Genomic DNA, 115,343 nt, shown 5'->3' on the forward strand with positions numbered 1-115,343 from the left:
ACAATTGGGGTGCAGTTCACATCAGCACGGCTTCTCACTTTAGATACGGACAGCAGTCCCGCTCACAGCAACCATTAGCATTCCTTCGCGAACTACCTCGTAATCCACGTCGATACCAACAATTGCATTTGCATTTTTTTGTCTTGCGAAAGTTTTCATCTCTTCCATTGCGATGTCGCGTGCTTCTTTTAATTTACTTTCATAAGCACCCGCACGACCGCCGACAACGTCACGGACGGAGGCGAAAAGGTCACGAACGATATTCGCACCCATAATCGCTTCTCCATTGACAATATCGATATACTCAATAATTTCTTTTCCTTGAATTGTAGACGTTGTTGTTACAATCATACTTTATAGCCTCCCATATGAGATTTTTACCTACTTATGGTGCACTAATTCTGTACAAATTATATTTACGAACTAAACTGAGCTTCGTATAACCTACTGTACCCTCCGCCTTGCTCAATTAATTCATTATGTGAACCTTGTTCTGCAATACCATCTTTATTTACAACGACGATGCGATCTGCATTTTTAATCGTTGCTAGTCTGTGAGCGATAACTAATGTTGTACGACCAACAGATAGCTCCGCAAGCGATTTTTGAATCGCAAGTTCCGTCTCTGTATCTAACGCAGAAGTTGCTTCATCCAATATTAAAATTGGCGGGTTTTTCAAGAACATACGAGCAATTGCTAGACGCTGCTTCTGTCCACCAGAAAGTTTTACACCACGCTCACCGATAACAGTATCTAAACCGTCTGGTTGTGAGTAAATTAAGTCTTCTAACTGCGCACGTTTTACTGCCTGCCAAATTTCAGCCTCTGACGCCTTTAAATTGCCGTAAGCAATATTTTCACGAATTGTTCCTGAGAATAAGAACACATCTTGCTGCACAATTCCAATTTGCTTACGAAGTGAAGATAATGTCATATCTTTCGTATCAATACCATCAATTTGAATTGATCCAGATGATTGCTCATAAAAACGTGGTAATAGGCTACATAACGTCGTTTTCCCTGCTCCTGATGGTCCAACGAACGCAACCGTTTCACCTGCATGTATGTTCAAACTAATGTCATTTAAAATCGGTTCTTTATTTTCATATCCGAACGTAATGTTGTTATATTGAATATCACCATGTACCTGTTTAACTTCCATTGCATCTTTAGAGTCTACAATGTCAGGCTCTGTTTCAAGAAGCTCTACATACCTTTTAAAACCAGCGATTCCTTTCGGATAGCTTTCGATTACCGCGTTAATTTTTTCAATTGGACGGAAGAAAATATTCGTTAATAGAACGAATCCGATAAATCCACCGTATGTTAATTCTCCTTGCAGAACAAACCATGTACCGCATATTAATACGAAGAGCGTTACGAGACGCATGAGCATATAACTAATCGATGAATTTAAAGCCATAATTTTATACGCCATTAATTTCGTTGTACGGAAACGAGCGTTGTTCACAGCGAATTGCTCTTTCTCAAACTTTTCATTTCCGAATGCTTGTACAACACGAATGCCCCCTACATTGTTCTCAATGCATGCATTAAAATCAGCAACATCTGAGAATAAACGTCTAAATGTACCTGTCATTTTTTTATTGAAGTACAGCGCTAACCATAATAGGAATGGAATGACGAAGAACGTTAATAACGCTAACTTCCAGTTGATCATCATCATAAATGAGAATGCCCCAACTAAAGTCATTACGGCGATAAATAAATCTTCTGGTCCATGGTGAGCAATTTCCCCAATTTCCATTAAATCGTTTGTAAGGCGTGAAATTAAATGACCTGTTTTATTATTATCAAAAAATCTGAATGATAGCTTTTGAATATGATCAAATAATTTCTGCCTCATATCTGTTTCAATGTTAACACCAAGCATATGTCCCCAATATGTAACGACATATTGTAAGCCTGCATTTAACATATAAACTGCGAGTAAACCGAAACAAGCCCATAAAATAAGCGTCCAGTTTTGCCCTGGCAATAACTTATCAATAAATTGATTTACGATAAGCGGGAAGCCGAGTTCTAATAATCCTGCGACAACCGCACAAGAAAAGTCGAGTATAAATAAACCTTTATACGGTTTATAGTACGAGAAAAATTTACGCAGCATATTTTACCTCCATTTTCCAAAATTAAAAAGACTCCCTAAATGATAACCATTATCAAATAATTATTCAAGTTATCCGTCTATGAAACTGAAAATAAGCTTTGCGATAGTTGTCGTTTTTTGCTGGAAAGTCGATATATTCGAATAATCGCCGATATATTTCGAGTTGCGCTGATATATTTGCAAAATCACCGATATATTTCAAGTTGCGCTGATATATTCGGAAAATCGCCGATATAAATTTCATTTACTAACTACTCTCCCATCCCCCAAAAACAAAAAAGGTACCACCACAAGGTGATACCATTCCTTCTATTACATCGCTTCCGAATCCCACTCATGCTCCTGTTCAACGAATACAATACCTAATTCGTGATGTCCACCAGCATATAATGCAGTTTGTGCAAGACGAAGCTCACCATTTGTATCTAATACTTCTAATTTACAAAATGCTCCTGTCGTCTTCGTTTGAAGCGCATCATAAAATTCCTCGGCGCTTTTTGGAATGACTCCATTTACTTTCGTAATAATTTCTCCAGGCAGTAATTTCAGCTCTGCTCCAATTGTATTTGGAATTGTATCTAGTACAACGAGCCCATCATTGCGTGCAGCAAAATACGCTGGTCTTGTTTCATCGGCAATTTTTTCTTGCATCGAAATTGTGAAACGCCCAAGCATAGCGACTCCCATCGCGATAATTGCAAGTACGTGCCACCAGTAACTTGCGATTCCTAAAACGAGCACAAGTCCTGCTAACCCATAAACACGTCTTCCTGTAAATAATAAAGCTTCCGTCGGCTCATAACTTTTAATATTTCTCATAAATCCAATTAAAAATGGAACGAGGAATAGAGAATATGTATTTGAACCTATTGAAACGACAGGCCACCATGAAATAAACTGCGTTACCGCATCACCCGGTACAAGAATAAAAATAGGAACGATCCATAAACGCTTTGATTCGTGTAAACCAATCTTTAATCCACGCTTCCCCTGCCTAATCCTCGGCGTCGAATATCCTACTGCATTTTTAGAAATCAATAAGCCTTCTACAATAAGCATAACGCCTAGTAAAATAACAAGGGATACAATGGTACTCTCTTCACCTTCTCGAAGCTGTAAAAAGGAAACTGGTAGCTTAGAAGATAATAGAACACATACGATCGCAATGCTAAATGTATAAGCCGCCGATAAACATCGATACATAGCCGTTAATCCAAATAGTAACGTCCAAATTAAAATGGCCCATAAGCTTGCTTTAGAAACAACAAGTCCAAGCCCAATCGTAATAATAGATACTACTAATCCGTATCCAATCCCTGCAAATAGAGAGGTTCGCAGTTCAAACCAAATATCATAAACTTTAAAAGAAAAATCTTTTCGTTCTCTTAACATACGTAAGTATCCAACGAAGATACTACTTATTACAAATATATAGACAGCAGGGTGTAAGAAAAAACGTCCAACTGCCCGCATTATTTCAAAAATCCATGCCTCCATGAACCCATTCACCACCATTTATATCATTCTTTCTTTTTATATTATCATAACTAAACAAACGTTTGTTTAACACAAAAAAATACAGGCAGCAAACTGCCTGTATTTCTTCTTATTTTGCCATTAATTTTAATGCTGACTGTAATTGTAGATCATTTTCTCCAGAACGGATTTTTTCGATAATTTTAGTTTGAATCGCTTCAGCTGTCTTTTTATCAAGCTGTCCTGTCGCTTCCATTTCATTTGCATTTTGGAATGCTTTCAGAGCCGATTCTGTCTCTTTACTAAAGTATCCATCTTCACGACCTGGTACATAACCTAAGCTCTTAAGCATTTCCTGAGCATGTTTTACTTGTACATCATTTGAATTGTATGAAAGTGTTTTTTCAATTTGAATTGGTGTCGAATGATAATAATTTGGTTGCTTCACTTCTACTGTTGGCGCGATTCCTTTTTTATGAATCCAGTTCCCATCCGGTGTTAACCATTTAAACATCGTTAATTTAATGTTGCTGCCGTCTTTAAATGGAACAGCTTGCTGGACAGTACCTTTACCAAATGTCTTTTCACCAATTAAATCGTATCCTTCTCCTTCTTTTAACGCACCTGCTAAAATCTCTGAAGCAGAAGCACTTCCATTATCAATTAATACTGAAATTGGATATGGTTTTCTCTCTTTCAGTTCCGTAGAGAATTTCTTCTTCTCACCATTTCGCTGCTCTACTTGTAGCATCGGCTTTTTATTCGTCATAATTTCCCCTAGTATATCTTCTACACTATTTAAGTAGCCACCAGGATTACCACGCACGTCAATAACTAAGCCTTTTATATTTTTCTTCTCTAACTCTTTTAACTGATCCTTAAATTCTTTCGCTGTATTTTCAGCAAAAGACGTGATTTGCATATAACCGATATCTTTTCCGCTCTCTTGCTTCACAGAACTAAACACTGTAAAGATCGGAATCTTTTCACGCTTAATTTTAAATACAATCGGATCAGTTACTCCCGCGCGTTTAATTTCAATTGCGACAGTCGTTCCCTTTTTACCACGAATTTTTAATACTGCTTCTTCACGTGATAAGTCTTTCACACTGTTTCCATCTACAGATAAAATTTGGTCATTCGGTTTAATTCCTATCTTTTCTGCTGGTGAACCTTTAATTGGCGATACGATAATAAGCTTACCGTCCGTCTTGTTCACCTCAGCCCCAATCCCCTCTAATTCGGGATCAAGCGATTCACTAAACTGTTTGGCTGTTTCTTTATCCATATACGTGGAATAAGGGTCCTTCAGCGTAGACAACATACCTTGTATTGCACCTTCAACTAACTTTTCATCTTTCACGTCTTCCACATAACGTGAATCAATTAGTGCATACGCCTCATTAATTTTTGCCAAATTCCCTTGCGCAGTGCTAGCATTCCCACTCGAAATTGTTTGCGTTACTTCTGATGGGTTAACCCCAAATACAGACATGCCTGCAAACATTCCGCCAGCACCAATTAAAAATGCAACAACCATTCCAATAATTGCAACTCTACGTTTCAATGCGGAATTCCCCTTTCCAAAACACACAGGTGGTGTAGCAAAAGGCATCACACAGTGTGTGATGCCTTTACCTATTTCTACTATATGATAAGCTTGTACGAATTATGTTTGCAACTTTTTATACTTTTAAGAAGCGACGAATTGACATTACACTTCCCCACATACCGATTAAAGCACCGATTAACACTAGTAAACCAGCTAATTGGAATACGAATGGACTGTATGGTAGAAGCTCGAAAATTGTTCCGCCAAGTTTTTCATTAAACACACCTTGCAACGAATTATACGTAATTAGAATTAGGCCAATTGGAATAATTGATCCTAATACTCCTAAGAATAATCCCTCTAGCAAGAATGGCCAACGAATAAACCAGTTTGTTGCACCAACAAGTTTCATAATTTCAATTTCTGTACTACGAGCATAAATTGTAATTTTAATTGTATTAGAGATTAAGAACATCGCTGTGAATAAAAGACCAGCAATTAACGCAATCCCAATGTTACGACCAGTTTTTACAGTATCAAATAATCGTTCAACTTGCCCTTTTCCGTACTGAACATTACTAACAAACTGCATTTTTTCAACCTTCTTCGCGATTGTCGCTGTATCGGTTGGTTCTTTCGCTTTTACAACGAATACGTTTTTAAGTGGGTTATCTTGTTCAAATAACTCAAACGTTTTTCCACTATCACCTAAGCTTTTAATTAAACGTTTTAACTCTTCTTCTTTAGAAGAATATTTAATAGAATCTACTTTTGCAATCTTACTCATATCTTCTTCTAATTTCTTTTGATCCGCTTCTTTTGCAGCTGGATCAATGTGTACACGAATCTCTACATCTTGCTCTACTTTCGTCGCAAAATGGTTCATATTCATAATCGCTGTTAAAAAGACACCTACAAGTAATAATGTAACTGTTACTGCACTAACAGAAGCAAATGTCATCCATCCGTTACGTGATAGATTCTTTACACCTTCTCGCAAATGTCGACTAAGGGTCTTAGCCTTCATATCCGTATCCTCCCTCAATCTCATCTCGAACAATTTTTCCGCCTTCAATCGCGATTACACGATGACGGATTGTATTTACGATATCTGCATTATGCGTCGCCATAACAATCGTTGTGCCGCGCTCATTAATGCGAGTAAAAATATTCATAATATCAAGAGCTGTTTCAATATCTAAGTTACCTGTTGGCTCATCGGCAATTACAACCTTTGGTCTATTTACAATTGCTCTTGCAATAGCCACACGTTGTTGCTCCCCGCCCGAAAGCTCACTTGGAAGTGCGTCTGCACGATCTTCAAGGCCTACAAGACCTAGAACTTCTGTTACACGCTCACGAATTGCATCCGGTTCTTCTTCAATTACTTCTAAAGCAAACGAAACATTCTCATATACCGTTAATTTAGGTAGCAATTTGAAATCTTGGAAAATCACGCCTAATTGACGACGGAAATACGGAACATCTCTTTCTGCCAATGTTTCGATAGTAAGTCCATTTACATTAATAGATCCTGTAGATGGTTTCTCTTCACGATACATCATTTTAATAAATGTAGATTTTCCGGCTCCACTCGGTCCAACTACGTATACGAATTCACCTTGTTTAATGTTAACTGTAAGACCAGCAATGGCTTTCATACCATTCGGGTACTCCTTATAAACATTCGTCATTTTTATCATTATTTATCACCCAATACTTAATGATTTTTTTCGAAATACTTTTCTGTACATCTGAAAACAAAAGACATTCTTCATTTTCATTTAGTCATCCTTGTTGAAGATAGTTTACTTATGCTTTCTCATAAGCAATACCACTCTATGTAATATATTTCAGCAAAATTCTACAAACCTCATTGTAACATCAAACGGTTTCCAATTTGGATACATTTTTGTTACAGTTATGTTACATACCAGAAAAAAGGAAAACGAGTTGACTATATTATCAACTCGTCCATTTCACCTTTTTTATTTATGTTCAGCTAACCATTCAGACACTTTTTTCGCATCTTCACCTTGAATAAGTCCTGGTGACATTGAACCGCGGCCTTTTTTAATAATCTCTTCGATATCTGCAGCGTCGTACTTACCGCCTACTTTTCTTAAATCAGGTCCAGTTGCCCCTGATAAATCTGTTGCGTGACATCCCGCACAACTTCTTTGGAAAATTTGTTCTGCGCTGTCTGTGCTTGCAGACTGTTTCGAAGACTTACTCTCTTCTTTATTTCCGCATGCTCCTAAAGCAAAAACAACCGATGTCCCTAGCGCAATAGCCAACAATTTCTTTTTCACTTCTATCGCTCCCCATTGTTGATATTCTTTTTATTCATAACACACTCATTTTCATTATAAGCATTATCTTTATATAGAAAAACTAAGGTGTATTTCATATTCCTCAAAAATACAGTGAGAACCTTGATAAAATAATGCTTTCATAAGTTGTTTCAATTCTGTGAACAACTTAAAAAACTCCTATAAAGCATCCTTTTTAAAAGGAAAATTAGAAAGTTCTATATAAATCTTTACCATATTACCGCTCTATTTTACTATTCTCTACTTTTTACAAAACAATATACAGCATTGTAATCTACATATAATCCCATCAAAAAGAGAAGTTGTCGTTTCCAACTTCTCTTCCTCTTTACTTCATCTATAAAAATAAAATCAAATTCTTTATATCCTCTATTGTCCTCAGCATGCGCCAACAATTTCGTTGGCTTTTTTTCGCTTATTAGATGCGAGAACGTAAGTAAGCATCAATAAATGGATCAATCTCTCCATCCATAACAGCTTGTACGTTACCAACCTCCGTATTTGTACGATGGTCTTTTACAAGAGAATACGGGTGGAATACGTAAGAACGGATTTGGCTACCCCATCCGATTTCTTTTTGCTCTCCGCGAATTTCATCTAATTCTGCTTGTTGCTCTTCTAGTTTCTTTTGATATAATTTCGCTTTTAACATTTTCATCGCATGCTCACGGTTTTTAATTTGAGAACGCTCCGACTGACATGTTACAACCGTATTTGTCGGTGTATGTGTAATACGAACTGCTGAATCTGTCGTATTTACGTGCTGTCCACCAGCTCCACTTGCTCGGTACGTATCAATTTTTAAATCTTCTGTACGTACTTCGATTTCAACTTCATCATTGAACTCTGGTACAACTTCACAAGATACGAATGATGTATGACGACGCCCTGAAGAATCGAATGGTGAAATACGTACAAGACGATGTACACCTTTCTCTGCTTTTAAGTAACCGTAAGCGTTATGACCTTTAATTAATAAAGTTACACTCTTAATACCAGCTTCATCACCTGGTAAATAGTCAACCGTTTCTACTTTGAATCCGCGTTTTTCAGCCCAGCGTGTGTACATACGTAATAGCATAGAACCCCAGTCTTGTGACTCAGTTCCACCTGCACCTGGATGTAATTCTAAAATCGCATTATTTTTATCATAAGGATCACTTAATAGTAACTGAAGCTCATACTCATTCATTTCTTGAATTAAGCCTTTTACTTCTGATTCTAATTCCTCATGTAAATCTTCATCATACTCTTCTTTTAAAAGCTCATGCGTGATTTCTAAATTTTCGAACGTCTCATCTAACTGACGGAACTTTCCAACCATATCTTTTAACGCATTCGCTTCATTAATTACAGCTTGTGCTCCTTGTTGGTCATCCCAAAATCCTGCGCCCATCATTTTCTCTTCTAATTCTGCAATTTGTTTCTCCTTAGTAGGGAGGTCAAAGAGACCCCCTAAAAGCCGCTAATCGCTTAGCCATTTTCTCTAATTCCTGTCTAATTTCTACTAATTCCATTTCCTTCACCTCTATGTAATTGCTGTTACTTTCGTATGAAAACAAGGGAAACTCTCTCCACTTATTACGGAGAGAGTTTAATCCTTCTTAATTATACATTTTTGATATAAAAGTTTGCAAAACAGCCAAAGCTACCGTCCTATATTACTGAACGATACCACAGCAGTTTTTATATTTTTTACCACTACCACATTTACATAAATCGTTGCGGCCCACTTGGTCACCTTTTACAACTGGCTTTTTCTTTGCTTCTTCGCCATCGCTAGAAGGATGAACAGCTTCACCTTGAACAACTTCTTGACGTTCTAAGTTTTGTTCAATTTCAGCTTTCATAATGTAACGAGAAATTTCCTCTTCAATAGAAGCAACCATTGACTCGAACATCGCGAACCCTTCCATTTGGTACTCACGAAGTGGATCGATTTGACCGTAAGCACGTAAATGAATACCTTCACGAAGGTGATCCATCGCATCAATATGCTCTGTCCATTTCGTATCTACAACGCGGAATACAACAACCTTCTCAAACTCACGCATTTGCTCTTCTGGCATAAGCTTTTCTTTTTCATTGTATCGCTCAATTAATTTCGCAATAATTGGCTCGCTCATTTCCTCAGGAGCAAGGCGACGTAATTCTTCTTCTTTTACATCTCCGTCTTGAAGAAGGTTTGTATTTAAGTAGTCAACAAGACCTTTAATGTTCCAATCTTCTTCAATTTCCTCTTGTGTATGAAGAGCAACAGCACGTTCTACTGTAGATTTCATCATACCTTCAATAATGCCGCGTAAGTTGTCAGACTCCATTACCTCTTGACGCTGTTTGTAAATAACTTCACGTTGCTGACGAAGTACATCATCATATTGCAGTAACTGCTTACGTGCATCATAGTTATTTCCTTCAACACGTTTTTGTGCAGATTCTACCGCACGAGAAACCATTTTACTTTCAATCGGCTGAGAATCATCCATACCAAGGCGGTCCATCATTGCTTTCATATTATCTGAACCAAATCGGCGCATTAATTCATCTTCCATCGATAAGTAGAACTGCGTAACACCAGGGTCCCCTTGACGACCAGCACGACCACGTAACTGATTATCAATACGACGACTTTCGTGACGCTCTGTACCGATAACTGCTAAACCAACGTTTTTCACATCGTCTCCAAGCTTAATATCTGTACCACGACCTGCCATGTTCGTCGCGATTGTTACAGCACCTTTAATACCAGCCTCTGCAATGATATCTGCTTCACGAGCATGGTTTTTCGCATTTAAGATGTTATGACGTACACCTTTACGCGTTAACATTTTTGAAATAAGCTCTGAAGTTTCAATTGCAACTGTACCTACAAGAACAGGTTGTCCTTTTTTATGACGATTTACAATATCCTCAACAACAGCATTGAACTTACCTTCCATTGATTTAAAGATTAAATCGGCACGATCATCACGAATAATCGGTTTGTTTGTCGGAATTACAATAACGTTCATATTGTAAATGTTACGGAATTCCTCTTCCTCTGTTTTCGCTGTACCAGTCATACCAGATAATTTTTCATACATACGGAAGTAGTTCTGGAATGTAATTGTTGCAAGCGTCATGCTTTCATTTTGAATTTCTACACCTTCTTTTGCTTCGATCGCTTGGTGTAATCCTTCGCTATAACGACGACCTTTCATAAGACGACCAGTGAATTGGTCTACAATTACGATTTCGCCTTCTTGTACAACATAATCTGTATCACGATGCATAACAACGTGTGCACGAAGCCCCTGATTAATATGGTGAAGAAGTGCTACATGTTTTAAATCGAATAAGTTTTCAATATGGAAAGCTTTCTCTGCTTTCGTAATACCATCTTCTGTTAGCATTACATTTTTCGTTTTCACATCAAATGAATAATCTTTTTCATTTTCTAACGTACGAACAAATGCATTTGCAAACATGTATAGCTCTGTTGATTTTTGAGCTTGTCCTGAAATAATAAGCGGCGTACGTGCTTCATCGACTAAAATAGAATCGACTTCATCGATAATAGCAAAGTGAAGTGGACGTTGAACGCACTGCTCTTTATATAAAACCATGTTATCACGTAAGTAATCGAATCCAAGCTCATTATTTGTGCTATACGTAATATCAGCAGCATAAGCCTCTTGTTTCTCTTCGCGTGACATACTATTTAAGTTAATTCCTACCGTTAAGCCAAGGAACTCATGAAGTTGTCCCATTTCGCTCGCATCACGTTGTGCTAAATATTCATTGACTGTAACAACGTGAACACCTTTTCCTGTTAAAGCATTTAAATATACAGGTAATGTAGATGTTAACGTCTTACCTTCACCCGTTTTCATCTCAGAAATATTCCCTTCATGTAAGGCAATACCACCCATTAACTGTACGCCATATGGACGCATTCCAAGAACACGAGTTGCCGCTTCGCGAACAACTGCAAAAGCTTCAGGTAGTAAATCATCTACTGTTTCACCTTTTGTTAGACGTTCTTTAAATTCAAGCGTCTTTCCTTTTAATTGTTCATCAGTTAGTGGCTTAATAGATGACTCTAATGCATCAATTTGCTCAACTGTCTTTTGCATACGTTTAATTTGGCGTTGATTTACATCAAACACCTTTTTTAAAATACCGATCATAGGAAATACGCTCCTCTTTTTATTAAAATAAAACTTCCGATTGTTTTTCTTTTTCTCTATTACAATCAGTCGTTATAAAAATCAAATGTATGTTATGCCAATTTTTCTCCTAATTAAAAAAACTAAAATGTATATACCTAATGATAATTGTAACACTTGTCTTATAACTATGACAACAATCGGCCGATTGTCTCGTTCTAAATTAAGAAAAGTTTTTTAAAAATCTATTTTCAGCAAAAAAAGCGCAGCCTCATTCGGCTGCGCTTTCGAATTATTATTTAGTTTCGATTAAACCGTATTTCCCATCTTTACGGCCATATACAACATTAGTTTCATTTGTATCAGCATTTGTGAAGACGAAGAAATTATGTCCTAGCATATCCATTTGTAGGATTGCCTCTTCAACGTCCATCGGTTTTAAATCGAATCGTTTTGTACGTACAAGTTCTAATTCATCTTCTTCTACCTCATCCAAAACAGCTACTGCTTCCGGAAGGATAAAGTTCGTTTTTATAGAACCTTTCTCACGTAACTTACGATTTACTTTTGTTTTATGTTTACGAATTTGTCGCTCAATTTTATCAACTACTAAATCGATAGCAGCGTACATATCGCTATTAGTTTCTTCTGCACGAAGTAATAAATCAGTAAATGGAATTGTTACCTCGACACGTTGCTTGTCAGAGTATACTTTTAAATTAACTTTAATCTCTGGGAATGTATCAAAATAACGCTCTAACTTACTTAGTTTTTTCTCTACATATTCCTTTAATGCTGGAGTTACTTCAATATTTTCACCACGAATGTTGAATTTCATAGATGAATTCCTCCTTTCAAGCCTATGTACTATAATTTCGACATTGGCTTAAAAACTCCTTCTAACTTTTTTAAAAAAATTAGTGGAATTGCGATTTTTTTATCGTTTTTTGTTGAAATGAAAAGATGCATCGTTTCTATCTTTATTTTATCCTATTAACATCGTGAATAACGAATATTTCTGTGGACAATTCGTTACAGAAAAGAAACAACTTTTTGACAACTTACCCTATAACAAATACCCCTTGCGAAAAACAAGAGGTTCTACTACATATATATAACGTTGCCACAAACGCAGCTTTCTCTTCCCAAAACAATATACCCTACAGTTTCACAACATTAGCTGCTTGTGGTCCACGTGCTCCATCTACAATGTCAAACTCTACTTGTTGCCCTTCTTCCAATGACTTATACCCATCTTGTTGAATAGCAGAAAAATGGACAAATACATCGTCACCATCTTCACGCTCAATAAACCCAAATCCCTTTTCTGCATTGAACCATTTCACTCTTCCTTGCATGTTCATTCCATTCCCTTCACTCTAAAAATCAGGGCATTCGCCCCATATTTTGACTATAACGAATGACAACATATGAAGTCAAAGAAGACTTATCGCCTTTTTATTATCGCTTTCGACACTGTCATATTAACTTCTACAAAGTGTCAAACTAGATACTTCCCTTGCCCCTCTTTCATATAACAAACTTCCGATTTGCCTAACTGTAATCCCTGTCGTATACACGTCATCAACGAGTAAAATATGTTGCCCAGAAAACATCTCTTCTCCCTGAAAATAAAAAAGATTGCTTCCTGACACCCTTTCTTTACGTGTCTTCTTACTTTGCTTTTCTGTTTCCCTTCTTCTTAATGATGGATAAGAAATTTTGACAGGCAAACAAGTTGCTAATAACTCAGCTTGATTAAAACCACGTTCAATTTCCCTTTCCTTACTAAGCGGAACAGCGATAACAGTTGAAACATTGGCAAAACACTTTTGAAATAAACTTCGAAAAGAACGATAAAAAATGTGCACTAACTCTGCATCCCCCCGAAACTTAAACTGCGCTACTATTTCTTTCATCTCATCATCATACATATATAACGAACGGTTTTTAAAAGAACGATACTTCTCCTCTTTCATCCACCTTATACAATCTATACAAATACCGTCTTCTTGAAATGAGGCAGGAACAAATTCTAAAGGTCGCCCGCACTCCATGCAAATTTCTCCTATAATATAGGAAAGTTTCTGCTCACATCTATCACATATATATTTTCTATGACACTTTACAAAAAAAGTGTACCAACTAACCTTTTCTACAAAACACTCATCACAAAGTAAACAATGCATTAATCGATCAATCCTTGTTCTTTCGCATTTTTATTCATACCTTGAATATGTTTTTTCGCGCGCACCATCGCCTCTGTCTTGCCATAGTGAAAATAAATGACCTCTCCATACGGTGCTTCAAAGCTCCGCCCTGCTCGGCCCGCAATTTGTACGAGCGCACTTTCTGAAAATATTTCTTCTTCCGCCCCTAAAACTGCAACTTGCAAATTTTTCACCGTTACGCCTCGCTCTAAAATTGTCGTTGTAACTAATAATGGGATTTCTCCCTTTCTGAACGCTGCGACTTTCTCTTTTCTCATCGGATCTTCTGCATGTACCCCTTCAACTTTATTATGCAATGATTTCAATAACGAGCTTATTTCTTCTATATATCGTACATGGGGAACGAATAAAAAAACAGGATACTTTTTGTTTAAGTACATCTTTAACCATTGTAGTAAAACTCGAGGAATTCTTTCACGGTTGAGGCTTTTCTTCCAATTTCCGCACCAGCAAAATAGAGGAACTGGCAACGGATGACGGTGATATCGTCCAGAAACAATAACACCTTTTTGTTCACCTTTTCTAAATTTTCGCTTCCACGTTTCATCTGGAGTCGCAGTTAAATAAATACGCGCCGCTTTTTCTTTCATCGCTTGTTTTACCGCGTACTGTAACATTTGATCTGCACAATATGGAAAAGCATCTATCTCATCTACAACTATGACATGAAACGCCCTATAATAACGTAATAATTGATGCGTGGTCGCAACGACTAGTACTGCATCTTTTTCTTTATCTACACTCCCTCCATATAAAGCCACTACCTTTATATATGGAAATACTTCTTGTAATCTCGGTGCTAATTCCAAAACAACATCCGTTCTTGGCGTTGCGATACAAACTCTTTCTCCTTTTTGAAGCGCTTCGTTAATACCGTAAAACAACATCTCTGTTTTCCCAGCCCCGCATACAGCCCAAATAAAAAATGATTCTTTTTGCTTAATAGCCTCTATAACTCCTTGCGCCGCCAAATTCTGGCCAGTAGACAACGTCCCGTTCCACTGTAACAAATTTGAATTCTTTTCTCTCTTTCTTTCAGCAATCCCGCGAACAAGTACAGTACATTCACTTACTCTCCCCATCGTTATACACTTCCGGCAATATGTGCACACTTTACTGCACCTTTTACATAAAAACGACGCAAATAGCCGCCGATCTACATTTCCACAGCGTTGGCACATATATTTAGAATTCTTCTTTTTTACACCTTGTACACATACGATCTCTCCCTTCTTTTTCAAATCGTTTAATTTCCTCTGTAAATCTGAAGAAAGTTCTTCTAATAGCAACTGTTTCCCCGCTACCATCAACAATCACCTCCAGCACTACTATAAACCTTTCTCATCATCTCGTAAAAACTCAAAAAAGCCGATAACCTACTTATAAAATAGTAAGCTATCGACTTTATACACTTGTTTTATTCTTTTATAAATCCTAGAATCGACCGTATCCTAAGAAATGTTTTTTGTTATACGAACTGTTAATATCACCGTACGCAATTCCTTTATCACTAGCATGGATCATTTGGCCATTACCAACGTAAATACCGATGTGAGATGGACCTGCTTTATAAGTACCTTGGAAGAATACTAAGTCTCCCGGTTGCGGGCTACTTACTTTTGAAACAGAATTCCAGTAACCATTAACGTCTTGACGACCTACACCAAAAATGTAAGAAATGAATCCACTACAGTCAAAACCACCGTTTGATGGAGATGCACTTCCCCAAACATATGGCATACCTAAGTATTGCTTTGCCTTACCAATTACGCCCGGAGTCGGATTTGAATCTGGTGTTGGAGCTGGCTTTTTCTCTTCTTGTTTAGGTGCTTCTTTCTTAGGCTCTTCTTTTTTTGGTTCCTCTTTTTTAGGTTCTTCTTTTTGAGCTTGTCCACCATTGTTTGCTGGTGCAGCTTGCTCTGCAGGTGCTTGTGCTGGTTGAGCTTGCGCAGCTTTAGCAGCTTGCTCTGCTTGTTTTTGAGCAGCAGCTTCTTGTGCAGCTTTTGCTTGTGCTTCTTCTTCTGCAATGCGTTGTAATTGCAGTGCTTGTTTCTCAAGCTCTTTCAATTGACCTTCCGTACTTGTCATTGAAGTTACAACTGTATCCATTTTACCGCTTAAATCGTTTACCGCTGTTGCTTTTTTCTCTTTTTCAGCGTCAAGTTCTTTCTTAGCAGTTTCAATTTGAGCTTGTGCTTCTTTTAATTCTTTTTGTTTCTCTTTTACCGTTGCAACATCTTTTTTCACACTAGCTTGGTCTTCTTGTTGTGTTTTCATGATATCTTCATCAGACTCAAGAATTTTAGAAACTGAAGTTAAACGATCAACTAAATCAGCAACGTTTTTAGAGTTTACAAGAACTTCTGTTACAACGTTCGTATTTGGTTGTTCTTGAAGTGCAACTAAACGCTTTCTTAATAGCTCTTCACGTTTTGCAATCTTTGTTTGTAATTCTGCAATATCTTTATTTTTCTTTTCAATTAATTGCTCAGTATCAGAAACTTTTTTCATTGTTTCATCAAGCTTTGCAGCATTCTCTTGAACAGATTTATCTAAACCTTGAATTGTTTTGTTTAAGTCATTCATTTGCTTTTGTAATTCATCACGTTCTTGTTGTTGTTTATGTAAAGTGTCATTTTGTGTATTAATTTGTGATTTCACGTCAGAAATTTTATCTTCTGCAAATACATTTGGTGTTAGCCCAGAAAACATTAACCCTGCAACTAATGCGCAAGATGCCATTTTTAGCTTTTTCATTTTATTTTTTACACCGCTTTCTTTTTTCTTTTTCCGTATATAACCTATAAAATTTATACCATAATTCGGGATTTTTTTTGCTAATGTTACGTTTTTGTAAAACAAATGTAATATTATATGTAGCTCTAGCGCAAAATTCGTATATTTTTGTATGTGTGTGTAGAAATTTACATACTTTTCTTACTTCTATAAACAAAGAAAAAACGTAAGGAATCCCTTACGTTTTATTAAATATACGAATACAAATGAAATGCTACTTCATCCATTTCTCAGCCCAATTTTGGACCTCATCCATAACACTTTCTAACGCTTTCCCCTTGTCAGTTAAGCCATACTCGATTCGAACTGGTACTTCTGGATAGACATTACGAACTACAATGCCCTCGCTTTCCAATTCCTTCAAACGCTCTGACAACATACGATCGCTCATATTTGGGATAATATCTGCGATTTCTCTAAAACGTTTCGACTCTTCAAGCAAAGATTTAATAATTAAGCCAGTCCACTTCTTACTAAGCAGAGTAAAAGCTGACTCAAACTTTGGACATAAACAAGAATTATGCTCCATATGTTTCACCTCTCTTCTATTATAATATAGTTTCTTGTAAAAAGTAAGTTATAAAACTTTCCTCATTATTTTATTTTACGTACATTTTACCATTTCCAAATATTAACTTGTCAACCAAACGTAACATACCCGTAAAAAAACCCTCTTAAAAAGAGAGCTTTTTATATCTTTATTACTTCGTATACCATCCAAGACCTAATGCACCTTCACCTAAGTGCGTACCAATTACAGCTCCAAAATAACCTGTACGAATTGTGACGTGAGGATATTTTGCTTCTAATTCTTTCTTCCATTCATTCGCTTCTTCTTCACGTTGTGCATGAATGATAACTGCTTCCATAGGTACACCTTTACTTGCTTGCTCATCAAAAATTTCAATGATACGTTTTAATGCTTTTTTACGTGTACGAATCTTTTCAAACGGAATAATGATTTTATCTCTAAAATATAAAACTGGCTTCACTTGTAACAGACTGCCGATGAAAGCTTGCGCGCTATTCAATCGACCACCACGTTGTAAATGATGTAAATCATCAACTACAAAATAGGCGTCCATCGTTTTCTTCATTTCATCAAAACGAGCGATAATCTCTTTTGGGTTCTTTCCTTCACTTGCTAACTTTGCACCTTCACGCACATAAAATCCTTGTACTTCACAACTAATTTCAGAGTCATACGTGTATACATCAATACCCTCTACCATCTGTCCAGCTGTCGTTGATGTTTGATATGTACCACTAATTCCACTTGATAGGTGAATACTAATAACTGCATCATAATCTTTAGCTAGTTCTTCATATAGCTCAACAAACTTTCCGATTGCTGGTTGAGAAGTTTTTGGAAGTTCCTCTTGTTCACGTACTTTCACATAAAAATCATCTGCTGAAATTTCAGCTTCTTCTTGATAAGATTCTGTTCCAAACACAACGTTTAATGGAATCATATATATATTGAGTTCATCACGAATTTGCTTCGGTATATATGCCGTACTATCAGTAACAATAGCTATTTTCATTTTCGTACCTGCCTTATAAAAAGTTTTATTTCCTAATTTTACACGAAAACTACAAATGGTGCATCCATACATGAAAATGCCGGTTGAAATTATACCTACCATCTCGACAAATTACAACAAAAAGATAAAATACTCACCAAAAACTTCAGCATATTTAGAAAAAATGTTTGAATATAAAAAGGCTCGCTTTTAAAATGGAAAGTACTAGTCATTTTGATAGATAGGGGCGTACACAAGTGCTATTACAATATTTAACAATCAAAGACTACGGCGAACACGAAATCGTCATTCAAAAATCAAGATTTATTTGTTATATTAGCCGAGCAACGACTGAGGAAGAGGCTCAAGAATTTATACAAAAAATAAAAAAACAACATTGGAATGCAACACATAATTGTTCCGCTTATTTAATTGGCGAACAAGATCATATTCAAAAAGCAAATGATGACGGCGAGCCTAGCGGTACAGCTGGCGTACCAATGCTGGAAGTACTTAAAAAACGTGGACTAAAAGATACCGTTGTTGTTGTAACACGCTATTTTGGTGGCATTAAACTTGGTGCAGGTGGATTAATTCGTGCATATGGAAAGTGTACAAGCGAAGGCATTAATCATGTCGGTGTTGTCCAGCGAAAACTAATGCGTGTGATGCAAACCGAGATTGATTACACATTACTTGGCAAAGTGGAAAATGAATTACGCAATTCAAAATATGCCATTAAAGATATTCATTATCTAGAAAATGTCACATTTGATACGTATGTAGAAGAAGACGGCAAACAAGCATTTACAGATTGGATGATTGAATTAACAAACGGGAAATGTACAATTACAGAAGGAGATATGTTGTACTTAGAACAAGATGTTATCTAAGCATAACCCATTTATCACCTTCAAAGATTAATGTAGTGAATTACTTCCCTACAAATGAACTAACGAACTAAGGAGATTATATATGGAAGAACGTTATTATCATCTCCAAAATAGCAGAATAAAAAAGAAGCGAAGAAGGAAACTTTTCTTCTTCCTTATTTTCGCATTTTTATTTGGCAGCATAGGAGTTTATGTGTTAAATTCTTACTCTTCTCTCATGGGGATGTATAGTGGTTTTACTCGTGAAAAATCAGATTTAAGAAACAAAGATGTAGAAATTACAAAAGAACCTTTTACAATTCTCATTATGGGTATAGAAGATTATGCGACAGATGGTCAAAATGGTCGTACAGACTCATTAATGTTTGCAACAGTCAATCCAAAAACGCAAAAGATTTCACTTATGAGTATTCCTCGTGATTCTCGAGTTAAAATTGTTGGCAAAAATAAGGAAGACAAAATTAACGCTGCCCATGCTTACGGCGGAGAAGAAATGGCAATCAAAACTGTCGAAGGCTTTCTAAAAGTTCCTGTAGACCATTATCTGAAAATTGATTTCCAAGGCTTTAAAGGTATCGTTGATGCTGTTGGCGGCGTTACCGTTGACGTACCCTTCGATTTCTGGGAGCGCTCTGACGTGGATTACTACAAAAAAATTCAATTTAAGCAAGGACAGCAAAACTTAAACGGTGAAGAAGCACTTGCTTACGTCCGTATGCGAAAGCAAGATCCAAATGGCGATTATGGTCGAGCTGCTAGACAAAGACAATTACTGGCCGCTGTTGCTCATAAACTAAACTCCACCTCTACTGTATTTAAAATTAAAGATTTAACAGCTGTCGTTGGAAAATATATAAAAACCGACATTCCTATTTCAGACGGACTTGCTCTTTACAATAAACTTTCTGGATTTGATCCTTCTACAATGCAAACGTTAAAGCTTGAAGGCGAAGACAAAAAGATAGGCGGTATTTATTACTTCCTTCCAGATCCAATCAGTGTAGAAACGGTGCGTAACGAAATTGAAAAAGAATTAGGAGAAAAAGCAAAAAATCCAACTACAAAAAACAACTCAAATCCTGATTCAAGTTCTAACTCTAACGAACAAACAAAAAAAGAGACAAACCAAAATAAAACACCAACTGATCCGCCACCTTCTACAAATGCTCATGCAGAGTGGATTATGCGCAATCAGCCGTAAAAAAAAAGGCCCAATCTATCCGATTGGGCCCTTTTTATTTACTTATTAAAGTGTTGTAAAATCGCTTCTACAATACGCTCTGATGCACGACCATCACCGTAAGGGTTAGATGCTTTCGCCATCTTATCATGAGCTTCTTTATCTGATAACAACTCATCAGCAAGACCAAAGATTGTCTCTTCGTCTGTTCCTGCTAATTTCAGCGTACCTGCTTCAATACCTTCAGGGCGCTCTGTTGTATCACGAAGAACAAGAACTGGTACCCCAAGTGATGGAGCTTCTTCTTGTACACCACCAGAATCCGTTAACATTAAGTATGAACGAGCTGCAACATTGTGGAAATCAATTACATCTAGCGGCTCAATTAAATGAATACGGTTATGTTCACCTAAAATTTCATTTGCTATTTCACGAACAACAGGGTTCATATGAACAGGGTACACAACTTGTACATCTTCATGCTTATCAACAAGACGCTTAATTGCACGGAACATATTACGCATCGGTTCACCTAAGTTTTCACGACGGTGAGCTGTCATAAGTACAAGACGATCATTCCCAAGTTTCTCTAGTACAGGATGACTATATGTTTCTTTTACAGTCGTTTGTAGCGCGTCAATCGCTGTATTTCCTGTAATGAAAATACGTGACTCATCTTTATTTTCCTTCTGTAAGTTCGTTGCTGATTTTGCTGTTGGTGAGAAATGAAGATCCGCCATTACACCTGTTAATTGACGATTCATCTCTTCTGGATATGGAGAATACTTATCCCACGTACGAAGGCCCGCCTCAACATGACCTACTGGAATTTGATTATAAAAAGCAGCTAAGCTTGCAATAAATGTTGTTGTTGTATCACCATGTACAAGTACAATATCCGGCTTCGCTTCTTTCATTACTTTATCCAAACCTTCTAAACCACGCGTTGTAACATCAATTAAAGTTTGGCGGTCTTTCATGATATTTAAATCGAAATCTGGCGTAATTCCAAAGATACTTAATACTTGATCTAACATTTGGCGATGTTGTGCTGTTACAGTCACAATCGATTCAATTTTTTCTGGGTGTTTTTGCAACTCTAATACAAGAGGTGCCATTTTAATTGCTTCTGGACGTGTCCCGAAAATTGTCATTACTTTTAAACGTTCAGTCATGTGATTGCCTCTTTTCTTTCACTAATTACAGCTTCTATTATGACATATAAAAATATGCATGAGTACTTTCCTTTTTAACGCATAACAGAAACTTTTCTATTACAAATACTTTTTCTTCCCACCGAGTAATAATCTATCTTTTGTTTCTTAACATCTTCATCAGTATAACAATTTCTCCCATCAAATAAAATAGGCTCCCTCATAAGTTGTACGTACTTTTCTAACGGATATGTTTGAATATCTTTCCATTCTGTTACGATAAAAGCCGCACTCGCATCTCTAATCGATTCATCTATACATCTACTATATTGTATAGCATCTCCAAATATATTTTTCACATATTGAATTGCTTTTGGGTCGTAAAGAGCAATATCTGCACCTATATTAAGTAATGCTTCTATTATAATAAGAGATGATGCTTCTCTAATATCATCCGTATTCGGTTTAAAGGATGCGCCAAGAACTGCAATCCGCTTTTTATTCATATTCATAACTTTTTTGGCTTTTTCAATCAATAGCAGCTGCTGCTTATTATTTACTTCAATAACCGCTTTTAACAAACGAAAATCATGAGCAACATTTCCCGCAATTTGTACCAGTGCTTTCGTATCTTTCGGAAAACACGACCCTCCGTAGCCAATGCCCGCATTTAAAAAAGATGCACCAATTCTCTTATCCATTCCCATCCCTTTGGCAACATCCAATACATTCGCGCCTACCTTCTCACATATATTTGAAATTTCATTAATGAAACTAATCTTTGTAGCTAAAAAGGCATTCGACGCGTATTTAATCATCTCTGCACTTTTAATATCTGTAACATACGTTTCTAAACATAATTCACTATACAAACTCTCTACTCTTCTTGCTACTTCCTCACTATCCGCTCCAATTACAATACGATCTCCATGAAAGAAATCATAAATACCTGAACCTTCACGCAAAAACTCTGGATTCGATACGATATGTACTGTATGCCTCCCTTTTAACTTCTCCTCAATCCATCCCTTCATTACATCATTTGTACCTACTGGAACTGTACTTTTCGTAACAACAATAATATCGTTCGTCGCATATAATCCAATATCGTTACAAGCACTCTGAATATACGTTAAATCTGCCGTCCCATCTAATAAAGGCGGTGTTCCAACTGCAATAAATATAAACTCTACATCATCAAATGCCTCTTCTTTATTTGATGTAAAAGTTAAAGCATTATTCTCATATGCATAATTTATTAATTCATGTAATCTAACCTCATAAATAGGTAAATCCCCTTGTTTTATCCGTTCAATTTTTTCATTATCTATATCAAAACATGTAACTGAATGCCCTAATTTTGCCAATCCTACTCCTGTAATCAACCCAACATATCCAGTACCTACTATCGTAATTTTCATTTCCTTTTCGCACAGGAATTTACAATAGAAAAGATATGAAATATAGAACTCTCCCTGCGCTTCCCCCTCTCACGTTAAAAATGAGAAAACCCTTTTCCTTTTTCATTATATGAATTACTTCCCTTACTTTTTTAAAGTTTTTGTAAAATTAAATGCACTATAAAGTAAAACTTAATCAGTGAGAATGAGGCTGCCAGGTCACGTGTAATAAATTCCCACATTTTAACACGAGACTTACTCATTTCTACGTGCAACACTTATAATACTGAAATAAAAGTATTCACTATCGAAGAAAAAGAGAAAATGTCACATTCCGAAGTCCAGTACGATTAACCTTCTTATATGATTCAACATTCTATATACAATTGTCATATATTTTATTCGCTTCCATTAACCGTAAAAAGAAAAAAAGATTGAATTCTAATCTTTTTGTGATACCATATGTTATGAGCCTGTAAACAAACATCATAATTTTCAGATAAATATATTTTCAAAAAAAAAAATTACGTTAGACTATAAAGGGTGGGGTATTAATGGACTCACAAGTGATTTATGCCATTTTGGCATCTTTCATCACTGTACTTGTCGTTACTCCTTTAGTTATTAAATTAGCTTTTAAAATAGGAGCGACAGATAAGCCAAACGCACGTAAAGTGCACCAAAAGATTATGCCACGTCTTGGCGGGTTAGCAATATTTATTGGTGTAGCTGTAGGATTTGTTGTCGGTGGCTTATATGAGCAAAGAATGTTATCGATAACGCTAGGTGCAATTATCATTGTAATCATCGGAATTTTAGATGATATGTACGAGTTATCTGCGAGAGTAAAATTCGGTGGACAACTGTTAGTTGCCATTATGATTGTAAAAAGTGGATTATTAGTGCAAGTATTATATATCCCATTCATTGGGGATACTGAACTTGGATGGCTTGCTTATCCAATTACAGTATTTTGGCTTGTAGGTATTACGAATGCAATCAACTTAATTGACGGCTTAGATGGATTATCTGCTGGGATTTCATCTATCGTACTTGCAACGCTAGCATATATGGCCTTCACTAGCCCATGGGGTACTGGAACAGCTATTATCTTGCCACTTGCATTAATTATATTAGCAAGTACAATTGGATTTTTATTCTACAACTTCCATCCAGCAAAAATTTTCATGGGAGATACAGGAGCACTATTTTTAGGATACTGTATTTCTGTTATATCGTTACTTGGATTATACAAAAGTGTAACGTTATTCAGTTTTATCGTTCCAATTATCATTTTAGGTGTACCTATATTTGATACGATATTTGCAATCATCCGTCGTATCGTAAATAAAAAACCTATTTCAGCACCAGATAAATCGCATTTACATCACCGCTTACTTGCAATGGGATTCTCTCATCGCAAAACGGTACTAATTATATACGCATTCGGTATTTTCTTTAGTGTAAATGCTATTATTTTTACTACTGCAACGTTATGGTTATCCATTATTCTTCTTTTCGCTTTGATTTTCTTCACAGAAATCATCGCTGAAATAATCGGGCTTGTACATGAACGCTACAAACCAATCATTTCCTTTTATAAAAAAGTGAAAAAACGCGAAGACTAATTGTAGTATAGCCTTTTCAATTATGAAATATTCAAATAGCATCCTCTTTCTTATAAGAGGATGCTATTTTTTATTCTCATTTTATATTTCCAAAATATAGATTGTTTGAGAGTTCCTCTATTGGAGAAAGATATACATAATAAGAAAAGTATCAAGTTTTCTTTTTTACATCTTGATTGTCAAACTGAGGGTGAATGTTATGATCAAGCGAGTATTTCAATGTATTATTTTATTTTTAACGATTACTATGTACGTATCATCTAATACTGAAGCAACAATTGTTATTCCTGCTGAATATCATCCAAATACTGCAACAACTTCTCCTACACAAAAAATTGCGTACTTAACATTTGATGACGGGCCAAACAAATATACTACACAAATTTTAAACATCTTAAAAGAAAAGAACGGAAAAGCAACTTTCTTTGTTATTGGTGGAAAAGTACCACATTATAAAAAGACAATGCAACGATTAATTAAAGACGGACATTATATCGGACTTCACAGTATGTCACATGATGTAAAACGCCTTTACACTGGTGACCCTTCCACTTTAATTGCAGAAATGGAACAAACACAAAGCATTGTCCAGCAAGTTACGAAATTAAATACACATCTCGTTCGCGTTCCATATGGTAGTATGCCTTACTTAAAGAAGAATTACCGTGACGCACTTGTATCGGCCCAGTATAAAATGTGGGATTGGACGATCGATACATACGACTGGAAAAGCTATGACAATCCTTCTGCCATACTCGAAAGAGTACGTAATCAAAGTGATGAACAAGTCGAAGTCATTTTAATGCATGATTCGAGTGTAACCGTACAAATACTGCCAAAAGTAATTGATTACTTACAGTCACAAGGATACAAACTTCTTCCCTATAATCCTTCTTCTCATCTCAAGGTGAATTTTTGGAAAGACACAAGATTGTAACAGCTTTAGTGCCTATGTGCTAAAGCTGTTTTATTTTTCTCTTCCCACCCTTCCCATTTTTGTGTAAAATTTTAAATAGTGATGAAGTTTCGAGGTGAATAGAAATGAAACGAATAGATCTCATTTTTAACGCAATACAAAAAGGCAATTATACAGAAGGTGTAACCGCATCAGAACTCGCTACATTTCTGCAACTAGATCGCGCCAATGTAAGTAGCGATTTAAACAAACTTGTAAAAGATAAACGTTTATTAAAAACAAATACGCGACCTGTTCGTTTTTACATAGAAACGAACACTTCGTTGGAAACGCATTCAAAAGACATAACTTCATTGGATACATTTGCAATTGAAAATACGAGCCTTAAAATTGCAATTGAAAAAGCGAAAGCTTCTATTCTCTATCCTCCAAACGGTATGCATACTTTACTACTGGGAGAAACAGGGGTCGGAAAGTCTATGTTTGCTTCTTTAATGCACGAATATGCAATTGAAGTTGAACAGCTTCCCAAAGATGCACCATTTATCGTCTTTAACTGTGCTGATTATGCAAATAATCCACAGTTACTACTCGGGCAATTATTTGGGATTAAAAAAGGAGCTTATACAGGAGCAAGTGATCAAAAAGGGTTAATTGAAAAAGCACATGAAGGAATTCTTTTCTTAGATGAAGTACATCGCCTGCCTCCAGAGGGACAAGAAATGCTTTTCACCTTTATTGACCGCGGAGTATACCGCCGCCTTGGAGAAACAGAGAACGAACGTAAAGCACAAGTATTAATCATTACTGCAACAACAGAAGAACCAAATTCATTTTTATTAAAAACATTTACAAGACGTATACCGATGACTGTTACGCTGCCACCACTTCGTGAGCGTACACATAAAGAGCGCTTTGCTTTACTACAGCTATTTTTCACAAATGAAGCAATTCGTCTGCGAAAAGACATTCACGTTAGCCCAAATGCAATGCGTGCTTTCGTCTTTTACAATTGTCCCAATAACATCGGTCAATTAAAAACAGATGTTCAAATTGCCTGTGCGAAAGCCTATTCTGATTTGGTCACAAAGAAACGTGATTCTGTCTATGTTTCAAGTACAGATTTACCTTGGTATATGAAAGAAGGGTTGTTCATTGAAAGGAAGAGCCGTCACTTATACCAAATACCAAATGAAACATTTGTATTTACAGGTGAGGAAGGTTGGAGTAATCATAAAACAGAAGATGAAAAACGCTCTTCTATTTACGATTATATTGACTATAAATACGAAGAACTTCAAGCACGTGGTATCGAAGAGGAAGAATTAGAATTACTAATAGAAAATGATGTTCAAAGCTTTTTCGTACAATATTTTAACCAAATATCCAAAAAAACAAGCCATGAAAATGTTTTTAAAATTGTGGATCGTAATATCGTTTCCGTATGTGAAAAAATAGCGGAACTTGCTGAAAAGCATTTATCTAAGACGTTTGATGAAAAAGTATTTCTTGCTTTAAGTTTACATGTACAGACAACTCTACAACGTTTACGAAGCGGAAAACAAATACATCACCCACAATTAAATCAAATTCGTACGAAATATAAAGAAGCTTTTTCCGTAGCTATGCAATGCATTCAACTACTGGAGGAAGAATTACAAATAACAATGCCTATTGATGAAGCTGGCTTTTTAACAATGTTCTTCGTTGTTGATCCAATTCCTGCCTCACAAACAGAAGTAAAAGTATTAATATTAGCACACGGTAATGGTATCGCAACTGAAATGGCAAACGTTGCAAACGAACTTCTCGGCATTGAGGAAGTAACCGGTATTGATATGCCGTTACACGAATCACCGAAAGATTTCTTGGAACGTGTGAAAGTGTATATGAAAACACTACAAAATGTAAATGGGCTTCTCTTACTTGTCGATATGGGGTCACTTGCTTATATCGGTGACATATTAGAAACGGAGTTCAAAATCCCTGTACGTGTTCTCTCGATGACGAGCACACCACATGCACTAGAAGCAGCTCGAAAAGCTCAGCTCGGTTATTCATTAGATGCGCTGTATGAAACAGTAAAAAATTTAACACCGTTTTACTTAAACGTACAAGAAGAAAAGAAAAAACCTCTCTCTCCAATGAAATCTGTTATTTTAACAGCTTGTTTAACTGGTGAAGGAAGTGCTTTAGCTATTCAAAAAATGTTAGAGAACTATTTACGATTTGATAAAGACTTAATTGAAATTATTCCGATTAGTATCGTCCATGAAAAAGATTTAACGAAAATGATCGAGAACATAAAAAAAGAGCGTAATATCATTTGTATCGTCACGAATTTCGATGTGCAAGTGCCGTGCTTAACATATCATTTCCAAGACATCGTAAACTACACAGCGATTCAGCCCATTCAAGAATTAATTACGTATGAAGAAACATATGCAAAAATGGCGGATATTCTTGAACAACAAATGCAGCGTAACGATGGGGCATTACTTATTAAAACAATTCGTTACGCATTAAATACAATTCAAGAATTAATTTCCTTACAGCTAACTCCTGATAGCTTAATGGGGGTTATTCTGCATATGAGCTGTATGGTTGACCGTCTTCAAAAAGGAGAAAGCCTTCTTCCTCACCCTGATAAAGAGAAAAGAAGACAAGATGAATACTGGATGTATATGAAAGTAAAAAAAGCATTGCAACCGATTGAAAATACATTTGAAATACAAATACCTGATGACGAAGTATTTTACGTTATGGACTTCTTTATTAAAAATCAGCCTGTTAAAAATTAATTGAGGCCGTTTTTAAAAATATCGACCGTAACGTGAGTTATATCGGCGATTTTCAAAACATATCGATTTACCGACAATAATCGCTAAAACTAGCACCTTATATAATGAGAAAAGGCTGTTCCAACATATGGACAGCCTTTTCATCTACTTCTTTACTTTTCTAACTCGCCCTCTTATTTCTCCTCTTTTTTGTGATTTCGTATGGACATTAACATATACATTTGCTTGAATAATTTCTTGAAGTAAATGTACAAATGATTTCCCTTGTAAAGGTCCCTCAAAATCCTCTACATTCACTACACCAGTAATACTTCCCTCGTTCAAACTAATCCCTTGCTCCAGTGGACCATACAAATATAAAACAACAGGACCAATTTGAGTAGACTTCCCTAAATGAATTTGACACGATGTAACCTTTTCTATATTTTTTAGTATTACTCTGTAATGCAATTTCGTTAAATCATCACTAAAAATAAACTCTGCTACCCCAAAAGCTTCTGTATTTACAGGAGGCACTTCCCTCTTACCTGTTAACCTGGCAAAGAAATGTGTTGTCATAAGGCATTCTCCTTATATAAATTTCCCAGCACTACTTCTACTACTTTATGGTTTAGACATAATCATTTATGACTTTTTCAATTTTTAATTACAAAGAAAAGATTCACAAAATCTTTACATTAAAATCGTTCCTGTAGATTGAAAGTCTCTTGTATAATGCACATAGAAAAACATTATAGGAGGTTATTTTGAAAAAAAACAAACACATCTTTCACACATTATTAGAGATTTTTCTCGTCTCATTTAAATTAGGACTTACTTCATTCGGCGGTCCTGTCGCTCATCTCGGCTATTTTCACCACGAATACGTGCAAAAAAGAAAATGGATGGATGAACGAAGCTATGGAGATTTAGTAGCGCTATGTCAATTCCTTCCTGGTCCTGCCAGCAGTCAAGTCGGTATGGGGGTTGGATTAGTAAGAGGCGGACTATTAGGAGCTATTATTTCATGGATTGGATTCACTTTACCGTCTGTACTTGTTTTGGTTTTCTTCGCCTCATTCCTTAATCAGTTCGATCTTGGAAGTGCTGGCTGGATTCATGGACTAAAACTTGTAGCAGTAGCTATTGTCGCTCATGCCATATGGGGAATGGCGCGAAAGTTAACTCCAGATCGCAACCGTGCGACGATTGCGATTGTAACTGCCGCAATTGCCTTATTATGGCCAAGTAGTTGGACACAAGTCATCCTTATTATAATATGTGGCTTTATCGGCTGGTTTTTATATCGCAACCAACCAATTAGCCAATCACAAAATATAAAAGTACCTATTTCAAAAAAGATAGCAGTTTCTTGTCTCGTCTTATTCTTTGGACTATTACTGCTGCTACCGATATTAAGACCGTTTTCTTATTACATCGCTTTATTTGATAGTTTCTATCGTTCTGGCGCACTTGTATTTGGAGGAGGACACGTCGTGCTGCCCCTTCTTGAAGGTGAGTTCGTACAAAACGGAATGATGACGAAAGAACAGTTCCTAGCTGGATACGGATTAACACAAGCAGTACCAGGACCACTATTTACATTCGCCTCTTATATAGGAGCAGTATTAAACGGGACGCTTGGGGCAACACTCGCAACAATTGCGATTTTCCTCCCTGCTTTCTTACTCGTTATTGGTGTTTTACCATTTTGGAACAGTGTGAGAAAAATATCATTCATACAAGGCGCACTACTTGGTGTTAACGCCGCAGTTGTTGGTATTTTAATTGCCGCTTTTTACGATCCTATTTGGACGAGTACAGTTATAAATGCTTCAGATTTCGTTTTCGCTTCGCTTCTTTTTTGCTTACTAGCTTTTTGGAAAACACCACCTTGGGTTATCGTTATACTGGGAGCCTTTGGCGGATATATTCTGTCCATTTTATAAATAAAAAACGACGGCATGATGTAGCCGTCGTTTTTTCTATTAAAACTTCACAAGCTCTATGCCTTCTGGCAACTCACTCTCTGTTAAAATACGCAATTCCTTCACACGATCCATTACGTAAGAAGAACGCTTCACAAGCTCTGGATCAATATATGCTGGATGAACCATAATTTCTACCGTTTGTTCACCTTGTACTCTTTCTTTTAACTTCACAAAGTAATCTTCCGTCACACCATCCGCATAAAAATCACTGTAAAACACATCAGAAAATGGATGCACCGCTCTATCTTCCTCACAACGACGAATCGGAACATTATATTTAGCCGCTAATCTCTCAAGAACATCATGTAAGATCGGTAAACCATGCACATGATGATGACTATCTAAATGAGTTGGTGTTAATCCGTAAGATAAAAACTTCTCAATTTGAGCAGTCCATTCTCTCTCAACTTCTTCTGGATTTATATTCCCTTCCCTTACAACACTTTGTTTATGAAACGATCCGTTTTCCCCTACGAGTGACGGTACATCCTTTAACAGTGGTTCTCCTGCCGTTAATACGAGATGTACGCCTACTCCGAGTAGGTTGTACTCTTTCGCTAAGCGTACCGCATGCTCTGTTCCTGGCATATTCATCATCATCGTCGTTGAATTTACAAGTCCATTTATATGCCCATCAATAATGCCGTAATTTGTACCTTCTGTAAGACCGAAATCATCTGCATTTACAATTAACTTAATCATCATAATACCTCCTAATAGAATAAAAAAAGCGGGCTAAATAGCGCCGCTTTTACTTCTCTACCTTTTTGAAGAACTGCGGAAGATACTCTTTATGTGCTTCCAACATTTCATCTAAAATTTGTTTTGCAACTTTATCTGATGGTACAAGTGGATTGATTGTCATAGCAAGCAGCGCCTTATGATAATCCCCTGTAACAGCAGCTTCAATTGTTGTGCGCTCAAATGATTTAATTTGTTGTACTAAACCGCGAACTGGTACTGGAAGATCTCCCACTGCAATTGGTTTTGGGCCTTCTTTCGTAATAATACAGTTCACTTCAACAGCTGAATCATGTGGTAAGCTTGCAATTGTTCCGTTGTTTCGTGTATTAACAGGCTGGATATCACCTTTATTATTGTAAATAGACGTAATTAAGCTACATGCTGCATCACTATAATAAGCTCCGCCACGTTTTTCTAATTGTGGTGGTTTAATATCTAAGTTCGGGTCTTTATATAACTCAAATAAATCATTTTCTAATTGTTTTACTACTTCTGCACGTGTACCTTTTTCAACAGAAGCTTCTTTCTCTTCTTCTAACATTTCACGTGTTTTGTAGTAGTAACGGTGGTATGGACATGGAATTACACGAAGTCCTCGAATAAAGTCTGGTTCCCAGTTAAGCGCTGCGATATTTTCCATCGTAATTTGCTTTTCTGGATCTGTCACAAGCTCTAACACACGGTCCATTACACTCACGCCATCTAAATATACGTCTAATCCATATACCATATGATTTAAACCTGCGAAATCAACGTGAACACGACTCGCATCTACTTCAAGTAATTTTGCAAGACCCATACGAATTCCGATTGGAACGTTACATAGACCAACTACTCTTTGAATATTTGTATAACGAAGAACAGCTTCTGTTACCATACCAGCTGGATTTGCAAAGTTAATTAACCATGCATTCGGACAGAGCTCCTCCATATCTTTACAAATATCTAAAATAACAGGAATCGTTCTCAACGCTTTGAATAAACCACCAGGACCATTCGTTTCCTGACCGATTACATCATATTTTAATGGGATTGCTTCATCTTTTGCACGTGCTTCTAATAAACCAACGCGAAGTTGTGTTGTTACGAAGTCAGCATCTTTTAATGCCTCGCGACGATCAAGTGTTAAATGTACCTCGATTGGTAAACCTGATTTTTTCACCATACGTTTCGCTAAGTTACCAACGATTTCTAACTTTTCTTTTCCTGCCTCAATATCTACTAACCAAATTTCACGAACAGGCAGTTCATCATAACGCTTAATAAATCCTTCAATTAACTCTGGTGTATAACTAGATCCACCGCCGATTGTAGCAATTTTAATTCCAGTCATGCTTTATTCCCCTTTCGCTTCAAGCTTTTTATAAAGATCGATAAACTCTGCTGCTAATTCTTTCACTGTAATCGCATTCATTAAATGATCTTGTGCGTGAATTAAAAGAACACTAACCTCTGTTTTTTCTCCTCTTGCTTCTGATTGTATGAGCTCTGTTTGAAAATGATGCGCTTCATTAATCGCTTCTTTTGCCTTTACCATCGCTTCATCTGCTTCTGCCATTTTCCCCTGTTTGGCAAATTGAAGTGCCTCCATCGCAAAGCTTCGTGCGTTACCACTATTTAAAATCAATTGGAATGGAATTTGTTCTGCTGTAGTCATCATAATTACCGCCCTCTCTATAAAGTTCAACCGATTTAAATACCCCTTCAGTTTGAACATGTCTATTAAAGTATGAATTTATTAATGATAGTTTAGTGTTCATATAGATGTTTTTCATCTTTTTGAACATGATATAAAGGTAATTATTCTGACGAGCTATAGGAACTCGCCAGAATAATATTTTTTAAAGTGATACTGAATTGTCGCTTCCTTTTGTTTCAGCTTTTGCAGCCTGTACATAAGTACGGTCACACATTAATACGAATGGATAGTAAATTACTACCGCGATTGCAAAGTTCACCACTTGTAGTGCTGCACCAGCGATGCTTCCGCCCGATACAAGATAACCACTAAAGATTGGTGGCATTGTCCATGGAACTAACGCAACTGTTTTTGGTACCCATCCTAAAGTAATTGCTGTATAAGAAGTAATAACTAATACAACCGGTGTAAGTACGAATGGGATAATTAACGTTGGGTTTAATACAATTGGCGTACCAAAAATAACTGGTTCGTTAATATTAAAGAAACCAGGACCGATAGATACACGGCCTACACCGCGAAGCTGCGCACTTTTCGCTACAAGCATTACTGCCACTAAGAACGCTAACGTTGCACCCGATCCCCCGATATATACGTATACATCAAAGAATGGTTTTGTGAAGATATGCGGTACGTCATATGCAGACATACCATCATTAAATAATTTCATATTTTTCTCTAATGCTGGTAAATAGATTGGGTCAATAATCCCCCCAATAATATTTGGACCATGTAATCCGAAGAACCATAATACGTGAATAAGTAACGCGATAATAATTGCACTTGGTAATGTACCCGCTAAACCTTGTAATGGTAATTGAATTGTTTCAAATACCATTTTATGAATGCTTGTTCCCGCAAGTTTCACAGCTAATTGAATACCTGCTGTTACAATCAAAATAACGAATGCTGGAACTAACGCTGCGAATGATTTCATTACTGCCGGTGGAACACCATCTGGCATTTTAATTGTAATATCCCTTTGAACAAAGAATCTAAACACTTCTGTTACAAGAAGAGCCACTATAATGGAAACGAATAGACCTTGTGCCCCTGTCCACGCTAAATCAATACCGCCTTCTTTTGGCGTTGTCGGAGAAATAATAATTAATGCACCGAATGTAATGATTGCTGCTGACAACGCATCGACGCCGTAAGATTTCGCTAAATTGTAACTTATCCCAACTGCGACTATGAGGGCGAGTATAGCAAAGGAACCAGTCCACATACCGCCACCGACATCTTTCCAAGCGTCACCAAATGTGCCCTTCATAAAGTTTTGGAAAGCATCAATTGGTAAGTTATTTATAAGTACTGCAAATGATCCAACTAAAATAAGAGGCATAACTGCGATAAATCCGTCACGGATTGCAACTAAGTGGCGCTGCGATCCAATTCTACCTGCGACTGGAACTAAATATTTCTCCATGAATGCAATAAACTTTTGCATTTCGCTTCCCCCCTAATTATTTTTTAAGTGTTAATGCGTGATCTAAAACTGCTTCTCCATTCATCATGCCGTAGTGCATTGGATTGATAACGTCGATTCCAACGTTTCTCTCATCAGCAAGCGTTTTCATTGAAGAAAGCATGTAACGAACTTGTGGTCCTAGTAATAATACATCTGCTTGATCGATATTCGTTTTTACTGCATCCCCAGATACAGCCCAAATCTTTCCTTCTAAACCGCGAGCTTTTGCAGCCGCTTCCATTTTTGTAACTAGTAAACTTGTAGACATCCCTGCTGAGCAACATAATAAAATATTCATTTGAAAATCCCCCTTGTGTAGTATAAAAAATTTATGTTTTATTTATTTTTCTTTACGCTATTTATTAATGCAATTAGCGTGCCAACTTTTTAAAACCACTAAAATCAGTGCTTTTTCGAGCATTTTCTTTGTGTGTTAACGCTTTCAATTAGTGTGTCGTCTAAAAAACACACAGTGTGTTATAAAACAACACGCTTTTAACACATAACTGTATGAAAATAGATTAGTGTTTAGTTGTCTAGTTATGTTTAATATGAAAAAACACTAAAAAAATTTTTTATCGTAGAAATCTAGTAAAAAACAACATTTTCTTGAGCTCAGTCTTCTATCTATTCTATTGTCCAAGCATACTCTACTAGATTACATAAAATAAAATAGAATAAAATAACACAATTCGAAAGGGGATTCCTATGCCAAAACATAGAAAACAAAGCAAAATAAAGATTTATAGAATAACAAGCTATAAAAAAGACAAGCGTTCTGAATTAGACTCTGACAAATTTGAACTAGAACAGCAGGACAAGCATGATATACAAGACAAACAGGACAAACAGGATGAGCAGAATAAGCAAGATAAGCAAGTACAATCGGAAAATGTAACTATAGTACCTACAGATTCACACAGCTTAGATGTGTGGGATGAAATTTCTCTAAAGGAAATACAAGCTGGTGAACATACGAGCCTATTTGAAGAAAAGAGTAATTATCAAAATATTAATTTAGTCCAAGTAAACGATGTTCGCTTATACTTGGACAAGCAACTACAATTCAGTTCCGTTGATGAGCAAATTTATCATGAAGCACTTGTACATCCGATTATGGCAAAAGTAATTGATCCAAAACGTGTTCTCATATTAGGTGGTGGCGATGGCCTTGCCTTACGAGAAGTTTTGAAATATGAAACTGTGCTACATGTAGACCTTGTTGATTTAGACGAGGCAATGATTAATATGGCACGTAATGTTCCAGAAATAGTATCTTTAAACAAAAATGCTTTTTTTGATAATCGTGTGAACGTGCACGTATGCGATGCAAAAGAATTTCTAAATTCACCTTCATCTTTATACGATGTAATCATTATTGATTTTCCAGACCCAGCGACAGAATTATTAAGTACTTTATATACAAGCGAACTATTTGCTCGTATAGCTACATTCTTAACAGAAGATGGGGCTTTCGTCTGTCAATCTAATTCACCTGCTGATGCACCTCTAGTATATTGGAGTATCGGTAATACAATTGAACACGCTGGATTAACTGTGAAGAGTTATCATACAATCGTTCCTTCTTTCGGAACTGACTGGGGATTTCATCTTGCTACTAATTCTGCACATGTACTCGATCAAATTGAACAATTATATGTAGTACCAACTCCTCGAACATTGCCTGCTCTTCTTTTTCCTTTATTTCAATTTAAAGAAGAACATCTAGAACAACGTAACCTCGCTCTTTTAAATTCAGAATCAAATCTTATCTTACATCAATGCTACAAACAGGAAATGAAGTTTTGACAATATTATAATAAGGAGTGCTACCCTATGGAATATTCTACTTTTGGCAAGCATATAATAGTAGATTTGTGGGGAGTGGACTTTTCCCTATTAGATGATATGCACTTTTTAGAATATCATCTAGTTACAGCTGCAGATTACTCTGGTGCCCATGTTTTAAACGTAAGTAAAAAAGAGTTCCAGCCATATGGTGTTACTGTATTAGTGTTATTATCAGAAAGCCATCTTTCCATTCACACTTACCCGGAACAAAATTTTGCGGCTATTGACTGTTATACTTGCGGTACAACCGTTGAACCACAAATAGCGATTGATTATATCGTAAATATATTAAAACCGGAACGGATGCATATAAAAAGATTAATTCGTGGTATAGGAGAAATTGTTACTGCCGATTAATTATAACTCTTACTCATCCGAAAAAAGGAGGATTGTAAAATACCATCAGTGGGATGAACATTCCACTGATGGTACAGGCACATACATAAAATGAAATTTTAATTAGTGGAAGTTTTACTGCCCGTTAATTCGAGATAAAAAAACCTTGCATAAGCAAGGTTCATTCATCCACCGACATCTTCCTATATAACTCTACAAACTCACTCGCTAATTCTTTCACCGTAATTGCATTCATTAAATGGTCTTGTGCGTGTACCATTAAAAGAGTAACTTCGGTCTTTTCACCACCAGCTTCTTTCTGGATAAGCTCCGTTTGTACACGGTGCGCCTCTTTTAATTCCTCTAGTGCTTCTTGTAATTTAGCTTCAGCTTCTGTAAACTCCCCACGCTTCGCACAATCAATTGCTTCCATTGAACAACTTCTCGCGTTTCCCCCATGCAAGATTAAATGAAAAGCTTTCGTCTCTATCGTATCCATTTTAGTTCTTTACTCCCCCTTTTCTTCCGCCAGTTTTTGTTTATCCCATATTTTTAAGAACGGTAAATAAATGAAGAATGCTAGCGCAAAGTTAACAAGTTGTAAAATAACACCTGAAATTTTCCCGCCCGATCCTAAATATCCACTAAAAAGAATAGGTGTCGTCCAAGGTACAGCGGCCCCACTCGGACGTGCGACCCATCCCCATTCCATTGCAAAGTACGAAACAATTGTTAACACAACTGGAACTAATATAAATGGAATTAGTAAAAGTGGGTTCATCACAATCGGCATACCAAAAGTTACCATCTCATTAATATTAAATATACCAGGTGCAATTGACAATCTCCCTAAACTTTTTAATTGTTGACTTCGTGCAAATAGTAACATTCCGACAACTAGAGCAAGCGTTGCACCAGAACCGCCCATATAAATCCATAAGTCAAAAAACTGTGCCGTAATCGTATTTGGTACATCTTGCCCAGCTTGAAAAGCGACTCGGTTTTGATCCATTAACGACAACCAAACGGGGCTCATTACACCACCAACAATAGTAGCACCATGAATTCCACACGACCAAAGAACATGAACGAGAATAACTGCTATTATTGCGCCCCAAAGACTAGCACCAAGTACACTAAGTGGTTCCTGTAAAATTTGTCCTACAATATTATGGATACTGCCAAAAGAAGTATTTTCTATAATTAAGCGTAAAATCCAAATAACTGTTACAACAATAAATCCTGGAACAAGTGCCGCAAATGAACGCGTGACAGCTGGTGGAACTGTCTCTGGCATCTTTATGATTATCTTTTTTTGTACAATAAATCGATAAAGTTCAGTAGATATAAGTGCAATAATCATTGCTACAAATAACCCTTGGCTTCCCATTAATGCAGCTGGGATAGCGCCTTCTACAAGTACACTTTCTTTTGTACTTGGTATAATATATGCAACTTGAAATGGCGTCGCAAGTAAAAACGTCACAAGCGACAATGCCCCGGATGCTAAAGCATCCACTTTATAATACTCTCCAAGCCTGTAAGCGATTCCAAAAACAGCTATTAAAGCCATTATATTAAAAGTTGCACTAACTGGATACCCTAAAGCTCTCTGCCAATTCTCACCAAACAAACCTGCCATAAACTCGTTATATCCGGGTATTGGCAGTGCACTAATAATGAGGAAAAACGATCCAATAATTAAGAAAGGCATCGTTAAAATAATTCCATCTCGAATTGCTTGTAAATGCCTCTGCTCTGCAACCTTCCCTGCTACTGGCATCACGTACTTCTCTAAAAACCGTATCATCTATCCCACTCTCCTCATGGTTTCATTGACAAAGCTGCTTGCAAGATAGCTTCTCCATTACAAAGTCCGTAATGAACGGATTGAATGACATCAACAGGTATCCCTTTATCCTTACATAATTCTTTCATTTTCGGTAATAAATAACGTACTTGCGGTCCAAGTAAAAGGACATCAGCTTTATCAATATGACTATTCACTTCAGAACCTGATACTGCCCAGATTTTCACTTCTATCCCTCTTGCCTCTGCTGCTTTCTCCATCTTTGTAACAATCAAACTGGAAGACATTCCCGCTGCACAGCAAAGTAAAATATTCATCCCGCTTCCCTCCCCTTTTTTCTCTACCTAAATTATGGTGCACTCCTTGCCACCACTAGGTTACAAATATATATGTCTAGATTTCCTGCTGTATGCCGAGCTTAAAAACAAAAATTTCTTGGTTTTCGCGCTATTCCATCTATCCGTATTCTCCTAGTAAAGAGAACTCTAACTCGCTATAATGATTCAGTATGACTTTTTTTAATTGATAGGAGGATATATTTATGAAGGCATATCGCTTTCCACTTATTTTATTATCTTCTATCCTAATTGGTGGTTTCATTGGTTATTTCATGGGTGCCGATGCAGTTGCTTTAAAGCCGCTTGGTGACATTTTCTTAAACTTAATGTTTACGATTGTTGTACCTCTAGTGTTCTTTAGCATCGCATCGTCTATTGCTAATATGGATGGATTAAAACGTTTCGGTAAAATTATGTCTAGTATGGCTGGGACTTTCTTATTTACAAGTATTTTAGCTGCTATTTTTATGATTATTGTTGTGAAAATATTCCCGCCAGCACAAGGTGTTGTACTAGAACTAACACAACCTGACAAAGCCGGCAAAGCTGTTAGTGTTGCAGATCAAATCGTCGGTATTTTAACAGTATCTGACTTCTCGAAGTTACTATCTCGTGAAAATATGTTAGCTCTTATTTTCTTCTCTATCTTAATGGGGATTGCAACTTCAGCAGTTGGCGAAAAAGGAAAGCCATTCGCTACATTCCTACAGGCTGGTGCAGAGATTTCAATGAAGGTTGTATCTTTCATTATGTACTACGCCCCAATCGGACTTGCTGCTTACTTCGCAGCATTAGTTGGTGAATTCGGACCACAACTTCTTGGAACTTACTTCCGAGCGGCAATGGTATACTATCCAGCTTCTCTAATTTATTTCTTTGTATTCTTCACATTCTATGCATACCTTGCAGGTCGCAAGCAAGGTGTACAAGTATTTTGGAAGAACATGGTCTCTCCTACAGTTACATCACTTGCAACTTGTAGTAGTGCCGCAAGTATTCCAGCGAACTTAGAAGCAACGAAGAAAATGGGTATTTCTTCAGACGTTCGTGAAACAGTTGTCCTTCTTGGTTCTACACTTCATAAAGACGGCTCTGTTTTAGGTGGCGTATTAAAAATTGCTTTCTTATTCGGTATTTTCAACATGGAATTCGAAGGGCCGAAAACATTAGCAATCGCACTTGTTGTTTCTTTATTAGTAGGAACAGTAATGGGTGCTATTCCAGGCGGTGGTATGATTGGTGAAATGTTAATCGTATCTCTATACGGTTTCCCGCCAGAAGCACTGCCAATTATCGCAGCAATTAGTACAATCATTGATCCACCTGCAACGATGTTAAACGTAACAGCAGATAACGCTTGTGCGGTAATGACAGCTCGCCTTGTAGAAGGTAAGAATTGGATCAAAAACAAATTTGCTTAATAGAAAGAGGATGCTCGTTTAGAGCATCCTCTTTTTGTCTTTATTTATTGATTAGTCGATACCACTCATTCTCTCTCGCCACAAATTTGTTAAAATCTTCACAAATATTCCACATCCATTATCCATTCTCCGTACTATAATCATGTATGGAAAAGGAGATGGAAACGATGACACAAAGCGCACCTGAATTTAAAGTTTTGCAAAGCATTGCATTTCTCGCTGTCGTTTTGCAAAGTTCCTTATTATATACAATGAATCAAGGAAATGTCTTACTTGAGCAATCCCTCATTATGGGCATGCTATTTAATCTTGCAAAATTCTCAGCACCAGCATTCATATTTATCGTTGGATTTCACTTAATTCGTCACTATACGAAGCAATTAGTATATAAAGAATATATTTCTGAAAAAGCGACACACTTACTCATTCCTTATTTCTTTTGGTCTATTCTTTACTTATTAACAACAAATGATCTTATTACATTACAAGGCGGAATAAAAAGTTTATTACTCGGAACAGCCGCGCCCCATCTTTGGTACGTTATTATGATGTTCCAAATTCACTTATTGTTCCCTTTACTATGCACACTTTTTTATTGGTTTCAAAAACGAACAGAAAATAAAAAAGACATATATAAATATATGACCTTTTTCGCTTGCCTATATTTTCTATTAATGTGGTTCTCTTCTCACTATATTTTTAATGGAGAAAAATTAACAAGTTCAACAATTTTACATTATACAGATCGATCATTTCTATTCTACTCATTCTATTTCGTTATGGGTGGCATTGCCGCTGTAGCACTAAAAACTTGGCGTCTATTCGTCATGAAACATATCCCGCTTATAACAATATTATTTTTCATCTTATTTTTATTCATCAATTATGAGTTGTTTAGTTTTTACGGAGCAAACTCTATTCATTTAACTGTTTCTACCTATTTAAAGCCATCTATGTTTTTATATATCGTATGCGAAATTATCATACTGTATGTGTTATCTATTATGATAGTACAGCGTCGTGGTTTCTTATATAAAACGTTACGTTTCATTGGAAATTACACGTATGGTGCTTATTTAGCTCATTTATTCTTCTTGCAACTATGCACAAAACTTCTTTCCTTATTCACGCTGCAAGAAAATACTATATTATATACCCTATTACTATTTGTGTTAACGGCCATTATCTCTATTTCAACAATGGTCATTTGTAGCACAATACCATTTCATACTTGGATTACAGGACCTTCTCCTACAACAAAGATGAAATGGACGAAGGTTGTATTCCGAAAAAATCATAAAAAACTATTCAAGCCATATATTTGATATAATAATACGCATATAAAAAGAAAGCGAGAGACACCTATGATTAATCAAGTTGGACAAATTATGCTATATGTAAATAACCAAGACGAAACAGTACAATTTTGGACAGAAAAAGTAGGGTTCCAAATCATTGCGGAAGAAAATAACGGAAACGGATTCCGCTGGATTGAAATTGCACCGGCGAAAGAAGCAGGAACAAGCATCGTCCTTCACGATAAAGCGTTAATCGCGAAGATGCAACCTGAACTAAACCTAAATACACCTTCACTTATGTTCTTCTCAGATGACTTAGACCGTCTATATAAAGATCTTTCTGAGAAAAATGTCACAGTTGGACAGGTTGTAGATTTACCTACTGGTAGAGCATTCAACTTTGCTGATAATGAAAATAATTACTTTGCAGTAATGGAACGTAAATAAAAAATAAGCTATCCGAAAAAATCGGATAGCTTATTTCATCTTAAGAAACTTGTTCTACATTCGTTTCTCTATGCTGTATATGACTCGTGATCCAAGCAATTCCACCGGCAACAACGAGATAACATAACAATATTAAAATTTGCATTTGTAATTGCGACCAATCTCCTAAAGAGATAACATCTTGTAATCCTCTAAGAGAATGAGACATTGGGAGAAACTGTCCAATTTTGCTAAGAACAGCTATGTTTAATTCTCCTGGGAAAGTACCTCCGCTCGTCGCTAATTGCAGGACAAGAAGGGTTACCGCTAAGAACTTTCCAACAAGACCAAATACTGTTACTAACATAAGAATAAATGTCATGAACGTAAAGGAAATAACAATACTTGATAAAACAAAGAGTGGCACACTTGCGACTTCTAATTTCATAACACCTAGCACAACTACATCTACGAGTAGCGCTTGAATAAGTCCAATTAAATATACCAATCCTAGTTTATTAATAAAATGTACCGTTCCGCTTACCTTCATATTTTGTCTGCGGCCAAGAGGTAAAATATTCGATGCCATAATTCCGCCAACATAAAATGCAAGTGATAAGAAATATGGCGCAATGCCTGAACCGTAGTTAGGCACGTCAGAAACTGTTGACTTCACTAACTGAACTGGCTCTGAGAACATCGTATTACGTGCATCATCATTACGAACATCCGCTATCTTCTCTGCGCCCTCTCCCAATTTCGTAGAAAGTTCTTTCGCACCATCATCAAGTTTAACAAGTCCATTTGTTAATTTACCAGCACCGTTATTCAGCTCCGTTCCACCACTCGCAAGCTGATTTACACCTTCTTGCAATGATGTAAACCCATTTCCCCACTTCGTAAATCCATCAGCCAAATTCGATGCACCATCTGCTACCTTTTTCGTTCCAGCAGTAGCTTCATTTAACTTAACTCCGAATGTATTCATGCCTTCTTCAATCTTATGTTGACCGTCAGCAATCTTCTTCGCACCTTGTGTCAATTGTTGTTGGCTATTATTTAAAGTATTTGTTGCTTTAGCTAGTCCATCAGACGTAGCAACAATTTTTTGAAAAGCGGGATCTTGCTGCACTTCTGGATGATTTTTCACGTACTCTTCTAATTGTTGTTTTATACTATTAGCTGCACCATCCGCTTTTACTTGGCCTTCAGCAAGCTTCTCACTTCCGCTCACCCATTCATTTGTACCAGCACTTAATTCACTAACCCCTGATTGTAACGTTTTTTCACCTTGTGCTAATAACTCCATACCGCTATGAAGTGAAGTTGCTCCTTGACTTAGCTCATTCGCTCCGTCAGTTAAGGCTGATTTGCTAGAAGCAAGTTTTTCACTTCCCTCTTTCACTTTTGATGTCCCGTCACTTAAACGATGAATACCATCTGCAAGCTGATTTGCCCCATTTCTTGCATCTGTCGTTCCTTCATGTAACTTCCCAGCACCATTACTTGCATCACTCAACCCTTGTGCTAAGTCTTGAAACTTTGAAAACACACCTTCTGTATAAGATTTCGTAATACTATTTGAAATTTTTGTTTTCATATTTTCAACAGCTGTCGTTCCAATTTGCGCTGCTACAAAGTTTTTACCCGGATTTACTTTGTACTGCAATTGTGCTGGTTCTGGTTTCTCATCCATAAGTGTACTTACCTTTTTAGAGAAATCAGCTGGAATCGTAACAACCATATAGTACTTATCTTCTTTTAGCCCTTCATCAGCATTTTTTTCTGATACGAAATGAAAAGCCAGTTCTTTATTCTCCTTTAAATTTTTTACAAAATCGTCTCCTGCATGAATTGTTTTCTCATCCATCGCAGCACCTTTATCTAAATTCACAACCGCAACAGGTAATTTATCTAATTTTCCGTACGGATCCCAATATCCGGCTAAAAAGAATCCTGAATAAATTAACGGAACGATTAATAAAAAAATTAAAGCGATACGTCCATGTTTATGGTGCCACATCGCTTTCCAATCTTTAAATACAAGTTGAATTCCCTTCATGAAACATACTCCTTCTCCGAATTTAACACCATTAGAATGGTTTAACAGATTTACTATACACGTCACTTTCCATACTGTATAATACATCTTTAATTATTAATTCATTCTTTTTGGTCTATAGAAAGGAGACTCGAAATGGAACTGCTCCAGTTAAAATACTTTCAGACAGTGGCACGACTAGAACATATGACAAAGGCAGCTGAAGAATTGCATATCGCACAACCTTCACTCAGCAAAACAATCGCTAGACTCGAAAAGGATTTAGGCGTCCCTTTATTTGATCGCCAAGGTCGACAGATTACTTTAAATTCTTTCGGAAAAGTATTTTTGAAACGAGTAGAGCGTATTTTTCATGAATTAAGCGAAGGGGAACGAGAAATTAAAGATTTAGCCGAATTACAACAAAGCTCTATTACACTAGCCGTTTCTATTCCGAGAATATTGCCAGAACTACTTGGCTCTTTTTTACTAGAACATCCTAACGTTCGGTTCCAACAATTTCTGGCATCCACTCCTTCTATGAAACGACAACTAGATAATATAGAAATTGACTTTTGTATCTCCTCTGTGCCAATTGAAGGAGAAGAAATTGTTTGGGAACCACTTATTACAGAAGAAATTTTCTTAGTCGTCCCTTCAGGCCATCGTTTATCAGGCCGAGAAAATATCCACCTCCATGAAGTAAAGGACGAACCGTTCATTAGTATGAACACTGGCTATGGATTTCGGCACTTAACAGATGAATTTTGTAAAGAAGCTGGTTTCACTCCGCATATTGCTTTTGAAGTCGATGAACCGACCGTAATTAGCGACCTCATTAAGCAAGGTCTCGGCATCGCTTTTGTTCCAAGTTTAACTTTATTAAAAAACTCTACTTTAGCATCAAGCAAGTTGCGTATTATTGAACCCACTTGTCAGCGAACCATCGGATTAAGTTGGTCAAAAAAACGCTACTTATCAAAAACAGCTCAGCAATTCCGTGAATTCGTGATTGACTACTTCTCTAATATTAGGACATAAAATTATATGAACAAATAAAAGGTGCCAACCTCATATGGTGGCACCTTTTATTGTTCACTCTTTTTTAATTCCATTTCAGCTAAAAGCGGCAATACGTTATCAAAAATATGCGTATTATTATTTTCACCTGTTACATATCCACCGTAATATCTACTAAATACATTGTCATTTCGGAATGTGGCCATATGATCATACAATTCCTTCGCAAACTTTGTATCACCTGTTTGTAGTACGTACAAAATCGTTAGTCCGTACGCGGCCGGCGATTCATAATTCACAGTTTGTTTTCCCGTTTCTAAATTGTAACGACCGTATAGCTTTCCATCCTCCTGGAACTTCTTCTTTATAAATTCCAAATAAGCGGCTGATGAAAGACCACCTAAACTTCGATGATATGCAACGTATGATTGGTCAATAAGATTCACTTCTTTATCGTACGTAAATGTACCATCTTCTTTATACTCTTTTGGGAATGCCCAGCCATGCCTTGGATAATCAGCTAAAAATTGAACGACTTCCTGATATTGCTGAGCAGAAACTTTGCCGTACTTCTTCATATAGGAGAATGCACGCGGATTTATGTATGATGTTGTTACAAAATTATTTTGTTTTCCTGCATCTGCATCATAATAATCAACATAATAATTATCTTTTTTATTATAACGAAGTACAGCATCACTTAATTGATCGGCAAGGTTTTTATAACGCTCTTCCTTATACATTTCATAAGCACGATATAATTGTTCTATAATACGAAGATCATCTATAAGTGCATTTGTAGCTGACTGCCTCTCTCCCTTTTCAGAGAGTTTCCATAAAACGATATGATTCTTATATATGAAATTATCTTGAATAACCTTTACTTGCTCATCAAATAACGCCTGATCATCTTTATCAAGTGTATACTGTAACCATAATCCCGCCGATTCTGATAAAGCTTCGCGTCCCTTAGCTTCACCCGTACCTGCCTTAGTATCTACTAAACGATACGTGGCAAGTGTTCCATTGTCATTCACCATATGTCTTAAAATAAAATTTTCTGTACGGTTTCCTTGTAAAGCTGACCAAAATACAATTCCACCTAAAGCGATTAAGAAGATAACTCCAATCCCTATATATAAACGTTTCCGCAATCTTTTCACCTCCCTAGTAAGGCTAACCTTAATTTTATCAGAACATACATAAATTTAAAAAAGACAATCTATTAGATTGTCTCCCGCATTTCTATCCCCCGCAAACCTCTTTAGAAGGTTTATATAGCGATTGTACAAGTCGATCATATTCACGACGTGTAATTTCTTTATTATATAGCTTCAATAATAAATCTCTATGCTCTTTTGAAAATGCCATCTTTTTAATGACTTCAGGATACATAAAACACCCTCTCCATTTCACATAAACTTCTTGATTCCGAAAAACAGAACTTATGTTCGCATAAAAGATTATAAAAGATTCCTGAGCAAAAAACAAACAAAACATGACCAACTATTTATTTCTTTCTATTCAAAATATTACAACATTATATTATCATATTCACTTTTTAAATACATATATATTTTTGGTAGTTTTTTTGAATAAATCTTCCAATTCAATCAGAAAATAATGGCAAAAAAGAAGAGGAGTTTACATATGGATACGGTAACATTAGCAAGAGCATTTTTTGGTTCTTCATTAGCATTCCACATTATCTTTGCAACACTTGGTGTCGGTCTTTCATTGATGATTTTTATAAGCGAAATACTCTATCACTGGAAGAAAGACTCCGACTATGCCATTATGGCGAAAAGATGGACAAAGGCGTTTGCTATTCTTCTCGGTGTAGCAATTCCAACTGGAACAATTGTTGGTGTGCAAATCTCACTTCTTTGGCCTGGTTTCGCCAAAATTGTTGGGCAAGTTATTTCTGTTCCCTTCCAAATTGAGATTTTCGCCTTCTTTTTGGAGGCTTTATTCATGTCGATTTACGTATATGCAGCTGATAAACTTCCTCCATTTATGAGATTAATCTCGCTATTTTTCGTCATGCTTGGTGCCACGGCATCCGCCGTGCTCATTACATCAGCAAATACATGGATGAATACACCAGCAGGCTTTTCAATGAATCCAGATGGATCTGTTTTTAACGTTGATCCGTGGAAAGCTTTCTTTAATCCAAGTTTTGGCACAAGTGCATTCCATGTTGTTATTACGGCTTATGCAACTGGTGCGGCTGTCATTGCTTCTATCGCTGGATTTAAATTATTGAAGAAAAATTTAAGTACACGTGAAATTGCTTATCATAAAAAAGGGCTACTATTAGGGCTTGTCGTTACATTTATTACAGGCGCTACGATGTGGCTTTCAGGACATGAATCAGCGATCGCCTTACATAAACACTCACCTGAAAAACTTGCATCTGCTGAAGCTTTATTTGAAACGACATCACACGCACCGCTATCCATTGGCGGAGTTGTGGATCCCAATACACTTGAACTAAACTATGCACTTGAAATTCCCAACATGCTTAGCTTATTAGTGGGATTAGACCCTAGCACTGTCGTAAAAGGTCTAAAGGAATTTCCCCAAGAAACATGGCCACCATTTTATACACATACACTATTCAACTTAATGGTCGGCACCGCTGCGTTTACCTTTGCAGTTGCAGCAATTGCGCTCTTATATTGGTACTTCGTTTACCGAAAAAAGGGAACAGAACTACCGAAGTGGCTACTTTGGGGGGCTGCCGCATGCGGACCAATTATGATGCTCGGTATTGAATTCGGATGGATTTTCAGTTGTAGCGGTCGTCAACCATGGACAATTTATGGTATGCAACGTACCGTCGATGCATCTACACGCGCCGATTTCGTCGGTCCTTTATTTGTTTTGTTCATCATTTTATATATTGGACTCGCTATTTTAACAGTCATTGTTCTACGGACATTCTTTAGAAGACATCCATTAAAGAATGATTTACAACACCAAGGAGGCGATTCTCATGCATGAGGAAAGTATTGCAATCATCATCTTATGGGCCCTTATTTTCGTATACAGTATACTAGGGTCCATCGATTTTGGAGCTGGTTTTTGGGGCATGGTATACGCAAAACATCCGACGCTCGCTGCTAAACTTGCGAATCGGTACTTATCACCAACTTGGGAGGTAACAAATACGTTTCTCGTCTTCGTCGTTGTCGCATTTCTCGGCTTCTTTCCGAAAGCGGCCTTTACTCTTGCGACAGTAATGTTCGTACCAGTTATGTTAATTTTAGTGCTCGTTGCAGTACGTAGTACGTTTATGGTATTTGCTTACTCCTTGCCAAAATATCAGTACCTTCTTCGGGTTATTTCAGGTATTACTGGTCTCTTAATTCCAGCACTATTAATTACCGTTTTACCCGTTACAGAGGGAGCCTATATTACAATGTCTGAAGGAAAAGAAGTACTTCTGTATGGAAAACTTCTTTCTAGCCCGGTTATCTACTGTTATATGCTTTTCGGACTAACGTCTGAACTATTTCTCTCCTCTCTCTTTCTTGCTGATTTTGCGAGAGAACAAAGTTCAGAAGATACGTATAGAATTTATAGAAGAAATGCTATCATTCTTGGTCCTGCAACGCTCGTTACAGCAATCATCGCCCTCGTTGTAATGGACCCAGAAACACATTGGCTTATGCAAGGATTAATAAAGCAATTCCCGTGGTTTACAGTTTCTATTGTTTTATTCGTTATCGGATACTCGTCCCTTTGGTGGACAAACAAAAAATACAATACACTAGGATACCCTCGCATTGCCGTTTTAGCTGTCGTCGCTCAATATGCATTTGCAAGCTACGCTTACGGCGTCGCGCATTTACCGTATATTATTTATCCTGACGTAACTGTATTTACAAGCTTCACAACGACAGAAACGTTCTATGCACTGCTCATTCTATACGCAATTGGGATTGCAATTTTATTACCAGGATTTATTTTCTTCTGGAATTTATTCTTGAAGGATCGTACTTTTTTGAAGGAAAAATAATATAGTCTTGGAGTCTGTCCCAAAAGGCATTTTGGAATAGACTCCTTTTGTCATGTTTTGTCGATAAGTCGATATATTTTAAAAATCGCTGATATATTTTGAGTTGCGCCGATATATCTCCATAATCGCTGATATATTTTAAGTTGCGCCGATATATTTCAATAATCGCTGATATATTTTAAGTTGCGCCGATATACCTCCATAATCGCTGATATATTTTAAGTTGCGCCGATATATTTCAATAATCGCTGATATATTTTAAGTTGCGTCAATATATCTCCATAATTGCCCATATAAATTTCATTTACTATTTTACTGCCCCAATAATTTATAGACTCCTATCACAATAGTTATTTCACTACGAGTGACACTTGTCCTTTAGCTTGAAAAACACATATTCGGTTCATCTCGTTATACGTCTAGTTCTTCTTATTTTTTGCTGAATATACTACCAATATAAACTTGAGACAAGCTACATCTGTTCAAGGGAAAATAGAAAGGTAGGCAAAATATGAGCATTGAAATATGGATTACTATTATTGTATTCTTCTTAACGATGATTGTTATCTTTTGGCGGCCTCGCGGTTTAAATGAGGCGTGGCCAGCAGCAATTGGTGCTGGCATTATCCTAATTACTGGACTTGTGTCAAAACCAGACGTCATAGATATTGTTAGTAAAATAGGAGGGGCCTCCATAACAATATTAGCGACCATCGTCATGGCAGTTATATTAGAAAGCTTCGGCTTCTTCCATTGGTCCGCAGCGAAACTGGCAAATCTAGCGAAGGGTTCTGGACGCCGTCTATACTGGTATATTCAATTATTATGTTTTCTTATGACTCTTTTATTTAATAACGACGGTAGTATTTTAATTACAACTCCCATTTTAATTCTTCTTCTAAAAAACCTTCAATTAAAACCACATCAACAAATTCCTTATTTATTAAGTGGCGCTTTAATCGCTACTGCATCTAGTGCACCAATTGGTGTAAGTAATATCGTAAACTTAATTGCATTAAATATCGTTAATATGACTCTTTATATGCATACTGCTATGATGTTTGTACCTGCAACATTAGGCTTATTATTTATGTCATGGCTCATGTATACAGTTTTGAAGAAAAAACTTCCGAAAAAATTACCTGTTTCTTCATATGATATTGAAGAAATTTTCTTCACGAAAAACTTCCATCCACTAAAAGGAAATAATTCTGTTGATACGAAACAAAAACGGACAAGATTCATGTTAAAAGTATTAGGTTTCGTCTTCCTGATGCGCTGTCTTCTATTCGTTGCATCCTTCTTATCCATCCCAATTGAAATCGTTGCAGTACTTGGTTCACTTGTTCTTCTCATTTGGAGATGGTACTACTTACGAACAAACCCTGTCGACATTTTGAAAAAGACACCGTGGCACATTTTAATTTTCGCCTTCTCTATGTACGTCATTATTTACGGACTCCACAACGCAGGATTAACAGCAGCGCTTGTTCAATGGCTTGAACCAGTTGTAAGTCAACATTTACTTTATGCTAGCTTTGCAATGGGTGGACTCGTTTCTCTCCTCTCCAATGTCTTCAATAATCACCCTGCACTTATGATTGGTACCATTACGTTAACAGAAATGGGGTTAGATCCAGTCACATTAAAAACTATCTATCTCGCAAATATCATTGGTAGTGACATCGGTTCACTATTACTACCAATCGGTACGCTAGCTTCCCTCATTTGGATGTATATCCTGAAACAAAACAAAATTAAAGTAAAATGGAAAGACTATTTAAGTGTATCCCTTATCGTTATCCCACTTACAACAGTCGTCACATTATTCCTCTTATTCTATTGGGTACATCTCTTCTTCGCCTTATAAACAATAGAAGCCCCATTTACTACCGTCTTAGCAAATGGGGCTTCTTCTATAATAAAGTTAGGTACTACAGTGTGATCAATCAAGTAAAGAGGTGTAACATATTATTGATATAAATGACTACCAGCTTCTTTAAATTCTTCTGCTTTCTCTTTCATTCCTTTTTCAATTGCTTCTGTCGTTTCTAAATCATTTTCTTTTGCATACTCACGAATATCATGCGAAATTCTCATACTACAAAACTTCGGTCCACACATTGAACAGAAGTGAGCTGTCTTTGCCCCTTCTGCAGGCAACGTTTCATCGTGATATTCCATCGCACGTTCAGGATCTAAAGATAAATTAAATTGATCGCGCCAACGGAATTCGAAACGTGCTTTTGAAAGTGCATCATCACGCTGATGAGCCGTTTTATGTCCTTTCGCAAGATCAGCCGCATGCGCTGCAATTTTATACGTAATAACACCCGTGCGTACATCATCTTTGTTTGGCAAACCTAAATGTTCTTTCGGCGTTACATAACAAAGCATCGCTGTTCCAAACCAGCCAATCATCGCAGCTCCAATTGCCGATGTAATATGGTCATAACCTGGTGCAATATCTGTCGTTAGTGGCCCAAGTGTATAAAACGGCGCGCCCTGACAAATATCAAGCTCTTTCTCCATATTCTCTTTAATTAAGTGCATCGGTACGTGTCCAGGTCCTTCGATCATAACTTGCACATCATGTTTCCAAGCAATTTTCGTTAATTCACCAAGTGTTTCAAGCTCAGAGAATTGTGCTTCGTCATTTGCATCTGCAATCGATCCTGGACGTAATCCATCTCCAAGAGAGAACGAAACATCGTACTGCTTCATAATTTCACAAATCTCTTCAAAATGAGTATATAGGAAGTTTTCTTTATGATGGAATAAACACCACTGCGCCATAATCGAACCACCACGCGAAACGATACCTGTCGTACGCTTTGCAGTAATTGGAATGTAACGAAGCAATACACCAGCGTGAATCGTAAAGTAATCAACGCCTTGCTCCGCTTGCTCAATTAACGTATCACGATATACTTCCCACGTTAAATCTTCTGCAATTCCGTTTACTTTTTCCAGCGCTTGATAAATCGGTACAGTTCCAACTGGTACAGGCGCGTTACGAATAATCCACTCACGCGTCGTATGAATATTTTTACCTGTAGATAAATCCATAATCGTATCTGCACCCCAGCGCGTAGCCCACGTCATCTTCTCTACTTCTTCTGCAATCGAAGAAGATACAGCTGAGTTTCCGATATTCGCGTTTACCTTCACATGGAAATTACGCCCGATGATCATCGGTTCAGCTTCTGGATGATTAATATTCGCTGGTAAAATAGCGCGGCCTTCTGCGATTTCCTTACGAACAAACTCCGGCTCTACCCCTTCACGAATCGCAACATATTCCATCTCAGAAGTAATAATGCCATTACGTGCATAGTGCATTTGCGTAACGTTTGCACCTTGCTTTGCTCTAAGTGGCTGGCGATCCATTTGCGGGAAAACAGGTGTATGTTTCGAAGCCACTTTCACACCGTCATCCTCTGGTTTCACTTCACGCCCTTCGTATGCTTCTACATCACCACGCCCCATAATCCAAGAGTGGCGCGGCGTTGGAATCCCCTTTTCTAACTCCACTTTATACTCAGGATCCGTATAAGGGCCGCTCGTATCATACACACGAATTGGCGGATTTGGAACGCCATTCGTTTCGCTTTGTTCAATCTCACGCATCGGTACTTTCATGCCTTCTCGTGGCCCATCCACATATACTTTCTTACTCCCTGGTAAACTCGATTTCAATTCAATTTGCTCAGCTGAAACAGATTGTTTCATAATTTTTGTTGCCCCCCTGTACGTGACAAGGACGAGATATGGCCAGCGTATGCCAAAATAAAAAGAGCCAGGTCCATAAAAAAATAAGGACCTGGCTCATAAAAGACATCATTATGTAAAGCCGTTAACTTCCCTACGCTGGTACGAGCCAGATCAGGTCCAAAGGGTTAAGAAGTTCACGCGCTTCTCTCTCAGCCTACGCATACGTTAGGCACCCCTAGTTTATCACTGATTTAATTTTCAATACTTTCCCATCATACACCATAATCTGAAAAATTCAAAGCTTATTTCTTTTGCTCTTTACGGAATCATCCAAGTTAAATAATACGCCTGCACATAAGTCATAATACCAACAATAATTACGAAGAACAAACTATGCTTCACTGTAAAACGGAACAAATCCGATTCTTTTCCAGCAAGACCAACCGCTGCACAAGCGATCGCAATCGACTGCGGGGAAATCATTTTACCTGTTACACCGCCTGTTGTATTTGCTGCAACGAGAAGCACTTCAGATACGCCGACTTGCTGCGCTGTAATGGCTTGTAAATTTGAGAACAGTGCATTCGCAGACGTATCAGACCCTGTTAGGAATACGCCAATCCAGCCTAAGAATGGTGAGAAGAACGGGAATAGTCCGCCAGTTCCAGCTAATGCTAACGCTAACGTGGAAGATAGACCAGAATAGTTTGCGATAAATGCAAACCCTAGTACGAATCCGATAGATAGAATTGGCATTTTTAATTCGCTTAACGTTTCTTTAAATGTCACTACTGCATCTTTTACATTCATTTTCAAAATAAACATGGAAATGATACAAGCAATTAAAATCGCTGTTCCGGTTGCCGATAATACATCAAACTTCAGAATTGCCTCGTAAGGCGTTGGTTTATTTACAATTGGCTCTGCTTTCATTACTAGATTATGCAGACCTGGAATTTCAAACTTAAATACAAGACTTTCTAAAGCCCCTCCTGGAGTGAATAATGCCTTAAAGAAACTTTGGCTCCAAATGACTACCATAACCGTTAATACGATAAATGGGGACCATGCCTTCACTACTTTTCCAAACGTTAATTTCGGCATCGATGCCGCTGTCGTTGTTGCTGCTACTTCACTATTTGCTTGCCCAGATTGATAAATTTCTTTCGGCTGCCAAACTTTTAAGAACAGCGCTAAACTAATTAAACTTACAAGTGCCGATGTAATATCCGGAAGTTCTGGTCCTAAAAATGTCGCTGTAATGAACTGCGTAATCGCAAATGAACTACCCGCTACAAATAACGCAGGCCACGTTTGTCGTATCCCCTTAAATCCATCCATTAAAAATACGATAAAGAATGGCACAAATAATGATAGGAACGGTAATTGATGCCCAGCCATTTGTCCAATTTTATGTGGATCAATACCTGTTACTTGTCCAGCAACTGTAATCGGAATTCCCATCGCTCCGAACGCCACTGGTGCAGTATTTGCAATCAAACAAAGACCTGCTGCGTATAAAGGATTTAACCCAAGCCCCGCAAGAAGTGCTGCTGTAATCGCTACTGGTGCCCCAAATCCTGCCGCTCCTTCTAAAAATGCTCCAAATGAAAATCCAATTAAAATAACGAGTAGACGATGATCGCTCGTAATCGATAATACCGATGCACGAATCACATCGAATTGACCTGTTTTCACAGAAATTTTATATAAAAATACCGACATAATGATAATCCAAGCAATTGGCCATAATCCGTATAAGAAACCATATCCGGTCGCTGCCATTGCCATCGTGAACGGCATTTTATAAGCGAATAACGCTACTAAAACTGTAAGTACAACTGTAATAAATCCTGCCACATACCCTTTCATGCGGAAAACTGCTAAAGCTAAGAAAAAAAAGATAATCGGAATAAGTGCTACCGCTGCCGAAATCCAAATGTTTCCGAATGGATCATAAACTTGTGTCCATGTGTTCATTGTTCTCTCCCCCTAAAGAATCCCCTTTTAAATAGAATAACCTCATCAATAGACTATCAGGTCATCATACCTTTAAGTCTAAAATAAAAAAACGTTTAAGAAAACGTTTTCAACAACTTTCATTTATACTGTACCATAACAATTTCCATTAAAAAAGATTTTTTTGAAAATTTTATCATTTAACGAAAAAATCTTACAAAATCGTCATGTTCCTGTAATGTTCATCGATAGAAAGCTTGCAAAATTTATTGCATAATAATAGTATAACAACGGACATTATTTATGAGGTGATATATATGAATGGAAACAAAATATTAGCTGCTTTATCGTACTTTAGTGTACTATTTGCCCCTATCTTATTCCCAATTATCGTTTGGATTGTGGGGGACGCTGAAACAAAGCCACATGCAAAACGTGCTCTATAGACACACATCATTCCAAGTATTGCTACATTTATCGGCGTAGCCATTTTAGGAATTATGGGCATGGGATCTGACCAAGCAGATGTAACACTTGGAATTGGATCAATGATTGTCTTAGCTATTTGCGGAATCATCAGCTTATACTACTTCATCTGGAACATTGTAAAAGGAATTAAAGTGCTGAAAGCTTAATTTTAAACAAACGTTTGTTTAAAAAAGGACCCTTGCAATTTGCAAGGGTCCTTTTCCTAATTCGTTCACTTTATCTTCTGCGTTTCTTCTTTTTTCTCATCATTTTCTTTCGGCGCGTATTCACTTTATCCGCTATAATGTGAAGCGTACTTGCCACAACAATTCCCATTAAGAACGTTACAATTTCAACCTCATGTTTCTTCGCAATTTCTATTAAATTACCATCCAGTGCGATTACATTTAATAGAAATAAAAATGGAGAAAAGACGATTAACATGTACGCAATACGAATCACATCACCAAGTATAATCGTATGCGTAAAGAAAGATCGATGCGGCATTACTTTTTTATAAGGATACCAAAATATACGTAAGAAACCCCATTTGTTATAAGCATTACTGTACGTATCTAAATCTGGTGTTAAAAATGAAGTACCTACTAAAAAACCAATTGCAAAAGTTAATAAAAAATCAAAATTTGTTAATCCATACGAAAAGAGAAAAAACAAAACAACCGGAAGGGATATTAAGTTTATTTTCGTATGCGTTCTTCCTGATGGCATAATGCACTTCCTCGCTTACGTTCGTCCTGTCACCTTATGACAGGTTTCACCTATTGACCTAATTTCTGATCGATAAATGTTGTGTCTATATCCGAACCAAACCATTCTGCCAACTTCACTCGTGCCTTATCTTTCACATCTTCATTGACGTATAACGACACCTGTATTAGTGCGGCCGTTAACGCCCCTAAATCATCCGTATAGCCAATTCCAGCAATGAAATCTGGAATCGCATCAATCGGTGCAATAAAATAAGCAAGTGCTCCAATTACAATAATTTTCACTCGTTTTGGAACATCGGGTCTTTGCAAAACGTAAAACAGTAATAAACTTGCATAAATGACCGACTGCCCAGCTTGCTTTGCAACATGTTTTACTTTCTTCCAAAACGCTTCAACTGAAAATTTTTGTTTCATGTAAAAAGCCTCCCTATTTTTAAAAAGAAATAAGCTACAATATGTTATCAGTAAAAGTTCATGGAAATTACACAAAACCTATCAATGAACTTTTATTGTAACAAACAAACTAAAAAAGAACAAGTGTTCGTTAATTTTTACACGATTTCCTTCATATAATAGATTTCTAGATAACCCTTACCCATCTTCGTTTCTTATTTCTCAACAAAGAAAATTTTCACTTCTACTTAACATTCTGCTCTACCTTTGTTATATTTTCTAGTTGACGGACATATAAACGAATGTTAAAGTTTTCTCTGGTAGTGACAAATCTTATACAAAAAATGTAAAATGTTATAGTGTTTCTCAGAAATGAATTTTGTTGTATAATACAGAAATGACGTTATGCTTATGAGCAACAAAAGAAACCAAAAGGGTATGCATAGTTATAGTCGTATATGGGTGAATATAGAACCTTTAATTATGGCCAAGAAAACTATGTATTTTTTATTTTAGCATTTTTCGCTCCAAAATCGACCAAGCCTGATAGAGAAAGGGTGGAAATGAATGAAAGAAACCTTGAAATCACAATTTCAAAATGTGCGTTTCACTGTATTCGTAGCTTTAGCCTTATGGCTAAAAACTTACCTTATTACACGCACAAGCTTTGACTTAAAACTTGAATCTTTCATGCAAGAATTCATTTTATTCCTTAGCCCATTAGCAGCATCATTACTGCTTGTTGGTCTTGCATTATTTGCAAAAGGGAAAAAACGTAACTATATAGCACTTGGAATTAATTTTGTCTTAACAATCGTTCTTGTTGGTAACGTAATGTTCTACGGATTCTACAATGACTTCGTTACATTACCGGTGCTAGGACAAACATCTAACTTCGGAAGTTTAGGTTCTAGTGTGAAAGAATTATTTAACTACAAAATTATCCTTGCATTTGCAGACATTATCGTTTTCTTCGTTCTATTAAAGAAAATGAAGAACTTTGCACCTACAGAGCGTGTAGCACGCCCGATGCGTTCTCTATACTTCGTATCAACAGTTGCTATTTTCTTCGCAAACTTAGGACTTGCAGAAGCTGAACGCCCAGAACTATTAACACGTTCATTCGACCGCGTTATGCTTGTTAAAAACTTAGGATTATATGTACACCAAGTATACGATCTTGGCTTACAAGCAAAATCAAGTTCACAAAAAGCGTTCGCTGACGGTAGTAAATTACAAGAAACAGAAAACTACGTAAAAACAACACAAAGTAAACCAGATCCAAATATGTTCGGTACTGCAAAAGGGAAAAACGTAATTGTTGTCTCTCTTGAGTCATTACAAACATTCTTAATTGGTGCAACAGTTAACGGACAAGAAGTTACACCATTCTTAAACCAATTTACGAAAGAAAGTTATTACTTTGATAACTTCTTCCATCAAACTGGTCAAGGTAAAACATCTGATGCTGAATTCCTAGTAGATACTTCGTTATATCCACTAGACCGCGGTGCTGTATTCTTCACACACGGTAACAATGAATATACAGCAACTCCAGAAATTTTACGTCAGCAAGGGTATCACACGTCGGTATTCCACGCAAACAACGCAACATTCTGGAACCGTAACATTATGTATCCAGCACTTGGTTATGATCGTTACTACAACGAACTTGACTACAAGATTACACCAGAAACAAAATTAAACTGGGGATTAAAAGATATCGAGTACTTCGATCAATCTATTGATATGTTAAAACAAGTGAAGCAACCATTCTATACTCGCTTCCTTACTTTAACGAATCATTACCCATTCACTTACGATGACAGTACAAAATTAATCGACGAATACAATTCTGGTGATGGAGTATTTGACCGTTACATGGTAACTGCTCGTTACTTAGACGAAGCAATGAAACACTTTATTGAGCGTCTAAAAGCAGAAGGTATTTACGACAACTCAGTAATCGTATTCTACGGTGACCACTACGGTATTTCTGAAAACCATAACCGTGCAATGGCACAGTTCTTAGGAAAAGAAGAAATCACTGCATTTGACCATATGAACTTACAAAAAACACCGATGTTTATTCACGTTCCAGGTCAAAAAGAAGGTAAAACAATTTCGAAACCAACTGGTGAAATTGACATTAAACCAACTATTCTAAACTTACTTGGTGTAGATTCTACAAATGACGTTCGATTCGGTCATGATGTATTCTCACCTGATAATAAAGGATTCGTTGTTCTTCGTGACGGTAGCTTCGTTACAGATAAATACATGTACACAAACAGTACATTCTATGACCGTGCTACTGGCGAAGTTGTACAATTACCGAAAGAAGAATCTCAACCACTAATTGATCGCGCCCAAAATGAATTGAACATGTCTGATAAAATCATTGAAGGTGACTTACTTCGCTTCTCTGAAAGTAATAAGATCAAAACTGGTGAAGTAAAAACAGTTATTAAAGAAGAAAAGAAGAGTGCTGAGTAATCTCAGCCTCTTTTTTATTTTCTTCCATACAACTACTTATATTCATTAACTTTAAAATTACATAACCTTTACCAAATATTCACATAGTGTTAATGAAGAATCTCTATAATAAAATATGTAAACGAGGTTCTACATATTTCTTATCTCTCATCTTTCGTAAGATCCCTTAAAGAAGTGTGTAAATCTTTTGTTTCTACTTTCTTATAATTGTCTTTCAACATGTTTTGTTTCCATACACAAAACATTCAACGAGACAATGTCCCTATGAAAGATAGCTACCCTCCTTGTGCAGCATTCCATAAGAATGTTGCTTTTTTTTATTTAAAAGCAGGATTCTCATTCTTATTTTCGAATTTGTATATACAAAATGCTGTAAAGTGAAACTTTAATCAGCCCTCACCAATCGGGCAGCTACGGGCAGTTATTCGCCCAATTCACTTCTTTGCTCCACCCGAATTTTTAAGTAGGAGTTTTACTGCCCGTTAATGCGGGGTAAAACATCCTTACTTCTCTATGATTTACAAATACATATACGGTCATATGTAGAGAATTGCTTACATAAAAATTACTATAGTGATTTTTATCTCGCATGAATGAAAGTTTCACATTACTTACGTACTTACGAAAGGATGGGACGGAAATTGGCATACGAAAAATTTGTACTTTGGAATGATGAAGTTATTGATACAACAAAACAACAAACGTACATAGAACTTGAAGAGAGAGGTTCGCAGTTCGGAGATGGTGTCTACGAGGTTATTCGCCTATATAAAGGGAACTTTCACTTATTAGATCCGCACATAACGAGATTATATCGATCCATGGAAGAAGTAGAATTATCGCTCCCTTTCTCAAAAGCTGAGCTCATCACTTTACTTTACAAATTAATTGAACGAAACCATTTCCACGAAGATGGCACAATTTATTTGCAAGTATCTCGTGGTGTACAAGCTCGCACACATGTATTTTCATATGACACCCCTCCGACAATTTATGCCTATATTACAAAAAAAGAAAGACCAGCCTTATGGATTGAATATGGTATACGCGCTATATCAGAACCCGATACTCGATGGCTACGCTGTGACATTAAATCATTAAATTTATTACCAAACGTACTAGCTGCTACGAAAGCTGAACGGAAAGGCTGTAAAGAGGCACTTCTCGTAAGGAATGGTATTGTAACGGAAGGAAGCCATTCCAACTTCTTTTTAATTAAAAATGGAACTCTTTACACACATCCAGCCAATCACCTTATTTTAAATGGCATTATTCGTCAATATGTCCTTTCTTTAGCGAATACTCTTCACATTCCTGTACAGGAAGAACTTTTCAGCGTTCGTGACGTTTATCAAGCAGATGAATGCTTTTTTACAGGCACAACAATTGAAATTTTACCAATGACCCACCTTGATGGAACCGCGATTCAAGATGGGCAAGTTGGACCTATCACCAAAAAACTGCAAAAATCTTTTAATAAAATCTTGTTACAATCCAATATGTCATCTTCTTAAACACGAATAATTTCTGTCCTTTTATATTCAATATATGCATTTAAATGGAAATCAAGGTGTAAATTTATACCTTGATTTTTTCTTGTAATCTTTTTGTCATATTCAGATTCCCACATAAGCCTTGACAGTAATCGACATGCTCTTTAGAATTTTTAACAGTTGGTAAATATTTCTTCACTACATTACAGACAGAAAGGAATCGACAAATTATGAAAAAGTATCTTGCCGGTCTTGCGGCAGTGTCTGTAGCAGGAGGAGCAGCACCTACACTTGATAGTGTTCAAGCTGCACCTGAACAAAATACACAAAAAGCTGCTACAACTGTCCAAGCTTCTGCGTCAAACAACTCATCTTATACGGTAAACGCGAGCGTCTTACATGTTCGTGCGGGATCAAGCACTTCTCACGACATCATCTCACGCGTTTATAACGGTCAATCACTAAACGTGATTGGCGAAGAAAATGGTTGGTTCAAAATTAACATTAACGGAAAAACAGGCTTTGTTAGTGGCGAATTTGTATCAAAAAGTGGAGCAGCAAACAACAATGTAAGCACAGGTGGAAACAATAAAGTTACCGCTGATGTATTACGTGTACGTACAGCTCCTAACACTTCTAGTTCTGTTTCTGGACGTGTATATGCAGGACAAACATTAAACGTAATTGGACAAGAAAATGGTTGGGTGAAAATTAACCATAATGGACAAGTAGGTTATGTAAGTGGCGAATTCGTATCTGGCGTTTCTTCTAATGGGGGTTCTTCAAACAACAATACGAATAATAACAACCAAGAAGTAAAACCAGCAAGCGGAAACTATACAGTAAATGTATCTTCCCTTCGCGTTCGTACAGGTCCTAGCACTTCTCACACAACTGTAGGTTCTGTCAAAAAAGGACAAGTAGTACAAGTTGTCGGCGAAGTTCAAGATTGGTTCAAAATCAATTACGCAGGACAAACTGCTTATATAAGCAAAGACTACGTAACAAAAGGCGGTTCTAACGAAAACGTTACAGAAGGCAACAAACAAGAGCAAAACAATAATGGAACTATTCAAACTGGCGGTTCTTACGTAGTTAACGCTACATCTTTACGTGTTCGTACAGGCCCTGCCGCTTACCATAGTGTAATTGGTGGCGTTTTAAACGGTACAACATTAAACGTAGTTGGATCTGAAAACGGTTGGTTTAAAGTAAATTACCAAGGAAAAACAGGCTTTGTTAGCAGCGAATTTGTAAAATTCGTTAAAGGTGGCACTACTACTCCTGAGCAACCAAAACAACCTGAAAAACCTAACCAAGGTGCGATTGGTGACTACTACATTAATGCTTCTGCACTAAATGTACGTAGCGGCGAAGGTACAAATTATAGAATCATAGGCGCACTTCCACAAGGTCAGAAGGTTCAAGTAATCTCTGAAAACTCTGGATGGAGCAAAATTAACTACAACGGTCAAACTGGTTATATCGGAACACGTTACCTATCTAAAACACCAGTTGGAGGCGCAGTAGATAATAAGCCTAACAATAACCAAAATAACAATCAAAACAATAACAACAACAACAACAACAACAATAATAATACAGGTAATAATAGCGGCGACAGTTCTTCCGTACTTGCATACGCAAAATCAATGCAAGGTGTACCATACGTTTGGGGCGGAACTTCTGCTAACGGTGTTGACTGCAGTGGTTACATCTACCACGTATTTAAGAAATTTGGTCATAACATTAGCCGCCAAAGTGTTGCAGGATATTGGAGTAGCCTACCAAAAACTTCAAGTCCACAACCTGGTGACTTAATTTATTTCCAAAACACTTATAAATCTGGTCCTTCTCACATGGGTATCTACCTTGGGGGCGGATCATTTATCCAAGCTGGAGATAAAGGTGTAGCAATCGCTTCATTAAGTAACTCTTATTGGAAGAGCCACTTCTTAGGATACACGAAAGCACCTTAATTAATAGTTTCAAAGCCTTCTAGTTTACTAGAAGGCTTTTTTGCTATGAGTTCAACATATTACTCCCTTTCTCCTACCTTCTCTCTACAAAAATAATGTATCCATTCTTCCATTTCATACACTTTATTCTGCAAAAACAATGCATAACGTTATCATAATGTATATATTCCCATAAAAAACATAACCTATTTCATGTCTATTTATTTCATATGTGTTTTTTTGAAGAATTTTCTTTTTATTTAAACTTTTCATTAGACGTTTGACCTCCGATGTCCATTATGATAAGTTACTTAAGATGTTATATTCGTAAACGTATAGACAACTGGTTTATACACTGTTTTTACTATGAGGAAGGAGCATACACTGCATGAATCTTTTATGGGGAATTGGCGGCGTGATTGGAGTATTAGCAATTGCATTCTTACTATCTTCCAACCGCAAAGCTATTAATTGGCGCACAATTTTAATCGCGCTAGCATTACAAATGTCATTTTCATTTATCGTATTACGATGGGATGCTGGTAAAGCAGGTTTAAAACACGCTGCTGACGGTGTTCAAGGATTAATTAATTTTTCTTACGAGGGAATTAAGTTCGTTGCTGGGGATTTAGTCAACGCAAAAGGACCTTGGGGATTTGTATTCTTTATTCAAGCACTACTTCCAATCGTATTTATTAGTTCATTAGTAGCAATCTTATATCATTTTGGTATTATGCAGAAATTTGTTAGCGTTGTTGGTGGTGCATTAAGTAAACTTCTTGGAACTTCTAAAGCAGAAAGCTTAAACTCAGTAACGACTGTATTTTTAGGACAAACTGAAGCTCCAATCTTAATTAAACCTTACTTAGCACGCTTAACAAATAGTGAATTCTTCACTATTATGGTAAGCGGTATGACAGCTGTTGCTGGATCTGTTCTTGTCGGCTATGCAGCAATGGGTATTCCGTTAGAGCACTTATTAGCAGCTGCAATAATGGCAGCTCCATCAAGCTTATTAATTGCGAAACTCATTATGCCAGAGACAGAAAAAGTAGATAATAACGTTGAACTTTCTACAGAACGTGAAGACGCAAACGTTATCGATGCAGCTGCACGCGGTGCATCTGAAGGTATGCAACTTGTTATTAACGTAGCAGCAATGTTAATGGCTTTCATCGCATTAATCGCTTTATTAAATGGATTATTAGGATGGGTTGGTTCTCTGTTCGATATTAAACTTAGCCTTGATTTAATCTTCGGTTACTTATTATCACCATTTGCAATCTTAATCGGGGTTTCTCCTGGTGAAGCTGTACAAGCAGCAAGCTTTATCGGTCAAAAACTTGCAATCAACGAATTCGTTGCATACGCAAACTTAGGACCACACATGGCAGAGTTCTCTGACAAAACAAATCTAATTTTAACATTTGCAATCTGTGGATTCGCAAACTTCTCTTCTATCGCAATTCAATTAGGTGTAACAGGAACGTTAGCTCCTACTCGCCGTAAACAAATTGCACAATTAGGGATTAAAGCAGTTATCGCTGGTACATTAGCGAACTTCTTAAATGCAGCAGTTGCAGGTATGATGTTCCTATAAACTTATATAGAGTCTTCTCTTTCTACAAGAGGAGACTTTTTTCATGCAATCCAAGCGTCTTTTATGCATCTATTAATCACTTTATGCCAAATATAAGAACATTATGATACAATAATGTTTAAGTCTTTTTATTTTTCTAATGCAAATAGAGATACTACTTGTTGTTGCCCTTCAAAAGAATGTAACGACATGGTCAATTTCTTAATAATTGCGCATACTACAAGTATCTATTGATGAAATAGCTTTAAGGAGGAAAGTTTTGTGAAAGATAAGTTCTATAAAATCCTCTCTATGTGGATTCTACAAATTGTATTTTATTTTACTACTGTACATGTGACGAAATATGAGCATGCTCTTATTTTTACAATAATATACGTAATCGTAAATGTACTATTCTTATTTTTAGCTGACAAAACAGCATTTATTTTCTTCATACTAGGAACCATTATTTCCGTATTTTATTTGTTTTATGAAGCATGGCTTCATTTATGGAGTACATCAGATCAATGGCAATATATGATTACCCACTTCCTGATGGCAGCTAACTTCTTCATTGTATACATAACAACTCACCTATTGAAAAAAGTGATTCATGAAAATAAAACTTTAACTGAGCGTGTGAGAACGTTAGAACAATATATTGGAGAATCAAAATTACTAACAAGACAAGAATTCGAGAGACGCCAAGCATTATTAACAACTGCAATGAATCGTCGTAATGAAACAGGCGTTATCATTTACTTTGATTTCACTCCCTTTAGTAAATATACGAAGGAAAGTGTTATGGACCGTGTAGCTTCCTTATTAGTTGAAACGGTAAGGAATGATTTTGACCTTGCTGCTGAATATGATAATAATACGCTAGTTATTTTATTACAAAACACAAATGAAGCTGGTGCTGACATTGTAATGAACCGCCTAAAGCCAAAAATGGAGCAATGGCTTGCAGCTGAAGCAATCCGAGATATAAAAATTTCACGCGAGCAAATTGGAAACAAAGGACAGACACTGTTATGATGACTCTCGTTATACTTCTTTTATTTCTTCTGTTTTGCGTACTCGTTTTTTGGATCAGTATCACATTTTCAATTAAATATGTTCTTATTTTTACGGCCTTTCTATTCTCTGGCTTACTCGTTTACTACTCTTTCTTAACAATTGCGGGCTTAATTCACCGAAATAGTAAACGAAAAGATCGTACGCTAGAACATTATCCGAGTGTCGATATTTTCATACCTGCCCATAATGAAGGCGTCGTTATTAAAGATACTTTAGAGGCGATGGCGCAGATTGAATATCCAGGAAAACTAACTATTTATTTATTAAATGATAACTCTCAAGATGAAACACCTGAAATTGGCGATGATTTCGACAAAGCTTATGCTCATATTCGCCATATTCGTGTTCCCCCCGGTGAACCGAAGGGTAAATCACGTGTACTAAACTACGGCCTTAGTATTTCAGATGGTGAATACTTCTGTGTTTACGATGCAGATAACCAGCCTGAACCACACGCACTGCGAATGCTTGTAGAACACGCTGAAACAACTGAAGATGCTGTTGGAGCTGTTGGACATGTTCGTACAGTAAACGAAAAGCGCAACTGGCTGACGCGAATGATTTCACTGGAATTTCAAATCTTCCAGCTCCTTATGCAATCTGGACGCTGGTTACTATTCCAAACAGGCTCACTGACAGGAACAAATATGCTTCTTCGTCGCTCCGCACTAGAAGAGCTTGGTGGCTATGACCCTTATGCAATTGCAGAAGATGCTGAATTAACATTAAGAATTACACAAAAAGGTTATCTCTTACCAATCGTCCCAGAATCAGTTACTTGGGAACAAGAACCAGAGCATTTAAAAATTCTTATTAAACAACGTACACGTTGGCTCCAAGGGAATTTATACATTTTAGAAAAAATGTTCTCATCATTAAGTTTCTTTAAAGGAAAACTTCTCGTCCATTCCTTACAACAAGTTCTAGTGTATGTTGTATTTTGGCTATTCCTAATCATTTCAAACGTTTGGTTTGTAATTGGGCTACTCGGGATATTCCAAATTCAATATAGCATCCCGCTACTATTTATGTGGTATGTCGCATATATTACATATGTTTCTCAATTATTTAGTGCCCAGAGTGTCGAACGAACCTTTACACCGACTAATATTTTTATTAGCGTTATTATGTACTTTACGTACGCACAGCTCTTTACGTACTTATTTATTCGTAGCTTAATCTTATACTTACGTGCAAAGAGCAAGAAACAAGTCATTGGCTGGGATAAGACAGTTCGATTCAAAAAAGAGAAATAATAACAATAAGCACAGAGCGCCGTATGCTCTGTGCTTATTTATTGCCGTATAAATTATATATCAGACAATACCCCTTAGCTGAAAGTAATTTCACGTCCATCCCCCAACGAACGATCGACCTTCATTTATATACGAAAAAGTGATTGCTATTTTTGTAGAACCAATTGCTTCTCTTGCTGTTCTTTGCGCGTTTCAGTCTTAGGTTCCGTGCTTTCTTGGACACTACGATGTGCCACACGTTTCAAACAAATATGCTTCCACTTTCTTTCGTAACGTTTCATTATTCTAGATGTCCCCCTTGAATGCGCTTTAAAACTATTTGAAATCGCTTACAGGAAATAATATAGCACATATATATAAACGTGACAACACATTTCCGACATATTTTTGACAAAAATACGAATAGAATTCGTAAGGTATCGAATATTGTCGAAACCTATCGTTTTTTCTTCGTATAAAAGGCATACTACTTATATGGTAAAGTATTTTATTTCCCCTACCCGCATTTCAAATTCCTTCTATATAAAGTGAAACTTTCATTAGCCATCACCAATTGTACTTTTACAGGCAAATAGAGAAATAAAAAAGAGCTGATATGAAATCAGCTCTTTTCCTTCTATTATTAATGACGCTTCATACGCCCTTCTTTTTGTAACTCTTTAAATAATGCTGCCATCATAAAGAAAATAACGAAGACGAACGGGAATGCCGCAATGATAGCTGCCGTTTGTAAGGCTTCTAATCCGCCAATATATAATAGCGTAGAAGCTATCGCGGCTAGAACGATACCCCAAATCATTTTAATACGATTTGGTGGGTTTAAACTACCATGTGTCGTTAACATTCCTAAAACAAATGTTGCAGAGTCTGCCGATGTAATAAAGAATGTTGCAATAAGTAAAATACCTAAAACTGATAAAGCTGATCCAAAGCTGCCCATCTGATCGAACATAGCGAATAATCCTACTTCTGTTCCCATTTCTTTCACTTTGTCGAAGATATGTGCATCACCAAACAGCTCCATATGAATACCAGTACCGCCGAACACAGAGAACCAAAGTGCACCAATTACGGTCGGCACAAGTAACACACCGATAACAAACTCACGAATCGTACGACCTCGTGAAACACGAGCAATAAACGTACCTACGAACGGTGACCACGCAATCCACCATGCCCAATAGAAAATTGTCCATGACTGAATCCATTGATTCCCACCTTCGTCTAATGGACTTAAACGGAAACTCATACTTGGCAATTCCTGAATATAAGAACCGATTGTTGAAGTGAAGTAATTCATAATAAAGTTTGTTGGACCTGCAAATAATACAATGATCATAAGTGCAAATGCAAAAATAATATTCGTATTACTTAAATATTTAATTCCTTTATCAAGACCTGTTTGCGCAGATAACATAAATAATACTGTTACGATTGCAATAATAACTAACTGAGTCGTTAATGAGTTCGGGATAGATGTTAAATAACTAACACCACCTGCAATTTGTTTCGCACCAAGACCTAATGACGTTGCCACACCAAACACAGTTGCGAAAACAGCTAACACATCAAATGAATGAGCAATACGCCCGTGTTCCCCGCCCTTAAATAACGGACCTACTGTCGCACTAATCGTACTTGCTTTTCCTTTTCTAAAGGTAAAGTAAGCAATACATAAAGCTACAAACGCATATAGTCCCCAAGGATGTAATCCCCAATGGAAAAATGAAAAACGCAGTGCAAGGCGCGCACTTTCCTCAGTTGCACTATCCCCAAACGGAGGTGCGTATAAATGGTTTAATGGTTCGGCAACGCCCCAGAAAACTAAGCCAATACCCATACCAGCACTAAATAACATAGCAAACCATGTCATATAACTATAATCAGGTTCATCATCATCTTTACCTAAACGAATAGAACCGTATTTCGAAACAATTAAAAAGATAGACACACCTAAAATAATAGAAACGGAAATAATATAAAACCACCCGAACTTACTAACTAATGCAGTTTGAATTGCGGTTGTTACATTTCCTAAGCTACCTTTTCCAATAATAGATTCGGGAATAATCCCCCAAATTGTAAATGCAATACATAATGTTAATGAAACGATGAATGTTTTTGTCAGTTTCCTCATCAAATCCCCCTTCGTAGGTTTCGTTTTTGTAAATAACATAAATTCCGATATGTAAAATCGGATAGAAAACTATAATTTTGCGGTGATTTTCTTACTTTCACCTTCACCAATTCGAATTCTTATGGACAGCCTTACCTTTCGTATAACCTTTTCACTCTGCAAGAGCTACAAGTTAGAAATACTGCTGTCAAATTGTGTGAGAAAAACGCGGATAGGAATGTATTTTCCTAAAAAAGGATGTGTTACACATGTAAAAAAGGGCAAAGTTCTTCCTTGCAACCCTTTCGTTTTGTAACAATTATGCGGTTTTTTTGCTAGTATATAGCACGTGTTTATAGCTTCACAAACAAAATGTTTATGTTTATATAACTATATTACCCATAAAACGGTAAAATACTCAAGGAATGTAATCGTTTAGTAAACATCATGTAACATTCATGTAACATTTTTATTTATGTCGAAAAAAACATGTTGTATTAAATATTTTGAATATAACTAGAAACCTATGAGTCATATAGAATGAAAAACGCTTTCCTATATTTTTTGTTATATTACAGGATGTTAACGACTTATTACGAATGGTTTGTAATTGTGTGTATTCCCCAAATCCGAAAAAATCTGTTGCTATAATGAGGACACGAAAACAAACGCAATGGAGGCTATCATGAAAAAATTAATTGGTATAGCAACAGCAGCAGTTTTTGGTCTTGGGATTTTCACATCATCTGCTAATGCAGAAACTGTTGTAACAACAGACGTACTAAACGTACGCGAAAACCCTACTACTGAATCAAAAGTTGTCGGTAAATTACTAAACGGTAATAAAATAGATGTTCAAAATACAGAGAACGGATGGTCAAAAATTACTTTAGACGGTAAAGACGCATTCGTAAGTGCAGAGTTCACAAAAAGCATCTACTACGTAACAGCTAACGTATTAAACGTACGTGCTGAAGCGAACACAAACTCAGAGGTTCTTGGAAAGTTGAAGAAAGACGATGTAATCGAAACAACGAACCAAGTACAAAATGAGTGGTTACAATTTGAATATAACGGGAAAACAGCTTATGTTCATGTTCCTTTCTTAACAGGTACAGCACCTGTAATTGAGAAACAAGAAACAACTGCTCCTGCTAAAGCTGCAGCACCAGCTAAGGCTCAAGCACCTGTAGCACAAGCAAAACCAGCTGCTAAGCCTGCTGTGAAAGCTGCTGAAACTAGCACACCATCTGGTGGTCGTGAGTTAACAGTTGTAGCTACAGCATATACAGCTCACCCGAGCGAAAACGGTGGCACATATGGCGGCCGTGTATTAACTGCAATGGGTCATGATTTAACTGCGAATCCAAACATGAAAATGATCGCTGTTGACCCGAAAGTAATCCCATTAGGATCTAAAGTATGGGTAGAAGGTTACGGAGAAGCTATCGCTGGAGATACTGGTGGTGCAATTAAAGGTAACCGTATTGATATCTTACTTGGATCGGATAGCGCTGCTCAAAAATGGGGACGCAAAACTGTTAAAGTGAAAATTTTAAAATAACCAATGACTGCTAAATTACAAGCCGGTTCTCTTTATTGAGAGCTGGCTTTTATTTATTTATAATACATATAAGGAGGCTACGCCCATGAATGTACAAGCAAAAGTAGACTGGATTGGTACGCCAAAACCGTACATATATAAAGATGAAGTGACATATAACGCTACTTCTATTGATTTTTCACTCGCTGGCGATGATAACCGCTATAAGTTAATTGTGCTCAAGTCTGAAAACAATACACATTACAAAATTGTGCAATATGGAATAAAACCAGGCTCTCAAAAGCCATTTCCTATCGACATTCCATTTGAACAAAACATGTTACCAATTATAGAGCAAATATTACATGATCCATATGTACAAGCGATACTAAAGGAAACACACTCATAATTGTAAAAAAATATATCAACGATTTTTCAATTATATCTATCATAAATCGCAATATATCAACGATTTTTCGATTATATCTATCATAACTTACGATATATCAACGGTTCGACACGAAATATCGATTTAGCTACAAAAAAGAAGCTGTTCAAATATTGAACAGCTTCTCTCATATTAACGAGTTGGACCAGATATATCTTCTGATTTCAACGTATTATTTGCACCAAGAGAATGATACAACATCTTTCCATTTCCATTCACAGTTACAATATGTTCGTTATTAAAACTTTTAAACTTCACAGATCCATCACCGTAACGAATATGGTACTCTTCATATGTCGTTACTTTATATTTCGTAGTACTTTGACGCTCTACATTACGAACTTCCATTGTTAATAAGTCTTCTGTAATTCCTTTTTTGTGTAAATACTGTATATAATCACGGTCTTCCTTATACGATTTTCCGCTCTTATCATAATTATTTTCAATTAAACTAAAATCATTTAATGAAATTGCACGTACGTTATCATAAATATGATTTCTTACAAATTCGCCCACTGCTGAACTTGATGTTTCTTTCGGGAATTTTAAGTAATATGTGCTTTGGTCTCCAATTTTAACACTTTCAGATTTCATCACACCAAGATCAGTAGTTTTCTCTAAATGTACTTCTACTGTTTCATCTGTGGATACAGGGCCAAGCTTATAACTTCCATAATTTAATTTTCCACGTTTTTTCCCATTCACAAATACAGTTGCATCACTTTCATCAGAAGAAATGCTTACATACTTGCCTTCAAGCGATAAATCCACTTTCACCTTCTCGCTCTGTTCATCCGCTAAATCTACTTCTTTCTCTGTTTCTAATTCAGTAAGTTCTGTCTTCGCCGTTGCCTTTACAACATATGTACCTGGGAAGTATGGCCCCAACTCTTTCGAAGTTTTATCACTAGAAAGCTCTGCTTCTTTTTTGTCATTCACATATATTTCTGCATTTTTTGCAGTTGTACTAACGCTCATATAATAAGATTTCATGCTGAACTTATACTTTGGATATAAGAACCACTCTTTTCCCTCTTCTACTATTTCCCCGTCCTTAAATGAAGATTTATCTTTTGTTAACTTTTGATCTACTGTCTCTTTCTGTAAATAAGACAGTAATTGTTTGTTGTAAGAAGGATTCTCTTTTAAATAACGCATGTACGCTTTAAGATCCTCTGTCTTAATCTTTAAGCTTGAATCATTTGCTTTTACAAACTCATCAATTGCATTAATATCTTTCTTTTGGAATGCTTCAATCATTACATTTACTTGCTTTTCTTTTGAAAACTTATATGCTCCAAATTTATATGCCCCAAATAATAATGCAGCAATAATGGCAAAACCAATGATTACAAATAAATTTTTCTTACTTTTCACTGGTTTTGTCTCGGTTTGTAATTCTGTATATGAAGCAGCAGTGTTATCAACGATTACTTCTACTTTACTCCCACACTCAGGACAAAAGTTCAAATGGTCTGCAACATTCTTTTTACATGTTCCACAAAACTTCAACGTGCTCTCCTCCTATTTTTTAGCTAATTTCATTCCAGCAAATGCTGCTACATATGTCACAATCAAGCTAAACAAAGTTAAATATATAAATGAATTTTGCATAGATAATACCGTTCCACTTGTTCCAAATAAACTTGTTACAGTTCCTGAAACATTAATTTGGAACTTAGAAATCATATTCATTACAATCATCATAATTGTGTAAGAACCACTGCATACCGCTAATGTAATATATATATTGGCAGTCGGTAATTTAGCTAACTTTCTTCCCGCTCTAAACATAAAGAACAATGGAATAATAAGCAGTAATAAACCGTAATGGAATACGTTATTCACTTTATCAAATTCTGCAAGGCTTCCCTCATTTGCTCCTTTTGAAATCAATATCTCTCTAAGCTCTACGCCATTTACAGAGACGCCTGATATAAATGAAAACGATAGTGTGCTCTCATATGCATTTGATTTCTTACCAATTCTAGTAAATTCCTTACTAAGTGCTGGACTTGATACTTCTAACGGCGCAAAATGAGCCATACTCCATAATTGAGGTGTTAACTCTAATGCTAATAATGTACTTTCAGATTTTAAAGTTGTTATTTCTTTTAATGGTTCAATACCGTCTTCCTTACTTACTAACGCCATAATACAAACCGCTACTGCTGTTACTAAAAGTCCTTTTATCATAGCCGAAACACCGTAATAAACAGACGCTCCATATGGCATTAACTCTTGAAATGCTGCTGCCATATTGTTTTTGCTTGTATGAGCAATAAATCCTAATAAGGTAAATAATGTCCCACATACAAAACCACTCAATAAACTCTTCATCGCTGAATAGCCAACCGTAATCTTACCTGCTTCTGAGAATGGGATTGCAAAAGATTGTGATGCTATAAAACTTATAATGAATAAAAAGACTCCATAAATAATACCAACTGTTGCTGCCATAAAGATTTGATCTTTAATCGTTTTCGCAACATGCTGTTTCCCTAACCAAATTCCTGTACCAGCGAAAATAATAAATGGAATGATTAATAATAATGTAAATGGAGTATGCCAAGATAAAGAAAATATCAATCCACTATCATCGTTAGCTGTAAAACCAAGTAAATGGTAACTTAACATCGTAGAAGTTGCACTCGAATAAAAACTTGGCAACATTTCTAATTCTTTCGCAAATTTGCTAAACATCTCACTTAACATAGAGGCAAATAATAAACTACCAATCCAACCAGCAATTAACATGAGAATACTTGCAACAGCCCCACCAATAAAACCTTTTTGTAAAACGGCTTTATCTGCTTTAAATTCAACTTTAGGAGCACCATCCATTGTAGGTAATTTTACAGTTTGTTCTTTTTTCTTCACAACAGATAAAGAATACCCACACTTTTGACAATATAAATTTTTTTGAGCATTTTCACTGCCACAACCTCTGCAGTATTTTGCAGTATCTTTTTCTAATGTTACTGCATCTATAGCTCCTGCAATCTCCATACTACCTTCATTTGGGCAATAATTTACTTCTTCACCATGTTGTTTTCCACATGTGCGACAATACATTTAATTCACTCCCCACTTTGCTTAATTCCACAAACTGGACAGTAAGTAGAGTTTTTATCGATATGCTCATTACATGAAATACAATTTACCGTTTCACCTTCATTTTCTACTGCTAACATCGGGTTAGGCTTTCCACACGAACCACAAAACTTATCATTTATTGATAAAGGTCCACCACATTCACATGTAGCTTTTTCACCTTGTTGTTTTTGCAATTCAACAATGCGCTTTCTTGCTTGATAAATAGCTACATCAAATTCTTGAACTGGAGCAATCATTTCTTTTAAGCTCGCTTCATTTACTCCACTTCCTCTTAATTGAACATACACTTGCTGTCCAACCTCTAATAGAACCTCTGCTTTTTTCTGCATTTGCACTTGCATTCCCTTTTTCAATTGAGCAATTTCTTGTGCAACTTGCAACTTCATTTTCCCTTGTTCTATTCCTTCTTGTAACTTATTCATTCCACTACCTAACTTCGTCTGTAAATCTGACAAATCATTTCTCCTCCTATACATATATATTCATATATGAAATTAACATTTTATATATTACCATGATTTTCAAGTTATGTAATCCAAATTTCATTTTTTCTGTTTTGAGCATTTTTTGTTTATAATGGTAAAGGAAAGAAATATGTGTACGGAGGAATATTATGCTGCAACACTCAATTACGAAAGATGAAATTATGATGATTGCGAATGAGTTCGTTCAAGGACTAGATCCACAGCAAACAGCTGATCAGGAACATGTCGCTACAGCTCGGCACCTATATCGTAGTGGTGTTGTCTACAACGTTGACTTTGATGGTTATACACTATCAGGAACTGTAGATGCGGAAGGCAACGTATATAGCGTTCATATTCCGATTCGTAATGTCGCTGAAAGTTATTGTGATTGCTTCGCACCAACACAATGTGAGCATATGCTCGCTGTATTACTATCTGCAGCGTCTAGTTTCGGGCAAGTAGGAGATGTATTAACTTTATTTAAAAATAATACGAAACCTTCCCTTCCTCCTATTCGAACTGCAAGACAAGTATTGCAATCATCAGCTTTTGAAGAAACGGATTATAAAAGTTGGGAATCATATTTTGAAAAAGAATATGAATCATTTAAAAAAGAACAAGCTCGCCTTACTTATAAACAAATGTATTTTCTTATGAGTATCTTTACAGATTTCTATACGAAGCTTGAGCGGAAAGCTCCGCGCGTCATCGCCATACATGAATTATTCAGGTTACATGCAGCACTTTACTGCTTTCAAAAATTATTAGAAGAAATCCAGGCATTCGAAGCAAACAAAACGTATTCTTATCACCAACCTGTTAATGTCGTTCGCCTATTTGTAGACAAAGTGGAATCCATCGTTCGGGACTTACAATCAGAAGCGATTCCTTCAGAGTCTGAAATAATTTTGCAAGAAACAGCTCGTCTTGTTCATGAAGTATTCTTCTCTACCGACGCTTATACACAAGAGCGATTTTTCATTTATCGCCACATATGGAGTGAACTTTTAAACAATAAAGAGAAAATACAAGAGGAAGAAAAACGAATCGATACGAAAATCAATCCACTATCTAAAGCATTAGCGTCTTCTCACCTTCTCTTTTTAAATGAAGAAGATCTACTAGCGATGGGCTTACTAAAAAAACAGCCTGCTTCTGTTGTGAGTCTATACTTCTATTGGTTAGAAGAACTATTAAGTGCCATGCAGTGGGATCGTGCAAAAAACTGGCTTTCCTTTACGTATAAACAAGTAAAGAAAACGCTCCAAGATCACGAAAATACGATTTTTATAAAAGATATCGTTCGGCTATTTGTAATCATGTATGAAACATACGCAACACATACAAATGAACAAGCTGGTTTTGAAATGATTTTACAAGAACTATTACCGTATAGTTTCACAAACTATGAACAGTACGTACTCGCGAAAAAACAGTATCACACATGGGCAGAGCTTCATCTCTTATATGGGTTTGAAGCAATTGAACTGTTAAAAGAACCACTGAAAGATATTGAGAAAGAAGCACCAGAAGCAGCACTTCCTCTTTATCATCTTGCTGCTGTAGAAGCAATTGAAGAACGAAATCGTAAATCATATAGACGCGCAGTTCGTTACTTAAAGAAATTACGTACATTATATAAACGATTAAAACGCACCGATGAATGGGATGCTTTCATTATTCACATCGCCAATCTCCATTCACGTCTGCGTGCACTACAAGAGGAATTACGGAAAGGAAAATTAATCGATGATCAATCAAACTGAAGTAACAATTAGGCTCCAGCATGTTAGTCAAGGTTGGTTCCTTTGGGGAGAAGATGACAGCGGTACTCCATTATCCGTAACAAGTTGGAAACGAAATGCATTCACATGGCACTCCACTTCTTTCTACGGTACGTTTCTAAAAGAAGCAACCTTCGAAGGAAAACAAGGTGTGCTACTAACAAATGCACAAGCCTTTGAATACATTGCAAACAAACCGATGAATTCCTTTGCACATATTCAACTGAACGGCCCTATTACAGCACTTACAAAGGATGCAAATGAATTATGGGATGCCTTTACGAGCGGTAGCTTCGTACCAGATATGGAGCACTGGCCCAAGCAACCATCTTGGAAAGTTCAAAATACGCCAATTGAAGATGACACATTAGCATCTCTTTTCTCAGCAGCAGTTAATGAAAGCATATTACAAGACAATCGCTCAAATGACGGCTGGGAAGATGCTAAAAGACTATATGAACATTACGACTTTACGAAAAGACAATTGGAAACAGCACTACATGAAGAAGATTGGCTTCGAAAAATTGGTTATATTGAAGATGATCTTCCGTTTACAATCGGACTAAGACTGCAAGAACCACAAGAAGAATTTGAAATGTGGAAACTTGAAACAATCGTGACACCAAAGCGCGGGGCGCATCGCATATATGTATATGAAAACATCGATTCCTTACCGAAAAGATGGCACGATTACGAAGAACGGATTACAGAAACACAAGAAGGTTTTAGTAAGCTCATACCGTGGTTAAAAGAAGGAGATACATTCCGAAATGAGCTCTTTGAAACAGAAGCTTGGAACTTCTTAACAGAAGCAAGCAATGAATTACTTGCAGCCGGCATTACAATTTTACTACCATCATGGTGGCAAAATTTAAAAGCAACAAAACCGAAATTACGTGTTCAACTGAAGCAAAATACAGTACAAACACAATCGTTCTTCGGTATGAATACGCTCGTTAATTTTGACTGGCGCATTTCTACGAATGGCATTGACTTATCAGAAAGCGAATTTTTCGAACTCGTTGAACAAAACAAACGTCTATTTAATATAAACGGTCAATGGATGCGACTAGATCCAGCCTTTATCGAAGAAGTAAGGAAACTCATGAACCGTGCCGATAAATACGGACTAGAGATGAAAGATGTCCTGCAGCAACATTTATCAAATACGGCTGAAACAGAAATTGTAGAAGATGATAGTCCGTTTACTGATATTGAAATCGAACTAGATGGATATTATGAGGAACTATTCCAAAAGCTACTTCATATTGGAGATATTCCAAAAGTAGATGTCCCTGCTTCACTAAACGCAACACTTCGTCCGTATCAACAACACGGCATTGAATGGTTGTTATATTTACGAAAGCTTGGATTTGGAGCATTGCTAGCTGACGATATGGGACTCGGGAAAAGTATTCAAACAATCTCTTACTTACTATATATAAAAGAAAATAATCTCAAAACAGGCCCTGCATTAATCGTAGCGCCGACATCTGTTCTTGGAAATTGGCAAAAAGAATTTGAGCGTTTCGCACCGAATTTACGTGTTCAATTACATTACGGAAGTAATAGAGATAAGGGCAATTCTTTTGAAGATTTCCTTCAATCAGCAGATGTTGTATTAACATCTTATGCATTGGCCCAACTCGATGAGGAAGAACTAACTTCATTATGCTGGGATGCTGTTATTTTGGATGAAGCACAAAATATTAAGAACCCACATACGAAACAGTCGAAAGCAGTACGAAACTTACAAGCAAATCACAAAATCGCTTTAACTGGTACGCCGATGGAAAATCGCCTCGCTGAACTTTGGTCCATTTTCGACTTTATTAATCATGGATATCTCGGAAGCTTAGGGCAATTCCAACGCCGCTTCGTCACACCAATTGAAAAGGATCGTGATGAAGGAAAAATCCAGCAAGTTCAACGGTTTATCTCACCATTTTTACTGCGCCGAACGAAGAAAGATCAAACGGTCGCATTAAATTTACCAGATAAACAAGAACAAAAAGCTTACTGTCCCCTTACTGGTGAACAAGCTTCCTTATATGAACAACTTGTTCAAGATACACTGCAAAATGTTGAGGGATTAAGTGGAATTGAAAGACGCGGCTTTATATTACTTATGCTGAACAAGCTAAAACAAATTTGTAATCATCCAGCTCTTTATTTAAAAGAAGAAGAGCCACAAAATGTCGTTGAACGTTCTATGAAAACAAAAACGTTAATGGAGCTCATCGAAAATATAAAAGATCAAAATGAAAGTTGCCTCATCTTCACTCAATACATCGGCATGGGGAACATGCTAAAACGTGTGCTAGAAGAAAAATTCGGCCAGCGTGTCCTCTTCTTAAACGGTAGTGTGCCGAAAAAAGATCGCGACAAGATGATTGAGGAGTTCCAAAACGGAACGTATGACATTTTCATCTTATCCTTAAAAGCTGGCGGAACAGGATTAAACTTAACCGCTGCCAACCATGTCATTCACTACGATCGTTGGTGGAATCCAGCTGTGGAAAATCAAGCAACAGACCGCGCATATCGCATTGGTCAAAAACGATTTGTTCATGTTCACAAACTTATTACAACAGGAACATTAGAAGAAAAAATTGATGAAATGCTAGAAAGAAAACAATCTCTAAACAATGCGGTCATCACAAGCGATAGCTGGATGACTGAACTATCAACAGACGAACTAAAAGAATTACTTGGTGTATAAAGTGAAACTTTAATCAGTGGAGGTTTTACTCCCCGCAAAAAAAGCGCTAATCTCGAAATGAGATTAGCGCTTTTTTCTATTCCAAAACCAATTACTTATTATAATTCCCGTTAATCCGCCGCACGTATCAAGTAATGAATCTTGCCACATTGGTGTACGGTCTCCCGTATACCATTGGTGAATTTCATCAAATGTTGCATAACCCGCAACGAAAAGAAGGGCATATATAAAACATCTTTTCCTCGAATAACCTGATCGATGAAAAGCGTAATAAATCAATGAACCTAGCATAAAGAACACCATAAAATGAGCACCTTTACGAAGGAAAAACTCAATAAATCCGCCTACACCTTTATTCGCAATACTAACAGGGGTTCCTCCACCATAATCGATAGATACCCATGAAAAATGCTCTTTCACAAATTCAACATTTACATATTGTTCAATATCTGAACGCATATCCTGCTTTTTATATGGTTGTGCCGAAGAATAGAAAATCAGCCCCATCCATAGTAATACAGGAATCCAAAATAACCATTTACGATTCATTATCCAGAATTCTCCTCTCTTAATCTTTTAAGGGTACCAAAAAAAAGAAAAAATTTCACGCCAAAACATGACATTTGTACCCTATTTATAAAGTGAAAGGAGGTGATACACATGGCAATTGAAACAATCGTAATGGATTTAACTTTACGTCTTGTCTTAAACAACGGATTAGATAAGAACGGAAAAACAGTTTTCAAGAGCAAACAATTTAAACGTGTTAAAACAAATGCGAGCTTAGATCAAGTACACAATGTAGCTCATGCTCTAGCTTCCTTACAAGCATCACCACTTCACGCTGTACAACTTGTAAGCACATCAGATCTTTCTAAACTATAAAGTAAAACTCGGATCAGTGGGGATTTTATTCATCCCCGCTGATTATTAGACCGCAATTTAACCGGCAGACCCGAATCCCATAAATAGCTTGATAAATACAAAGGAGGGAATAACACATGCAAGTACTAGAGTTGATTTTCGCAAAAGAAGATGGAAAAACAGTCGTTTTTTCTATCGATACGCCCATCACACCAATCGATGCACAAGTCGTAAATCAAGTAATGGATACAATCCTCGCCTCATCTGTATTTTCATCCATTGATGAAAATACACGAAAAAAGGGAGCTCGCCTTGTAGAAAAAAATGTATCTGAAGTTCCAATTACTCTATAAAATGAAAAAGACGAATCTGCATCATTTTGCAGATTCGTCTTTTTTCTTCGGCATTTCAATCGGAATAAAAATCTTTGAGAAACCGACGCATACGTACTTATAATGTTCTTCACCTATATCAAACTCAGTCGTATATGTTGAGAAGAATATATAATCATTTCGCTTCGTATAATGATCAATTAATAACCCAACTTGTGGCTCAACATACTTTTTCGCTAACTTTTTACCGGCCGATGCCAAGTCGCCAAGGAGACCCTCTTCATTCTCTTTTTGAACTTCATCTAGCTTCTTACTCACATCATTACGCTTCATAAACTGCTTCGCTGCCCATTCTGTATATTCGCCCTTACTCGGATTACTGTTTGCTAAATATACTAGGAGAACGACAACTAAAGCCATAATAATATACTTTTTCTTCATACTATATCACCGCCTACTCTTTTCTATTTTCATATATATGTACAAGCGATGCAAATTAGAAAGACTATCACCTATTGATTGTAAACGAATAGACAAAATTTACAATACAAAACAAAATATTAACACCGAGTTTACTTATTCCGTATATAATTATATTCGAAATATTAATTTCATAAGGGAGGACTTAAAATCATGAATGATGAAAATAACATTATTATTTCTAGTTCTACTATGATGCTTGTTCCATACAATCACCCTTATTATCGTACAAAACTTATCGACAGTAGCGGAAACCATCTTTACTCCTGTCAAACTGCTCTCCAACTTATACAGAAATCTTGTCTAACAAATATTCATTCTACTTATCAAGGGAGACGTAATGCTGTAAAAACAAAATTTAAATTTAAACAAAACGTTCCAATTCCGATCAATCATAGAGAATATATTTGTGCTTTCCCAACAGAATCTCCTGCTTCTCCAAATTGTATTTGGCTTTTCTTCAAACATGTTCATACAATAGAGTTTTTCAAAAAAGCTAAACGAGCTAAAATTCATTTTTCAAACGGAGCTACCGTAACGATACAAATTAGTCCCCATAAGTTAAGCCAGCAATTATGGAAAGCTGGATATGTATTATCCCAAATGAACATGCAAGATTCATCACCTTAATAACAAATAGAATGGAAGGTAGTATTTCCTTACCTTCCATTCTATTTTCTATTTTTATCCTTTTACACTATCTCGCATTTTCTCGAGTGCTTGCCGATACATCCATCTTACTTGATAATATGTCATTTCCGTCTCTAAAGCGATTTCTCCCATCGTCTTCCCTACAAAAAAACGTTCAAAAATAATATACTTCTCCTTCTCATCTAACACGCTCATAAAATCCTTCACTCTTATTTCAACGTCCTCAAAATGAAAGATATCCTCATACTCTCCTACACATACACATCTCTCCTGCACTGCGAACTCTTTCTTCAATCTCTCTAATATATAACCTCGCACCGTGACAACTGCATATGCAGGGAAATACCCCTTCTTTTCATCAAATCTTTCATACGCATGCCAAAGACCGATTAAACCACATTGATAATACTCTTCATAATCTTTACGAATACCTAATTTCTTTATTTGATTTACAATCATCCCTTCATACAAAACAACTGCCTCTTTAAAAGTCGCTGGCTTCACACAGTACCCGTTTCTAAAAGGTATACCTTTCTAGTATTCCGCGGTACCTTCACAATATAAAAATAAAGAAAAAATTTCACTGTGAGTAATTTCAAATACTACCGACGGAATTTGAAATTAAACTAGATAGTATTTGAAATTTTGTTGGTGGTATTTGAAATAGGGGTAAAAATAAAAAAGGTGACTCTTGGAAGAGCCACCTTTTCTATCTTATTTCCTTATTGGAACATACCTTGTAAAGCTCCGATTCCAAGAGTTAAAACAAAGAAAACAATAGTAATAATTGTTGCCTGCTTTTTAGTCAAACCTGCTGTAATTTGAAGACCTAGCCATGTAACTACATATCCCCAAATTGTAAACACTTCAAATTTACTTACAATACCTTTTACAACACCACTACTCGAGGCGAAAATTGGTCCTAGGCCAGTGTACATTTCTTGACCCGATCCACCTAAAATATAAGCTAAAATTATATTTATTAATACACCAATTAATGAAATAACACTTGAATATACAGTAATCGCCAATAATTTTTTATAAGAAGTATCATTGCTCATAAACACCATTAATACTTTATACACTACAGCACTTAGTAAGAAACTAAATCCCATACCAAGAGCACCTACACCGAATCCCATACCATATGTCATTCCAGCTGAAACAGTAACACCTAACTCCTTATTGAGCTCAATTGCTTCAGGTGTTAGAGAATATACATAAGCAGCAAATCCCCCAATAAGTCCACCTAATAAAACAAGTAGCCAAAACGCTCCCCAAACTGCATTACTCGTTTTCATTCTTTCGAACTGCACTCCAGGAGAAGTGATCATTCCGAACAATGATGGCTTTTCTCCACCAACTTTTTGCGTATTCAAATTAGCTTCCATTATAACGCCTCCTTCTATTTATATAACCCGTTCTAACGGGCGGTTCACTTCCTCACGCAAGAGGCTACGAACCGCCCACTAGAACGGTAATGTGTAGTTCTACTACACTATTAATTACTCATAACGCAATGCTTCAATTGGATCTAATTTCGCAGCTTTATTTGCTGGAATTAATCCGAAAATAATACCAAGTGTCATCGAGAACAGTACGCCTCCAACGACAACTTCCCATGAAACGAGTGGTGGCCATTTTGCGAATGTAGAAACGATATATGCTCCGCCATACCCAAGGCCAATTCCGATTAAACCACCTAGAAGCGTCAACATAACTGCTTCAATTAAAAACTGTAATAAAATTTTACTACGCGTTGCTCCAAGCGCTTTACGTATCCCAATTTCGCGCGTACGCTCCGTTACAGATACAAGCATGATATTCATAACACCAATACCACCAACGACTAATGAAATACCAGCGATACCACCGATAATCATCGTCATGATGCTAGTTACTTTAGAAACATTTTCTTGGAGTTCTTTTAAATTCACCAGTTCATATTTACCTGGGATTTCACTTGGCTTACGACTATTTAATACATCAACAGCTCGTTTCCCTGCTGCTTCTAAATTGTCTACATTTTTAGCTTGAATGGCGATATTTTGAATATCATCAGTTCCGTATAAAACAGGCCATAATGTAAGAGGGATTAACGCTTCTTCCATTTCAAATCCCATAAACTCATTATCAGATGTATACACACCAATAATTTGCATTGGCTGTCCCTTCATCTCAATAATTTGTCCAACTGGGTTTACGTCCTTAAATAACGTCTCCTCTGTTTTTGTGCTAATCATCACAACGTTATTCGCGTGAGAAATATCTGATTCATTTAAGGAGCGGCCCTTTACAACCTTTACTTTATTAACCGCAAAATATTCATTATCAAGTCCAATAACATTCAGCCTTGCTTTTTTATCATTTACATCAAGTGTCTCTGTCGTCGAATTTGTTGTAATAACGTGTGAAACATCTTTCACTTGTTTTACTTCCAAAATATCCTCTTCCGTTAACTTCGGTATTTCAAATCCACCTATAGCAAATTCATCATTAATATCTGTTTTAAATTGAATTGGCATAAGGTTATTACCACCAGAACCTGCGAATTTCGACTTCAACATCGCTTCCCCGCCTTGCCCAATTGCAACGACAGTAATAATCGAACCTACCCCGATAATAATACCGAGCATCGTAAGAGCAGAACGTAGTTTATGAGCTAAAATAGAAGATAAGGCAATTTTTATACTATCTAGTAAACTCATACCGCACACCTTCTATCTTCTGTAACTTTCCCGTCTCGCAGTACAATGCGGCGGGAAGAATACGCTGCTACTTCCTCTTCATGCGTAACCATAACAATCGTCGTACCTTCTGCATTAAGCTTCGTGAAAATATCCATAACTTGCTCACCAGACTTCGTATCAAGTGCACCAGTCGGTTCATCGGCCATAATGAACGTTGGATTATTTGCAATCGCTCTTGCAATTGCTACACGCTGCTTCTGTCCACCTGATAACTCATTTGGTAAATGATGCACGCGATCTGCCAATCCAACTTTACCTAACGCCTCCAAAGCCCGCTTGCGACGCTCCGCTTTCTTCACGCCACCATATACGAGCGGAAGCTCAACATTTTCCACTGCGGAAAGACGCGGCAGCAAATTAAAATGCTGAAACACAAAACCGATATATTCATTACGAATTAAAGCAAGCTTTGACTCGTCTGCTGTTAAGATATTCACGTCATTCAGCATATATTCACCTTCTGTTGGACGATCTAAACAACCGATAATATTCATAAGCGTCGACTTACCAGAACCAGAAGGTCCCATAATCGAAACGAACTCACCGCTCTGAATCGTTAAACTAATACCGTGTAAAATCGGCACTGCCAATTTTCCTTGATAATACGTTTTAGCAATATGATTTAACGTAATCATTTCTCTTTCACTTCCATTCCGTCATACACATCGTCGGAAGGATTTTTAACCACCTTTTGCCCCACTGTTACGCCTTCTACAACCTCTGTCCAATCTCCATCAGTAGAACCTTTTTTCACATTTTGTTTACGAAGCTTCCCTTTATCCTCAACATAAACAAATGCATCATCGCCTTTTGCTACAATGCTCTTACTTGGGACAGCAATCATCTTCTTATTCTCTAAGTTTACTTGCAATGAAACATGATAACCTGGAGATAAACCATCTTGACTATCAAGACTTGCTTTATATGTATACTGAGACATATTTTGAGTTGCTTCACCCATGCCGCCAGCTTGCGCCATCTCTGCACTTGTTGGGAACTCACTTACCTCTGTAATCTTACCTGTCCACTTCTTCTTATTATTTGCTTTTGCAGTTACAGTGAATGTTTGATCTTTTTGGATTTGTGACTTTTGAAGCTCAGTTAACGTACCTTGAACTTGGAATGGATCTTTAGAAGCTACTTGTAAAAACGCTTTTCCTTGACCACCTAACGCTTGAGATGAACTTTGTGCCGCATCTTTATCTAACTTTTGAACAACACCAGCAAAATTGCTATAAATCGTAAGTTCTTTCTGCTTCTTACTTAACTCTTCTTTCTGCAACTTTCCTTTTTCTTTCTCAAGGTCAATTGTTTTTTGTCCTATCTCTAACTCGTTTACTTGCTCTTCCATCGGATCTGTTACTTCTTTCCCAGCTCCGCTATCTTTCGCCTTCTTAATTTCTTTCTTTAACGAATCAATCTTCTTTTTTCCTTGATCATAACGCATATCCGCCATCTTCTGATCAAGCTCAGCTTGCTTCATTTGAAGGTTAATCTCTTCATTATCATAAGAGAATAACTTCGTGCCTTTCTCTACCTCTTGCCCTTCTTTTACCTCAATATCTTTCACTTTCCCTTTGGCCGGATCTGCATAGAAGCTTTCAATATTACCAGGCTTCACCTGACCAGAAATTAACTTCGTATTATTCAGCTTACGCTCTGTCACTTTCTCAAAACTTACAGCATCAGCATTTGTTGATGCACCCTTCTTCTTACCTTGCATAACAAAAATATTAATTGCCGCTACAATAACAATTAGTGCAATAACCCCAATAATAATCCATTTCTTCTTCTTGTTTGGAGTACGAACCGTATTTGGTAACATATTACCGCTCCTTTTTTATAACTTAATAGTTTAATATAAAAATTGTATAAAACTTTCTGAAAACAAAATACATATTATTACAATCTTTTTACAAAGTTTTACACATCCATTTATATTGTAACAAAAATTCCAATGATTAGAAATATGACATTATATCTTTTAAGATAGATTTAAGAAAAGATTATATTATATAGAAAAAGCCATCCAAAATGATAATTGGATAGCTTTTTCAAACAAAATATTATGCTACTTTAGGATCTTTTCTCTCATGTCCACGTTGAACAATAAATAAGAAGATTGTTGATAAAACCGCTCCTGTTAATAGTAAGATGAAACAACCATCCCAGCCAGAACTATCAACAATAACACCAATTGCTGCGTTAGCTACAAGACTTCCGCCTACATAACCGAATAGACCACACATACCAACTGTCGTACCTACTGCAAATTTCGGTACTAATTCCATCGCACTTAAACCGATTAAGAACTGTGGTACATAAATTAAACAACCGATAATAGAAACTGCAATACTTACAACAAGTACGCTAGTTGCTTGCCAATATATAAACGTACCAATAACAACTCCAACCATACTAATAATACATAATGGCATACGTTTTCCTTTAAATAATTTATCACTTAAAAAACCAACGATTAATGAACTTGGAATTGCCATACCTTCAAAGATTGCATATGCCGCATGCGCTTCTGCTTTTGAAAATCCTTTAACTGTCGTTAAATAAAGTGGAACCCAGTTAATAACACCGAAACGAATTAAATAAACAAAAGCATTCGCAATACATAAGAACCATACAAATTTATTTTTCACTACATACTTCATTAAAATTTCTTTTGGTGACATCTTGTTAGCATTATCTGCTTTTTCAAGATTTTCATAGTCATTACGATACTCATCAATTGGAGGAAGACCTTCAGATTCTGGTGTATCCTTCGCATTGATCCAAACAAGCACTGCAATTACCATTGCGATAATCGCAGGGAAAATAAACACGCCGCCTTGCCAATGATTTTCACCGAAAATACCTACGCCAATTCCGACAAGTGGTGGCACAAGCATTCCACCAACGTTGTGTGAAATATTCCAAAGACCTGTTTTCGTACCACGTTCTTTCTTCGAGAACCATTTCGTCATAACAATACTACAAGGTGGTGCTCCCATACCTTGCACAATACCGTTAACAACAAGTAATGTAACAATCATCCCAAATGATGAGGCAAAACCGAAACAAATATTTACAAGCCCTGATAAGAATAAACCGACTGCGATAAAGCGCTGGGCGAAAGCTTTATCTGATAAATTCCCCATAAAGAACTTACTAAATCCATAAACAATTGCCATTACTGAACCTAGTAGACCAATTTCAGCTGTACTAAAACCATATTCTTGTACTAAATACGTACTTGATAACGTAAAGTTACTACGAACTAAATAATAAGCAGCATATCCAACTGAAATCCCGATTAACACACGAATACGTAGTAATCGATATACACGGTCGATCATATCCGCTGGCAATCTTTCAATTGCAGGTGCTGGCTTGAGCCATTTAAACATATATTTTCGTCTCCTTTTCTCACTTCAGAGAGAGACGCTGTCTATTCCATATCTCAATTATTCCGCTATTTGATATATTTTGGTTCGTCCTTCTAACCGGCTGTCCTTCTATTTCTTTCTCATTCTTCGCAAACATCGTTGGTACGCCAAACGACACTTTTTCTAAAATATGCCCCGCTTCTTCTGATAAACAATAATCAATAAATAAATCCGCAATAATACCACTCGGTGCACGTTTTAGTTTAGAAATCGCATTAACAGATAACCCTGTTTGCTCAGGTTCGTTACTTAAAATCGGAAAACCTTGTTTTTGAAGCATTCTCTGATCTCCCATAAAGTTGATGCCTATCATATATTCACCGCTCGCAACAAGTTCTGCTGGGATGTAACCATTCACTGTTACTTCTCCAACTTGTTCCGCCAGATTCTTCACATATTCCTTCGCTTCCTCTTCACCTAACGTATCAATAAGTGATTGAAAAAACGTATATGCTGTACCTGAAACATTTGGATCGGGCATGACAATCTTTCCTTTATATACTGGATTCAATAAATCTTTCCATCTTAACGGATACGAGAGACCGAGCGGCGCTATTTCCTCGTTCCACCGCTCTTTATTAATCGCAATTGCCAGCTTCTCCACTTCATAACCGTACCAATAACCATCTTTATCTTTAACAGTTTTTGAAATACGATTTGCATGTTGGCTTATCACAGGAATAGAAAGATTTTTTTGCTTCATCATTTGATGCGCATCTACTGTACCGCCAATAATAATATCCGCCTTCGGATTTCCGGCTTCTTCTTCCACTCTACGAAGAAGTTCTTCTGTTGAAAGACGAATAAATTCATACGTACATCCGCGCGGCTTACAAAATGATGAAAGTAACGCTTCACCAACTTCCTCACGAGCCGCTACATACGCAACAATATGACGATCATCCAAAATAGGGAGACCATTTTTACTATATTTAATAGAGGTTGTATCTCGAGAGCAACTAGACATCGCTCCTCCAATTACTAGCAAAAAGAAGAAAAAGGCTATCTTTCTCATGACGCATTCTCCTTTACGAATAACTCTGCTAGAGAGCTTTTCATATACATGACATTTCCGTTATTATCACCGAGATATTGCACAACAAAGTACGATGGATACACAGAAATCGTAAGAATATCTTCACGATCATTCTTTACACGCTTACCTGTTTTATAAGCTGTAATATAAGCAATCGGTTCATTCTGCGATTGTAATAACTTCTGAATTTCTCCGTAATCTGTAATTTGCTTTGCGTATCGAATAGAATCAAGTATGTGCGTAAGATTGATAGTACGTACCACATCACCTTGACGTACTACGACATCCTTTGCTGAAGCAAAGAAATCACTAATACGCTCTGGTGTGTAATACAGGCTTAATAAATACGTTTGAAGTGCTGAAATCATCGGATCCATGCCATTCTTTCCGTATACATTTTCCCCATACTGGAACAAGTCACCTACTGCAAAAGTACGCTTATGTCCATTCAAGTACGTTACTTCTCCAGTAAATACTTGTTCTTGGCTCTTAACGTCCCCAGGCTCTATTCGAATTCGGTCAAAGAATGAAACAATTGTATGCAAACGAACTTCATCCGTTACAACGATTTCTCCCCACTTTTCATGTCTTACTTTCACTTCAATTGGAAGAGATTCATTCACCCTTTGTAAAACGGCTTGTTTATCATTTACAATGTTGATTCGATTATATATTTGCTTCTCCATAACATAAAACAAAACAAGAGAAACAATCATACAAATGACAAACATAAGAATTTGAAATGATAGCCTTTTCATTTCTGCCTACCTCCAAGATAAAAAAACGTTGTTTCGAAAATACCGCATAATTGTTTCATAAATGTATCATTTAACCGCTTTCAAGTTTTTTATATCTTCCATCCTTCTCGGAAGCAAAAATGTAATGAATATTGTAGTACCTATTTCTTCATTACTCTCAATCCGCATGCTTCCGCCCTGCTTATTCATAATCTCCTGACAAATATACAAACCATACCCATTCCCGTAACTAGAAGGAAGTGCTTTTCCTTTCGGAGACTCATTCCACTCTGCAAGCACCATTTCATCTATACCGATCCCATCATCATGAACAAAAACCTTCGCCTCCTGCTCATTCACAATTACATTCATACGAATGTGCGAAGCATCACTATACTTAATTGCATTATCAAGTACATTTAAGAAAATTTGCTTCGTCTTATCAAAATCCGCCACAACATGTACATCTGTTAACTCATTTATCACTTCAATTTCAAACTGATTTAGACGGGGTTTCACAATTGAAACTGCTTCTTCTGCCAATTCCTTTATATTCACAACTGTAGGAGACACTTCAAACGTACTCGTTCCATATTTCGAGGACTTAAGCAGTTCCTCTACAAGTGATAATAACCGCTCACTTTCCACAGCCACATAACGAAGACTTTCCTGTACATCTTCTTTCGATTGTAACTTCGGAATTAAATCAACATAACCGATAATTGCCGTTAGCGGTGTTTTTAGCTCATGCGTAATGCGGTCTAGGAAATCTTTCTGCTTCTCTTTCTCCTCCTGCAATTGCTTAATATGCAGCTCAATTCCATCGGCCATCGCGTTAAAAGATGCTGAAAGCTGAGCGATTTCCACGTACTCATTTAACTCAATCTTACTCTTATAATCACCATTCGCGAGCCTCTGTGCCATTTGTCTCAACTGATCAATTGGTTTATGAAGAGACTTTGCCAAACGAATTGCAAAGAAAATACCGGTAGCAACTAGGCAAAGAGATGTCATTAAGAACGTCCAACTCACATTTGTTAAAACTTCCTTCTCACCCGTTAACTCATTTATAAAACGAATACTTCCAATGACATCGTTTCCATAATATACTGGGCTTGAAAACAAAAGAATGGGAGCGGGATCCGCCTCCTCGAAAACATAAGACTTTTTCCCCTTCAAGGAACTCTCAATGTCGATGTTACGGTGAAGCAATGCTCCTTTTTGTGTATCTGCAACAACATCGCCATTCTTCCCAATCATCTGCACACGGACATCCATACGCTTCGCTAAATACGACGCAATTAAAAGTGAATTCGGACCAAGCGTATCCACTTCTGCTTCCTTCTCTAAATAATTCATCGTATAAATTTGTGCTTCTACACTTAACTTTTCTAAAGAATCTGCTGCGTTATGATACATATTCTTTTCTAACGTAATATAAACAACTGCATATAAAAGAACAAAAATCGGAATTAACAGCCCAACTATTCCAAACACCATATTTCGCTTTAAAGACATACCATCACCACTTAACAATCCAGTTTATAGCCAACGCCATAAATTGTCTTAATATATTCTCCACTCGTCCCAAGCTTCTTGCGAAGTCTCTGCACCATAATATCAACTGCTCTCGTATTTCCGATATACTCAAATCCCCATACTTTCTCAAGCAACTCATCCCTCATAAACACACGCTGCGGATTTGAAACAAATAACTGACATAAATTAAACTCTCGGTACGTTAACTGAATCTCTTGTCCACTCACATGTACCTTTCTTTCCTTAGGACAAATCACGATCTCTCCAGCCTCAATTACTTCATGACTTACAGCCGCATCCGTCTTCTTTACACGCCGCGCCATATTCTTAACCCGAAGAATAAGCTCCGCATAATTAAATGGCTTCGTCACATAATCATCAGCACCAAGCTGCAATCCAAGCAACTTATCATTCATCTGACTTTTTGCCGTTAACATAAGCACCGGAATATCCCTATCCCTCTCACGGAACAAACGAAGCAACTCATACCCATCCGTATCCGGAAGCATAACATCCAAAATCAATACATCCGGCCCTTCATTCCATTTCTCTAAAGCTTCTCTCCCATCAGCCGCTGCCAATACTTCATAACCTTCCATCTCCAACTGCATCCGAATCAAATTACGAATACTCGATTCATCATCAACCACAAGTATTTTCATTATTCTCCTCCTTCCATCATGTATTATAGTACAGTTTAGTATAGCAAAAATCCTATAAAAAAAGAGAGGGTATTGTCGAACATATTTTGTCGACGATACCCTCTCTTTCACTTATTATATTTATTTAGCATATCCATTCGGTTGCTTTTGATGCCAATTCCAAGCATGTTCAATGATTGTCTTAACATTTACATACTTAGGATCCCATCCTAGCTTCTCTTTCGCTTTCTTAGAAGAAGCAACTAAACGTGCTGGATCGCCCGCACGGCGCGGTGCTACCTCAGCAGGAATTTCATGATTTGTAACTTCGCGAACTGCATCAACGATTTCTTTTACACTGAAACCATTACCATTTCCTAAGTTATAGAAATCACTCTCTCCGCCGTTCTGCAAGTCTTTAAGCCCTAAGAAATGAGCCGCTACTAAATCTTCAACATGAATATAATCACGGATACAAGTACCGTCTGGTGTATTATAATCATCACCAAACATCATAATCTTCTCACGTTGACCTAAAGCCACTTGCAACACAAGAGGAATTAAATGTGTCTCTGGGCGATGATCTTCTCCAATAATACCATTTGGAGTTGCACCAGCCACGTTAAAGTATCTGAAAATCTTATAACGTAAATTAGAAGCTTGGCTATACCAATGAAGCATCTTCTCGATTGCTAACTTCGTCTCTCCATACGTATTCGTTGGATTTGTCATCGTTTCCTCAGTAATAAGATCCACATCTACCTCACCATACGTTGCTGCAGTAGAAGAGAAAATAAACTTGTCTACCTTAAACTCATCCATCACTTCTAACAAGCAAAGGGCACCATACACATTATTATTATAATATTGAAGGGGCTTCTCCATACTAACTCCAACTAAAGAATCAGCTGCAAAGTGCATAACCGCCTCAATATTTTCTTGTTTAAAAACATCTCTTAAAAATGATTTATCACGAAGGTCGCCATTATAAAACTTCGCGCCTTCCGTAATTGCATCTTCATGACCAGTTTGTAAGTTATCTACTACTACTACAGATAAACCTTCGTCTACTAATTTTTTCACAGCGTGAGAACCGATGTAGCCAGCTCCACCGCAGATTAAGATTGAGTTCATTGTTTTCCTCCTACTATTTCAAATATCTTAATTATAAAAGGAAAAGGTATACGATAACTCGTACACCTTTTATCTCTCCTTCATTACTTAGCTACAAAATAATCAGTTACATACTTCGCCCAAACGTCATGTCCTTTTGCACTTGGGAAACCGAATTCTTCTTGTAGGTATGGTAAAATTGCTTTCGTTGAAGCATCCGGCCATGCTGCCCAATGATCCATATATGTATAATTATTTTGCGTCGCAAATTGTTTTAATGCTTCAATCGCTTTCGGATAATTTTTCGCACCATACACTGGATTTGATGGTTGAATCATAATCGTAGCACTCTTTGCACTAGTAGAAAGTGCTTGAACGAACTTCTGTGTATTTGCGACAGAGTTTCCATTACCAGTTTTACCGTTATCAGTAATAAATGGTGGCTCAAATAAAATTACATCTGGATTCTCTTTCGCAATTTCTTTATCACGCTTATTCGCAATTAACTCTTCTGTGCTTTCACCCTTATATTCCTTTACAGTCACATTCCATAAACCTTTACCGTAAGCAGTTTCTAAATTAGCCGTTAACTTAGCTGCCCAAGCACCTTTTTCAGATGAAGAACCTTCATCACCAACAATAATAAGGTTTACTGCCTTTTTATCCTCAGCAGCTTTCTTTAACTTCTCTTTCACTACATCTGGCAAGTTCTTCGCGTATGCCTCATTAAAAGATGACTTCGCATCTTGTTTTTTCTCTTCTTTTTTCTCTTCTTTCTTTGCTCCGCTATCTTTTACTTCAGTCTTTGTTTTCGTCACTTCACTCGTTTGTCCTGTTGCATTCGCAATCTTCTTATTCCAGTACAATTTACCACTCACAATCGAAGCAACAAACAATACAAAAATAACAAGGACAAGTACCGCTTTCTTATTCATTGATTCACCTCATCTATTAATCTCACAATATATAATACTAATATAAATCCATGCAAAAATAAACCCAACTCCTTCCAAAGGAATTGGGTTATTACATATTACTTAGTGACTTCAAGATGTGCTCTTAACTTATTCGTTAAATCTTGTTTTGCTGCCTCTGGGACATAGTAATACCAAATACCATCAGCGGCTTTGTGACCGTCACCTGGGATTTGAATATCTTCACTATTCTGCAGACAATCTTTATAATTCTTTTGCATATCAAACATTTGATCTTGCGTTAAGTTTGTCTTCACATTCTTTTGAATTGCTGTTAATACATCACCATAACTTGTTAAAGAAGAGAAAGTTGCGCCTTTCTTAATAACAGCTTGCATTACTTGGCGCTGACGCATTTGACGTCCGAAGTCGCCGCGAGGATCTTCTTTACGCATACGCGTAAACGATAACGCTTCATCCCCCGTTAAATGTATATTCCCTTTAATAAAGTGGTGACCATCTGCAGTAAATTCTAAGTCATTATTTACATCTACGCCACCAACTGCATCAACAATATCCTTAAATCCCTCCATATTTACCTCAACATAATAGTTAATAGGAATATTTAAGAACTTTTCTACAGTTGAAACAGACATATCTACGCCACCAAATGCATATGCGTGATTAATTTTATCATTTTTCCCTTTTCCAACGATTTCTGTATACGTATCACGAGGGATACTTACTGTTTTCATTGAATTATTTTTAGGATTTAACGTAATAACCATTAAAGAGTCTGAGCGCCCTTTGTCTTCACCGCGCTCATCTGCTCCTAATAGTAAAATTGAAACCGGTTCAGATTTATTAATCTTTTCTTCTTGTTTATTATCCTGATCACGCTTTAACGGCTTATGAACTTCATCTAATGTTTTTGAGACTTTTGAATATACATTATAGGCATATACTCCTCCACCTATAATCATTACCCCTATAATCCCTAGTACCCATAATAGGATTTTCTTTTTCATTACTATAGACCTCTTCTTTCAATTATTCGAAATAAATATTCAGATAACATAAATATTAACTTAATCTATTATACTAAGAACGAGATTCTATAACTAGTATATTTCCTGTACAGTAATGTAAGATTTTGATTATTTCACTTTATAATAATCTACATACCAATTAGAAAATTCCTGCAAACCTCTTTCTATAGAAGTTTTAGGTTTAAAATCTACAGCTTTCTGTAATAAATCAGTTGATGCGTACGTAGCTGGTACATCTCCTGGTTTAATAGGTTCAAAAACTTTCTCAAATACAACTTCTCTTCTTAAAGCTTTACTTAACGCTTTCTCTAAAGTCTCGATAAATACCATTAATTTTTCAGGATTATTATTTCCAATATTAAATACCTTATGTTCAACATCACCCTTAGATGGGTTGTTTAAAAGACGTTGAATTCCTTCAACAATATCATCTATATAAGTAAAGTCTCGATACAGATCATTTTCAAAATCACCATTATTAAATATTTTAATCGATTCACCAGCGAAATATTTATCAGTAAATCCAAAATACGCCATATCTGGACGCCCCATAGGACCATATACTGTAAAGAAACGAAGTCCAGTTGCAGGGATTTTATACAAATGACTATACGTATGTGCCATTAACTCATTTGATTTCTTAGTAGATGCATAAAGTGATACTGGATTATCTACAAAATCTGTTTCCTCAAATGGCACCTTTTTATTAGCTCCATATACAGAACTAGATGATGCATATACAAGATGATCTACTGGATAATTTCTACATGCTTCTAAAATATTATAAAAACCGATAACATTACTTTGAATATATACATCTGGATTTTCAATAGAATATCTTACACCTGCTTGTGCCGCTAAGTTTACAACAATATTAGGCTTGTACTCTTTAAAAATCTGAGTAATCATATCCTTATCAGAAATATCACCTTTAATAAAAGTAAATTTCTCATATGGATTAAGTCGCTCTAAACGAGCATATTTAAGATTCACATCATAATAATCATTTATATTATCAATACCTATTACGCGGCAGCCTTGCTCTAATAATTTTTCAGATAGAAAGTATCCTATAAAACCAGCTGCTCCAGTAATAAGATATGTTTTACTATTATCTAGAGGCTTGTATTTCAACGTCATTCAACTCCTTAATACGTTCTCTATTTGTTGATTTTCTGCCTACAGAATGGTATTCTACGCCCACTTCCTGCATTGCTCCAACATCATAAATATTTCTTCCATCATAAATGAGTGGTGTTCTCATTAACTTTTTATACACCTCTGGAGTTAGTTCCTTCACTTCTCCCCACTCTGTGAAGATAAAACAAACATTTGCTCCTTCTAAAGCTTGTTCAATATCTGTAACATATGTGATATTTCCGTTCTTATTTTTTCCCTCTGGATACACTTTTGCAAAATTATTTGCACCGACTGGATCAAATGCATAAATATCAGCACCTTGCTCTAACAGTAGAGGAATATTTTCAAGAGAGGCTGCTTCTCTTAAATCATCTGTTCCAGGTTTAAAAGTCAATCCTAATACCGCGACTTTAAGTCCATTAAAGGTGATTAATCTTTGGCTAGCCTTTTTATATAGTACAGTTTTTTGATTTTTATTCACATCAATTGCTGCCTTTACCGTTCTTAATTCGTAGCCATTTTGTCTTGCTAAATACTCTAATGCCTTTGTATCTTTAGGGAAACAAGAACCTCCAAAACCAATACCTGCATTTAAAAATTTACTTCCAATACGTTCATCAAAACTCATACCTTTTGCAACATCTTGAATGTCCGCACCAACTAACTCACAAAGGTTTGCAATATCATTCATATAAGAAATTTTAAGAGCTAAGAAATCATTGGAAGCATACTTAATCATTTCAGCTGACCTTCTATTTACTGAAACGATAGGTAAATGAAATGGCTTATAGAGATTCATTAATACTTCTTCTGCCCATTTGCTCTCAGTACCAATAACAATTCTTTCTGCGTATAACGTGTCATGGACTGCAGAACCTTGTGCTAAAAACTCTGGATTTGATGCTACTTCTACTTTCACATCATTAACTAAAAAGTCATGAATAAACTGCTCAACTTTGTCATTTGTTCCAATTGGAACAGTTGATTTTACAACAACCAGACAATCTTTTTCTATACTTTCAGCAATTTGCTTGGCAACAGTTGCAATATATGAAAGATTTGCAGAACCATCTGCCTGTTCCGGAGTTCCAACCCCAATAAAAATAGCATCTACATCCTTATATGCTGCCTTATAATCTGTTGTATAATTAATTCTTCCAACGCTATAATTTTTCTGCATTAACTCTTCTAAATCCGCTTCATAAATTGGTGAAACACCAGATTTCATTAATTCTACTTTTTTTTCATCTATATCCACGCAAGTTACTTGGTGTCCAACTTCTGCAAAACACACACCTGCTACTAAGCCGACATAACCTGTTCCAGCTACTGCTATTTTATACATTTACAGTGCCCCTTTTCACTAAACTATAATAAATCTAAGTATTTCTCTTACACATACCCACAGAGTCATATTCTAATTGATATTGATTTCTAGACCTTTTCAACTTCACCTTTAGAAACAATAAAAATAAAATTTCTACAATTCCTTAATTATTATACATATCACCCGTAATCACAGATGTTACCAATTATTAAATGACAGGCCTTTAAAAGAATAAAAGGCCTACAAGAGATTGATACCCTGTTTCCTACTATAAGGTTTATTTTATTTCTTCTATGAGTTCTACCTGCAATAGCGATTTTGAATCTTTATACTTAGCAGATCCTTGATAGAAAAATGTGAAATTATCTTTATCATTACCAAATAGCTGTAAATATTTCTTATATTCTTCACTACCATTATAAAAATTCCCCTCTTCAACTCGTTGTTTATACTTGTTTAAATCACTATTAAGAAATTTATAATGTAGTAAAGCTGAAAAACAAGGTAAATTCTTATTTTTCTTATATGGATATGGGAAATGAGAATGTCCTTGTATATCACCCTTTCGGAAATAAAACAATGGATGTTTAGTCAAACAAACCTTTAAATCAAAGATACGTTCTCGTGGCCCCCCACTTATCATCAATCCCTCATGAACTTCAAGTACTCTATAATTTGTTTTATCAAAATAACTATACTCCGCTACGTAATCTTCATTCTCACTATTTTCCTTCTTATCAAGAATTATATTATCTTTTGGATACATATCTAACATTATAGAACGAATCCGTTCATAACCTTTATCCTTAATAAGAGATATAAAATAATTAATATCTTCCTGTTCAATTCCCGGATACACAAAGTGCTCATCTGAATCCACCACTAAATACCATTGATTGAATCCGTAATGGCTCAGTAAACGATTAATCCATCCTTCCCTTTTATGTGTTGAATAGGGTTCCTTCGTACAGAAAACATCACAATCCGGTTGGTTACATAACCATTCACGTGTTCCATCATTTGAGTTATTATCCAAAATGACAAAACGCTGAAAACCAATACCTCTATAATGATTTAAAAAGGTTTGGATACGTTTAATCTCATTTTTTACAATCGTAACTAAGATAGGTCCTTCATCATTTTGGCTATGCCCATTAATAAGATCTATGCGATTTTCTGTAAACGCATTAAGTATTTCATGCGTATTCTGATTATTACACCATAACTTATAAAATGCTTTCCGCCAATGTAAATCGTCCTGATTTTGATATAAATGTTTTAAATTATTATCTTGTGCCTTACTAAATTTATTATTAATGATTTTTTTATAATTATGGCTTTTTATAGGGTGCTTAATAAAAAACGGTACTTTTTTGTTTAAAACTCTCAATATATCCAACATATAATTAATATCTCCCTTTAAGTCTATATCCTATAAATATCTATGTTTTTTTCAACTTTCCTTTAATCATATGAATAGCTAATTTTTTTTCGTGATTATTAAATATAATAATAAAACTCGCAATATATCCACTCAAACCTGCAAAACCACAAACCAGTATAAAAGAAATCCATGATGATATATTAGCAATATGATTTATTACAAAAAACATGGCAGTTAAGATGAACAGTGCTACTATCCCTCTTAATAGGATAACGTAAAATGTATACCATTTCACATTCAAAGTATAAGCTGCATAAATTGGAACAAATACAACCATACGAATTAAAATCATTAAGCCGCTCACTGCTGCAACTGCATAAACACCTAGATTTGTATAATTAATCAATAAATATACAATAATTATATTTGCCCCTCCCATAATAAGGTTAGTAATTACAGGAAGTTTTATTTTTGCAGTAATTGTATTTACATTAAAAAGTGGATTAAATATTGTATTACATATTAATGGCAATAATGTTAATACTGAAAGAATTTGAATCTTTACAATTTCATTGTCCGAGAGACCTGGCATCCATAACGCAAAAAAATCTTTTCCAAAAATTATCAGTCCTATAATAGGAACAGACCCCAGAAAACCAGTAATTTTCATTGAAAAGATTATTTCTTTAACAAATTCCTTTATATTTCCACCGGCATATGTTTTAGTAAGCTGAGGTGTAAATATATTAGCACTCATGTGTATAAAATTTTGAATTTGTAGTGGGATAGTCTTAGCAATAGATAAATACCCCATATCTGTTGCACCAATAAATAAGTTTGTCATTAATAAATCCATACCAGCCATTAATATTTGACTTAATTGATTAATTGAATTCCACACCCCTACTACTAATAGTTCTTTCATTGAATTCCAATTAAAATATTTCTTTCTTATTTTAAGTTGGGGTGTTAATTTTTTCATAAACTCAATTTTTTTCACAGTAACATAAATTGTACAAAGTAGCGTTATAAATCCTATATACCATAAATGAGGTGGCATAAAACTAAAAAAAACAAATAGTAGTATGGCTCTAAATATGTTGGATTTAATATCAATTGATGCAGCAAGGTCCAATCGATTTTTCACAAATGTTCCTAAATTATAGACGCTCCCTAACAGACTAAGAAAAAAATTAATAAATAATAGTAACCAAAGTATTTTAACATCAAAAATAAAAAGTTTTGGTATATTAATAATGTTATCTAAAAACAAAACAAATACAATTGTTGGAAGTGTAAAAACTAGTACTATAGTAAGATTCGCAATTGCTACAGACGAATAGTACTTATTTGCAGTCTCAATATCATTTTGATGAATCTTAATCATTACGAATCGGCTTAGCATACTATTCAATGCAACGGTAAATACTGTTATATAACTAACAAAATTATTTGCTAATCCCCAAAAACCATACATTTCCTTACCTATATTTTCAACAATAAACGATGCTAGAAAAAAACTTATTCCAATGTTCAATATAAAACTAATTATTTGAGTTGCCATATTAATAGCTACTTGTTTCTTTGCTCCCATCTTATTCCTCTATCCTTATCATTAATTTTCGAATATCCTCGTTAATTCATCTTTATAAAAAAGAGAGTGGTGCATTCTCCACTATATGGACTTCTCTACTTCCTTTTTACATATCTCAATATTACTTACTGATTCTATTTTTCATTTCAATAAACAGCCATATAATTTAAGGGTATTTATAATTAATCTAATGGATAATAGCTATTATCCATTAGATTTTCATTAAATAAATTTTGATATAGCCAATTATTAACCTCACTTTTAATAACAAGTGAAGTTAACCCACTTATTTTATTTAACATCTCGACTTCCTAATATAATACAATCAATACACCCTCATTTATTCTGACTAATTTCACATAGAGTTAGTAAGTTGTATTCAAATAGTAAATATACTTTGATACGGAATAAGTTTGTTAATTGGATTCATAATCATATTAAAATGTTCAAATAAGGTTAAGGAGATTAGAAACATTAATACAATAATTTTAATATACTTATTTTTAATAGAAACTACTATTTCTGGAATTAGTAGTACTAAAAATATGGAAGAGTAAGCCATTAATCGAGTTATAATCCAAGTATTTAAACTAAAAATTGATAATGCTAAATTAAGGAAGGACCAATTAATAAGAATATTATTATACTTGCTACGATTTATTAATGATTTCTTACAAATCATAGTAAGTATAAAATAAATCAGTGCAATCATTACAGTTTTAATATTGCCACCTGTCATTCCAAACGAAGCCTGCGTATAGTCATTATAAAAATATCTTTGTATAGTTGAGAAAATAAAATTAAAAGATAAGCTCATAATAAATCCTATAAGCAATACATATACCATGCGCTTAGCATTTAAATTAATATTTAAAATAAAATATAATGGTAAGATCAGTAAAGCTGAGGTATGGAATAGCGATGCTACTAATATTAACCCTAGGAACTTAATAAATTTCTTTTCTATTATATATCTATAAGAAAAAAATACTATTCCAACTGCAATATACTGCCGTACTATATTTAAAGAAGATATATATGCACCCACAGTAAAAATATATACACTTAACCAGACAATAGATGAATGTCTGCTAATAGTTTTAAATATTAAATACAATATGATAAAACTAGTTACAATAAAAATCCATTGAGCTTCATCGGTAAATAAACCTACTATCTTATTAAGAAAAAGGTATCCATATTCAACTGTTGATTTTCGACCAACCTCCAATAATTCCATTAGATTAGAGGTGCTATTTACCAAATTAAATGTCCCTTTATAATTTATAAAATCCACCCCAACTTCAAATCTCATGGCTGAAATTGCTAGCAACTGTATAAAAGTCAAAAATAAAAAAGTTTCTTTTTTATTTTGCAATGGAACAAGAATAAATAAAAAAATTGCAAGAGCAAAGATAGCTATAATATTAAATATATATATTTCCATTCAATTACCTCTTACTAAAATCATTAACCTTACAATATAGCTTAATATTAATTATTAATAATATAGCTTTAAAAAAGGTCTTTAGGCTATTTGCTTTTCCTATGACGAATGATTTTCTTATATTTTTTTTATATTCAGGTCTATCTAACCTTCCTATATAAATACCACCCAAAAAAATATTTAGTAAATACTCATATAAAATTTTCCTTTGTTTCTCGCTTACTTTCTCTCTGTAAATACTTTCTAACTTATAACAAGTCTTTAGTATATGCAAACCGTTTCTAGATTTATCCCTTACATTCGTAATTGAACCTTCTCTAATTACATACATATAACCTTTAAAATCTACGTACCTAATTTTCTTTGCTTCAAGGAAAACCCTAGGTGTCCATTCCTCATCTTCATGTAATAACCCTTTTTCAAAGTAGAGATTATTCTCAAATAATAAATCTCTCTTATATAAGTTTAACCATGCACACACATGAAAAGAGTTTTGCTGAATGCTTTCACACATATACTCTATTCCAGTTAATGTTTCCTTAGAAAGTTTTTTCTCTTTCATTAATGGTAGATCAGACTTACCTTCCTGTATCAACATGGCATTAGCAGCTACCACATCTAAATTTTCTTTGATGGCCGCCTTAATTAGGATTTCGTATGTATTTTGGATTATATAATCATCACTATCAACAAAAGCAATATATTCTCCTTGTGATGCGAGCATCCCTGTATTCCGCGCATCTGATAATCCTCCATTTTTTTTATGTATAACTTTTATTCTGCTATCTTTATTTGCATAGTTATCACATATTTCTCCACAACCATCTAAGGAACCATCATTTACAAGTATTATCTCTAAATTAGTATACGTTTGATTACATATACTTTCAATGCACCTGGGTAATACTTCCTCAACATTATATATGGGTACAATTACACTAATAAGCCCTTTAATCAACCATCTCACTCCACTAACTTTTTTATGATGTAAAACTATATTTTTCTACTAATACTTAAATTTCATTTTTGACTTTAATATCCAAAAGAATTTACTTGTATAATACATAAGTGATTTATTATTAGTTTTTAATATCCCTTGCAATAACTTAAACTTAAAACCATCTCTACAAGAATTTTCTATCATATATCTGAATTTAGGTGACTCTGAAATTTTATTAATAGCACTCATTTTTTCTTTTTTTGATAATGTACAATGCGGATGAAAAAGATTCATAAATGCAGCATATACATTTTTAATATATATAAAATTTATTCGCCCTAAGATTTTATCATCCTTGCATCTATCCATATAAAAATTCACGAGTAAGTCGTGCACCTCATTTGTCATATCATATTTATTAGGGTAATATCGCGATGTTACACTTTCCCCTACCCCTTTATTGTAATGATAGTAACAGCCTTCCAACACACACATCTTCTCTGTTTTTTCTAATATTTTCAAATTAAAATATAGATCTTCTTGCAAACTAATATGCGGTGGCATTTCTATCATATTTTTCTTTACAATATCCATTCTAATCAGCTTACAACAAGGACCACTTATACTCTCATTTTCTACTAATCCAATAATACCCAAGGGAATATCCTTATTTGACGATATATTTTGCTTTGGAAGATTTACTTCTAAAGAAGATACCAAGTTCTGCTCTCTATCGAAAGTATCAACCAACATACCACACATTACAAAATCCGCACTTTGCTCCGTAGCAACTTTAGCTAACTCTTGTAGCATGTTATACTCAATATAATCATCCGCATCCACGAACATTAAATAATCGCCTGTTGCATTTAAAATCCCTTGATTCCGTGCTGCAGACGCACCTAGATTTTCTTGGGAAATTAATTTAACTCTTTTATCTTTCTCCTCAAATTTCTTACAAATAAAATTACTAGTATCTCTTGAACCATCGTCAACTAATATTAACTCTATATTCTCGTAAGTCTGATCTAAAATACTGTTTATACACTTCTGTAAAGAGTTTTCACAATTATAAACTGGTACAATAATACTGATTTTTTTATCACTCATGACACATCAATTCTCCATATATATTCATCATCTTAATTGTAGAATTTTCAATATTAAATTTTTGTACCCTGCTGATATTACTTTTTCCCATTTCCAATCTCAAATCCTCATTATCAACCAATTTTTCTATTGCTTCCAAAAATGCATCTACATCAGTTGAATTGCATAAATACCCTGTAACACCATCAATAGAATAATCAACGATCCCATGAATATTTGATGTAATTATTGGCAATCCCGTAGCCATAGCTTCCAGAGCAACCATACCAAGCCCCTCTCGTCTTGAAGGAAAACAAAAAATATCAGAAATCTTACATATTTCAATTATATCTCTACGGTATCCTAAGAGTTTCACCTGATTTTTGAGCCCTAGTTGTTTTATTAATAACTGCAAATGTGTTTCTAATGGACCCTTTCCACAAATTACATATTGAACGTTAGGATTATTTAATTTTGCAATAGCCCTTATAACTGTCTCATGATTTTTATTTATATTAAGCTCTCCTACTGAGAGAATAACAATTGCGTCTTTTGATATTCCGAGTTCTGTACGTTTTACTAATTTATTAACATCCATCATATTAATTTTCTGTGTATCGAGTCCCACTCCAGGAATATATTCTACCTTACCTGCTCTAAAAGATTGAACTGCTCTCTGCTGATCTTCATTATTAATCGTAATAAGCACATCTGTATGCTTTGATAAATAATACTCTATTGGATAATATATCAGCCAATTTTTTAAAGGTGCACCCTTAAAAAAATGAAATCCATGTGCAGTATATACAACTTTTACGTTCTGGATATTTTTGCAAGCAAGTCTTACACATACAGAAGCGACAGGTGTATGTGTATGTACCATGTCGTATTGTCCCGATTTTATAATCTCTTTTAATTTTTTGTATGCAAAATAATTTCTTTTGTCTAATGGTGAACGCTGGAATTCTAAATTGTAAACTTTACACCCAAGATCTAATATACTCGGATCGACTTTTTGTTGAAGATTAAATGCGACATCTACATGATGCCCCTGTTCAACTAACATTTTGATGTGAGGTATCAAAAATGCATTTACAGTATTAGATATAGTTGTAACATATAGTATTTTCATTTTTGATATTTGCGCTCCTTTTCTAAAATTACTTTACTAATTAATTTTTCTTGCTGGTATCCCTATGTATGTTCCGGGCTCATTAATATCCCTCACAATCACAGCCCCTGCCCCTACCTGACATTTATTAGTGACACTTATATTATTCTTTACTAAACTGCCAATCCCTAGCCACGTTTCTTCCCCTACTCTTACATTTCCAGCCAAATGAACCCCTGGGGATATATGAACATAGTCTTCTATTATATTGTCATGATCTATAGTAGAAGCGGTGTTAATAATGCAACCTCTTCCTATTTTTGTACAACTATTAATTATAACCCCAGCCATAATGACGGTCCCATCCGCCATTTCAACCTGCTCCCCAATAATTGCACTAGGATGAATTAAAACCGGTAAATTAACACCGTTATTTTCCAATTTTTTTTGGAGTTTTTTTCTTATAGCGTTATTACCAATACCTATAAATAAATCATAGTTTTCTATAAATTGGGTGAGATCCATAGATGTACCTATCACTTCAAGTCCCATAGATGATCTTAACCCTTTATTATCATCCAAAAAAGCTATTTCTTCCCATAAGTCCATCTTTAAAGCTATATCAGCTACAACCTTACCATGACCACTAGCACCTATAATAAGGAGTTTTTTCTTCATAATCCTATACTTCCTTTTTTTGTTCCTTTAAATGGCTCCATCGTTGCAGCAGTACCTGAATTGATTCCTTCTCTAATAAAAACCTTCTTAATTGTTAAAAGGATAATTTTCCAATCTGTAATGAAACTTATATTTTCCACATATTCTACATCGTAATTAAACTTTTCTTCCCAGCTAATAGCATTACGACCATTAACTTGTGCTAACCCAGATAACCCTGGTCGAACTTCATGACGTCTTTTTTGATGCTCATTATATAAAGGTAAATATTGAACCAACAAAGGTCTAGGTCCTATAATTGACATATCACCTTTAAAAATATTAAAAAGCCCTGGTAATTCATCAAGTGATGTTGAACGTAAAAATTTACCGAACTTAGTAAGCCTTACGCTATCAGGTAGTAACTCACCGTTTTCATTTTTTTCATCTGTCATTGTTCTAAATTTATACATTTTAAAAATAGTTCCATTTAATCCTGGTCTCTCTTGTTTAAATAATACCGGACTACCCAATCTTGTTTTTACAAGAAAAGCCACTATAAGGAATACTGGACTAAGCATTATAATAGCAATTAAAGACAGTATAAAATCCATCGGCCTTTTTATAAACCTACCATAGATGCCAACTTTAGAACTCCTCATTATGCTATCCACAACCCTTTAATAATTTTCACAACTTTTTCTAAATCTGCTTCTTTCATCTTCGTATCGCTTGGTAAACATATACCATTCTCAAAAAGTTTTTCTGATACATTTGTACCAACAAAATCATATTTCTTAAAGAATGGCTGCATATGCATTGGCTTCCAAACTGGTCTAGATTCAATATTTTCTTTTTCAAGGGCTTCCATCACATCTATTGGACGAACCTTACCGTTTAGTGTCATAGAACTTAGCCAATAGTTTGGTTCATTCCACTCATTACTAGGCATAAATTCAATTCCTTCAAGATTTCCTAATTCTCTCTTATAAAAATCAAATATGTATCTTTTCTTCTGAACTCTTTGATCTAATACTTTAAGTTGCCCTCTACCAATTCCAGCAACTACATTACTCATACGATAGTTAAATCCTAATTCACTGTGTTGATAATGTCTTGCCTGGTCTCTACTTTGAGTAGCCCAAAACCTTACCTTCGAAACTCTTTCTTCATCATTAGAAACAAGCATACCACCACCAGAAGTAGTAATAATCTTATTACCATTAAAAGAAAAAATACCATAATCTCCAAAACTACCAGTGTGTTTACCTTTATAATAAGTTCCCAAAGATTCAGCAGCATCTTCAATTAAAGTAACATTGTATTTTTTACAAAGTTCAACAATCTTATCCATATCAGCAGACAGACCGTAAAGGTGAACCACGATAACCGCTTTTACGTTGGGATACTTTTTAAAAGCCTCTTCCAGTGCTTTAGGACACATATTCCAAGTTTCATAATCACTATCTATGAAAACAGGAGTAGCATTTTGATAAATGATTGGATTTGCTGTAGCTGAGAATGTAAGTGTTTGACAAAAAACAACATCACCTTCTGCTACTCCAGCCGCTTTTAATGCCATATGAATTGCAGCTGTTCCAGAAGATAGTGCTGCCGCTGCATTAGATCCTACTTTCATAGCTAATTCTCTTTCAAATCCATTTACATTTTCTCCAAGTGGTGCAATCCAATTTGTATCAAAAGCTTCCTTCACATAATGCATTTCATAACCTTCATCACTCATATGTGGTGATGAAAGAAATATTCTATCTCCCATTTTTAAAACTTCCTTCCATTGAATTAATTTTTAAGATCTACTTTATTATTTGCAATATCTAATAATCGTTCTCTTATTTCTTCTTTACTAATTCCTTCAAAGTCATTCATAAACTGCCTTAAAATCTCTTGATCAATTAAAACAGCCTTTCCTATATGAATTTTAGGGAAAATTTGTTCTGGATGAATTTCACCTTCATTTAATAACTCTTCATACATTTTTTCACCTGGTCTTAATCCGGTAAATTCAATTCCAATTTCTTCAATAGAAAAACCTGAAAGGGTAATTAAATTTTTAGCTAAATCCACAATCTTTACTGGGGCTCCCATATCTAGCACGAACAATTCTCCGCCCCTAGCTAGTGTTCCAGCCTGAATAACTAATCTTGAAGCTTCTGGTATTGTCATAAAGTAACGAATCATATCAGGGTGAGTAACTGTTACAGGTCCACCTTTTTGAATTTGTTTCTTAAACAGAGGAATTACACTTCCCCTACTTCCAAGAACATTACCAAATCTAACCGCAACAAAACGTGTACCAGTACTAACCGATGCCATATGCTGCACAATCATTTCTGCAAATCGTTTTGTAGCTCCCATTACATTTGTCGGATTTACAGCTTTATCTGTAGAAACCATAACAAACGTATTCACTTTAAACGTATCTGCCGCTTCAGCTACATTTTTCGTACCAAAAATGTTATTTTTAACAGCTTCTTCTGGATTACGCTCCATTAAAGGAACATGCTTATGTGCAGCTGCATGATACACAATATACGGTTGATGCTTTTTCATTATTTCAAAGATTTTATGACGATCTTGAATATCAGCGATTTCTGTTGTAATTTCAACTGTATCTTTATATGTAACTCTCATTTCCATTTCGATATTATAAATGCTGTTTTCACCATGTCCTAAAAGAACAATTTTAGCTGGTTTATATTTCATCACTTGACGACATATTTCTGATCCAATTGATCCACCAGCACCTGTTACTAAAATTGTTTTACCTGTAATCTTCTCTCCAATTCCTGCATCATCTAACTTTATTGGTTCTCTCCCTAATAAATCTTCTACTTGTACATCACGGAATTCATTAACAGAGAGTTTTCCATCTAAAAGATCTTCAAGCATCGGTACAATTTGTGTTTTCGCCTTCGTTTTTCTACACTTCTCAAAAATCTCATTTATTTGATTTCTATTCAATGAAGGAATTGCGATAATAATATGTTCTATATCATTGTCTTCCACAATTTCTTGAATATGATTTGTTGTACCAACAACCGGAACATTATAAATTTCTAATTTTTGCTTATTCCTATCATCATCAACAAACGCAATTGGATATAAATCTGCTTCTCTATTATGCTGTAATTGACGTACTACCATTGTTCCCGCTGAACCAGCACCAATAATCAATGTTCGCTTTTTATCAGTAGCTTTAGCAATATACGTATCACGGAACATACGCCATACGAAGCGAGAACCACCTATTAATAATAAATGTAACATCCATGCGATAGCCAAAATTCGAACATAAATATCATGATTTATAATTTGTTGAACAATTGCTGTTACTAAAATTGATAGCGTAATCGCCTTAAATATTTGCTTTAGCTCCCCAATACTTGCATATTCCCACGCCTTGTTATAAAGCTTATAAATAGCAGCAAATACATGATGACTACACAATAATGTAATAGAACTAATAATTACTGTCGCAGGAATTTCACTTAATACATTTGGATGTATGAACCAATAACTTAAGTACACGGCAGTTAATACAATAAATGAATCTAATAAAATTAATAATGAGAGCCGTTTTCGATAACTCAATATATCTGTTCCCTTCTTTATATAATTCTCATCTTAGTGATAATAAAAAGGGACATTCTCTTATGAATGTACCTCTTCCTTTTTTACCAGTTCTTTTATATACTTCATCAAATCTAATTTTAATTCTTCATTTTGAAGTGCCATTTCAATCGTCGTCTTAATAAATCCAAACTTTTCACCGACATCATAACGAGTACCTTCAAAATCGTAAGCAAACACACGTTGAATCTCATTTAATCTTTGAATCGCATCTGTTAACTGAATCTCTCCACCAGCACCTGTCTGTTGATCCTCAAGAAACATAAAGATTTCTGGTGTTAATATGTAACGTCCCATAATTGCCAAATTAGATGGCGCTGTTCCTTGAACTGGCTTTTCTACAAATTGACGCACCTGATAACGACGTTCATTTTGTTCAACTGGATCGATAATACCGTAACGATGTGTTTCATTTTCTGGTACTGTTTGTACACCAATAACGGATGATTGTGTACCTTCATATTGATCCATTAATTGACGTAAACATGGTGTATCAGCTTGTACAATATCATCACCAAGTAATACTGCAAATGGTTCATTTCCAATAAACTTACGTGCACACCATACTGCATGCCCTAGACCTTTTGGCTCTTTTTGTCTTATGTAATGAATATTAATCTTTGAAGAAGCCTGCACTTTTTCGAGCACTTCAAGCTTTCCTTTTTCTAATAAGTTTTGTTCTAATTCGAAAGAATGATCAAAATGATCTTCAATCGCACGCTTTCCCTTTCCAGTCACAATAATAATATCTTCAATTCCTGATGCTATTGCTTCTTCTATTATGTATTGAATTGTCGGCTTATCAACGATCGGTAACATTTCTTTTGGCATCGCTTTCGTTGCTGGTAAAAATCTCGTCCCAAGACCAGCTGCTGGGATAATTGCTTTTCTTACTTTTTTCAAATCTAGTACCCCCAAAAATAAATTGTTATATTTACATGTAGCAATAACAAAAACCCTACCTATAGAGTCATAGTTATAACTCCATAGGTAGAGTTTCTATCATAAATAAATTATGGGCATCTAACCCACCCTCACGTCATACTCCCGACGACAAGCGTCTAAGGTAGGTTCGAAATAAAAATTTCTACCCACAGCACAACCGAGTGCCCCCATTGATAACGGTTAGGAGACATCACCAATTCTTTATTTAAAAAATACCGAACAATTTTTTACGACGAATTTGTTCTGGATCTTCTTTGTAAATTGCCTTCCCGCTAATTAATAAGTACGGATTTTCTTTCAAATCACTCATAACATTCATTCCGAATTCTTTCTCAATTAGTTCATAGCTTTCCGCTAAATGAAATCCTCTCGATGTCGTGTTATGTGCATCTGAAGCGACCATATGTGTTAAATTATGTTCTACAAGTTGAAGTGAAAACTTTTTAATTTTTTTACCGAATTTCCCTAATAAACTACCTGCCGTCACTTGCGTTAATGCCCCTTTATTTACAAGGTTATATAACTTATCTGGCCGCTCGATTAACTCGGCATTACGTTCCGGATGAACAATAATTGGAATCATTCCCTTAACACGCAATTCATATAATAGTTGTTCGGCATAACGGGGTACGTGATTCGATGGAAATTCAATGAATATATATTTATTTGTTTCATTTAAAGTAACGATTTTACTAGCTTCATAGTCTTCTAATAAATCGCCATATAGCCTAATCTCTTGCCCAGGTAAAATAGTAAGCGGAATATTATGTTGTTGTAGTTCATCATTCAGTTGTTTTACGTGATGAATAATTGAGGTACGTTCATTTATATATTTGCCATTTTGATGGTGTGGCGTTGCAACAATGGTATGTATTCCTTCTGATACAGCTTGTTGTGCCATTGCTAAACTATCTGTTACTGTCTGTGCACCATCATCGATACCAGGTAAAATGTGACAATGTAAATCTATCATTTGTTTCATCCTCCCTCTCTCCTATAAAGATCTTTTTTCCCTTGAATATGAGATATTACTCATATTCAAGGGAAAAAAGGAGATATGTTTTTATCATATCTCACTTTAAAATTAGTTTGCACCGTAATAATAATATAAGCCTTCTTCACGTTCACGGTCGTTTAGAACAACACCTAACAATTTACCTTTTGCAGATTCCAATAACCCTTTTGCTTTTACTGCTGTTTCTTTCTCTGTTGATTCACTACGAACAACAAGAATGGACGCATCGCATACATTTGCCATAATTTGCGCATCCGTTACAGCTAAAATTGGCGGCATATCAAAAATAACTAAATCGTACATACTGTATGCTTGTCCAAGAAGTTCTTTCATTGATTTTGACCCTAACAATTCTGCTGGATTTGGTGGGATTGGACCACATGCTAAAAAGCTTAGATTATCTATAGATGTCGTTTGTACACATTTCTCTAAACGTTCACTATGTGTTAATACATTCGTGAGTCCAAAAATATTATCTACTTGGAACATTTGATGCATTGCTGGTTTGCGCATATCTGCATCGATTAATAATACCTTTTTTCCTTGTTGAGCAAACACAACTGCCATATTCGCTGTCGTTGTCGTTTTCCCTTCACTTGGGTTTGCAGACGTGACCATTAATGAATGTAAATTCGTATCAATAGCTGCAAATTCAATATTCGTTCGAATATTACGATATTGTTCTGAAATTGGTGATTTCGGTTGTTGATGAGCAATTAACTGACGACGCTGACGATGATTCTTTTTCTTTTTAAATAAATTAAGAGCCAATTGTTTGTCCCCTCACTTTTCTTGATGATGGAGCGTGTGATTTCACGTTCATTGTTTCTTCATCCATACGAGCTACAATTCCTAATACTGGTAAGCCAAGTAAGTTTTCCACATCTTCTTCTTTTTTCACTGTGTTATCTAAGTATTCTAGTAAGAATGCAAGACCAACTGAAGCCATTAAACCAACAACGAAGGCAATTGCTACATTAAGCATAGGTACTGGTTTAATTGGAGATTGGTTTTCTGCAACTTCTGCTTTAGATAATACTGTTACGTTATCAACGTTCATAATTTTTGCAACTTCACCTTTAAATACATCTGCAGTTGCATTTGCAATATCGCGAGCTAGTTTTGGATCTTTATCTTCAGCTGTTACAGAGATTACTTGTGAATCCTTTTCATTCGTAACATTAATCTTCTTTGTTAAAGCTTGGGCTGTCATATTTAAATTTAATTTTTCATTTACTTGATCTAAGATTACTGGACTTTTAATAATAACCTTATATGTATTCGTTAATTGAATATTCGTTTGAATTTCACCAGCTTGAATCATTGCCCCTTCTTGCTTCTTCTGATTCACAAGAATTTGCGTCGAAGATTGATAGATTGGTGTCATGAAGAAAAAGCTAATGATAGCACTTACAATAGCTGCACCAAAGGCGATTACGAGGATCATTGCTAAACGTTTTTTTAAGATATGAAATAACTCTTTTAGACTAATTGTTTCTTCCATAGGTTCCTCCAACTTTCTAAAATTTACACATAGGAAAAATTATAACATATAAATCTTACATTTTTTATTTTTAATAATTCAGTTCTATATTTGTTCACAAGAAACAAGTTTAATCTTACAAAATAATCTTAAATATGACAACACATTCCAATGATTTCCCAAAAATTTTATCATATCATGCTTTTTACACTGTATAACTTGATAAATAATTTTCAGAAAACAAAAAAGCCAACAAAATTTTGTTGGCTTTTTATATTTTAGTAATAACCATACTGCTCTTTTTCTTCTCTTTTATCGTTTAAAACGACTCCAAGTAGTTTGCCTGATGCTTTATCTAATATTTGTTTCGCTTTTACGATTTTATCTTTTTCCGTCTTTTCACTTCGTACAACGAGTACGATTCCATCGCATTTATTCGCAAGTATTTGTGCATCTGTAACCGCAAGGACAGGTGGTGTGTCAATTAATATAATATCAAACATGTTATATGCTTCTAGCAACGCCTCGTCCATTGCCCGGCTCCCTAATAGTTCTGCTGGGTTTGGCGGGATTGGACCTGCTGCCATTAAGTATACGTTCTCTATATCTGTTTTTTGAATGCATTGCATAAGTTTTGCTTGTCCTGATAATAAGTTCGTTAGCCCATTTGAACTATGAATGGCAAATAAGTTTTGTATCGTCGGCTTACGCAAGTCAGCTCCAATTAATAAAACTTTCTTTCCTTGTTGTCCGAAAACAACTGCTAAGTTTGAGATTGTTGTTGTTTTCCCATCACCTGGATCGGCTGAAGTAACAATAATAGAACGAATATGATTATCTACAGATGTAAACTCAATGTTTGTACGAATGTTACGGTATTGTTCTGTAATACGCGATTTAGGCTCTTTATGTGTAATTAATTGTCGTAATGGTTTTCTTTTCTTTCTCCCGAACATATTCATAATCTCCTTTTGTGAAATGCGACATTTCCCTTTTCTCTCTCTTATGCTCGATTTCATACGTCTAATTAATATTCTTGCTGAGTTCCCCACATTTCATCATAATCAATAACATCCTATTTTGTCTTATTTAAGTACCTTAACAATATGACAATGCCCTTATTTCTTTATTACCTTTATCACTTATCCTGTTTTCTAGATAAATAATAAAGTAAGTATATGGTAATTACCATCTATTTACAAGATATTTTCTGATTAGTTTGTATATTATTGTTTAATCGTTATATAGCAGAAATTAAAAAATCCCCTTGTCTTTTCACAAGGAGATTTTTTAGTACTATCTATTCTTTTTTATCACCAATCGCAAATGTAATTTCTGCCTCACATGCAACTTCACCATCTACTGTTGCGATTGCTTTTCCTTTTCCAATTGGGCCGCGTACGCGTGTCATTTCTACTTCTAGACGAAGCTGATCACCTGGTCGTACTTGTTTTTTGAAACGGCAATTGTCGATACCTGCAAAGAAAGCAAGTCTTCCGCGATTTTCTTCTTTCTTTAATACTGCAACTGCTCCGACTTGTGCTAATGCTTCTACAATAAGTACACCAGGCATAACTGCATAGTCAGGGAAGTGTCCGTTAAAGAATTCTTCGTTTGCGGATACATTTTTAATCCCAACCGCTCTTTTACCTTCATCTACTTCTAATATTTTATCAACAAGTAAAAATGGATAGCGGTGAGGAATGATTTCTTTAATTTGTTCTATATTTAGCATGTAACAATCGCCCCTTTTGTAATATTGGTCTTACCACTTGGACATATTGCTATTATCCCATTTTGTTTATTGTTTGTCATTACAAAGTAACATTTTATATTTAGTACAACTTCCTAAAAAAAAATGCACACACTCTATTCCATCAAAATAGTTGCACATTTTTGCAACTGACACGGAGGTGGAAAGGAGTGTATGCCCAAATTAGGGAAAGGCAATATGTATTGAAACATTATTTGCCTTAATGTCGTATTCGACTCATTATATTATAAACGTTTTCAATTAAGGAAATATTAAATTTAACCATATATATGAATATTTTACCTGTTTCCTTCACATTTCTCTATTTTCCTTCCATTTTCGCAAAAAATCAAAATAAAAAAATATAAAAACGAAAAAAAAGAACTAAGGCGTCAGCCTTAGTTCTTTCAAATTATCTCAAAGCACGCTTTGGTAATCTATCGATATTCTCTAACATAATACCTGTACCAACCGCAACGCAGTGCATTGGGTTTTCAGCAATTAATACTGGTACTTTTAGTTCTTCTGCTAAAAGCATGTCGATACCGTGTAGTAAAGCTCCACCGCCTGTTAGAATAACACCGCGGTCGATGATATCTGCAGATAATTCTGGTGGTGTGCGCTCTAATACGCCTTTTGCAGCTTGTACAATAACAGCTGCATTTTCTTTTAATGCTTCTGTAATTTCTTCAGAGCATACTGTAATTGTACGTGGTAAGCCTGTTACCATGTCACGTCCGCGAATTTCAAGCTCTTCGCTACGTGCACCTGGGAATACTGTACCAACTTTAATTTTAATATCTTCTGAAGTACGTTCTCCGATTAATAGCTTATACTTACGTTTAATATAGTTTAAGATCTCCATATCAAACTTATCGCCAGCCATTTTGATAGAGGAAGAGGTAACAATATCACCCATAGATAGTACAGCGATATCTGTTGTACCTCCACCAATATCAACAACCATGTTACCGCTTGGTTGGAAGATTTCCATACCAGCACCAACTGCGGCTACTTTTGGTTCTTCTTCTAAAAATACTGTTTTACCACCTGAACGTTCAGCAGCTTCACGAATTGCTTTTTGTTCTACTGATGTAATATTTGTTGGACAACAAATTAAAATACGAGGTTTTGAAAAGAAGCTCTTTACGTCCAATTTGTTAATGAAATACTTTAACATTGCTTCTGTAATTTCGAAGTCTGCGATTACACCATCTTTAAGTGGACGAATTGCTACAATATTACCCGGTGTACGTCCCACCATACTTCTCGCTTCTTCACCTACTGCTAATACTTTACCACTATTACGATCAATTGCCACAACAGATGGCTCATTTAATACAATACCCTTACCTTTAACATGAATTAATACGTTAGCCGTACCTAGGTCAATTCCGATATCTCGCGCAAACATTCCCGTTTTTTCCTCCTCGATATTCAAAATCAGGTTACACCCGAATTCTTTTCACCTAATTTCTGATTTTATCATAAATTTAACAGAAACGTAATATTCGCAAAAAGAATTCTTCTGAAAAATATTACCGAATGTGAACGGAATGTTTGCTACTGTAACATTATTGACGTACAGGCTTCTCTACATCTTCTTTTCTATACTTTTGCTTTGTTGCTTCTCCACCTCTTAAATGGCGAATAGACTTATGATAATCAAGAATTTCTTTCACTTCATTTGCGAGCTCTGGATTAATTTCTGGTAGACGTTCTGTTAAATCTTTATGGACTGTACTCTTTGATACCCCAAATTCCTTTGCAATGACACGCACTGTCTTTCTTGTCTCCACGATATACTTACCAATCTTGATAGTTCTCTCTTTGATGTAATCGTGCACACCACTCGCCTCCCTAATTTGGATGTGAGAAGGGTGAAATGAGCCTCGCTGCATACGACTAAGAAGTAAGTGTGAGTGCTGTTTGTAAGCGTTAAACATTCTTGGATTTATAATGAAATGATTCACGATTTCTCACCTCAAACACTCTCTTTGCTTTGGTTTATACCATTGTATTGCCCGCACTACTGATATATGCTACATGTTCACTATTTTTGCGGACTAAGTTAAGAAAAATTACGTTTTTTTGTGAGAAATACGTTAACAGTGACTATTTTGACGAAAAAAAATGACACCTTATATGTAAGGCGTCATTCTTCTCTTTCAAACTCTTCTTCTAATAATTGATGGTGGGGAACCTCTTTCTTACCGGCAATATAATAATATAAGGTGAATAAAACAAACAATAAAATAATAGCAGTCGACAGAACAAATAAAAATGACACAGTATCCCCTCCCTTTTGTAATATATATTCGAGAA

The 115,343-nt window shown here is 35.9% G+C and carries 102 protein-coding genes, 1 pseudogene and 1 riboswitch; of the genes and pseudogenes, 29 read left to right on the forward strand and 74 right to left on the reverse strand.

Annotated elements, in window-relative coordinates:
• Positions 1–39: 39 nt before the first annotated feature.
• From DN401_RS14890 to DN401_RS14970, 16 genes are all read right to left on the reverse strand, one after another.
• A complete protein-coding gene (locus tag DN401_RS14890; RefSeq protein ID WP_000637523.1) occupies positions 40–351 on the reverse strand; it encodes a heavy metal-binding domain-containing protein in 312 nt (103 codons plus the stop codon).
• Between the two features lie 65 nt (positions 352–416).
• On the reverse strand, positions 417–2,132 hold the full coding sequence (locus DN401_RS14895) for an ABC transporter ATP-binding protein (RefSeq protein ID WP_149287823.1): 1,716 nt from the start codon (positions 2,130–2,132) through the stop codon (positions 417–419).
• A gap of 312 nt (positions 2,133–2,444) precedes the next feature.
• Complete coding sequence (locus DN401_RS14900) at positions 2,445–3,629, reverse strand: PDZ domain-containing protein (protein ID WP_000388603.1); 1,185 nt, start codon at positions 3,627–3,629, stop codon at positions 2,445–2,447.
• 109 nt (positions 3,630–3,738) lie between these two features.
• Positions 3,739–5,175, reverse strand: coding sequence for a S41 family peptidase (locus tag DN401_RS14905; RefSeq protein WP_000830314.1), 1,437 nt, complete (start codon positions 5,173–5,175; stop codon positions 3,739–3,741).
• A gap of 118 nt (positions 5,176–5,293) precedes the next feature.
• Complete coding sequence (ftsX, locus tag DN401_RS14910) at positions 5,294–6,187, reverse strand: permease-like cell division protein FtsX (RefSeq protein WP_000645027.1); 894 nt, start codon at positions 6,185–6,187, stop codon at positions 5,294–5,296.
• Positions 6,177–6,863, reverse strand: coding sequence for a cell division ATP-binding protein FtsE (gene ftsE / locus DN401_RS14915; protein WP_000594321.1), 687 nt, complete (start codon positions 6,861–6,863; stop codon positions 6,177–6,179). The genes ftsX and ftsE overlap by 11 nt, the downstream gene beginning before the upstream one ends.
• A 285-nt stretch (positions 6,864–7,148) precedes the next feature.
• Positions 7,149–7,472: a cytochrome c551 gene (gene cccB / locus DN401_RS14925; protein ID WP_000727971.1), complete on the reverse strand. Its 324-nt coding sequence runs from the start codon at positions 7,470–7,472 to the stop codon at positions 7,149–7,151.
• Between the two features lie 439 nt (positions 7,473–7,911).
• Positions 7,912–9,010 (reverse strand): peptide chain release factor 2 gene (gene prfB / locus DN401_RS14930; RefSeq protein ID WP_096001716.1). Its coding sequence is split into 2 segments (ribosomal slippage): positions 7,912–8,937 and positions 8,939–9,010, totalling 1,098 coding nucleotides; the frame shifts between segments, so codons are not numbered across the junction.
• A 144-nt stretch (positions 9,011–9,154) separates the two neighbouring features.
• Positions 9,155–11,662: a preprotein translocase subunit SecA gene (secA, locus tag DN401_RS14935; protein WP_000579385.1), complete on the reverse strand. Its 2,508-nt coding sequence runs from the start codon at positions 11,660–11,662 to the stop codon at positions 9,155–9,157.
• A 274-nt stretch (positions 11,663–11,936) separates the two neighbouring features.
• The gene (hpf, locus tag DN401_RS14940; protein WP_000671185.1) at positions 11,937–12,479 is read right to left on the reverse strand and encodes a ribosome hibernation-promoting factor, HPF/YfiA family; all 543 of its coding nucleotides are present in this window, start codon (positions 12,477–12,479) and stop codon (positions 11,937–11,939) included.
• 322 nt (positions 12,480–12,801) lie between these two features.
• A complete protein-coding gene (gene cspC / locus DN401_RS14945) occupies positions 12,802–12,999 on the reverse strand; it encodes a cold shock protein CspC (RefSeq protein WP_001990088.1) in 198 nt (65 codons plus the stop codon).
• Positions 13,000–13,125: 126 nt separating this feature from the next.
• The gene (locus tag DN401_RS14950) at positions 13,126–13,830 is read right to left on the reverse strand and encodes a ComF family protein (RefSeq protein ID WP_149287824.1); all 705 of its coding nucleotides are present in this window, start codon (positions 13,828–13,830) and stop codon (positions 13,126–13,128) included.
• A complete protein-coding gene (gene comFA / locus DN401_RS14955; protein ID WP_000225362.1) occupies positions 13,830–15,179 on the reverse strand; it encodes an ATP-dependent helicase ComFA in 1,350 nt (449 codons plus the stop codon). The genes DN401_RS14950 and comFA overlap by 1 nt, the downstream gene beginning before the upstream one ends.
• A 127-nt stretch (positions 15,180–15,306) precedes the next feature.
• Complete coding sequence (locus DN401_RS14960) at positions 15,307–16,734, reverse strand: C40 family peptidase (RefSeq protein ID WP_000499474.1); 1,428 nt, start codon at positions 16,732–16,734, stop codon at positions 15,307–15,309.
• A gap of 148 nt (positions 16,735–16,882) precedes the next feature.
• Positions 16,883–17,197: a winged helix-turn-helix transcriptional regulator gene (locus tag DN401_RS14965; RefSeq protein ID WP_000400857.1), complete on the reverse strand. Its 315-nt coding sequence runs from the start codon at positions 17,195–17,197 to the stop codon at positions 16,883–16,885.
• Between the two features lie 172 nt (positions 17,198–17,369).
• On the reverse strand, positions 17,370–18,212 hold the full coding sequence (locus DN401_RS14970) for a DegV family protein (protein WP_000684725.1): 843 nt from the start codon (positions 18,210–18,212) through the stop codon (positions 17,370–17,372).
• Positions 18,213–18,448: 236 nt separating this feature from the next.
• Here DN401_RS14970 and DN401_RS14975 point away from each other — a divergent pair, with 236 nt between their 5' ends.
• The gene (locus DN401_RS14975; protein WP_000926669.1) at positions 18,449–19,084 is read left to right on the forward strand and encodes a YigZ family protein; all 636 of its coding nucleotides are present in this window, start codon (positions 18,449–18,451) and stop codon (positions 19,082–19,084) included.
• Positions 19,085–19,166: 82 nt separating this feature from the next.
• Entirely contained in the window at positions 19,167–20,285 is a 1,119-nt protein-coding gene (locus DN401_RS14980; RefSeq protein WP_000392799.1) for an LCP family protein, read from the forward strand.
• A gap of 38 nt (positions 20,286–20,323) precedes the next feature.
• Here the strand turns inward: DN401_RS14980 and wecB are convergent, their stop codons facing one another.
• Complete coding sequence (gene wecB / locus DN401_RS14985) at positions 20,324–21,439, reverse strand: non-hydrolyzing UDP-N-acetylglucosamine 2-epimerase (RefSeq protein WP_000140145.1); 1,116 nt, start codon at positions 21,437–21,439, stop codon at positions 20,324–20,326.
• Positions 21,440–21,513: 74 nt separating this feature from the next.
• Positions 21,514–22,839 carry a UDP-glucose dehydrogenase family protein gene (locus DN401_RS14990; RefSeq protein ID WP_071739739.1) on the reverse strand — a complete coding sequence of 442 codons (1,326 nt, stop codon included), beginning with the start codon at positions 22,837–22,839 and terminating at the stop codon, positions 21,514–21,516.
• 533 nt (positions 22,840–23,372) lie between these two features.
• Here DN401_RS14990 and DN401_RS14995 point away from each other — a divergent pair.
• From DN401_RS14995 to DN401_RS15005, 3 genes are all read left to right on the forward strand, one after another.
• Complete coding sequence (locus DN401_RS14995; RefSeq protein ID WP_000378318.1) at positions 23,373–24,446, forward strand: glycosyltransferase family 4 protein; 1,074 nt, start codon at positions 23,373–23,375, stop codon at positions 24,444–24,446.
• Positions 24,447–24,645: 199 nt separating this feature from the next.
• Positions 24,646–25,383, forward strand: coding sequence for a polysaccharide deacetylase family protein (locus DN401_RS15000; RefSeq protein WP_086402102.1), 738 nt, complete (start codon positions 24,646–24,648; stop codon positions 25,381–25,383).
• A gap of 104 nt (positions 25,384–25,487) precedes the next feature.
• Positions 25,488–28,163 (forward strand): sigma-54-dependent transcriptional regulator, encoded by a 2,676-nt coding sequence (locus DN401_RS15005; RefSeq protein ID WP_149287825.1) that lies wholly within the window; start codon positions 25,488–25,490, stop codon positions 28,161–28,163.
• A 144-nt stretch (positions 28,164–28,307) separates the two neighbouring features.
• Here the strand turns inward: DN401_RS15005 and exsM are convergent, their stop codons facing one another.
• On the reverse strand, positions 28,308–28,721 hold the full coding sequence (gene exsM / locus DN401_RS15010) for an exosporium regulatory protein ExsM (RefSeq protein ID WP_000207046.1): 414 nt from the start codon (positions 28,719–28,721) through the stop codon (positions 28,308–28,310).
• 188 nt (positions 28,722–28,909) lie between these two features.
• Here exsM and DN401_RS15015 point away from each other — a divergent pair, with 188 nt between their 5' ends.
• Positions 28,910–30,091: a chromate transporter gene (locus tag DN401_RS15015; RefSeq protein ID WP_149287826.1), complete on the forward strand. Its 1,182-nt coding sequence runs from the start codon at positions 28,910–28,912 to the stop codon at positions 30,089–30,091.
• 39 nt (positions 30,092–30,130) lie between these two features.
• Here the strand turns inward: DN401_RS15015 and chbG are convergent, their stop codons facing one another.
• From chbG to DN401_RS15040, 5 genes are all read right to left on the reverse strand, one after another.
• The gene (gene chbG, locus DN401_RS15020; protein WP_000593496.1) at positions 30,131–30,835 is read right to left on the reverse strand and encodes a chitin disaccharide deacetylase; all 705 of its coding nucleotides are present in this window, start codon (positions 30,833–30,835) and stop codon (positions 30,131–30,133) included.
• A gap of 49 nt (positions 30,836–30,884) precedes the next feature.
• Positions 30,885–32,210, reverse strand: coding sequence for a 6-phospho-beta-glucosidase (gene celF, locus DN401_RS15025; protein WP_100654888.1), 1,326 nt, complete (start codon positions 32,208–32,210; stop codon positions 30,885–30,887).
• Positions 32,211–32,213: 3 nt separating this feature from the next.
• Complete coding sequence (locus DN401_RS15030) at positions 32,214–32,537, reverse strand: PTS lactose/cellobiose transporter subunit IIA (RefSeq protein WP_000989055.1); 324 nt, start codon at positions 32,535–32,537, stop codon at positions 32,214–32,216.
• A 181-nt stretch (positions 32,538–32,718) separates the two neighbouring features.
• The gene (gene celB / locus DN401_RS15035) at positions 32,719–34,026 is read right to left on the reverse strand and encodes a PTS cellobiose transporter subunit IIC (RefSeq protein ID WP_001168848.1); all 1,308 of its coding nucleotides are present in this window, start codon (positions 34,024–34,026) and stop codon (positions 32,719–32,721) included.
• A gap of 16 nt (positions 34,027–34,042) precedes the next feature.
• Positions 34,043–34,345, reverse strand: a complete 303-nt coding sequence (locus tag DN401_RS15040; protein WP_001023569.1) for a PTS sugar transporter subunit IIB — start codon at positions 34,343–34,345, stop codon at positions 34,043–34,045.
• Between the two features lie 410 nt (positions 34,346–34,755).
• On the opposite strand from DN401_RS15040, the gene DN401_RS15045 reads away from it, so the two are divergent.
• Both DN401_RS15045 and speD read left to right on the forward strand, forming a co-directional pair.
• Entirely contained in the window at positions 34,756–35,856 is a 1,101-nt protein-coding gene (locus tag DN401_RS15045) for a polyamine aminopropyltransferase (protein WP_001123965.1), read from the forward strand.
• A gap of 27 nt (positions 35,857–35,883) precedes the next feature.
• Positions 35,884–36,255, forward strand: a complete 372-nt coding sequence (gene speD, locus DN401_RS15050) for an adenosylmethionine decarboxylase (RefSeq protein ID WP_000456821.1) — start codon at positions 35,884–35,886, stop codon at positions 36,253–36,255.
• Between the two features lie 160 nt (positions 36,256–36,415).
• On the opposite strand, the gene DN401_RS15055 is transcribed toward speD, so the two are convergent.
• The 3 genes from DN401_RS15055 to DN401_RS15065 are packed head-to-tail and all read right to left on the reverse strand — an operon-like array spanning position 36,416 to position 38,361.
• Positions 36,416–36,733, reverse strand: a complete 318-nt coding sequence (locus tag DN401_RS15055; RefSeq protein ID WP_000379645.1) for a PTS sugar transporter subunit IIA — start codon at positions 36,731–36,733, stop codon at positions 36,416–36,418.
• A gap of 9 nt (positions 36,734–36,742) precedes the next feature.
• On the reverse strand, positions 36,743–38,044 hold the full coding sequence (gene celB / locus DN401_RS15060) for a PTS cellobiose transporter subunit IIC (protein WP_000617789.1): 1,302 nt from the start codon (positions 38,042–38,044) through the stop codon (positions 36,743–36,745).
• A 14-nt stretch (positions 38,045–38,058) separates the two neighbouring features.
• Complete coding sequence (locus DN401_RS15065; protein ID WP_001023543.1) at positions 38,059–38,361, reverse strand: PTS sugar transporter subunit IIB; 303 nt, start codon at positions 38,359–38,361, stop codon at positions 38,059–38,061.
• 224 nt (positions 38,362–38,585) lie between these two features.
• Here DN401_RS15065 and DN401_RS15070 point away from each other — a divergent pair, with 224 nt between their 5' ends.
• The 3 genes from DN401_RS15070 (at position 38,586) to DN401_RS15080 (ending at position 41,548) form a co-directional block, all read left to right on the forward strand.
• A complete protein-coding gene (locus tag DN401_RS15070; protein WP_000649362.1) occupies positions 38,586–39,803 on the forward strand; it encodes a dicarboxylate/amino acid:cation symporter in 1,218 nt (405 codons plus the stop codon).
• Between the two features lie 167 nt (positions 39,804–39,970).
• Complete coding sequence (locus DN401_RS15075; protein WP_000194334.1) at positions 39,971–41,128, forward strand: acyltransferase; 1,158 nt, start codon at positions 39,971–39,973, stop codon at positions 41,126–41,128.
• A 39-nt stretch (positions 41,129–41,167) separates the two neighbouring features.
• Positions 41,168–41,548 carry a VOC family protein gene (locus DN401_RS15080; RefSeq protein WP_000610160.1) on the forward strand — a complete coding sequence of 127 codons (381 nt, stop codon included), beginning with the start codon at positions 41,168–41,170 and terminating at the stop codon, positions 41,546–41,548.
• A 40-nt stretch (positions 41,549–41,588) separates the two neighbouring features.
• On the opposite strand, the gene DN401_RS15085 is transcribed toward DN401_RS15080, so the two are convergent.
• Positions 41,589–43,589 carry a YhgE/Pip domain-containing protein gene (locus tag DN401_RS15085; protein ID WP_000676365.1) on the reverse strand — a complete coding sequence of 667 codons (2,001 nt, stop codon included), beginning with the start codon at positions 43,587–43,589 and terminating at the stop codon, positions 41,589–41,591.
• 135 nt (positions 43,590–43,724) lie between these two features.
• On the opposite strand from DN401_RS15085, the gene DN401_RS15090 reads away from it, so the two are divergent.
• Complete coding sequence (locus tag DN401_RS15090) at positions 43,725–44,609, forward strand: LysR family transcriptional regulator (RefSeq protein ID WP_000421926.1); 885 nt, start codon at positions 43,725–43,727, stop codon at positions 44,607–44,609.
• Between the two features lie 47 nt (positions 44,610–44,656).
• Here the strand turns inward: DN401_RS15090 and DN401_RS15095 are convergent, their stop codons facing one another.
• Entirely contained in the window at positions 44,657–45,742 is a 1,086-nt protein-coding gene (locus tag DN401_RS15095; RefSeq protein ID WP_001231662.1) for a hypothetical protein, read from the reverse strand.
• 91 nt (positions 45,743–45,833) lie between these two features.
• Positions 45,834–45,983 (reverse strand): hypothetical protein, encoded by a 150-nt coding sequence (locus DN401_RS29840; protein ID WP_000283180.1) that lies wholly within the window; start codon positions 45,981–45,983, stop codon positions 45,834–45,836.
• 255 nt (positions 45,984–46,238) lie between these two features.
• Between DN401_RS29840 and cydA the strand changes: the two genes are divergently transcribed.
• The 3 genes from cydA (at position 46,239) to DN401_RS15110 (ending at position 50,482) form a co-directional block, all read left to right on the forward strand.
• Positions 46,239–47,594 (forward strand): cytochrome ubiquinol oxidase subunit I, encoded by a 1,356-nt coding sequence (gene cydA, locus DN401_RS15100; RefSeq protein ID WP_000381978.1) that lies wholly within the window; start codon positions 46,239–46,241, stop codon positions 47,592–47,594.
• The gene (locus DN401_RS15105) at positions 47,587–48,612 is read left to right on the forward strand and encodes a cytochrome d ubiquinol oxidase subunit II (protein WP_000544187.1); all 1,026 of its coding nucleotides are present in this window, start codon (positions 47,587–47,589) and stop codon (positions 48,610–48,612) included. Before cydA ends, DN401_RS15105 begins: the two co-directional genes overlap by 8 nt.
• Positions 48,613–49,123: 511 nt before the next feature.
• Entirely contained in the window at positions 49,124–50,482 is a 1,359-nt protein-coding gene (locus tag DN401_RS15110; RefSeq protein WP_149287827.1) for an arsenic transporter, read from the forward strand.
• Between the two features lie 101 nt (positions 50,483–50,583).
• On the opposite strand, the gene thiC is transcribed toward DN401_RS15110, so the two are convergent.
• Positions 50,584–52,344: a phosphomethylpyrimidine synthase ThiC gene (gene thiC, locus DN401_RS15115; protein ID WP_000814485.1), complete on the reverse strand. Its 1,761-nt coding sequence runs from the start codon at positions 52,342–52,344 to the stop codon at positions 50,584–50,586.
• A 113-nt stretch (positions 52,345–52,457) separates the two neighbouring features.
• Positions 52,458–52,573, reverse strand: a riboswitch (TPP riboswitch).
• Positions 52,574–52,644: 71 nt separating this feature from the next.
• Complete coding sequence (lldP, locus tag DN401_RS15120; protein WP_071740933.1) at positions 52,645–54,306, reverse strand: L-lactate permease; 1,662 nt, start codon at positions 54,304–54,306, stop codon at positions 52,645–52,647.
• Between the two features lie 296 nt (positions 54,307–54,602).
• On the opposite strand from lldP, the pseudogene DN401_RS15125 reads away from it, so the two are divergent.
• Positions 54,603–54,920, forward strand: a pseudogene (locus tag DN401_RS15125) (magnetosome magnetite crystal formation protein family).
• 70 nt (positions 54,921–54,990) lie between these two features.
• On the opposite strand, the gene DN401_RS15130 reads toward DN401_RS15125, so the two are convergent.
• On the reverse strand, positions 54,991–55,482 hold the full coding sequence (locus DN401_RS15130; protein ID WP_001139056.1) for a metal-binding protein: 492 nt from the start codon (positions 55,480–55,482) through the stop codon (positions 54,991–54,993).
• Between the two features lie 50 nt (positions 55,483–55,532).
• Positions 55,533–55,898 carry a YkvA family protein gene (locus tag DN401_RS15135; protein ID WP_000810369.1) on the reverse strand — a complete coding sequence of 122 codons (366 nt, stop codon included), beginning with the start codon at positions 55,896–55,898 and terminating at the stop codon, positions 55,533–55,535.
• 546 nt (positions 55,899–56,444) lie between these two features.
• Between DN401_RS15135 and DN401_RS15145 the strand changes: the two genes are divergently transcribed.
• The 6 genes from DN401_RS15145 (at position 56,445) to DN401_RS15170 (ending at position 65,739) form a co-directional block, all read left to right on the forward strand.
• A complete protein-coding gene (locus DN401_RS15145) occupies positions 56,445–58,373 on the forward strand; it encodes an LTA synthase family protein (protein ID WP_000665358.1) in 1,929 nt (642 codons plus the stop codon).
• 629 nt (positions 58,374–59,002) lie between these two features.
• Complete coding sequence (locus DN401_RS15150) at positions 59,003–59,887, forward strand: D-amino-acid transaminase (protein ID WP_078186980.1); 885 nt, start codon at positions 59,003–59,005, stop codon at positions 59,885–59,887.
• Between the two features lie 209 nt (positions 59,888–60,096).
• Positions 60,097–61,845, forward strand: coding sequence for a C40 family peptidase (locus DN401_RS15155; protein ID WP_149287828.1), 1,749 nt, complete (start codon positions 60,097–60,099; stop codon positions 61,843–61,845).
• Between the two features lie 367 nt (positions 61,846–62,212).
• Positions 62,213–63,424, forward strand: a complete 1,212-nt coding sequence (locus tag DN401_RS15160) for a NupC/NupG family nucleoside CNT transporter (RefSeq protein ID WP_001051019.1) — start codon at positions 62,213–62,215, stop codon at positions 63,422–63,424.
• A 261-nt stretch (positions 63,425–63,685) separates the two neighbouring features.
• Positions 63,686–64,441: a nucleotidyl cyclase domain-containing protein gene (locus DN401_RS15165; RefSeq protein WP_149287829.1), complete on the forward strand. Its 756-nt coding sequence runs from the start codon at positions 63,686–63,688 to the stop codon at positions 64,439–64,441.
• On the forward strand, positions 64,438–65,739 hold the full coding sequence (locus DN401_RS15170; RefSeq protein ID WP_086404150.1) for a glycosyltransferase family 2 protein: 1,302 nt from the start codon (positions 64,438–64,440) through the stop codon (positions 65,737–65,739). The genes DN401_RS15165 and DN401_RS15170 overlap by 4 nt, the downstream gene beginning before the upstream one ends.
• 622 nt (positions 65,740–66,361) lie before the next feature.
• Here the strand turns inward: DN401_RS15170 and opuD are convergent.
• Complete coding sequence (gene opuD / locus DN401_RS15175) at positions 66,362–67,876, reverse strand: glycine betaine transporter OpuD (RefSeq protein WP_001229103.1); 1,515 nt, start codon at positions 67,874–67,876, stop codon at positions 66,362–66,364.
• Between the two features lie 664 nt (positions 67,877–68,540).
• Between opuD and DN401_RS15185 the strand changes: the two genes are divergently transcribed.
• Entirely contained in the window at positions 68,541–69,419 is an 879-nt protein-coding gene (locus DN401_RS15185; protein ID WP_000733328.1) for a cell wall-binding protein EntA, read from the forward strand.
• Between the two features lie 85 nt (positions 69,420–69,504).
• Positions 69,505–69,807: a DUF3910 family protein gene (locus DN401_RS15190; RefSeq protein WP_001102539.1), complete on the forward strand. Its 303-nt coding sequence runs from the start codon at positions 69,505–69,507 to the stop codon at positions 69,805–69,807.
• Positions 69,808–69,978: 171 nt separating this feature from the next.
• On the opposite strand, the gene DN401_RS15200 is transcribed toward DN401_RS15190, so the two are convergent.
• From DN401_RS15200 to DN401_RS15210, 3 genes are read right to left on the reverse strand one after another with little or no spacing between them, the layout of a single operon-like run.
• A complete protein-coding gene (locus tag DN401_RS15200; RefSeq protein ID WP_149287831.1) occupies positions 69,979–71,358 on the reverse strand; it encodes a zinc ribbon domain-containing protein in 1,380 nt (459 codons plus the stop codon).
• Between the two features lie 12 nt (positions 71,359–71,370).
• Complete coding sequence (locus DN401_RS15205; RefSeq protein ID WP_086402095.1) at positions 71,371–72,921, reverse strand: zinc ribbon domain-containing protein; 1,551 nt, start codon at positions 72,919–72,921, stop codon at positions 71,371–71,373.
• A gap of 5 nt (positions 72,922–72,926) precedes the next feature.
• Positions 72,927–73,418 carry a zinc ribbon domain-containing protein gene (locus DN401_RS15210; RefSeq protein WP_001281753.1) on the reverse strand — a complete coding sequence of 164 codons (492 nt, stop codon included), beginning with the start codon at positions 73,416–73,418 and terminating at the stop codon, positions 72,927–72,929.
• A gap of 158 nt (positions 73,419–73,576) precedes the next feature.
• Between DN401_RS15210 and DN401_RS15215 the strand changes: the two genes are divergently transcribed.
• Together DN401_RS15215 and DN401_RS15220 are read left to right on the forward strand one after the other, a co-directional pair.
• Entirely contained in the window at positions 73,577–75,196 is a 1,620-nt protein-coding gene (locus DN401_RS15215; protein ID WP_149287832.1) for an SWIM zinc finger family protein, read from the forward strand.
• Complete coding sequence (locus DN401_RS15220) at positions 75,180–77,936, forward strand: DEAD/DEAH box helicase (RefSeq protein ID WP_000610118.1); 2,757 nt, start codon at positions 75,180–75,182, stop codon at positions 77,934–77,936. Before DN401_RS15215 ends, DN401_RS15220 begins: the two co-directional genes overlap by 17 nt.
• Before the next feature lie 63 nt (positions 77,937–77,999).
• Here the strand turns inward: DN401_RS15220 and DN401_RS15225 are convergent, their stop codons facing one another.
• Positions 78,000–78,485: a VanZ family protein gene (locus DN401_RS15225; RefSeq protein WP_001080709.1), complete on the reverse strand. Its 486-nt coding sequence runs from the start codon at positions 78,483–78,485 to the stop codon at positions 78,000–78,002.
• A gap of 111 nt (positions 78,486–78,596) precedes the next feature.
• Here DN401_RS15225 and DN401_RS15230 point away from each other — a divergent pair, with 111 nt between their 5' ends.
• Positions 78,597–78,821: a DUF1659 domain-containing protein gene (locus tag DN401_RS15230; protein WP_000963861.1), complete on the forward strand. Its 225-nt coding sequence runs from the start codon at positions 78,597–78,599 to the stop codon at positions 78,819–78,821.
• Between the two features lie 116 nt (positions 78,822–78,937).
• Positions 78,938–79,153 carry a DUF2922 domain-containing protein gene (locus tag DN401_RS15235; RefSeq protein ID WP_001197593.1) on the forward strand — a complete coding sequence of 72 codons (216 nt, stop codon included), beginning with the start codon at positions 78,938–78,940 and terminating at the stop codon, positions 79,151–79,153.
• Between the two features lie 21 nt (positions 79,154–79,174).
• On the opposite strand, the gene DN401_RS15240 is transcribed toward DN401_RS15235, so the two are convergent.
• On the reverse strand, positions 79,175–79,573 hold the full coding sequence (locus DN401_RS15240; protein ID WP_000731405.1) for a DUF4359 domain-containing protein: 399 nt from the start codon (positions 79,571–79,573) through the stop codon (positions 79,175–79,177).
• A 192-nt stretch (positions 79,574–79,765) separates the two neighbouring features.
• On the opposite strand from DN401_RS15240, the gene DN401_RS15245 reads away from it, so the two are divergent.
• On the forward strand, positions 79,766–80,242 hold the full coding sequence (locus DN401_RS15245; protein ID WP_000997461.1) for a competence protein ComK: 477 nt from the start codon (positions 79,766–79,768) through the stop codon (positions 80,240–80,242).
• 54 nt (positions 80,243–80,296) lie between these two features.
• Here the strand turns inward: DN401_RS15245 and DN401_RS15250 are convergent, their stop codons facing one another.
• From DN401_RS15250 to DN401_RS15415, 34 genes are all read right to left on the reverse strand, one after another.
• Positions 80,297–80,767: a sigma-70 family RNA polymerase sigma factor gene (locus DN401_RS15250; protein WP_002025078.1), complete on the reverse strand. Its 471-nt coding sequence runs from the start codon at positions 80,765–80,767 to the stop codon at positions 80,297–80,299.
• A 218-nt stretch (positions 80,768–80,985) separates the two neighbouring features.
• On the reverse strand, positions 80,986–81,654 hold the full coding sequence (gene yknW / locus DN401_RS15255; protein ID WP_000387955.1) for a YknW family membrane protein: 669 nt from the start codon (positions 81,652–81,654) through the stop codon (positions 80,986–80,988).
• Between the two features lie 114 nt (positions 81,655–81,768).
• Complete coding sequence (locus DN401_RS15260) at positions 81,769–82,971, reverse strand: ABC transporter permease (protein WP_000054370.1); 1,203 nt, start codon at positions 82,969–82,971, stop codon at positions 81,769–81,771.
• A complete protein-coding gene (locus DN401_RS15265; protein WP_000631603.1) occupies positions 82,968–83,648 on the reverse strand; it encodes an ABC transporter ATP-binding protein in 681 nt (226 codons plus the stop codon). The genes DN401_RS15260 and DN401_RS15265 overlap by 4 nt, the downstream gene beginning before the upstream one ends.
• Complete coding sequence (locus tag DN401_RS15270; RefSeq protein WP_000937326.1) at positions 83,645–84,838, reverse strand: efflux RND transporter periplasmic adaptor subunit; 1,194 nt, start codon at positions 84,836–84,838, stop codon at positions 83,645–83,647. The genes DN401_RS15265 and DN401_RS15270 overlap by 4 nt, the downstream gene beginning before the upstream one ends.
• A gap of 241 nt (positions 84,839–85,079) precedes the next feature.
• A complete protein-coding gene (gene pgtP / locus DN401_RS15275) occupies positions 85,080–86,414 on the reverse strand; it encodes an MFS transporter (protein ID WP_000477602.1) in 1,335 nt (444 codons plus the stop codon).
• 19 nt (positions 86,415–86,433) lie between these two features.
• The gene (locus DN401_RS15280; RefSeq protein WP_001225641.1) at positions 86,434–87,468 is read right to left on the reverse strand and encodes an ABC transporter substrate-binding protein; all 1,035 of its coding nucleotides are present in this window, start codon (positions 87,466–87,468) and stop codon (positions 86,434–86,436) included.
• Positions 87,465–88,247, reverse strand: coding sequence for a DUF3919 family protein (locus DN401_RS15285; RefSeq protein WP_000826625.1), 783 nt, complete (start codon positions 88,245–88,247; stop codon positions 87,465–87,467). The genes DN401_RS15280 and DN401_RS15285 overlap by 4 nt, the downstream gene beginning before the upstream one ends.
• A gap of 66 nt (positions 88,248–88,313) precedes the next feature.
• Positions 88,314–89,744 carry a sensor histidine kinase gene (locus DN401_RS15290; RefSeq protein ID WP_000054026.1) on the reverse strand — a complete coding sequence of 477 codons (1,431 nt, stop codon included), beginning with the start codon at positions 89,742–89,744 and terminating at the stop codon, positions 88,314–88,316.
• Between the two features lie 11 nt (positions 89,745–89,755).
• Positions 89,756–90,427 (reverse strand): response regulator transcription factor, encoded by a 672-nt coding sequence (locus DN401_RS15295; RefSeq protein ID WP_000699546.1) that lies wholly within the window; start codon positions 90,425–90,427, stop codon positions 89,756–89,758.
• A gap of 120 nt (positions 90,428–90,547) precedes the next feature.
• Positions 90,548–91,540: a UDP-glucose 4-epimerase GalE gene (galE, locus tag DN401_RS15300; RefSeq protein WP_001084657.1), complete on the reverse strand. Its 993-nt coding sequence runs from the start codon at positions 91,538–91,540 to the stop codon at positions 90,548–90,550.
• Between the two features lie 83 nt (positions 91,541–91,623).
• Positions 91,624–92,454 carry an SGNH/GDSL hydrolase family protein gene (locus DN401_RS15305; RefSeq protein WP_098212600.1) on the reverse strand — a complete coding sequence of 277 codons (831 nt, stop codon included), beginning with the start codon at positions 92,452–92,454 and terminating at the stop codon, positions 91,624–91,626.
• A 98-nt stretch (positions 92,455–92,552) separates the two neighbouring features.
• Complete coding sequence (tagU, locus tag DN401_RS15310) at positions 92,553–93,461, reverse strand: polyisoprenyl-teichoic acid--peptidoglycan teichoic acid transferase TagU (RefSeq protein WP_098212601.1); 909 nt, start codon at positions 93,459–93,461, stop codon at positions 92,553–92,555.
• A gap of 129 nt (positions 93,462–93,590) precedes the next feature.
• Positions 93,591–94,616: an SDR family NAD(P)-dependent oxidoreductase gene (locus DN401_RS15315; RefSeq protein ID WP_098212602.1), complete on the reverse strand. Its 1,026-nt coding sequence runs from the start codon at positions 94,614–94,616 to the stop codon at positions 93,591–93,593.
• On the reverse strand, positions 94,594–95,967 hold the full coding sequence (locus DN401_RS15320) for a UDP-glucose dehydrogenase family protein (protein WP_098212603.1): 1,374 nt from the start codon (positions 95,965–95,967) through the stop codon (positions 94,594–94,596). Before DN401_RS15320 ends, DN401_RS15315 begins: the two co-directional genes overlap by 23 nt.
• A 259-nt stretch (positions 95,968–96,226) precedes the next feature.
• Positions 96,227–97,351: a glycosyltransferase family 2 protein gene (locus DN401_RS15325; RefSeq protein WP_098212604.1), complete on the reverse strand. Its 1,125-nt coding sequence runs from the start codon at positions 97,349–97,351 to the stop codon at positions 96,227–96,229.
• A 40-nt stretch (positions 97,352–97,391) separates the two neighbouring features.
• Positions 97,392–98,927, reverse strand: coding sequence for a lipopolysaccharide biosynthesis protein (locus DN401_RS15330; protein ID WP_097980947.1), 1,536 nt, complete (start codon positions 98,925–98,927; stop codon positions 97,392–97,394).
• 379 nt (positions 98,928–99,306) lie between these two features.
• Positions 99,307–100,374 (reverse strand): EpsG family protein, encoded by a 1,068-nt coding sequence (locus DN401_RS15335; RefSeq protein ID WP_098212605.1) that lies wholly within the window; start codon positions 100,372–100,374, stop codon positions 99,307–99,309.
• 4 nt (positions 100,375–100,378) lie between these two features.
• Positions 100,379–101,332 carry a glycosyltransferase gene (locus DN401_RS15340; protein WP_170955777.1) on the reverse strand — a complete coding sequence of 318 codons (954 nt, stop codon included), beginning with the start codon at positions 101,330–101,332 and terminating at the stop codon, positions 100,379–100,381.
• 48 nt (positions 101,333–101,380) lie between these two features.
• Complete coding sequence (locus DN401_RS15345; RefSeq protein ID WP_098212606.1) at positions 101,381–102,424, reverse strand: glycosyltransferase family 2 protein; 1,044 nt, start codon at positions 102,422–102,424, stop codon at positions 101,381–101,383.
• Positions 102,417–103,535 (reverse strand): glycosyltransferase family 4 protein, encoded by a 1,119-nt coding sequence (locus DN401_RS15350; RefSeq protein ID WP_097980943.1) that lies wholly within the window; start codon positions 103,533–103,535, stop codon positions 102,417–102,419. Before DN401_RS15350 ends, DN401_RS15345 begins: the two co-directional genes overlap by 8 nt.
• Before the next feature lie 36 nt (positions 103,536–103,571).
• Positions 103,572–104,192, reverse strand: a complete 621-nt coding sequence (locus tag DN401_RS15355; RefSeq protein WP_098212607.1) for an acetyltransferase — start codon at positions 104,190–104,192, stop codon at positions 103,572–103,574.
• Positions 104,189–104,833, reverse strand: a complete 645-nt coding sequence (locus DN401_RS15360; protein WP_098212608.1) for a sugar transferase — start codon at positions 104,831–104,833, stop codon at positions 104,189–104,191. Before DN401_RS15360 ends, DN401_RS15355 begins: the two co-directional genes overlap by 4 nt.
• On the reverse strand, positions 104,833–105,948 hold the full coding sequence (locus DN401_RS15365) for a DegT/DnrJ/EryC1/StrS family aminotransferase (RefSeq protein WP_098212609.1): 1,116 nt from the start codon (positions 105,946–105,948) through the stop codon (positions 104,833–104,835). Before DN401_RS15365 ends, DN401_RS15360 begins: the two co-directional genes overlap by 1 nt.
• 23 nt (positions 105,949–105,971) lie before the next feature.
• Positions 105,972–107,783, reverse strand: a complete 1,812-nt coding sequence (locus DN401_RS15370; RefSeq protein ID WP_149287833.1) for a polysaccharide biosynthesis protein — start codon at positions 107,781–107,783, stop codon at positions 105,972–105,974.
• Positions 107,784–107,843: 60 nt separating this feature from the next.
• The gene (gene galU, locus DN401_RS15375) at positions 107,844–108,725 is read right to left on the reverse strand and encodes a UTP--glucose-1-phosphate uridylyltransferase GalU (protein ID WP_098212611.1); all 882 of its coding nucleotides are present in this window, start codon (positions 108,723–108,725) and stop codon (positions 107,844–107,846) included.
• A 247-nt stretch (positions 108,726–108,972) separates the two neighbouring features.
• Positions 108,973–109,740: a tyrosine-protein phosphatase gene (locus tag DN401_RS15380; RefSeq protein ID WP_149287837.1), complete on the reverse strand. Its 768-nt coding sequence runs from the start codon at positions 109,738–109,740 to the stop codon at positions 108,973–108,975.
• Between the two features lie 111 nt (positions 109,741–109,851).
• The gene (locus DN401_RS15385; RefSeq protein ID WP_098212612.1) at positions 109,852–110,553 is read right to left on the reverse strand and encodes a CpsD/CapB family tyrosine-protein kinase; all 702 of its coding nucleotides are present in this window, start codon (positions 110,551–110,553) and stop codon (positions 109,852–109,854) included.
• Positions 110,543–111,286, reverse strand: a complete 744-nt coding sequence (locus DN401_RS15390; protein ID WP_098212613.1) for a YveK family protein — start codon at positions 111,284–111,286, stop codon at positions 110,543–110,545. The genes DN401_RS15385 and DN401_RS15390 overlap by 11 nt, the downstream gene beginning before the upstream one ends.
• A 257-nt stretch (positions 111,287–111,543) precedes the next feature.
• Entirely contained in the window at positions 111,544–112,221 is a 678-nt protein-coding gene (locus DN401_RS15395; protein ID WP_000467938.1) for a CpsD/CapB family tyrosine-protein kinase, read from the reverse strand.
• 344 nt (positions 112,222–112,565) lie between these two features.
• Positions 112,566–113,000: a 3-hydroxyacyl-ACP dehydratase FabZ gene (gene fabZ, locus DN401_RS15400; protein WP_000931959.1), complete on the reverse strand. Its 435-nt coding sequence runs from the start codon at positions 112,998–113,000 to the stop codon at positions 112,566–112,568.
• A gap of 430 nt (positions 113,001–113,430) precedes the next feature.
• Positions 113,431–114,432: a rod shape-determining protein gene (mreB, locus tag DN401_RS15405; RefSeq protein WP_000457978.1), complete on the reverse strand. Its 1,002-nt coding sequence runs from the start codon at positions 114,430–114,432 to the stop codon at positions 113,431–113,433.
• A gap of 160 nt (positions 114,433–114,592) precedes the next feature.
• Entirely contained in the window at positions 114,593–114,865 is a 273-nt protein-coding gene (gene spoIIID, locus DN401_RS15410) for a sporulation transcriptional regulator SpoIIID (protein ID WP_000544012.1), read from the reverse strand.
• A 308-nt stretch (positions 114,866–115,173) separates the two neighbouring features.
• Positions 115,174–115,308: a hypothetical protein gene (locus DN401_RS15415; RefSeq protein ID WP_000008901.1), complete on the reverse strand. Its 135-nt coding sequence runs from the start codon at positions 115,306–115,308 to the stop codon at positions 115,174–115,176.
• Positions 115,309–115,343 lie beyond the last annotated feature (35 nt).

This window comes from Bacillus sp. BF2-3, from assembly GCF_008368795.1.
Classification (GTDB): Bacteria; Bacillota; Bacilli; order Bacillales; family Bacillaceae_G; genus Bacillus_A; species Bacillus_A cereus.

Bases quoted from the DNA above. Each gene is read 5' to 3' on its own strand.
- DN401_RS15395 (WP_000467938.1), bottom strand. From the start codon at position 112,221: ATGTTCGGGAGAAAGAAAAGAAAACCATTACGACAATTAATTACACAT.
- DN401_RS15040 (WP_001023569.1), bottom strand. From the start codon at position 34,345: ATGAATATTTTATTATGTTGCTCAGCAGGGATGTCTACAAGTTTACTA.
- DN401_RS15145 (WP_000665358.1), top strand. From the start codon at position 56,445: ATGAAAGAAACCTTGAAATCACAATTTCAAAATGTGCGTTTCACTGTA.
- DN401_RS15155 (WP_149287828.1), top strand. From the start codon at position 60,097: ATGAAAAAGTATCTTGCCGGTCTTGCGGCAGTGTCTGTAGCAGGAGGA.
- DN401_RS15240 (WP_000731405.1), bottom strand. From the start codon at position 79,573: ATGAAGAAAAAGTATATTATTATGGCTTTAGTTGTCGTTCTCCTAGTA.
- DN401_RS14970 (WP_000684725.1), bottom strand. From the start codon at position 18,212: ATGAAAATAGCTATTGTTACTGATAGTACGGCATATATACCGAAGCAA.
- celB (WP_000617789.1), bottom strand. From the start codon at position 38,044: ATGATACGGTTTTTAGAGAAGTACGTGATGCCAGTAGCAGGGAAGGTT.
- DN401_RS15265 (WP_000631603.1), bottom strand. From the start codon at position 83,648: ATGATTACGTTAAATCATATTGCTAAAACGTATTATCAAGGAAAATTG.
- DN401_RS15205 (WP_086402095.1), bottom strand. From the start codon at position 72,921: ATGTATTGTCGCACATGTGGAAAACAACATGGTGAAGAAGTAAATTAT.
- DN401_RS15235 (WP_001197593.1), top strand. From the start codon at position 78,938: ATGCAAGTACTAGAGTTGATTTTCGCAAAAGAAGATGGAAAAACAGTC.
- DN401_RS15380 (WP_149287837.1), bottom strand. From the start codon at position 109,740: ATGATAGATTTACATTGTCACATTTTACCTGGTATCGATGATGGTGCA.
- DN401_RS29840 (WP_000283180.1), bottom strand. From the start codon at position 45,983: ATGTATCCTGAAGTCATTAAAAAGATGGCATTTTCAAAAGAGCATAGA.
- DN401_RS15110 (WP_149287827.1), top strand. From the start codon at position 49,124: ATGAGCATTGAAATATGGATTACTATTATTGTATTCTTCTTAACGATG.
- DN401_RS14890 (WP_000637523.1), bottom strand. From the start codon at position 351: ATGATTGTAACAACAACGTCTACAATTCAAGGAAAAGAAATTATTGAG.
- DN401_RS15215 (WP_149287832.1), top strand. From the start codon at position 73,577: ATGCTGCAACACTCAATTACGAAAGATGAAATTATGATGATTGCGAAT.
- DN401_RS15280 (WP_001225641.1), bottom strand. From the start codon at position 87,468: ATGAGAAAGATAGCCTTTTTCTTCTTTTTGCTAGTAATTGGAGGAGCG.
- mreB (WP_000457978.1), bottom strand. From the start codon at position 114,432: ATGTTTGCGCGAGATATCGGAATTGACCTAGGTACGGCTAACGTATTA.
- DN401_RS15345 (WP_098212606.1), bottom strand. From the start codon at position 102,424: ATGAGTGATAAAAAAATCAGTATTATTGTACCAGTTTATAATTGTGAA.
- DN401_RS14900 (WP_000388603.1), bottom strand. From the start codon at position 3,629: ATGGAGGCATGGATTTTTGAAATAATGCGGGCAGTTGGACGTTTTTTC.
- DN401_RS15335 (WP_098212605.1), bottom strand. From the start codon at position 100,374: ATGGAAATATATATATTTAATATTATAGCTATCTTTGCTCTTGCAATT.
- DN401_RS14990 (WP_071739739.1), bottom strand. From the start codon at position 22,839: ATGAAAATTACGATAGTAGGTACTGGATATGTTGGGTTGATTACAGGA.
- ftsE (WP_000594321.1), bottom strand. From the start codon at position 6,863: ATGATAAAAATGACGAATGTTTATAAGGAGTACCCGAATGGTATGAAA.
- pgtP (WP_000477602.1), bottom strand. From the start codon at position 86,414: ATGTTTAAATGGCTCAAGCCAGCACCTGCAATTGAAAGATTGCCAGCG.
- DN401_RS15185 (WP_000733328.1), top strand. From the start codon at position 68,541: ATGAAAAAATTAATTGGTATAGCAACAGCAGCAGTTTTTGGTCTTGGG.
- DN401_RS15225 (WP_001080709.1), bottom strand. From the start codon at position 78,485: ATGAATCGTAAATGGTTATTTTGGATTCCTGTATTACTATGGATGGGG.
- celB (WP_001168848.1), bottom strand. From the start codon at position 34,026: ATGCAAAAGTTTATTGCATTCATGGAGAAATATTTAGTTCCAGTCGCA.
- DN401_RS15105 (WP_000544187.1), top strand. From the start codon at position 47,587: ATGCATGAGGAAAGTATTGCAATCATCATCTTATGGGCCCTTATTTTC.
- lldP (WP_071740933.1), bottom strand. From the start codon at position 54,306: ATGAACACATGGACACAAGTTTATGATCCATTCGGAAACATTTGGATT.
- exsM (WP_000207046.1), bottom strand. From the start codon at position 28,721: ATGACAACACATTTCTTTGCCAGGTTAACAGGTAAGAGGGAAGTGCCT.
- DN401_RS15245 (WP_000997461.1), top strand. From the start codon at position 79,766: ATGAATGATGAAAATAACATTATTATTTCTAGTTCTACTATGATGCTT.
- galE (WP_001084657.1), bottom strand. From the start codon at position 91,540: ATGAACTCAATCTTAATCTGCGGTGGAGCTGGCTACATCGGTTCTCAC.
- secA (WP_000579385.1), bottom strand. From the start codon at position 11,662: ATGATCGGTATTTTAAAAAAGGTGTTTGATGTAAATCAACGCCAAATT.
- DN401_RS15160 (WP_001051019.1), top strand. From the start codon at position 62,213: ATGAATCTTTTATGGGGAATTGGCGGCGTGATTGGAGTATTAGCAATT.
- DN401_RS14950 (WP_149287824.1), bottom strand. From the start codon at position 13,830: ATGCATTGTTTACTTTGTGATGAGTGTTTTGTAGAAAAGGTTAGTTGG.
- DN401_RS15260 (WP_000054370.1), bottom strand. From the start codon at position 82,971: ATGAGTTTACTAGATAGTATAAAAATTGCCTTATCTTCTATTTTAGCT.
- DN401_RS15085 (WP_000676365.1), bottom strand. From the start codon at position 43,589: ATGAAGGGAATTCAACTTGTATTTAAAGATTGGAAAGCGATGTGGCAC.
- DN401_RS15360 (WP_098212608.1), bottom strand. From the start codon at position 104,833: ATGAGGAGTTCTAAAGTTGGCATCTATGGTAGGTTTATAAAAAGGCCG.
- yknW (WP_000387955.1), bottom strand. From the start codon at position 81,654: ATGGAAGCTAATTTGAATACGCAAAAAGTTGGTGGAGAAAAGCCATCA.
- DN401_RS15130 (WP_001139056.1), bottom strand. From the start codon at position 55,482: ATGCCATCAGGAAGAACGCATACGAAAATAAACTTAATATCCCTTCCG.
- speD (WP_000456821.1), top strand. From the start codon at position 35,884: ATGGAATATTCTACTTTTGGCAAGCATATAATAGTAGATTTGTGGGGA.
- wecB (WP_000140145.1), bottom strand. From the start codon at position 21,439: ATGACTGAACGTTTAAAAGTAATGACAATTTTCGGGACACGTCCAGAA.
- DN401_RS15320 (WP_098212603.1), bottom strand. From the start codon at position 95,967: ATGTATAAAATAGCAGTAGCTGGAACAGGTTATGTCGGCTTAGTAGCA.
- DN401_RS15290 (WP_000054026.1), bottom strand. From the start codon at position 89,744: ATGTCTTTAAAGCGAAATATGGTGTTTGGAATAGTTGGGCTGTTAATT.
- DN401_RS15005 (WP_149287825.1), top strand. From the start codon at position 25,488: ATGAAACGAATAGATCTCATTTTTAACGCAATACAAAAAGGCAATTAT.
- DN401_RS15270 (WP_000937326.1), bottom strand. From the start codon at position 84,838: ATGTTACCAAATACGGTTCGTACTCCAAACAAGAAGAAGAAATGGATT.
- DN401_RS15305 (WP_098212600.1), bottom strand. From the start codon at position 92,454: ATGAATAAGAAAGCGGTACTTGTCCTTGTTATTTTTGTATTGTTTGTT.
- cspC (WP_001990088.1), bottom strand. From the start codon at position 12,999: ATGCAAGGAAGAGTGAAATGGTTCAATGCAGAAAAGGGATTTGGGTTT.
- DN401_RS15070 (WP_000649362.1), top strand. From the start codon at position 38,586: ATGAAGGCATATCGCTTTCCACTTATTTTATTATCTTCTATCCTAATT.
- hpf (WP_000671185.1), bottom strand. From the start codon at position 12,479: ATGAAATTCAACATTCGTGGTGAAAATATTGAAGTAACTCCAGCATTA.
- DN401_RS15135 (WP_000810369.1), bottom strand. From the start codon at position 55,898: ATGAAACAAAAATTTTCAGTTGAAGCGTTTTGGAAGAAAGTAAAACAT.
- DN401_RS15030 (WP_000989055.1), bottom strand. From the start codon at position 32,537: ATGATGACTACAGCAGAACAAATTCCATTCCAATTGATTTTAAATAGT.
- comFA (WP_000225362.1), bottom strand. From the start codon at position 15,179: ATGGTAGCGGGGAAACAGTTGCTATTAGAAGAACTTTCTTCAGATTTA.
- chbG (WP_000593496.1), bottom strand. From the start codon at position 30,835: ATGATTAAGTTAATTGTAAATGCAGATGATTTCGGTCTTACAGAAGGT.
- DN401_RS15295 (WP_000699546.1), bottom strand. From the start codon at position 90,427: ATGAAAATACTTGTGGTTGATGATGAATCGAGTATTCGTAATTTGATT.
- opuD (WP_001229103.1), bottom strand. From the start codon at position 67,876: ATGAGGAAACTGACAAAAACATTCATCGTTTCATTAACATTATGTATT.
- thiC (WP_000814485.1), bottom strand. From the start codon at position 52,344: ATGAAACAATCTGTTTCAGCTGAGCAAATTGAATTGAAATCGAGTTTA.
- DN401_RS15390 (WP_098212613.1), bottom strand. From the start codon at position 111,286: ATGGAAGAAACAATTAGTCTAAAAGAGTTATTTCATATCTTAAAAAAA.
- DN401_RS14980 (WP_000392799.1), top strand. From the start codon at position 19,167: ATGGAAGAACGTTATTATCATCTCCAAAATAGCAGAATAAAAAAGAAG.
- DN401_RS15285 (WP_000826625.1), bottom strand. From the start codon at position 88,247: ATGAAAAGGCTATCATTTCAAATTCTTATGTTTGTCATTTGTATGATT.
- cydA (WP_000381978.1), top strand. From the start codon at position 46,239: ATGGATACGGTAACATTAGCAAGAGCATTTTTTGGTTCTTCATTAGCA.
- DN401_RS15045 (WP_001123965.1), top strand. From the start codon at position 34,756: ATGCCAAAACATAGAAAACAAAGCAAAATAAAGATTTATAGAATAACA.
- DN401_RS15170 (WP_086404150.1), top strand. From the start codon at position 64,438: ATGATGACTCTCGTTATACTTCTTTTATTTCTTCTGTTTTGCGTACTC.
- DN401_RS15075 (WP_000194334.1), top strand. From the start codon at position 39,971: ATGACACAAAGCGCACCTGAATTTAAAGTTTTGCAAAGCATTGCATTT.
- DN401_RS14965 (WP_000400857.1), bottom strand. From the start codon at position 17,197: ATGGAGCATAATTCTTGTTTATGTCCAAAGTTTGAGTCAGCTTTTACT.
- DN401_RS15230 (WP_000963861.1), top strand. From the start codon at position 78,597: ATGGCAATTGAAACAATCGTAATGGATTTAACTTTACGTCTTGTCTTA.
- DN401_RS15190 (WP_001102539.1), top strand. From the start codon at position 69,505: ATGAATGTACAAGCAAAAGTAGACTGGATTGGTACGCCAAAACCGTAC.
- DN401_RS15365 (WP_098212609.1), bottom strand. From the start codon at position 105,948: ATGGGAGATAGAATATTTCTTTCATCACCACATATGAGTGATGAAGGT.
- DN401_RS15065 (WP_001023543.1), bottom strand. From the start codon at position 38,361: ATGAATATTTTACTTTGCTGTGCAGCGGGAATGTCTTCCAGTTTGATT.
- DN401_RS15055 (WP_000379645.1), bottom strand. From the start codon at position 36,733: ATGGATACGATAGAGACGAAAGCTTTTCATTTAATCTTGCATGGGGGA.
- DN401_RS14995 (WP_000378318.1), top strand. From the start codon at position 23,373: ATGGACTCACAAGTGATTTATGCCATTTTGGCATCTTTCATCACTGTA.
- DN401_RS15355 (WP_098212607.1), bottom strand. From the start codon at position 104,192: ATGAAGAAAAAACTCCTTATTATAGGTGCTAGTGGTCATGGTAAGGTT.
- DN401_RS14895 (WP_149287823.1), bottom strand. From the start codon at position 2,132: ATGCTGCGTAAATTTTTCTCGTACTATAAACCGTATAAAGGTTTATTT.
- DN401_RS15090 (WP_000421926.1), top strand. From the start codon at position 43,725: ATGGAACTGCTCCAGTTAAAATACTTTCAGACAGTGGCACGACTAGAA.
- DN401_RS15080 (WP_000610160.1), top strand. From the start codon at position 41,168: ATGATTAATCAAGTTGGACAAATTATGCTATATGTAAATAACCAAGAC.
- ftsX (WP_000645027.1), bottom strand. From the start codon at position 6,187: ATGAAGGCTAAGACCCTTAGTCGACATTTGCGAGAAGGTGTAAAGAAT.
- DN401_RS15000 (WP_086402102.1), top strand. From the start codon at position 24,646: ATGATCAAGCGAGTATTTCAATGTATTATTTTATTTTTAACGATTACT.
- celF (WP_100654888.1), bottom strand. From the start codon at position 32,210: ATGACTGGAATTAAAATTGCTACAATCGGCGGTGGATCTAGTTATACA.
- DN401_RS15330 (WP_097980947.1), bottom strand. From the start codon at position 98,927: ATGGGAGCAAAGAAACAAGTAGCTATTAATATGGCAACTCAAATAATT.
- DN401_RS15325 (WP_098212604.1), bottom strand. From the start codon at position 97,351: ATGTTGGATATATTGAGAGTTTTAAACAAAAAAGTACCGTTTTTTATT.
- DN401_RS15350 (WP_097980943.1), bottom strand. From the start codon at position 103,535: ATGAAAATACTATATGTTACAACTATATCTAATACTGTAAATGCATTT.
- tagU (WP_098212601.1), bottom strand. From the start codon at position 93,461: ATGAAAAAGAAAATCCTATTATGGGTACTAGGGATTATAGGGGTAATG.
- DN401_RS15220 (WP_000610118.1), top strand. From the start codon at position 75,180: ATGATCAATCAAACTGAAGTAACAATTAGGCTCCAGCATGTTAGTCAA.
- fabZ (WP_000931959.1), bottom strand. From the start codon at position 113,000: ATGCTAAATATAGAACAAATTAAAGAAATCATTCCTCACCGCTATCCA.
- DN401_RS15150 (WP_078186980.1), top strand. From the start codon at position 59,003: ATGGGACGGAAATTGGCATACGAAAAATTTGTACTTTGGAATGATGAA.